The sequence below is a fragment of the Mariprofundus erugo genome (assembly GCF_005818865.1).
Taxonomy (GTDB): domain Bacteria; phylum Pseudomonadota; class Zetaproteobacteria; order Mariprofundales; family Mariprofundaceae; genus Mariprofundus; species Mariprofundus erugo.
In genome coordinates this window covers 57,380-172,722 of sequence record NZ_VBRY01000001.1, presented here as the reverse complement: position 1 = coordinate 172,722, position 115,343 = coordinate 57,380, and the positions used below count along the sequence as shown (strand labels likewise).

102 protein-coding genes and 1 tRNA gene (2 of these 103 running past the window's edge) are annotated in these 115,343 nt (G+C 54.3%); 44 read left to right on the top strand and 59 right to left on the bottom strand.

Annotated elements, in window-relative coordinates:
* Together FEF65_RS00830 and FEF65_RS00825 are read left to right on the top strand one after the other, a co-directional pair.
* A protein-coding gene (locus FEF65_RS00830; protein WP_138237888.1) for a DNA repair helicase XPB crosses the window boundary here: on the top strand, positions 1-914 show its 3' portion. It extends 751 nt beyond the left edge of the window; only the last 914 of its 1,665 coding nucleotides appear in the window; its start codon lies off the left edge, out of view; the stop codon is at positions 912-914.
* A 112-nt stretch (positions 915-1,026) separates the two neighbouring features.
* Positions 1,027-1,434 carry a hypothetical protein gene (locus tag FEF65_RS00825; RefSeq protein ID WP_238701091.1) on the top strand — a complete coding sequence of 136 codons (408 nt, stop codon included), beginning with the start codon at positions 1,027-1,029 and terminating at the stop codon, positions 1,432-1,434.
* A 31-nt stretch (positions 1,435-1,465) separates the two neighbouring features.
* Here FEF65_RS00825 and FEF65_RS00820 read toward each other — a convergent pair whose 3' ends face one another.
* The 4 genes from FEF65_RS00820 to guaB all read right to left on the bottom strand — a co-directional run bounded on the left by FEF65_RS00820 (position 1,466) and on the right by guaB (position 5,950).
* Positions 1,466-1,933 carry an FHA domain-containing protein gene (locus FEF65_RS00820; protein ID WP_161595144.1) on the bottom strand — a complete coding sequence of 156 codons (468 nt, stop codon included), beginning with the start codon at positions 1,931-1,933 and terminating at the stop codon, positions 1,466-1,468.
* 136 nt (positions 1,934-2,069) lie between these two features.
* Positions 2,070-2,789: a BamJ family beta-barrel-assembly machinery protein gene (locus FEF65_RS00815; RefSeq protein WP_138237885.1), complete on the bottom strand. Its 720-nt coding sequence runs from the start codon at positions 2,787-2,789 to the stop codon at positions 2,070-2,072.
* A gap of 46 nt (positions 2,790-2,835) precedes the next feature.
* Positions 2,836-4,383: a glutamine-hydrolyzing GMP synthase gene (guaA, locus tag FEF65_RS00810; protein ID WP_138237884.1), complete on the bottom strand. Its 1,548-nt coding sequence runs from the start codon at positions 4,381-4,383 to the stop codon at positions 2,836-2,838.
* Positions 4,384-4,474: 91 nt separating this feature from the next.
* A complete protein-coding gene (gene guaB / locus FEF65_RS00805) occupies positions 4,475-5,950 on the bottom strand; it encodes an IMP dehydrogenase (RefSeq protein ID WP_138237883.1) in 1,476 nt (491 codons plus the stop codon).
* 208 nt (positions 5,951-6,158) lie between these two features.
* Here guaB and rplM point away from each other — a divergent pair, with 208 nt between their 5' ends.
* The 3 genes from rplM (at position 6,159) to FEF65_RS00790 (ending at position 8,067) form a co-directional block, all read left to right on the top strand.
* On the top strand, positions 6,159-6,590 hold the full coding sequence (rplM, locus tag FEF65_RS00800; RefSeq protein WP_138237882.1) for a 50S ribosomal protein L13: 432 nt from the start codon (positions 6,159-6,161) through the stop codon (positions 6,588-6,590).
* Between the two features lie 22 nt (positions 6,591-6,612).
* Positions 6,613-7,005, top strand: a complete 393-nt coding sequence (gene rpsI, locus FEF65_RS00795; RefSeq protein WP_138237881.1) for a 30S ribosomal protein S9 — start codon at positions 6,613-6,615, stop codon at positions 7,003-7,005.
* A gap of 129 nt (positions 7,006-7,134) precedes the next feature.
* Positions 7,135-8,067 (top strand): cation diffusion facilitator family transporter, encoded by a 933-nt coding sequence (locus FEF65_RS00790; protein ID WP_138237880.1) that lies wholly within the window; start codon positions 7,135-7,137, stop codon positions 8,065-8,067.
* A 46-nt stretch (positions 8,068-8,113) separates the two neighbouring features.
* Here FEF65_RS00790 and FEF65_RS00785 read toward each other — a convergent pair whose 3' ends face one another.
* Positions 8,114-8,527: a DUF4399 domain-containing protein gene (locus FEF65_RS00785; protein WP_138237879.1), complete on the bottom strand. Its 414-nt coding sequence runs from the start codon at positions 8,525-8,527 to the stop codon at positions 8,114-8,116.
* A gap of 112 nt (positions 8,528-8,639) precedes the next feature.
* On the opposite strand from FEF65_RS00785, the gene FEF65_RS00780 reads away from it, so the two are divergent.
* The 10 genes from FEF65_RS00780 (at position 8,640) to ychF (ending at position 16,729) form a co-directional block, all read left to right on the top strand.
* On the top strand, positions 8,640-9,152 hold the full coding sequence (locus FEF65_RS00780; protein ID WP_238701090.1) for a M67 family metallopeptidase: 513 nt from the start codon (positions 8,640-8,642) through the stop codon (positions 9,150-9,152).
* Positions 9,145-10,902 carry a tetratricopeptide repeat protein gene (locus FEF65_RS00775; protein WP_138237878.1) on the top strand — a complete coding sequence of 586 codons (1,758 nt, stop codon included), beginning with the start codon at positions 9,145-9,147 and terminating at the stop codon, positions 10,900-10,902. Before FEF65_RS00780 ends, FEF65_RS00775 begins: the two co-directional genes overlap by 8 nt.
* Positions 10,902-11,459, top strand: a complete 558-nt coding sequence (locus FEF65_RS00770; protein ID WP_138237877.1) for a lipoprotein insertase outer membrane protein LolB — start codon at positions 10,902-10,904, stop codon at positions 11,457-11,459. The genes FEF65_RS00775 and FEF65_RS00770 overlap by 1 nt, the downstream gene beginning before the upstream one ends.
* Entirely contained in the window at positions 11,456-12,307 is an 852-nt protein-coding gene (gene ispE / locus FEF65_RS00765) for a 4-(cytidine 5'-diphospho)-2-C-methyl-D-erythritol kinase (protein ID WP_138237876.1), read from the top strand. The genes FEF65_RS00770 and ispE overlap by 4 nt, the downstream gene beginning before the upstream one ends.
* A 7-nt stretch (positions 12,308-12,314) precedes the next feature.
* Positions 12,315-12,389, top strand: a tRNA-Gln gene (locus FEF65_RS00760).
* Positions 12,390-12,509: 120 nt separating this feature from the next.
* Positions 12,510-13,457 (top strand): ribose-phosphate pyrophosphokinase, encoded by a 948-nt coding sequence (locus FEF65_RS00755; protein WP_138237875.1) that lies wholly within the window; start codon positions 12,510-12,512, stop codon positions 13,455-13,457.
* A gap of 27 nt (positions 13,458-13,484) precedes the next feature.
* Positions 13,485-13,949, top strand: coding sequence for a protein-export chaperone SecB (secB, locus tag FEF65_RS00750; RefSeq protein ID WP_138237874.1), 465 nt, complete (start codon positions 13,485-13,487; stop codon positions 13,947-13,949).
* Positions 13,950-14,355: 406 nt separating this feature from the next.
* The gene (locus tag FEF65_RS00745) at positions 14,356-14,952 is read left to right on the top strand and encodes a 50S ribosomal protein L25/general stress protein Ctc (protein WP_138237873.1); all 597 of its coding nucleotides are present in this window, start codon (positions 14,356-14,358) and stop codon (positions 14,950-14,952) included.
* 8 nt (positions 14,953-14,960) lie between these two features.
* A complete protein-coding gene (pth, locus tag FEF65_RS00740) occupies positions 14,961-15,536 on the top strand; it encodes an aminoacyl-tRNA hydrolase (RefSeq protein ID WP_138237872.1) in 576 nt (191 codons plus the stop codon).
* Between the two features lie 98 nt (positions 15,537-15,634).
* Positions 15,635-16,729, top strand: coding sequence for a redox-regulated ATPase YchF (gene ychF / locus FEF65_RS00735; RefSeq protein WP_138237871.1), 1,095 nt, complete (start codon positions 15,635-15,637; stop codon positions 16,727-16,729).
* Positions 16,730-17,425: 696 nt separating this feature from the next.
* On the opposite strand, the gene priA is transcribed toward ychF, so the two are convergent.
* The 32 genes from priA to FEF65_RS00575 all read right to left on the bottom strand — a co-directional run bounded on the left by priA (position 17,426) and on the right by FEF65_RS00575 (position 56,276).
* Positions 17,426-19,543, bottom strand: a complete 2,118-nt coding sequence (gene priA / locus FEF65_RS00730; RefSeq protein ID WP_138237870.1) for a replication restart helicase PriA — start codon at positions 19,541-19,543, stop codon at positions 17,426-17,428.
* 8 nt (positions 19,544-19,551) lie between these two features.
* On the bottom strand, positions 19,552-21,414 hold the full coding sequence (locus FEF65_RS00725; protein WP_138237869.1) for a polysaccharide biosynthesis protein: 1,863 nt from the start codon (positions 21,412-21,414) through the stop codon (positions 19,552-19,554).
* Positions 21,415-21,489: 75 nt separating this feature from the next.
* A complete protein-coding gene (locus tag FEF65_RS00720) occupies positions 21,490-21,786 on the bottom strand; it encodes a ComEA family DNA-binding protein (protein WP_138237868.1) in 297 nt (98 codons plus the stop codon).
* A gap of 113 nt (positions 21,787-21,899) precedes the next feature.
* Positions 21,900-23,033, bottom strand: a complete 1,134-nt coding sequence (locus FEF65_RS00715) for an O-antigen ligase family protein (protein WP_238701113.1) — start codon at positions 23,031-23,033, stop codon at positions 21,900-21,902.
* 109 nt (positions 23,034-23,142) lie between these two features.
* Entirely contained in the window at positions 23,143-24,312 is a 1,170-nt protein-coding gene (locus FEF65_RS00710) for a DegT/DnrJ/EryC1/StrS family aminotransferase (protein ID WP_138237866.1), read from the bottom strand.
* The gene (locus tag FEF65_RS00705) at positions 24,309-24,950 is read right to left on the bottom strand and encodes an acetyltransferase (RefSeq protein ID WP_138237865.1); all 642 of its coding nucleotides are present in this window, start codon (positions 24,948-24,950) and stop codon (positions 24,309-24,311) included. Before FEF65_RS00705 ends, FEF65_RS00710 begins: the two co-directional genes overlap by 4 nt.
* Complete coding sequence (locus FEF65_RS00700; protein WP_138237864.1) at positions 24,947-25,540, bottom strand: sugar transferase; 594 nt, start codon at positions 25,538-25,540, stop codon at positions 24,947-24,949. Before FEF65_RS00700 ends, FEF65_RS00705 begins: the two co-directional genes overlap by 4 nt.
* Positions 25,537-26,670 (bottom strand): glycosyltransferase, encoded by a 1,134-nt coding sequence (locus FEF65_RS00695; protein WP_138237863.1) that lies wholly within the window; start codon positions 26,668-26,670, stop codon positions 25,537-25,539. The genes FEF65_RS00700 and FEF65_RS00695 overlap by 4 nt, the downstream gene beginning before the upstream one ends.
* Positions 26,671-26,934: 264 nt before the next feature.
* Positions 26,935-28,152, bottom strand: a complete 1,218-nt coding sequence (locus FEF65_RS00690) for a glycosyltransferase (protein ID WP_161595141.1) — start codon at positions 28,150-28,152, stop codon at positions 26,935-26,937.
* Between the two features lie 105 nt (positions 28,153-28,257).
* Complete coding sequence (wecB, locus tag FEF65_RS00685; protein WP_138237861.1) at positions 28,258-29,337, bottom strand: non-hydrolyzing UDP-N-acetylglucosamine 2-epimerase; 1,080 nt, start codon at positions 29,335-29,337, stop codon at positions 28,258-28,260.
* Positions 29,338-29,352: 15 nt separating this feature from the next.
* A complete protein-coding gene (gene asnB, locus FEF65_RS00680; protein WP_138237860.1) occupies positions 29,353-31,371 on the bottom strand; it encodes an asparagine synthase (glutamine-hydrolyzing) in 2,019 nt (672 codons plus the stop codon).
* Positions 31,372-31,374: 3 nt separating this feature from the next.
* Positions 31,375-32,520 (bottom strand): glycosyltransferase family protein, encoded by a 1,146-nt coding sequence (locus tag FEF65_RS00675; RefSeq protein ID WP_138237859.1) that lies wholly within the window; start codon positions 32,518-32,520, stop codon positions 31,375-31,377.
* Positions 32,521-32,576: 56 nt separating this feature from the next.
* The gene (locus FEF65_RS00670; protein ID WP_161595140.1) at positions 32,577-33,488 is read right to left on the bottom strand and encodes an NAD-dependent epimerase/dehydratase family protein; all 912 of its coding nucleotides are present in this window, start codon (positions 33,486-33,488) and stop codon (positions 32,577-32,579) included.
* 23 nt (positions 33,489-33,511) lie between these two features.
* Entirely contained in the window at positions 33,512-34,927 is a 1,416-nt protein-coding gene (locus FEF65_RS00665; protein WP_138237857.1) for an oligosaccharide flippase family protein, read from the bottom strand.
* 62 nt (positions 34,928-34,989) lie between these two features.
* Positions 34,990-35,829: a class I SAM-dependent methyltransferase gene (locus FEF65_RS00660; protein WP_138237856.1), complete on the bottom strand. Its 840-nt coding sequence runs from the start codon at positions 35,827-35,829 to the stop codon at positions 34,990-34,992.
* Positions 35,810-37,042: a glycosyltransferase family protein gene (locus tag FEF65_RS00655; RefSeq protein WP_138237855.1), complete on the bottom strand. Its 1,233-nt coding sequence runs from the start codon at positions 37,040-37,042 to the stop codon at positions 35,810-35,812. Before FEF65_RS00655 ends, FEF65_RS00660 begins: the two co-directional genes overlap by 20 nt.
* Positions 37,043-37,073: 31 nt before the next feature.
* Positions 37,074-38,207 carry a class I SAM-dependent methyltransferase gene (locus tag FEF65_RS00650; RefSeq protein WP_161595138.1) on the bottom strand — a complete coding sequence of 378 codons (1,134 nt, stop codon included), beginning with the start codon at positions 38,205-38,207 and terminating at the stop codon, positions 37,074-37,076.
* Entirely contained in the window at positions 38,200-39,789 is a 1,590-nt protein-coding gene (locus tag FEF65_RS00645) for a glycosyltransferase family protein (protein ID WP_138237853.1), read from the bottom strand. Before FEF65_RS00645 ends, FEF65_RS00650 begins: the two co-directional genes overlap by 8 nt.
* 33 nt (positions 39,790-39,822) lie before the next feature.
* Positions 39,823-41,457 (bottom strand): glycosyltransferase, encoded by a 1,635-nt coding sequence (locus tag FEF65_RS00640; protein WP_138237852.1) that lies wholly within the window; start codon positions 41,455-41,457, stop codon positions 39,823-39,825.
* Between the two features lie 11 nt (positions 41,458-41,468).
* Complete coding sequence (locus FEF65_RS00635) at positions 41,469-42,383, bottom strand: class I SAM-dependent methyltransferase (RefSeq protein WP_138237851.1); 915 nt, start codon at positions 42,381-42,383, stop codon at positions 41,469-41,471.
* 3 nt (positions 42,384-42,386) lie between these two features.
* A complete protein-coding gene (locus FEF65_RS00630; RefSeq protein ID WP_138237850.1) occupies positions 42,387-43,406 on the bottom strand; it encodes a hypothetical protein in 1,020 nt (339 codons plus the stop codon).
* Positions 43,403-44,926 (bottom strand): methyltransferase domain-containing protein, encoded by a 1,524-nt coding sequence (locus FEF65_RS00625; protein ID WP_138237849.1) that lies wholly within the window; start codon positions 44,924-44,926, stop codon positions 43,403-43,405. The genes FEF65_RS00630 and FEF65_RS00625 overlap by 4 nt, the downstream gene beginning before the upstream one ends.
* The gene (locus FEF65_RS00620; protein WP_138237848.1) at positions 44,919-46,202 is read right to left on the bottom strand and encodes an ABC transporter ATP-binding protein; all 1,284 of its coding nucleotides are present in this window, start codon (positions 46,200-46,202) and stop codon (positions 44,919-44,921) included. The genes FEF65_RS00625 and FEF65_RS00620 overlap by 8 nt, the downstream gene beginning before the upstream one ends.
* On the bottom strand, positions 46,202-47,038 hold the full coding sequence (locus FEF65_RS00615; protein ID WP_138237847.1) for an ABC transporter permease: 837 nt from the start codon (positions 47,036-47,038) through the stop codon (positions 46,202-46,204). The genes FEF65_RS00620 and FEF65_RS00615 overlap by 1 nt, the downstream gene beginning before the upstream one ends.
* The gene (asnB, locus tag FEF65_RS00610; protein WP_138237846.1) at positions 47,035-48,936 is read right to left on the bottom strand and encodes an asparagine synthase (glutamine-hydrolyzing); all 1,902 of its coding nucleotides are present in this window, start codon (positions 48,934-48,936) and stop codon (positions 47,035-47,037) included. The genes FEF65_RS00615 and asnB (FEF65_RS00610) overlap by 4 nt, the downstream gene beginning before the upstream one ends.
* 42 nt (positions 48,937-48,978) lie before the next feature.
* The gene (locus tag FEF65_RS00605; protein ID WP_138237845.1) at positions 48,979-49,992 is read right to left on the bottom strand and encodes an NAD-dependent epimerase/dehydratase family protein; all 1,014 of its coding nucleotides are present in this window, start codon (positions 49,990-49,992) and stop codon (positions 48,979-48,981) included.
* Between the two features lies 1 nt (position 49,993).
* Complete coding sequence (gene lhgO / locus FEF65_RS00600; protein ID WP_138237844.1) at positions 49,994-51,196, bottom strand: L-2-hydroxyglutarate oxidase; 1,203 nt, start codon at positions 51,194-51,196, stop codon at positions 49,994-49,996.
* The gene (locus FEF65_RS00595; protein ID WP_138237843.1) at positions 51,197-52,282 is read right to left on the bottom strand and encodes a DegT/DnrJ/EryC1/StrS family aminotransferase; all 1,086 of its coding nucleotides are present in this window, start codon (positions 52,280-52,282) and stop codon (positions 51,197-51,199) included.
* Entirely contained in the window at positions 52,269-53,345 is a 1,077-nt protein-coding gene (locus tag FEF65_RS00590; protein ID WP_138237842.1) for a glycerol-3-phosphate dehydrogenase/oxidase, read from the bottom strand. Before FEF65_RS00590 ends, FEF65_RS00595 begins: the two co-directional genes overlap by 14 nt.
* Positions 53,345-53,917 carry an acyltransferase gene (locus FEF65_RS00585; RefSeq protein ID WP_161984396.1) on the bottom strand — a complete coding sequence of 191 codons (573 nt, stop codon included), beginning with the start codon at positions 53,915-53,917 and terminating at the stop codon, positions 53,345-53,347. The genes FEF65_RS00590 and FEF65_RS00585 overlap by 1 nt, the downstream gene beginning before the upstream one ends.
* The gene (locus FEF65_RS00580) at positions 53,917-54,972 is read right to left on the bottom strand and encodes a Gfo/Idh/MocA family protein (protein WP_194149434.1); all 1,056 of its coding nucleotides are present in this window, start codon (positions 54,970-54,972) and stop codon (positions 53,917-53,919) included. The genes FEF65_RS00585 and FEF65_RS00580 overlap by 1 nt, the downstream gene beginning before the upstream one ends.
* A gap of 11 nt (positions 54,973-54,983) precedes the next feature.
* The gene (locus FEF65_RS00575; RefSeq protein ID WP_138237840.1) at positions 54,984-56,276 is read right to left on the bottom strand and encodes a nucleotide sugar dehydrogenase; all 1,293 of its coding nucleotides are present in this window, start codon (positions 56,274-56,276) and stop codon (positions 54,984-54,986) included.
* 215 nt (positions 56,277-56,491) lie between these two features.
* Between FEF65_RS00575 and alr the strand changes: the two genes are divergently transcribed.
* The 10 genes from alr (at position 56,492) to FEF65_RS00525 (ending at position 66,306) form a co-directional block, all read left to right on the top strand.
* Positions 56,492-57,568: an alanine racemase gene (alr, locus tag FEF65_RS00570; protein ID WP_138237839.1), complete on the top strand. Its 1,077-nt coding sequence runs from the start codon at positions 56,492-56,494 to the stop codon at positions 57,566-57,568.
* Position 57,569: 1 nt separating this feature from the next.
* Entirely contained in the window at positions 57,570-58,334 is a 765-nt protein-coding gene (locus tag FEF65_RS00565; protein WP_138237838.1) for an MlaE family ABC transporter permease, read from the top strand.
* Positions 58,331-59,128 carry an ABC transporter ATP-binding protein gene (locus FEF65_RS00560; RefSeq protein ID WP_138237837.1) on the top strand — a complete coding sequence of 266 codons (798 nt, stop codon included), beginning with the start codon at positions 58,331-58,333 and terminating at the stop codon, positions 59,126-59,128. Before FEF65_RS00565 ends, FEF65_RS00560 begins: the two co-directional genes overlap by 4 nt.
* Complete coding sequence (locus FEF65_RS00555; protein WP_138237836.1) at positions 59,125-60,030, top strand: MlaD family protein; 906 nt, start codon at positions 59,125-59,127, stop codon at positions 60,028-60,030. The genes FEF65_RS00560 and FEF65_RS00555 overlap by 4 nt, the downstream gene beginning before the upstream one ends.
* A 40-nt stretch (positions 60,031-60,070) precedes the next feature.
* Positions 60,071-60,826, top strand: coding sequence for a tetratricopeptide repeat protein (locus FEF65_RS00550; protein WP_161595137.1), 756 nt, complete (start codon positions 60,071-60,073; stop codon positions 60,824-60,826).
* A 110-nt stretch (positions 60,827-60,936) separates the two neighbouring features.
* Positions 60,937-62,784, top strand: a complete 1,848-nt coding sequence (locus FEF65_RS00545) for a cation:proton antiporter domain-containing protein (protein ID WP_238701088.1) — start codon at positions 60,937-60,939, stop codon at positions 62,782-62,784.
* A gap of 7 nt (positions 62,785-62,791) precedes the next feature.
* On the top strand, positions 62,792-63,703 hold the full coding sequence (gluQRS, locus tag FEF65_RS00540; RefSeq protein WP_138237833.1) for a tRNA glutamyl-Q(34) synthetase GluQRS: 912 nt from the start codon (positions 62,792-62,794) through the stop codon (positions 63,701-63,703).
* Between the two features lie 5 nt (positions 63,704-63,708).
* The gene (locus FEF65_RS00535; protein ID WP_138237832.1) at positions 63,709-64,650 is read left to right on the top strand and encodes a PLP-dependent cysteine synthase family protein; all 942 of its coding nucleotides are present in this window, start codon (positions 63,709-63,711) and stop codon (positions 64,648-64,650) included.
* Positions 64,651-64,672: 22 nt separating this feature from the next.
* Positions 64,673-65,194, top strand: coding sequence for a cyclic nucleotide-binding domain-containing protein (locus FEF65_RS00530; RefSeq protein ID WP_138237831.1), 522 nt, complete (start codon positions 64,673-64,675; stop codon positions 65,192-65,194).
* Complete coding sequence (locus tag FEF65_RS00525; protein ID WP_138237830.1) at positions 65,191-66,306, top strand: AI-2E family transporter; 1,116 nt, start codon at positions 65,191-65,193, stop codon at positions 66,304-66,306. Before FEF65_RS00530 ends, FEF65_RS00525 begins: the two co-directional genes overlap by 4 nt.
* A 17-nt stretch (positions 66,307-66,323) precedes the next feature.
* Here the strand turns inward: FEF65_RS00525 and FEF65_RS00520 are convergent, their stop codons facing one another.
* From FEF65_RS00520 to mgtE, 6 genes are all read right to left on the bottom strand, one after another.
* On the bottom strand, positions 66,324-67,013 hold the full coding sequence (locus tag FEF65_RS00520) for an HPP family protein (protein WP_138237829.1): 690 nt from the start codon (positions 67,011-67,013) through the stop codon (positions 66,324-66,326).
* 199 nt (positions 67,014-67,212) lie between these two features.
* On the bottom strand, positions 67,213-69,792 hold the full coding sequence (locus FEF65_RS00515; RefSeq protein WP_161595136.1) for a PAS domain-containing hybrid sensor histidine kinase/response regulator: 2,580 nt from the start codon (positions 69,790-69,792) through the stop codon (positions 67,213-67,215).
* Positions 69,793-70,371: 579 nt separating this feature from the next.
* The gene (gene trxB / locus FEF65_RS00510) at positions 70,372-71,307 is read right to left on the bottom strand and encodes a thioredoxin-disulfide reductase (RefSeq protein ID WP_138237827.1); all 936 of its coding nucleotides are present in this window, start codon (positions 71,305-71,307) and stop codon (positions 70,372-70,374) included.
* 276 nt (positions 71,308-71,583) lie between these two features.
* Positions 71,584-72,465, bottom strand: a complete 882-nt coding sequence (locus tag FEF65_RS00505; protein ID WP_138237826.1) for a carbon-nitrogen hydrolase — start codon at positions 72,463-72,465, stop codon at positions 71,584-71,586.
* The gene (locus FEF65_RS00500) at positions 72,462-73,487 is read right to left on the bottom strand and encodes an agmatine deiminase family protein (protein WP_138238082.1); all 1,026 of its coding nucleotides are present in this window, start codon (positions 73,485-73,487) and stop codon (positions 72,462-72,464) included. Before FEF65_RS00500 ends, FEF65_RS00505 begins: the two co-directional genes overlap by 4 nt.
* A gap of 58 nt (positions 73,488-73,545) precedes the next feature.
* The gene (gene mgtE, locus FEF65_RS00495; protein ID WP_138238081.1) at positions 73,546-74,907 is read right to left on the bottom strand and encodes a magnesium transporter; all 1,362 of its coding nucleotides are present in this window, start codon (positions 74,905-74,907) and stop codon (positions 73,546-73,548) included.
* Positions 74,908-75,082: 175 nt separating this feature from the next.
* Between mgtE and FEF65_RS00490 the strand changes: the two genes are divergently transcribed.
* Positions 75,083-75,706, top strand: coding sequence for a histidine kinase dimerization/phospho-acceptor domain-containing protein (locus tag FEF65_RS00490; RefSeq protein WP_138237825.1), 624 nt, complete (start codon positions 75,083-75,085; stop codon positions 75,704-75,706).
* Between the two features lie 539 nt (positions 75,707-76,245).
* Here FEF65_RS00490 and FEF65_RS00485 read toward each other — a convergent pair.
* Entirely contained in the window at positions 76,246-78,489 is a 2,244-nt protein-coding gene (locus FEF65_RS00485) for a hybrid sensor histidine kinase/response regulator (protein ID WP_138237824.1), read from the bottom strand.
* A gap of 81 nt (positions 78,490-78,570) precedes the next feature.
* On the opposite strand from FEF65_RS00485, the gene mfd reads away from it, so the two are divergent.
* Positions 78,571-81,900, top strand: coding sequence for a transcription-repair coupling factor (mfd, locus tag FEF65_RS00480; RefSeq protein ID WP_138237823.1), 3,330 nt, complete (start codon positions 78,571-78,573; stop codon positions 81,898-81,900).
* Between the two features lie 42 nt (positions 81,901-81,942).
* A complete protein-coding gene (gene serB / locus FEF65_RS13565) occupies positions 81,943-83,031 on the top strand; it encodes a phosphoserine phosphatase SerB (protein ID WP_238701086.1) in 1,089 nt (362 codons plus the stop codon).
* A 35-nt stretch (positions 83,032-83,066) separates the two neighbouring features.
* Here serB and FEF65_RS00470 read toward each other — a convergent pair whose 3' ends face one another.
* The gene (locus FEF65_RS00470) at positions 83,067-83,702 is read right to left on the bottom strand and encodes an SH3 domain-containing protein (protein ID WP_161595135.1); all 636 of its coding nucleotides are present in this window, start codon (positions 83,700-83,702) and stop codon (positions 83,067-83,069) included.
* Between the two features lie 390 nt (positions 83,703-84,092).
* Positions 84,093-84,899, bottom strand: coding sequence for a ferritin-like domain-containing protein (locus FEF65_RS00465; RefSeq protein ID WP_138237821.1), 807 nt, complete (start codon positions 84,897-84,899; stop codon positions 84,093-84,095).
* A 35-nt stretch (positions 84,900-84,934) separates the two neighbouring features.
* Here FEF65_RS00465 and hflD point away from each other — a divergent pair, with 35 nt between their 5' ends.
* The 7 genes from hflD (at position 84,935) to FEF65_RS00430 (ending at position 91,917) form a co-directional block, all read left to right on the top strand.
* Positions 84,935-85,579 carry a high frequency lysogenization protein HflD gene (gene hflD, locus FEF65_RS00460; protein ID WP_138237820.1) on the top strand — a complete coding sequence of 215 codons (645 nt, stop codon included), beginning with the start codon at positions 84,935-84,937 and terminating at the stop codon, positions 85,577-85,579.
* 74 nt (positions 85,580-85,653) lie between these two features.
* On the top strand, positions 85,654-85,911 hold the full coding sequence (locus FEF65_RS00455; RefSeq protein WP_138237819.1) for a hypothetical protein: 258 nt from the start codon (positions 85,654-85,656) through the stop codon (positions 85,909-85,911).
* On the top strand, positions 85,908-86,549 hold the full coding sequence (locus tag FEF65_RS00450; protein ID WP_138237818.1) for an OmpA family protein: 642 nt from the start codon (positions 85,908-85,910) through the stop codon (positions 86,547-86,549). Before FEF65_RS00455 ends, FEF65_RS00450 begins: the two co-directional genes overlap by 4 nt.
* 137 nt (positions 86,550-86,686) lie before the next feature.
* Complete coding sequence (locus FEF65_RS00445; protein WP_138237817.1) at positions 86,687-88,216, top strand: SulP family inorganic anion transporter; 1,530 nt, start codon at positions 86,687-86,689, stop codon at positions 88,214-88,216.
* Between the two features lie 167 nt (positions 88,217-88,383).
* Positions 88,384-89,646 carry a paraquat-inducible protein A gene (locus tag FEF65_RS00440; RefSeq protein ID WP_138237816.1) on the top strand — a complete coding sequence of 421 codons (1,263 nt, stop codon included), beginning with the start codon at positions 88,384-88,386 and terminating at the stop codon, positions 89,644-89,646.
* The gene (locus tag FEF65_RS00435; RefSeq protein ID WP_238701084.1) at positions 89,643-91,286 is read left to right on the top strand and encodes a PqiB family protein; all 1,644 of its coding nucleotides are present in this window, start codon (positions 89,643-89,645) and stop codon (positions 91,284-91,286) included. Before FEF65_RS00440 ends, FEF65_RS00435 begins: the two co-directional genes overlap by 4 nt.
* Position 91,287: 1 nt before the next feature.
* On the top strand, positions 91,288-91,917 hold the full coding sequence (locus FEF65_RS00430) for a PqiC family protein (protein WP_138237815.1): 630 nt from the start codon (positions 91,288-91,290) through the stop codon (positions 91,915-91,917).
* 119 nt (positions 91,918-92,036) lie between these two features.
* Here the strand turns inward: FEF65_RS00430 and FEF65_RS00425 are convergent, their stop codons facing one another.
* From FEF65_RS00425 to FEF65_RS00415, 3 genes are all read right to left on the bottom strand, one after another.
* Entirely contained in the window at positions 92,037-93,776 is a 1,740-nt protein-coding gene (locus tag FEF65_RS00425; protein ID WP_138237814.1) for a hybrid sensor histidine kinase/response regulator, read from the bottom strand.
* A gap of 158 nt (positions 93,777-93,934) precedes the next feature.
* Positions 93,935-94,405 carry a HugZ family pyridoxamine 5'-phosphate oxidase gene (locus tag FEF65_RS00420; protein ID WP_138237813.1) on the bottom strand — a complete coding sequence of 157 codons (471 nt, stop codon included), beginning with the start codon at positions 94,403-94,405 and terminating at the stop codon, positions 93,935-93,937.
* A gap of 50 nt (positions 94,406-94,455) precedes the next feature.
* The gene (locus FEF65_RS00415) at positions 94,456-96,417 is read right to left on the bottom strand and encodes a penicillin-binding protein activator (RefSeq protein WP_138237812.1); all 1,962 of its coding nucleotides are present in this window, start codon (positions 96,415-96,417) and stop codon (positions 94,456-94,458) included.
* Between FEF65_RS00415 and rsmI the strand changes: the two genes are divergently transcribed.
* The 9 genes from rsmI (at position 96,416) to FEF65_RS00370 (ending at position 102,367) form a co-directional block, all read left to right on the top strand.
* Positions 96,416-97,276 (top strand): 16S rRNA (cytidine(1402)-2'-O)-methyltransferase, encoded by an 861-nt coding sequence (rsmI, locus tag FEF65_RS00410; RefSeq protein WP_138237811.1) that lies wholly within the window; start codon positions 96,416-96,418, stop codon positions 97,274-97,276. The two genes, FEF65_RS00415 and rsmI, sit on opposite strands and share 2 nt — an antisense overlap.
* A 5-nt stretch (positions 97,277-97,281) precedes the next feature.
* Positions 97,282-97,644, top strand: a complete 363-nt coding sequence (locus FEF65_RS00405) for a YraN family protein (RefSeq protein WP_138237810.1) — start codon at positions 97,282-97,284, stop codon at positions 97,642-97,644.
* Positions 97,645-97,655: 11 nt separating this feature from the next.
* The gene (gmhA, locus tag FEF65_RS00400; RefSeq protein WP_138238078.1) at positions 97,656-98,246 is read left to right on the top strand and encodes a D-sedoheptulose 7-phosphate isomerase; all 591 of its coding nucleotides are present in this window, start codon (positions 97,656-97,658) and stop codon (positions 98,244-98,246) included.
* Positions 98,243-99,196 carry a GSU2086 family protein gene (locus FEF65_RS00395; RefSeq protein WP_138237809.1) on the top strand — a complete coding sequence of 318 codons (954 nt, stop codon included), beginning with the start codon at positions 98,243-98,245 and terminating at the stop codon, positions 99,194-99,196. Before gmhA ends, FEF65_RS00395 begins: the two co-directional genes overlap by 4 nt.
* A gap of 13 nt (positions 99,197-99,209) precedes the next feature.
* Positions 99,210-99,788 carry a BON domain-containing protein gene (locus FEF65_RS00390; protein ID WP_138238077.1) on the top strand — a complete coding sequence of 193 codons (579 nt, stop codon included), beginning with the start codon at positions 99,210-99,212 and terminating at the stop codon, positions 99,786-99,788.
* The gene (rfaE2, locus tag FEF65_RS00385; RefSeq protein ID WP_138237808.1) at positions 99,785-100,261 is read left to right on the top strand and encodes a D-glycero-beta-D-manno-heptose 1-phosphate adenylyltransferase; all 477 of its coding nucleotides are present in this window, start codon (positions 99,785-99,787) and stop codon (positions 100,259-100,261) included. The genes FEF65_RS00390 and rfaE2 overlap by 4 nt, the downstream gene beginning before the upstream one ends.
* Positions 100,258-101,433 (top strand): 4-phosphoerythronate dehydrogenase, encoded by a 1,176-nt coding sequence (locus FEF65_RS00380; protein WP_138237807.1) that lies wholly within the window; start codon positions 100,258-100,260, stop codon positions 101,431-101,433. The genes rfaE2 and FEF65_RS00380 overlap by 4 nt, the downstream gene beginning before the upstream one ends.
* A gap of 9 nt (positions 101,434-101,442) precedes the next feature.
* Complete coding sequence (gene orn / locus FEF65_RS00375; protein WP_138237806.1) at positions 101,443-101,991, top strand: oligoribonuclease; 549 nt, start codon at positions 101,443-101,445, stop codon at positions 101,989-101,991.
* Positions 101,992-102,154: 163 nt separating this feature from the next.
* A complete protein-coding gene (locus tag FEF65_RS00370) occupies positions 102,155-102,367 on the top strand; it encodes an acetyltransferase (protein WP_138237805.1) in 213 nt (70 codons plus the stop codon).
* Between the two features lie 77 nt (positions 102,368-102,444).
* Here FEF65_RS00370 and FEF65_RS00365 read toward each other — a convergent pair whose 3' ends face one another.
* From FEF65_RS00365 to rplS, 10 genes are all read right to left on the bottom strand, one after another.
* Entirely contained in the window at positions 102,445-103,140 is a 696-nt protein-coding gene (locus FEF65_RS00365) for a phosphoadenylyl-sulfate reductase (RefSeq protein ID WP_138237804.1), read from the bottom strand.
* Between the two features lie 55 nt (positions 103,141-103,195).
* On the bottom strand, positions 103,196-104,581 hold the full coding sequence (cysS, locus tag FEF65_RS00360; protein WP_138237803.1) for a cysteine--tRNA ligase: 1,386 nt from the start codon (positions 104,579-104,581) through the stop codon (positions 103,196-103,198).
* Positions 104,578-105,960 (bottom strand): glutamate--tRNA ligase, encoded by a 1,383-nt coding sequence (gene gltX / locus FEF65_RS00355; RefSeq protein WP_138237802.1) that lies wholly within the window; start codon positions 105,958-105,960, stop codon positions 104,578-104,580. Before gltX ends, cysS begins: the two co-directional genes overlap by 4 nt.
* 34 nt (positions 105,961-105,994) lie before the next feature.
* Positions 105,995-106,348, bottom strand: a complete 354-nt coding sequence (locus FEF65_RS00350) for an FtsB family cell division protein (RefSeq protein ID WP_138237801.1) — start codon at positions 106,346-106,348, stop codon at positions 105,995-105,997.
* A 32-nt stretch (positions 106,349-106,380) separates the two neighbouring features.
* Entirely contained in the window at positions 106,381-107,658 is a 1,278-nt protein-coding gene (gene eno / locus FEF65_RS00345) for a phosphopyruvate hydratase (protein ID WP_138237800.1), read from the bottom strand.
* Positions 107,659-107,787: 129 nt separating this feature from the next.
* Positions 107,788-108,615, bottom strand: coding sequence for a 3-deoxy-8-phosphooctulonate synthase (gene kdsA / locus FEF65_RS00340; protein WP_170304398.1), 828 nt, complete (start codon positions 108,613-108,615; stop codon positions 107,788-107,790).
* Positions 108,615-110,252 carry a CTP synthase gene (locus FEF65_RS00335; RefSeq protein WP_138237798.1) on the bottom strand — a complete coding sequence of 546 codons (1,638 nt, stop codon included), beginning with the start codon at positions 110,250-110,252 and terminating at the stop codon, positions 108,615-108,617. The genes kdsA and FEF65_RS00335 overlap by 1 nt, the downstream gene beginning before the upstream one ends.
* Positions 110,253-110,314: 62 nt before the next feature.
* Positions 110,315-114,208, bottom strand: a complete 3,894-nt coding sequence (gene purL / locus FEF65_RS00330) for a phosphoribosylformylglycinamidine synthase (RefSeq protein WP_138237797.1) — start codon at positions 114,206-114,208, stop codon at positions 110,315-110,317.
* Between the two features lie 80 nt (positions 114,209-114,288).
* Positions 114,289-115,053, bottom strand: coding sequence for a rubrerythrin family protein (locus FEF65_RS00325; protein ID WP_238701082.1), 765 nt, complete (start codon positions 115,051-115,053; stop codon positions 114,289-114,291).
* Between the two features lie 107 nt (positions 115,054-115,160).
* Positions 115,161-115,343, bottom strand: the final stretch of a protein-coding gene (rplS, locus tag FEF65_RS00320; protein WP_138237796.1) for a 50S ribosomal protein L19. Its footprint extends 186 nt past the window's final position; 183 of the gene's 369 nt are visible here — the last part of the coding sequence; the start codon falls outside the window, past its right edge; the stop codon is at positions 115,161-115,163.

Here is a 115,343-nt window from a genome sequence, read left to right as displayed (position 1 = left end):
TGCTCGATAAAACTGAGGTGAGTGAGGCACAGCTCGGGGAGTACACGGGCAATCGCAAGGAGATTTTGCCGATTACCATCGCCACCTACCAGATGCTGAGCTGGCGCCCTGAAAGAGATGGTGATATGCCGCATATGGAGCTGATCACCAAACATGCGTGGGGGCTCATCATTTTTGATGAAGTGCATGTATTGCCGGCACCGGTATTCCGGGCCCTCTCCGCCATTCAGGCTCGCCGCCGCCTTGGCCTTACGGCCACCCTGATTCGAGAAGACGGACTGGAAAGGGATGTATTCTCGCTGATCGGCCCCAAACGGTATGACCTGCCATGGCGCCAGCTGGAGGCATCCGGCCATATTGCCAAGGCGCATTGCATCGAAATTCGCGTTGCCATGTCACCGGATGCTCACTTTGCCCATGCCGTCGCAGAGGATCGCCGCAAGGCCTATCGCATTGCCGCTGAAAACAGCATCAAGGTTGAAGTGACGCAGGCGCTGGTCGTGAAACATGCCGGCGAGGGCATTCTGGTCATCGGCCAGTATCTCGAGCAGCTGCAACGCATCGCCGAACATCTGGGGGCACCGCTCATCAGCGGGCGCATGAGCAGTGGCGAACGGGAACGGTTATATGCCGCCTTCCGTAGCGGTGAGCTGAACCTGCTGGTGGTCTCCAGAGTCGCCAATTATGCCATCGACCTGCCCGGTGCCTCCGTAGCCATTCAGGTCTCCGGCTCATTCGGCTCTCGTCAGGAGGAGGCCCAGCGTCTTGGTCGCATCCTGCGCCCCAAATCCGGCCCTGCCTTTTTCTATACGCTCGTTTCCAATGACAGCGAAGAGCTGAAATTCGCCATCAATCGCCAGCGTTTTCTGGCCGAACAGGGATATGATTATCTGATTGAGGCGTGGAAGGGATAGAAAATTTCAGATTTATTCGCCACTTCCTTAATCAGCTGCTGCCGCACAAATATGCATCGCCTTGCCATCCTGCCAAGTCGCCCTAAGATGCATGAGAGATTCGGAGGCCCACTTGAAGAAACTGTTTGCACTGCTGATGCTGCTACCACTGTTTTTCACCGCCTGCAGCTATGAAGCTGCCGATCAGGGCGGAGCGGACCAGCTCGTCAATCGCTATCATGAAGCATACAAGACCGGTGACTGGGAGACGCTGCTGGCCTGTTATGATGAATCCTTTTTCCAGACACATAGCCGAAATGCGTGGCAATCAACCCTGACCGCCCTGACAGAGCGATTCGGCCCCATCAGGGAGTTTCATCAAATGTATTCGCAAAAGGACCCTCGCTACCGGGGCGACTATTATATGTACGGTTACCGGATTCTCTTCGACCATGGTTCAGCCACTGAAACCCTGACAATTTTTCAGGGCATCGAAGAGAAAAAGCTGGCCATTGCCGGGCACGTCATTACGCCGGAATAACAGTCCTGCTACACGATGGTACCGAAGCGGATCAGCTCAGCACAATAAAGCGATAAATATACGGGGAGCTCTCGGAGCCCACCGTAATCACATCACCATCGGCAAGGGCTGCCTCCCCTCCCCGATCATGTCCGGCAAGATGGCGACCATTCACACTGATACCACAGGCACTGCCCCGGTCCAGCAGGCGATAGCCGCCTCCATGCAGGCATTCAAGCTGAAAGTGCTCGCGTGAAATATTCAGGGGATGGCCGGCATCAATCAGGTAAAAATCATTATTCGGGCCCCGCCCGTGAAAGCGTGGGCGCTCCATGATACGCTCATGGCTGCCACTCATGCGTACACGCGACTCCCTGCCAACCCTGAACGGAAACGCTCTGATACAGATGTAGCCGGCAGCCAGATACTGATGTGGAACAGCCTCCATCGCTTCCGGCGTCATCGGCCTGAGCACAGCCAGCGGCTGTATAGCTGTTCGTATTGCCTGTTTATCATCCATTCTGCTAATCCCCCATAACCTGAAACTCAGCGTATGACAGCAATTTTCACGCCAACTGAAGCACAAAAGAAAACAGGCCGGCATTCTTGCGAATACCGGCCTGTTTCATGACGCGTGACAAAATCATTGCCGCTTCTTATTCAGCCTTGGCAGGATCCTCAATACCCAGCAGCTCCACCTCGAAAATCAGCGTGCTGTTCGGAGCAATCGTTGCACCGGCGCCGCGCTCGCCATAGGCAAGATCAGCCGGAATATAGAACCTGAACTTCGAGCCCACATTCATCAGCTGTACGCCTTCGGTCCAGCCTTTGATCACACCACTGAGCGGGAAGGTAATCGGCTGACCACGTTTGTAGGAGGAGTCGAATTCGGTGCCATCCAGCAGCGTACCGCGATAGTGAACCTTTACATCATCACTTTCTTTCGGCTTTGGTCCGTCTGCTGCCTGCAATACCTCATACTGCAAACCGCTTGCCGTCACAGTTACACCCGGCTTTTTGGCATTTTCGGCCAGGAACTTTTCGCCTTCAGCCTTGTTCTTCACCGCTTTTTCAGCCTGCTCTTTCGCCCGCTTCTCTGCCTGCTGTTTGAAGAACTCCTGCTTCACCTTGCCGGCATCCTCATCAGTCAGCTTCATATCCTTGCCATCCAGACGATCATTGATCGCGGCAATCAGTGTCGCCCGATCAAACTCTGCTGACAATGACTTCAGCGATGAGCCGATATCCATACCGATGGCATAGCTGAGCTTGGCCTTGTCATTATCAAGCGCAACCGCAGCAGGCTTGACTTCCGACTGCTGTGAACAGGCTGCCAGCATGGCCACACATACAGATGCAATTATTGCTTTTTTCATTGTCTCTCCAGAATTAATGATTTTCAGTACGTCAACCGTACCACGTTCATTCCCACTCGATCGTTGCAGGCGGCTTGCCGGACACGTCATAGACCACGCGGTTAATGCCACGCACCTCGTTAATGATGCGATTGGACACTCTGGCCAGCAGGGCATGTGGCAACTCAGCCCAATGCGCAGTCATAAAATCCTGTGTCTGCACAGCACGCAGGGCGACAACCCACTCATAGGTACGACCATCACCCATCACACCGACAGACTTGACCGGCAAAAACACCACAAATGCCTGCGAAGTCTTGTCATACCAGCCGGAAGAGCGCAACTCCTCGATAAAGATCGCATCCGCCCGCCGCAACAGATCGGCATACTCCCTCTTCACCTCGCCGAGAATACGAACACCAAGGCCCGGACCCGGGAACGGGTGACGATAAACCATCTCACGCGGCAATCCGAGCGCCACACCAAGCTCGCGCACTTCGTCCTTGAACAGCTCGCGCAGCGGCTCGAGCAGCTTCAGGTGCAGTGTTTCAGGCAGACCACCCACATTATGGTGGCTCTTGATGGTATGCGCTTTTTTGGTTTTTGAGCCGGCCGATTCGATCACATCGGGATAAATCGTTCCCTGCGCCAGCCACTTTGCCAGCGGCAGCTTTTCTGCTTCACGCTGAAAGACCTCAACAAACTCACGGCCGATGATCTTGCGCTTGGCCTCGGGGTCAGACACCCCGGCCAGATGGCGAAGAAACTCATCACTGGCATCCACATGAATGACCCGTACACCGAGATGATCGGCAAAGGTTTCCATCACCTGTTCGGCCTCATTCAGGCGCAACAAACCGTTATCAACAAAGACGCAGGTAAGCTGATCACCGATCGCGCGATGCAGCAAAGCAGCAGCCACGGATGAGTCAACACCTCCGGAAAGACCGAGAATCACCTCTTCATCGCCGACCTGCCGGCGAATATGGGCCACCGCCTCATCGATATAGTTAGGCATCGTCCAGTCATTGCCGCAACCGCAAATATCATGCACAAAGCGTGCAAGAATGGCCTTGCCCTGGCGGGTATGTGTCACTTCAGGGTGAAATTGCACGGCATAGAAATGACGTGACTCATCGGCCATACCTGCAATCGGTGTCGAATCATTGCTGCAGATGACATGGAAACCGGCAGGCAGCATCGTCACCTTGTCACCATGCGACATCCAGACGTCCAGAATACCGTTTTCCTTATCTTCAATACCGCGCAACAGGGCCGAGTCAGCCGAGGTATACACTTCAGCATAGCCGAATTCACGCACCTCGCCGGTCTCTACACCACCACCGAGCTGGGCTGCCATTGTCTGCATGCCATAACAGATACCAAGCACAGGCACACCGAGTGTAAATACGGCATCGGCCGCCTTGGGCGTCTCCGCCTCGTATACGGAGTTCGGTCCACCGGAAAGAATAATGCCGGATGGCTCAAAACTGCGAATATCCTCTTCCGACATATCCCACGGATGCAGTTCACTGTATACGCCCGCTTCACGTACCCGGCGCGCAATCAGCTGGGTGTACTGAGAACCGAAGTCCAGAATGAGTATCTTATCCATTGTATCCATCTCTCATGACATCATCACACGGATATAAAGAAACCGGGATCACTCCCGGTTTCCATACCTCTCTGTGACAGATTTAATATTGTTATACGTCCAGGCGGTAGTTCGGTGCCTCTTCGGTAATGGTCACATCATGTACATGCGACTCTCTCAAACCGGCACCGGTAATGCGCACAAAACGGGCACGCTTGTGCATCTCATCGATCGATGCCGCGCCGGTGTAGCCCATGGCTGCACGCAGACCGCCAACCAGCTGATGCAGGATATCGCCCAGCGGGCCCTTATAGGCAACGCGCCCTTCGATACCCTCCGGCACAAGCTTCATCGCCTCATCCACGTCACCCTGGAAATAGCGATCCTTGCTGCCCTTTTTCATCGCACCGATCGATCCCATGCCGCGATAGGCTTTATAGGTACGGCCCTGATAAAGAATCTTCGAGCCCGGTGCCTCTTCCGTACCGGCAAACATGGAGCCGAACATGCAGGTGGATGCACCGGCAGCCATCGCCTTGGCGAAGTCACCTGACAACTTGATACCACCATCCGCAATCACCGGCACACCGGCCGCGCGGGCGGCATCGGCACACTGCATGATCGCGGTCAGCTGAGGTACACCGACACCGGCGATCATACGGGTGGTGCAGATCGAGCCCGGACCGATGCCCACCTTGACCGCATCCGCACCAGCCTCAACCAGATCAATCACAGCTTCAGGCGTCGCAATATTGCCGCCGATAATCTGGATTTTATCACCATAGGTATTTTTCAACTCGCGTACCTGATCAAGCACACCGCGTGAGTGGCCATGAGCAGTATCAACCACAATCGCATCCACGCCTGCAGCATACAATGCCTCAAAACGGGCCAGCTCCTTATCACCCACACCGATCGCTGCTGCAGCCAGCAGGCGGCCGAGATTGTCGCGTACGGCATTCGGAAATGCCTTCGACTTCTCGATATCACGCACAGTGATCATACCCTTGAGGTAACCATCGTCATCGACAACCGGCAGCTTTTCAATCCTGTGCTGGCGGAAAAGATCCTTGCATGCATCCAGCTCGACACCCTGGCGGACCACCACAAGGCGATCACGCGGGGTCATCATTTCAGACACCTTCTTAGCCGGATCACGCTCAAAGCGGATATCACGATTGGTGACAATACCGCAAACCTTGCCGTCAGCATCCTGTACCGGGAATCCGGAAAAATTATTTTCTGCAGCCAGCCTGAGCAACTGCTCAAGCGTGGTATCAGGCCCCACGGTCAGCGGCTCCTGTACAACACCTGCCTCAAAACGCTTTACGCGCCGAACCTCGGCCGCCTGTTCAGCAGGCGTCAGGTTTTTGTGAATCACGCCGATTCCACCTTCCTGCGCCAGAGCAATCGCGGTGCGGGACTCTGTTACTGTATCCATCGCCGCTGACAACACCGGGATATTCAATCTGATATTGCGCGTAAGCTGGGCAGAGGTATCCACACTGCGGGGCATCACATTACTGGCCTGCGGCACCAGCAATACGTCATCAAAGGTCAGGCCTTCACCTGTCAGTCGCTCATCCATGCAATATCACCTCGTATCTGTATATGAAGGCGGCATCATAGCGAATGATACCGGCAATCGAAAGCAAGCTCTTCATCACAGCTGATTCACTCCCGGCAGAACAAAGAGGAATTGACATCAACACGAGCTCTTCTATAATGCGCCGCCTTTGCATGGCAGACCACATTTTGATGCGTCAGCCAGACAATATACACTGGAGATGAATATCATGGCTACCTGGACTGTCCGCCCCGGCGACATTGAACGAAAATGGTATGTTGTTGACGCCACTGATCTTGTGCTGGGACGTCTGGCCACTCAGATTGCCACTGTACTGCGTGGCAAACACCGCCCGGAATACACCCCTCATGCAGATTGCGGCGACCACATAATTGTTATCAATGCCGAAAAAATTCGTGTGACCGGCAAGAAAGAAGAGGCCAAGGTCTACTATCACCACACCGGCTTCGTTGGCGGCATCAAGAGCATTACCCTTGAGAAGCAGCGTGCAAACCATCCGGAGCGCATCATTGAATCAGCCGTCAAAGGCATGATGCCGAAGGGTCCTCTGGGCCGCTCCATGCTGAAAAAGCTGAAGGTATATGCTGGCGGCGATCATCCGCACACAGCACAGCAGCCTGAAGCAATGAAACTGAACTGAGATAGCACAGAGGAATCATAATATGGCAGAGACAATCTATCGCGGCACTGGCCGCCGCAAGCGCAGCGTAGCCCGCGTTATCATTCAGCCAGGTACTGGCAACGTAGTGATCAATGGTCGTGAAGTAGAAAACTATTTCCCGGTTGAAATCATTCGCCAGCAGGCTCTCCTGCCACTGAATGAGACCCAGCTCTCCGATCGCATGGACATCCGCGTCAATGTATTCGGCGGCGGCGTTTCCGGTCAGGCTGGCGCAATCCGCCACGGTCTGGCTCGCGCTCTTCTGGACTATGATTCCGGCCTTCGTGGCCAGCTTAAGGCAGCAGGCTTCCTGACCCGTGACGCCCGTAAGGTTGAGCGCAAGAAAGCCGGTCTTAAGAAAGCACGTCGCGCACCACAGTTCTCCAAGCGTTAAGCTTGCAGCACCGCACAGAAAAAAGGGAAGGCAAATGCCTTCCCTTTTTTTATTCCCCATACCTGTTCAGCTTCATTTAAGGCGCCGGCAGGACCATTCCTGCCAACATCGATTCAAACAGGGATACTCATGGAGATACGTGACATGGCCGAGCTGGGCAGCGAGGCACCTTCAGAAGAACGGGACGCAGCCACCAGAAAATCCACGTGGACCAGTGTTGCCGTCAACCTCTGCCTCTCGATCACTCAGGTTATCACAGGTTTTTTCTCTTCATCACAGGGACTGATTGCCGACGGCATTCACTCACTGTCTGACCTGGTCGCAGATTTCGTGGTCCTGATTGCCGCCCACCACAGCAAAAAAGAGGCGGATGAAAACCACCACTATGGTCACCAGCGCTATGAAAACGGCGCTTCCCTCGCACTTGGCGCCATTCTTCTTGCCGTAGGCATCGGCATGGCCTGGAGTGCCGCACACAAGCTTGAAGCACCGGAGACCATTGCCACCGTACACATGGCAGCCCTATGGGTTGCCCTTGTCGCCCTTGTCGCCAAGGAGCTTCTTTTCCGCTACATGCTGGCCGTCGCTGAACGCGTACGTTCCAGCATGCTGGTCGCCAATGCATGGCACGCCCGCTCGGACGCAGCCTCATCGCTTGTTGTAGCGATCGGCATCGGCGGCAACCTGCTCGGCCTGCCCCTGCTTGACCCCGTAGCCGCACTGATTGTCGGCATCATGGTCGGAAAAATGGGCTGGGGCTTCTTCTGGGATGCACTGCATGATCTGATGGATCGCTCGGCGGCGGAAGAGCAAATCAAAGCCATCTCGGAGACCATCAGCAATACACCGGGTGTACTTGGCTTTCATGATCTCAAAACCCGAAAAACCGGCGATATGATCCTTGCTGACGTCCACCTTGAGATAGATGGTCAACTCACCGTTGAGCAGGGACATGATATTGCCCTGCTGGTCACCACCAACGTCATGAGCAACCACCCCGTACTTCATCTGATGACACACGTCGATCCGGCCATCCCTGCCGACGAAAACAGCAACAGATAACCGCCGCAGCCACATAAAACAGCCGCAGCCCGAGGTAAAGCCGGCCTTATTTCACGTGAACCGTAATAGAATGCCCCAGCGCATGGCCGTAGGACTTATCGTGCCCGTTGGCAAACTGCAGGGTCAGCACATGATCACCGGGCAACAGATGAATCGTCCCCTCGGTCTCCCCTTTCTCAAAATGGTGATGCTCCCGATCATCCACAATCATCTCCCCCATAGGGGCATAACTGCCATCAACAATCAGATCGAAATGACCGGTTCCGGGAATAATTTCCCCCGCCTCATGCAACTTCATACCATCAACGGCCATCACAACCTTGACCGCCCGACCAACTGTCGCACCATCAAGCGGCTGCACGATACTGACATGCGGAGCCGGCTCCTCCGCCGAACAGGCCAACAGCCCGCTGACAACACCCACAAGGGCAAATCTGGCAAGTGATTGTTTTATTTTCATAATAAATCCCCTTCGTCCGTAAATGCATTATGGATAAATCATTGCGCTTGGCAAGTCACAGGCAGGCGATAGGGTTACCACCCGACTTCCAGCAACAGCCATGGAGCACATATTGACGACAGCAATGCATGAACCGGAGCGATTTCGCAGCCCTGAATATCTTGCGGTCATTGAGCAAAAAGACTCATCCGATCGCCTGCAAATACCGGATGCCTGCCTGAGGCAGATGCGCCAGGAGGCCGAGCGCGGCTACCCGCACGAGATCTGCGGCCTGTTAACAGGCACGATGAATGCCTCCGGCTGGCTTGTATGCGATGTCCGCCCTGTTGCCAATCTCAACCATGAGCGGGCAGCCGACCGTTTCGAGCTTGATCCTGCGGGATACCAGGCCATTGATCGGGAGCTGCGTGGCAGTGGCACGGAAATTATCGGGGTCTATCACTCCCATCCAGACTGCCCGCCCCGCCCCTCGCCAACCGATCTGGGCAGCGCCTGGGAGGGTTTTGCCTATCCGATTATCAGCGTCTATCAGGGCAAGAGTCATGACGTTCGCTGCTGGACCATCAACGAAGAACTCAGCCGCTTTGCCGCCGTCGAAATTGTGGAGCATACAGCCCATGAATAAACTGTTTCTGTACTCTCTGCCACTGCTATGGCTGCTGACCGCATGCGGTGAGCACCAGTCACTGGAGAGTCAACCGGCAGCACAGCAAAAACCGGCCACATCCCAGTCCCATACCATCAACAAGGCTGAGTCCCAGGCTGCAATCGCCCAGATGGAACCGGACTTTCTTTATCTTGCCGCCCTGAATGCACTTCGCGATGGCAACCGCGAAATGGCCATCGAACTGTTAACCGCCCTGATCAAAAAAGATCCCGGCGCTGCCGAGCCCCATTTGCAGCTGGTTTCACTGTTGATGCAGTCAGGACGAATCGATGAAGCCGAGCAGCATATCGCCACCCTGCTATCCGGCACATCACTCTCCGATGAGGAGCGGCAGCAGCTGCAACTGGCGCAATACCGTATCTATATTGCCCGAGGCGATACGGCGATGACACTGGAAAAGCTCGAGGGCTTTTTACATAACCACCCTGACAATGACTCAGCACGCAGCATGCAGGCAACCATTTTTGCCAGCCAGGGCCAGATCGACAAGGCCCTTGCTTCTGTCGCAGCAGGCATTCGCATCAAGGAAAGCAGCACGCTGCGCATGCTTGAGGCTCAGCTGCTGGTACGAAAAGGCGACCTGACCAACGCCCGCATTTCACTGATGCGCATGCGCAAGCTGATGCCCGATAACGATGCCGCCACCCTGATCCTCAGCGACCTTGCCAGCAAATCCAATAACAGGGATGAAGCCGAAAAACTGTTGCAGGATTTTCTGCTGGAACATCCGGCAGACATGAAGGTAACCCATGCGCTGGCCAGATTGCTGATTGAGGAAAAGCGACTAACCGAAGCCATTCTCATCTATCGCAATGCTGCAGCCCATAGCGGCAACAGCCCGGAGGCCCTGCGGCCACTTGGCATGCTCTACTTTCAGCATGGTGACTATAAACTGGCCGAACAAACCTTCCGGCAGTTGCTGGAAATGCAGCCGGATGACAACAATCGCTACTATCTGGCGGCAAGCCTTGAGGCCCTCGAGCAGTTTGACGAAGCCCAAAGCCAGTATGAGAAAATCAGACCGGATACCGAGATGGGACTCCAGGCCCAAATCCGCCTCGCAGCCATGGATATCCACCGCGACCATATGGATCAGGCCGAAGTGCGACTGCTCTCCATTCTGAAACAGCGGCCGAACGAGCTGGATGCCCATCTGCTGCTCTCAAGCATTCGCTTAAGCAAAAACCAGTTCAGGCAGCTACTGGATGAGACCGAAGCACTGCTTGAGCTGCAACAAAAACTCCCCCCGCAGCTGCTGTTCAATCGCGCTGTCGCATTCGAGCACTTCAAGGATTACGCCAGGGTTGAGAGCACCCTGAACAGGGTACTCGCCCACAATCCGAAATATGCGGATGCACTGAACTTCCTCGGCTACACCTTTGCCGAGCAGGGCATCCAGCTTGATCGCGCTAAAGAGCTGATCCTGCGTGCACTGCAGGAAAAGCCGGATGACGGCTACTACCTGGACTCACTGGCCTGGGTCTATTACAAACTGGGCGATTTCGGACTCGCCGTCAGCACGCAGGAAAAAGCGATTCAGCAAATTGCCAACGACACCATCATGCACGAACATTATGGTGACATGCTCTGGCAGGCAGGACGCAGTGATGCAGCGCGTCAGGCATGGCACAAGGCACTTGAGCTGAACTCCGACCATCCGAAGGAGCTGGAACACAAGATCAAACACGGACTGCAAAGCGGCAAGTGATGCCGGTAACACATATAAAACAACACCTGCTCGCCATGCTCATTGCATGTCATGCCGTGTTATTTGCCGGTTGTGCCACCACCCCGTCACCACAGAGCCCGGAGCAGGCAAAGCAAGCCGACAACATTGGCCCTTACCCTGCGTTCAGCGGACGCCTGATCGTGATCGAACCGAACAGGCGCTGGCAGACCCTGATCGACTGGCAGGCACCGGACAAAAACCACGGCTCACTTCGCCTGACTCATGCTGCCAGCAATACCGTCGTTGAATTCACGTGGCAGGGAAACAACATGCAGCTGCGCGATAACCGCCACCATGAATGGCGCCCGCTCACTCTTCAGCAACTGGCCGAACACGGCATTGTAATACCGCCAGCCAGACTTGCCTCCATTCTGCTCGGCAACATGCCACCAGGCTTTCGCAGCAAATCCCCGAACCACTGGGAAAGCAGCGTGGCCGGCACCCGGATACAGCTGCAATGGCAGCCGGAAACAAACCGCCTGACCATGATCGACAGCAAACACGGTCGCCAGGCCACATTGGTGATACAACCATGACACTGACCCTGCCCGCACCGGCCAAGATCAACCTCTACCTCTCCGTCACCCGCATTCGTGACGATGGCATGCACGATCTGGATACAGCCTTTGCCTTCAGCCAGGCATGCGACACACTTCACTTTCAGGCCGCAGAGACCATTAGCGTCACCTGCTCACGCCCCCATCTGGGAGGCGAAGCCAATCTTGTCCATCGCGTCCTGTCGGCATTAAGAGATCGTCACAACATCAGGCAAGGCTTGTCTGTCCATATTGAAAAATCGATTCCGGAACAGGCCGGCCTTGGCGGCGGCTCATCAGACGCCGCCACCGCCCTGCTGGCTGCCAACAAACTCTGGCAAACAGGACTCACCCGGGAAGAGCTCATTGCATTCGCCACCCCGTTCGGGGCCGATATCCCCTGTTTCCTCTATGGCCAGGCAAGCATTGCCTCCGGTGTTGGCGACAGACTCCACCCCTACCCGGATCCGCTGCCAGATACCACGATGCTGCTGGCCTGGCCCGGCTCCGGCCTGTCGACAACCCGTGTTTTTGAACACTTTGACCGGACGCATCCTGCATTGACCACCCATCAAGGGGTGGATACCATGCGCGCCGGCATTCATCAGATGGGACATAATGACCTTGAAGAGGCCGCCTGCAGCATGAATAAATCCATGGCATGCCTGCTGGAAGAGCTCCGCAACTGCTCGGATATTGCCTGGATGAGTGGCAGCGGGTCAGCATGCATTGCCCTTTTTCAGCGGGCAGAACAGGCCTGTGAAACTGCACAGGTGTTGCAAGCACGACAGCTGGCCGGGTGGACGCATACAGGTAGCATTTGTTCCACGCATCCTGTGCAGCTGTAACAAATACTGGGACGTAGCCAAGCGGTAAGGCAGCGGGTTTTGATCCCGTCATGCGGAGGTTCGAATCCTCCCGTCCCAGCCAGTATTGAAAACGTTGATTGGCACATGCTATGGAAGTGAAACAAAGTCCGTACATGGCTGTTTGAAGAGTGAACTTCAAATGAAGAGCGATTCAAATGCATCACAACAGGAGTGAACGCTAATGATTCACCAGAAACTGAGGCTTTTTTCCGGCACATCCAATCCACCGCTGGCACAATCCATATGTGATCATATCGGCCACCCGCTGGGGGACCTCTACTTTGAGCGTTTCTCCGATGGCGAGATTTTCCTGCAAATTCGCGAAACCATTCGTGGCCATGACGCCTTCTTCATTCAGAGCACCAGCAAACCGGCCAATGCCAATCTGATGGAACTGCTGATTTTCATGGATGCTGCCAAGCGTGCATCCACCCGCAATATCTGTGCCGTGATCCCCTACTTCGGTTATGCCCGCCAGGACAGAAAGAGCGCAGGGCGCACCCCGATTTCGGCAAAACTTGTAGCAGACCTGCTGACCCGTGCCGGTGCCACCCGCATCCTCACGCTCGATCTCCATGCCACCCAGATTCAGGGCTTTTTTGACATTCCGGTGGACAATATTTTTGCCATCCCGCTCTTCTCCAATGACATCAAAGAGAAGAACAACATGGAGGATGTCATCATTGTATCGCCTGACGTCGGTGGCGTGGTACGTGCCCGTGCGCTGGCCAGCCGCCTGCATGTGGACATGGCGATTGTGGACAAGCGCCGCCCTGCCCCCAACGTTGCCAAGGTCATGAACATCATCGGCGATGTCAGCGGCAAGCACTGCATTCTTGTCGATGACATGGTGGATACAGCAGGCACCCTGTGTGGTGCTGCCGACGCACTGCTTGAGCGTGGCGCCACCAAGGTCAGCGCCTATGCATCACACGGCGTTCTCTCCGGTCCGGCAGCCGAGCGACTGGTCGAGTCCGGACTGCATGAGCTGGTCATTACAGACAGCATTCTGCAACCGGAAAAGATTCTTGAAACAGGCAAGGTACGCATCATCTCCATTGCCCCGTTGATGGGTGAAGCGATCAGCCGCATTTACGATGCCCGCTCAATCAGCAGCCTGTACGACTAATTAAAATACACACACAGGGAAATCACCATGTCGATTGAACAACAGGATTCACCGATCTTCAGCATTCAGAAGATTTACATCAAGGATATCTCGTTTGAGAATCCCAATGCACCTGAAATTTTCACTTCAGCTGCATCCCAGCCGAAAATCGAAATGAATCTTGGTGTCACCAATCGCCAGCTGGATGAAGAAAACTGGGAAGTTGCGCTGAAGATTTCTGTCCTTGCCCGTGAAAGCGAAAGCGAGCGGGTACTGTTTGAAATCGAAGTTGAACAGGCAGGCATTTTCTACATCAAGAACATTCCGGTTGAACACATCGCCCCGGTACTGGCCGTCGAGTGCCCGGCGATCATCTTCCCATACACCCGACAGATCGTCAGCCAGCTGACTGTCGATGGCGGCTTCATGCCTCTGCTGCTGGAGCCATTCAGCTTTGGCGCTGCCTATGAAAACAGCCTGAAACAACAGCAGGCGCAGCAGCCGCTGAACTGATTCCGATCCTGTACCGTGGCATCGCCGTCATTGTGCGGCGATGCCCGGACACAACCTCTGCACAGAAAGATTTAACTTGTTACCCGTGCTGATTGATGGCCATTCCGAAAGAGCATCCGTCCGCCAATGACTCAAACCCGCGTGAAACCCCTGAGTTAATCCCCCCTACGCCACCCGGAAGATCATCCAACCATTCAGGCGTAATCCGCCCCATCGCCGGCCCACCCGCTGCCACACAGAATATTCGCGCCAAATGGATTGTCTCTTGATAAATCCACATGGACTTTTTCTTCGCCAGCCATAGAGTGCGCGCCCGCACTTTTACTGTGCGGATATCAACACTATCGCGCTTATGGTATGCGCGCGCCGTTACGGGACAACCCGACGGTGTATTACTGGAGGAACCATGTCAGATTTTTCTGTCGAAGCCGTGCTTCGCGACAACACCGGCCGCAGCGAGACCCGTCGTCTTCGCCGCAGCGGTAAGACCCCGGCCATTATTTATGGCGGCGGCAAACCTGATCTTGCCATTGCAATGGAGTACTTTGTTATTTCCAAGCTGCTGGACAAGGAAGAATTCCACTCTTCGATGATTGAAATCAACGTACAGGGTGCTGGTAAAAACACCGTGATCCTGAAAGATGCACAGTATGATCCGATCAAGGACACCGTGACTCACCTCGACTTTTTGCGCGTATCCTCTTCCGATACCATTACGCTTGAAGTGCCTGTCGTACCAGTGAACGATGCCAAGTGCCCGGGCGTTACCAAGGGCGGCCTGGTAGAGCTGATCCGTCACAGCCTGGAAGTTACCTGCCGTGCTGACTCCGTACCGGCTCACATTGAAGTGGATTGCTCCACGCTCAACATCGGCGACACCGTTCATATTGAAGATGTCGTTCTGCCTGCAGGCGTTGAAGTTCACCACGAAGTCAACTTCACCGTTCTCAACATTGCCGCCCAGAAAACTTCCGGTGGCGAAGCGGAAACCGAAGAAGCCTAAGCACACCTGTGCAACTGCTTGTAGGACTGGGAAACCCCGGCAGCAAATACGAGGAGACACGCCACAATATCGGCTTTCGTTTCCTCGATCTGCTGGCGAAATCAGAGGGGCTGCGCTTTGCTGCAGCCCCTCGTTTTCACGCTGAAACCGCCCTCTGGAACCGGGGCGATGATCGCGTGATGCTTGTTAAACCCCAAACATTCATGAACAACAGTGGCGAATCTGTTGCTGCGCTTGCCCGCTATTACCAGGTCAGCGCAGAAGATGTCATTGTGGTCTACGATGATCTTGATCTGCCTTCCGGCAAACTCAGACTCAAACATGGCGGCGGCCATGGCGGCCATAACGGCCTGCGCTCTATCAATCAGCACCTCTCGGACAGTAACTACATTCGCGTTAAAATCGGCATTGGCCGACCGGCCAGCGGCGATATCACCCCCTGGGTACTGGGACGTGCCGATGAGACAGACCGCGCCGATGAAGCACGCGCATTCAGCGCACTGAAAAAAGAGATCGACAGCATCCTGGCCGGGCAGTTACCACAAGCGGCCAACCGGATTCACCTTGCACTACAGGCATCATGACCTGATAGACCACTGTATATAAAACTGTTCATCGAGAATATAAAGACCGGTTTACGCCCCATCGGCGTGCAGCGGTTCACTAAAGAGGTTGAGTTATCATGGCACTGAGTATCGGAATTGTAGGCCTGCCAAATGTTGGAAAATCAACACTGTTCAATGCCTTGAATGGCGGCGGTGCTGAAGCAGCCAATTACCCGTTCTGCACCATCGACCCTAACGTGGGTATCGTGCCTGTTCCCGATCCACGCCTCGATGCTCTGGCTGAAATTGTCAAACCACAGGCCATGCAGCATGCCGTTGTGGAGTTTGTTGACATTGCCGGCCTTGTTGCAGGTGCAGCCAGTGGCGAAGGACTTGGCAACAAATTTCTCGCCAATATTCGTGAATGTGCTGCTATTGCTCATGTTGTACGCTGCTTTGAGGATGAAAATATCACCCATGTGGCAGGCAAGGTTCACCCTTTATCGGATATCGAGGTCATTGATACCGAACTGATGCTCAAGGATATGGAAACCGTTCAAAAGTCGGTGATCCGCATTGAGAAGCTCTGCAAGACCGGTGACAAGGATGCAAAAGTTCTGCTTGAGCTGCAGCAGAAGGTACTCAAGGGACTTGAAGATGGCATCACGGTGCGCAGACAGAAGCTTTCTGCCGCTGAGCTGGCCGGCATCCGGGATCTTTTCCTGCTGACAGCCAAACCGGTTCTGTACATCACCAATGTCGATGATGGCTCGCTTCCCGATGGTAATGCATTTGTTGAGCAGGTCCGCACCTATGCCGCAGAGGAAGGGGCGCGTGTGGTTGTGGTTTCAGCGCAGATTGAATCGGAACTGGCTGAAATGGATAAAGAGTCACAGATCGAATTCCTGAGTGATCTCGGGCTGTCCGAGCCGGGCCTGAACACCGTGATTCGCGAAGCCTATACGCTGCTTGACCTGATCTCCTATTTCACGGCCGGCGTCAAAGAGGTGCGTGCCTGGACCATTCACCGCGGAGACACCGCCCCGAAAGCCGCAGCTGTCATCCATAACGACTTTGAAAAAGGCTTTATCCGGGCTGAAACGATTGCCTATGCCGATTTTGTCGGCTTTGGTGGCGAAGCCAAGGCCAAGGAAGCCGGTAAAATGCGCCTGGAAGGTAAAGAGTACATTGTGCAGGACGGTGACGTCATGCACTTCCGCTTTAACGTCTAACGGCCCCATCACCAGCCTCGCATCACAAATCTTCAGGACAGAAGATTTGGACAGCCGACAGGCTGCCCGCAGGGGGTAGCCCCATGGATGGGGCTACATCACAAATCTTCAGGACAGAAGATTTGGACAGCCGACAGGCTGCCCGCAGGGGGCGAGCCCAGGACGGGCTCGCATCACAATCCGGCAGGACAGCCGGATTGGACGACCGTCAGGTCGCCCGCAGGGGGTAGCCCCATGAACGCGACTACATCACAAATCTTCAGGACAGAAGATTTGGACAGCCGACAGGCTGCCCGCAGGGGGCGAGCCCAGGACGGGCTCGCATCACAATCCGGCAGGACAGAAGATTTGGACAGCCGACAGGCTGCCCGCAGGGGGTGAGCCCAGGACGGGCTCGCATCACAATCCGGCAGGACAGCAGATTTGGACAGCCGACAGGCTGCCCGCAGGGGGTAGCCCCATGGACGCGACCACATCACAAATCTGCAGGACAGAAGATTTGGACAGCCGACAGGCTGCCCGCAGGGGGTGAGCCCAGGACGGGCTCGCATCACAATCCGGCAGGACAGCCGGATTGGACGACCGTCAGGTCGCCCGCAGGGTGTAGCCCCATGGACACGACTACATCACAAATCTTCAGGACAGAAGATTTGGGCAGCCTCAAAGCTGCCCGCAGGGGGTAGGCACACGATGTGCCTACATCATATCCTGCGGGTCGACATCAACGCGTCGCCTGACACCCGAGGGTACAGGCAACGTATCCAGCAGTGCTGCCAGCTTCCACGGCAACAGCTGCCGGGACACATCGCGCAGCAGTACTTCAAAACGATAGCGCCCGGCCACCCGCTCAAGCGGGCAAGGCATCGGACCGCTGATCATGACATCACTTAAATCATGACAACGACTGGCAAATGCTTCTGCCGCCTGAACAGCCCGATCCGCATGAGCTGCAGAAAACAGCACGCGCACCCAGCGCGCAAACGGGGGGTAATTCAACATGCGCCGGAGCTCCAGCTCTTCATGCATCGTTGCTTCCGCCTCGCTTTCACCGATGCGTGACAACCATGGCGCATCCGGCATGCGCGTCTGAATCAGCATGTGCCCCGGCTTGTCACCACGCCCGGCCCGACCGGTCACCTGTGTCATCTGCTGCCACCAGCGCTCCCCCGCCCTGAAATCAGGCAGGCTCATACCCTGATCCGCATTGATCACCCCCACCAATGTCACATGCGGGAAGTCATGCCCCTTGACCAGCATCTGGGTACCCAGAAGGCAATCAAGCTCACGTCGTTCAAATGCGGCAAGAATTTCGCTCAACCGCGTATGGCTGGTCACCATGTCGCGATCAAAACGGGCAAATCTCAGGGCCGGCAAATGCTCTGTAAGCCATTCATCCAGCTTCTCTGTCCCATCCCCCATCGGCATCAACGCCGGTTCGCCACAGGCCTCACAACAGAGCGGTACCCGTCTGGAAAAGCCACAGCTGTGACAACGCAGTTGTGCCGCTTTCCGGTGCAGGGTCAAACTCATCGAACAGGCTGGGCACTGCGGCACATCACCACAGGCACAACATTGTAAAGCCGGTGCATAACCGCGCCGGTTGAGAAACAGAATCGACTGATCGCCCGCCTCAAGCGTCTGTTGCAACGCATGCTGCAACTGCGGTGACACAGGCCCATCCACCTGTCGCATATCGATGATCTTCGGCTTCACCTGCAGAGCGTGAACAGCAATGCGGGAGGCAAGGTCAATACGCTGATAATGGCCGGCCTCTGCCTGACGCCAGCTCTCCAGGCTCGGCGTTGCGGAACCCAGTACAATCGGGATATTGAGCTGCTGAGCCAGAAGAACAGCCATATCCCGGGCGGAATAGGCAATACCATCAAGCTGCTTGAAACTGCCATCATGCTCTTCATCCACCACAATCATGGAAAGATGCGGCAATGGCAAAAACAGAGCGGAACGGGTTCCTATAAGAATATCGGTGTGATCAAGATGCTGACGCACAGCCAGACGCTCCCGCTCGGTCATGGCAGAGTGCCATACCGCCACCCGGGCAAACCGGGCCTGCAGTCGGGCGATCCACATTGGGGTCAGTCCGATTTCAGGGACAAGTACCAGTACGCGCCCCCCCCGGCGGATCATTTCGGCGGCGGCACGCAGGTATACCTCGGTTTTCCCCGAGCCGGTACATCCAAACAGTAAAAAGGGGGTAAACCCAGCCGCGCCAGTCACATGATCAACCGCAATCGTCTGCGCTTCTGTCAGCTGCAGTTCAAAAGGCTTGCCTTCACTATGCTCCAGCAGAGGCTTCTGAATCACCTCATTAAGTAAGCCGGCGTGACAGGCCGAATGCACAGCATGCACAAGTGGAGCCGTGACAAGACCGGCAGCCATTTTTTTCAGCGACAGGGCCCGCTTGTTGATAAACAAGCCTGCCAGTAAGGGATATGCCTTTTCAAACGCACCAATATCAGGACAACGAAAGCGACGGTGATCATCATGTGCAGCCCATGCCAGCGCCAGTTGCCAGACCTCCCCGTGAGTCGCCAGATAATAGCGCCGCACGCGATCCAGCCATTGCATTCTTGCCGCATCATAAAGTGGCTGTACATCCAGCCGATCCGATATCGTTTTTAACTCCACACCTTCAGGGGCTGAGCGGAGCAGCCTTAAAACAACACCGTTACGGAACCCTTTACCAAACGGGACCCGCACACGAATACCGGCACACGCCTCCCCCAACTCCTCCGGCCAGCTGTAGGTAAAGCTGCCGGGCAGAGGTGAGAAGACAGCAACCTCAACACAGGCAATAGCTGCGCTCAGTGGAGCTCCTTCTGCAACAACTCTGATGCGAATTCCGGCACCAGGGTTGTCAGGTGCTGATGAAGACTACGCACATCACGCTGCTCACACGCACCACGCAGTGTTTGCAACTCCTGTTGCATCATCTGCCAATCCACCTCCCGGCTGCCGGAGAGCATAATTTTCGGGTGCGTCGTTGCCATCAGCTTTTCCGAGTCATGGAACAGCTCTTCGTAAAGCTTCTCCCCCGGCCGCAAGCCGGTAAAGCTGATCTCGATATCACGTCCGGGCTCAAGACCGGTGAGTCGAATCATCTGCTCAGCCAGATCGACAATCTTTACCGGCTTACCCATATCAAGCACAAAAATTTCACCACCCTGCCCCATGGTCGCCGCCTGCAAAATCAGACTGACCGCCTCGGGAATGGTCATAAAATAGCGGGTAATATCCGGATGCGTCACCGTAATCGGCCCCCCCGCCTCAATCTGTTTGCGAAACAGCGGCACAACCGAACCTGCAGAACCAAGTACATTGCCAAAGCGGGTGGTGATAAATGCGGTTGCCGGACTGCGCCGGTTCAGATTCTGGCAATAAATTTCAGCGCACCGCTTGCTTGCTCCCATGACATTGGTCGGATTGACAGCTTTATCGGTAGAGACCTGAAGAAATTTTTTCACACCACATTCAACAGCCAGATCGGCAAGCTGACAGGTGCCCAGCACATTGGTTTTAATCCCTTCTGCAGGGTTTTCCTCAACCAGTGGCACATGCTTGTAGGCTGCGGCATTGAAGACGACATCCGGTCGAAAATGGTCAAAGACCCAGCGCATACGGGCTGTATCGCGAATATCACCCAGCACCGGAAACAACCGAATGCCATCCGCATCACTGATTTTGGTCAGCTCATGATCGATGCTGTAAAGATTGAATTCGCCATGGTCGAGCAAAACAAGCGTGGATGGGTGATAGTGCAGCACCTGCCGGCACAGTTCGGAGCCAATCGAACCGCCGGCACCGGTGATCAGCACCACCTTCCCGACAAGTAGCTGATGGATACAGGACTGATCCAGTTCAACAGCATCCCGTCCCAGCAGATCCTCAATCTGGACCTGACGCAAACGGGACACCTCCACCTTGCCATCCGCCAGATCAGCGACTGATGGCAGGGTTCTGCAAGGAATATCATGGGCCTGGCACTGCTTCACTACCTGTTGAATCAGCTGATGCGATGCCGATGGCAATGAAAGCAGCACGACCTCAATCTCATGCTGCTCAATGATTGCCCCCAGAGCGGACAACGGACCAAGCACACGCACACCATGAATCTCCTGCCCTTGCCGGCGCCGGGCATCATCAAGAAAACCGACAGGCTCATAGGGGCCTGACTTGAGAAGATCGCGAACCAGCAGCTCCCCCGCCTCACCTGCTCCGATCAACAATGCCCGTTTGCGGGCAAATGCATAAAGCCTGAGATTACGATCCTTTAACCAGCGATATAACAACCTGGGCGTAGCAAGCCCCATCATGAGCAGCCCCGGGTAAAGCACAAGTACCGAGCGCGGAAGTCCTTCCAGCCGCTGCAGCACAAACATGGTGATAAAACTGAGTAGCGTGGCAAGTAGAACCGCTTTCACAATCCGGATCAGATCCGGGATAGAGGCAAAGCGCCAAATCCCCCTGTACAGGCCGAATAACCAGAAGGTAATGGCATGCACTGGCAGCGAAATCAGGATGGTCAGTTGTAACGGGCGGACATATTCCAGAGGAATCTCCCCCAGGTTAAAGCGGAGCCAGAATGCCAGCCAGACAGCAAGTGGAATCCAGGCAAGGTCGTGGACCATAACCAGCAGCGGGTTCCGCAATGATTTAAACATATTCATCCGAGCCATGCTTCATAAAAAAAGTGGCGGAGCAATCGTATCCTGCTGATTGCCCCGCCACTACAGTCGAGATGGTCAGTTATGTGACTCAGACTCAAGCGGTTTTACTACCGTAAGGAACGATTTGATATGAACGAGTTTTTTCTCACCAATCCCGTTGACATGAGTCAGTTCGTCAAGCGAAGTAAAAGCACCGATTTTATTCCGGTAGGCCACAATGGCCATGGCTGTTTTTTCACCGATGCCCTTGACCTCCTGCAACTGCTCAACCGTTGCAGCGTTGATATCAAGCTGATGATCACCGGCAAAGACCGGCGTCATCAGCATCATCACGGCAACGGCCGCGGATGTAATGATGTTTTTTGCTCTCATCTCCTACCCCCTGGTTATGATTGCGTGCTATCGCCCCATCAGGGCCGGATAACCACAGGTAGATTATAGACATTAAATCATAGCGTAGAGCAAAAGCTTGTGCTCACAGGTCATCAAGCTCTCTCAGCCATGGATTCGGATAACCCGGCGGCTGTAACCACAAGTGCAAAAATGGTTGAGAAATGCTCTTCAAGACTGGCTGAAGATAAACCATGAATAAGCAGTGCTACTCCCGTCAATCCTGCCAATGGCAACACAGAAGAGCTTCTCCACGGTTGAGACATGCCTGCAGCAAGCCAGAAATAAAACAAGGCTAATAATGAGAAAAAACCCAACAGCCCCCATCGAACCATGACCAGTAAATATTGATTATGGGGATGTACCAGATGCATTACTGCTGCACCATGACTTGCCTGCCATTTGAGCACTGCTTGAGGAAAGCCCCCCGTACCCACGCCCAATACAGGATACTGTAACCAGATCTGATAACTGATTTTCCACCATGCGAGACGTGCCGTTGCCGAGGAAACGGCAATCTGCTCCTCATAGTCCATGGCCTGTGGTGCCGTCCCAGTCAAAGCCTGCCAGGTTCCAACCAACCGCTCCTGGCCGGGTCCTGTCGCCATGAATATCGACAACAACAGAAACAGCGCAAGCAAACCGAATAGTACGCGCCGGTTCCCTGTTTCCCGCAACCATTTGGCCGCCACCAGCGCAATTGCCACAAATGCCACCAGATAACCACTCTTACCCTGCGCCATAAAAACCATAAACAACGCCCACATAGCCAGAAGCCAGCAACTACTGCGCAGCCAGCCATTTTTTTGCATGCCTAAGTGAAGCAACCATGCCGCCCATATACCGTAGATAAAGCCAAAGCTCGTATGTCCGATGCGACCTGTGGCATTGCCTGCTGTTGATCCAGCAACAACACCGCCCAAATCAACGATACCAACCATCTGCAACACACAGTAGACAAGGTTAAGTGTCAAGCCGAGCGACAACGTCGCAAGCAGGAGACGGCGCGCCTTTGTATCAGTCAACAGGACCAACATGACAGGCAGCGTCAACCAGAACCAGTGGCGACCAAGAATTCTGCCCCCCCAATGGGGATCAATACTCCACATCAGCCCCAACGGCACCAATAACAGGTACACGAAAAGTGCCATAAACAACAGTCGATAATGGTGGCAAAAGCTCACCACCCCCTGCCACCACAAACCTGAAAAAAGACCGGCAGCCAACATCAGTGCCAACCCGACATTGGTCGCAGCCACCGAAAATGGGAAGCAGAGTGCGGCAAGACAAAACATCAGTAGCGCAACCGCAGGCAACCCGCGCCAGCCAGGCATAAGCTCAGGCCACGGCATCCGCAAACACCTCCCGAATCACAGAAATCGTACGCTCGATATGCACCACCTGCAGCGTCGGGTGAAGTAACAGCGCCAGACTTGTCCGACCTGCACGTGCGGCATTCATCAGGGGGTAGCTTGTACGCATCATCGGTGCAAATGCCTGCTCACGATATATTTCACTGCAGCTGCCATGAAAACATGGCACCCCTGCACTCGCAATTGCATCAATGATACGGTCCTGACTCCAGCCATCGCGCAAGCGTTCAATTTCGATAAAAGCATAAAAGCGATAACCGGCATGCACGATACCAGCCTCCGGCCGCGGTATCTGCAACCCGGCCACATCAGCAAGACCTGTTGCCAGCATATCGGCATAGTGACCGCGCACCTCCAGCCATCCGGGCAATTTCTTCAGTTGAATCCTGCCGATCGCGGACTGCATCTCCGTCAGGCGCCAGTTGCTACCGAAGGTTGTACAAAGCCAGCGATGGCCGGGCTTGTGCTCACGATGAAAGACCTGTTCGTAATCACGACCGTGATCCTTGAGTGCCCACACCTTGCGCCATGCATCCTGATCATCCGTCACCAGCATACCGCCTTCTCCTCCGGTCGAGATAATTTTATCCTGACAGAATGAAAAGGCAGCAGCATGACCGAACGACCCGACTTTACGGCCATTGATTTCAGCTCCATGCGCCTGGGCACAATCTTCGATCACCTTCAAACCATGCACTTCAGCATAAGCCATGATAGCAGGCATATCGCATGGCCAGCCGCCCAGATGCACAACAATAATCGCTCTGGTTTTTTCGCTGCGCGCCGCCTCTATCGTTTCAACAGTCAGATTCCCACTACATGGATCAATATCTGCCACAACAGGGGTTGCACCACGCATCACCGCACTACTGGCTGTCGCGATAAAGGTTCTGGCCGGCACAATCACCTCATCGCCATCGCCAATTCCCAGTGCGTAGAGGGCAGCCTCCAGAGCCAGCGTACCATTGGCCAATGCAATGGCATAATTGACACCAATATAGGCAGAAAACTCGGACTCAAACGCCGTCCCCTGATCACCACTCCAATAATTAACCTTACCTGAACGCAGCACTGCATCGACTGCAGCCACTTCATCCTCGGCATAGCATGGCCATACCGGAAACTGTTCCTTCATGATTTATTCCGCCGTGAAATAATCTCTCTGGCCGGCACCCCGGCCACAGTCATCCCGTCTTCTATATCGTCGATCACCGTTGCTCCGGCGGCGACCATCACTTCGCACCCAATCGTACGACAATGAATCACCGAACAACCGATCCCGAGCCAACTGCCATCACCAATCACCACCTCTCCTCCGAGATGAACACCAGGACAAATATGAACACCTGCACCGAGCCGGCAATCATGGTCCACACTGGCACCGGTATTAACGATGCAGCCCCGGCCCAGCCGGGCATCAGCCTGCACCGTAGCATTCGCCATAATCACAGTACCACCAGCTATTTTTGCTGAAGGACTGACCCAGGCGGAGGGGTGAACAACGACAGGAATCGCAAACCCAAGTGATTCTACCATCTCCAGCCAGCGCAAACGTGTAACGCTATGGCCGACAGCCACAATGGCATCAGACCATTCAGAGGAAAACACACTGCAATCATCAATACTGCCTATCACTGGCCAACGCAGACTGCCGTTGAGCAGGCTATGGCGATCATCAAGCATGGCGATCGCATCCCACCGTCCACTTGCCTCGGCCGCTTCTGCCAGCACCTTGCCATGCCCTCCGGCCCCCAGTACCAACAGTCTGCTCATTGTTTAGAACCCCGGAACTTTTCCATTGTCGCATGCCCCTGCTGCGACACCCCTTCCGAACGCAACACCTTACGCACAGTCATCCAGAGTATTTTGAGATCGAGGCGGAATGAGTGATGTTCCACATACCAGACATCGCAGGCAAATTTCTCTTCCCAGCTGATGGCATTGCGACCATTGACCTGCGCCCAACCGGTAATACCCGGCCGCACCTCATGGCGTCTGGCCTGCTCCGGCGAATAAAGTGGCAGATACTCCATCAGCAGTGCTCGCGGCCCCACCAGGCTGATATCTCCACGAACCACATTGAAAAGCTGAGGAAGTTCATCCAGGCTGTAACGACGCAACAGCTGACCAAATGGCGGCAGGCGCTCACCATCGGGCAACAGCTCACCTGAACTGTCACGGGCATCCGTCATGGAGCGAAATTTGTATATAAAAAACGGTTTGCCATGCCAACCCGGCCGCTGCTGCCGAAATAGCACAGGAGAACCGAGCTTGATACGAACAAGCAAAGCAAGCAGCAGCAATACGGGCCACAGAATTAACAGCGCGCATACTGCAATAAACAGATCAAATACTCTTTTCATGACAAACCATCATAGTAGTCGAGCCAGGCCTGAACCAGCCGGGAGGTTGAGAAATCACTGCGCGCGCGCAACAGCGCTGTGGCGCCCATCTGCCGACGTAAATCAGCATCGGTGGTCAACCGGGTGATCGCAGCGGCAAGACCTGCATGATCACCCGCTTCAAACAAAAGCCCTGTTCTCCCCTCCGCAATGGCATCCGAAATACCATAAATACGTGAGCCGATAGCAGGGAGCCCGCAGGCAGCCGCCTCGATAATAACGCTGCCAAAACCCTCGCGGTAACTGGGAAGACAAAATATATCGGCCATCGCAAAAAATGCCTCCGGTTGATCGGTATAATCGATGCAGTGTACCCGACCGGCATATTCCCCCTGCATGGACAGCACGCTCGCCTTCATTCCACCTTCGTCAGGACCAACCAGCAGCAGATGCAACTCAGGCAGCGACGGGGCGACTCCGGCAAAGGCTGACGATAAATCGAGAATCCCTTTGTCACGATTTAGACGCCCAAGAAACAGCAATACTACCGCTTCATCCGCCAGCCCTAATTCACGGCGTTTTTCGGCTCTGATGGAGGAATCCGGCCTGAACCTCTCGCTATCCACACCACTGATCGAACCTTCGGCGAGCACAGCCAGCTTGTCGGCACGGGTAACACCCTGAGCAAGAAGAAAGCGACGCTGGGAGTGGCTGTCGGCCAAAAGGTGTGACGCAGATGCAGCCAGAAGGCGATCCATCGATTTCAACAGCAAGCGCGAGAAGCCACGTCGAGTGGCCCAGACCTGACCGGTAAATGTATGAATACGATAGCGCACACCGGCAAGTCTGGCCGCCAACATAGCCAACAATCCTGCTTTCGGTGTGACCGAATGGACAAGGTCAAATTTTCTCTTCCTGAACAGACTGAAAAGCTGCCATAAAGCAGTCAGGTCACGCCAGGGGTGAATATTCCTCTCAATCGCAACAGGAACCACGTCGACATCTATACCATAAGGAGAAAGAAAGCTGCTGTCATTGGTCTTGACCACAACTGTCACATCACAACACTCACTCAAGGCTCTGATCTGCTCGATCAAAAAGGCCCTGATCGTCATCTCGCTGGCAACAACAATGCAGACTCGTTTTATCACTCACCACCCAAACTGACATTCAGACACCGCCCGGTCCCCTGCTGACGGATCGTTCCGAATGAATATTCTGGAAAACATTTGTGCCTTCAATATAGAGATGCGCACCAACATGGCAACGCCAGGATCAATCACCTGTCAAACAGCGCTGTATATACCATAAATATCACACATCCCCCCCTCATGAAGCCTCTGCACTAAAAACGATAAAAGCCATCTATGCAACAGCTGAGGATAAACATACTGCTAGCGACATCCTGCAAAAACTCACTTGCCTGTCAGGGTCTGCAGAAAAGAGGCAAGGCGACGCGTCTGCTCCTCACGGGAAAACTCTCCGACATCCACCTCTGACTGTGAAATGTCCCCCTGTGCATCCTTCAGAGCCAGACATCGGGCCAAGTATTGTGCGATCAGCTGCGGTTCGGATGTCACCATCCCTGCATCTTTTTCACTAATAAGCTCAGCTGCAACATTATCACTGCCCCCAACGACAAGAATGGGGCGCCCAGATCCCAGGTACTCGAACACCTTACCCGTAAACACCCCTTTTTCCTGCGATGAATTCCACAACAGCAGGAGCAGCAGATCCGCCTCACACTGAAGCCGAAGTGATTGTACATATGGAACAGGAGGGTGAATCTGTACCAGATGCCCAACACCAATCGATCTTGCCATCTCCCGTGCCGACTCGAGATATCGGCCATAAAAATTTACTCTGATACGATCAGATCCGAGGATTCGCAGCGCCTCAAACAATGGCCCGGGATCCCTTCGTCCGGGATATATCATTCCGGTATAGTTAATATGCAATAAACCATCAGTACTTCTACTGACATCCGACGGGTAATCATCCGGATCAAAGCCATTAGTAATCACTATAACCGGAAGATTAAAATACTGTTTCAATGTATCCGCCAGTGGTTGTGAAACAGTCACCAGGCCGGATGCACTTGCTAACACTCTACGCTCCCAGATACGTTCAAGCTTCTGGCGCCATACAGGAAAATCATTATAGGGGTTATCGACCCACAAATCGCGAAATTCTGCAACCCATGGACAACCCGATATTTTGGCTAACCGCCGGGAAACCAGCAGTGAAGTAAAGGACGGAGCACTGGCATAAATGATGTCCGGCTGCCAGTTTTCACACATGGCCTTGCCGGCTGAAAGCGCCGGGAATAACCAGCCTATCTGGGCATCGGGCAAGTTAAACAAGTGCTTATATAACTTTCCAAGCCAGCGTAATACTGCGACCTTACCTGCTTTGCCCTCACTGATTCCCTGCGAGGCCACCACATCCTTGCCCCCAACAAACCACTGAACTGGTTTGTTTACATTCCACCACCTGGTTCGAACAATAGAGGACTCACCAATTTCAACCTGTAAAGTTTCCGGGAATGATTGCTCTTTTGCCGAAAGAACGCGGACATCGTGCCCCATCTTTTGAAGAAATTTAGCTGTCTTTCCAACCCGGACAGCAGCCATACAATTGAACGGAGGAAAGTAATATGAGACGATTAATATACGCATAACTTACCCTGGTTCCTCCGGTCATCATAGTGCCTGACAGAAAAGCGGGGCACCTTGCAGTCAAACATGAGAGAGATGATCTTGCAGTGAGTCAACAATTTTACAACCGGCATCACCATTTCCATACAGTACAGGCAAATTTTTCAACGATGTGCTGATATGTGCGTATCCTGCAATGATCGCATCAACATCAGTGGCCACCAACCGGTTTGCGCCGACATCTACAAGCTCAACCCACTCAGTCTCCCCTCTTAACGTAATACACGGCACACCGTAAAAATATGCCTCTTTTTGAACCCCGCCACTATCTGTTGCAATCAGAGCCGCATTCTTTTCAAGCTTGACCATATCCAGGTAACCCAGCGGATCAATGGCCACCACTGACTCCGGCAGAGAAAGGCCGAATGCACGCATCTGTTTATGAGTGCGAGGATGCACAGGCCAAACTACCGGGCAGGGTGCATGGGAGAATGCTTCCAGTATGTTCTCAATGTGTTGCTTGTCATCAGTATTTTCCTGACGATGAACCGTCGCCAGAATGTAGGGCTGCTCCACCAGTGCCAATCGGCGGAGAATATCGCTTTGTGACTCTGCTTTTCCACCATAATAAAGAGAAGCATCATACATGACATCTCCAACCACCTGCACCATTCGAGCCGGAATACCTTCATGTGCCAAATTTCTTTCCGCTACGGCAGTAGGAGCGAACAACAGGGTTGAGGCATGATCTGCCAGCACGCGATTGTACTCTTCCGGCATTTTTCTGTTAAAGGAGCGTAGCCCCGCCTCCACATGAGCGACAGGAATGTGTAATTTAACTGCAGCGATGACTCCGGCAAGCGTGGAATCGGTATCACCATAGACAAGGACCCAATCGGGACGTTCATCAAACAGGACTCGCTCAATGGCTTCGATCATGCGTCCTGTATTCTGACCGTGCGTTCCATTGCCTATTCCCAAGTGGTAATCCGGCCGGGGGATATCCAGCTCATCAAAAAACACATCGGACATATTTGCATCATAGTGTTGTCCTGTGTGCAACAGAACACCATGAATTCCCGAGCGTTTATTCATCTCTCGGGACACCACGGCAGCTTTCACAAACTGGGGGCGGGCCCCTACTATCGTCATGATTTTCATATTCTGCCCCAATTCTCAAATAACCACATGATATTGCCGCACCCATTCGCCAAAACAGATCAAACGCCATACAACCGCATTATATGGGCGCTGCCCCGTTACCATCTGATCAAAAACATCTATAGCTTCCGGCTTCAAAATTCCACGAGAACGTTCGATAGCATTGAGTAACCGCTCGCGAAACTGCTCAGGCTGACTATCGCGGAACCACACCTCTTCAGGCGTCACAAAGCCGAGCTTATCCATGCGTGTCCGGATAGCCTCCGGCAAAACGCCCCGCATTCCCTCCCGCAGCACTCGCTTGGTTACACCGGCAGAAAGTTTGAAATGGTCGGGCATACCAAGAGTAAACTCAATGAGGCGGTGATCCAGAAAGGGGACACGTGCTTCAATTGAATGAGCCATTGAATCCCGATCCTCCCAGTGCAATAACATCTGAAGATTCGAGGCTACCAGCATGGACTCGGATATATTACGTACGGAACCCGCTTTTCTGCCTGTCGCTGCAAAAGGATCCCGTGGCTCCGCGCCCAACTGTTGCATGTCAATCCAGCCGGGATCTGCCGCCGCTACACCTGCCACCCCCCGAGCCAGCTGCCGGACAGATTCAGGAAGCAGCATATCTGCAATTCTTTGCAACGCCTGCCACTCCGACATTCCATGGAATTTTTTGGTCAATTGAATCTCACGCCATAACGTCAACCAACGGCCCTGTTTAAAGAGCCCTGCAAAACGGGCTCCGAAAAAACCATGATAGCCCGCCAAAAGTTCATCTGCTCCCTGGCCATCAAGCATCACCTTCACGCCACTCTCTGCTGCCTGCCTGAAAACCTGCCACTGGGCAAAAATACTGGTCGAACCAAACGGCTCGTCCTGATGCCATACAATACCGGAGTAGGTCTCAAACAAATCATCCAGTGACGGAAAAACATAATGAGCCTCCACACCGGTATCATTCACCACAGCCTCAATCCAGACCCGCTCATCAAAGCGTTTTACATCCGAACAGGCCGAGAAAGTTTTTTGATTGGCATGGGCCCCCTGTTCGCGCAAAATGTCATTCATCACACAAACAATTGATGATGAATCAAGTCCACCTGAAAGGCATGAGCCGACAGGGACATCAGCCCGAATATGCATACGCACTGTACGAAAAAAATATTCACGAAACTGTTCAGCAGCAGCCGCTTCATCACCGTCAAACGGGGAAGACTCAAGCGTGTACCAGCGACTCACAGGAAGGCGCCCCCCCGCCGGAGGACGCCCGCTTCCTTGTAACAGTGCATGCACATCCAACTCGACAGCTTCTCCCCCCCGCAGCTGAAATACCCCCTCAAACATGGTTTCATCGGTATGATCCGATACGCCCCAGTTTAAATAGTCATACACCCGCTGACCATTCATGACTGCCTTCCAGCCCGGCAACACAGTGAACTGTTTGATTTCAGACGCAAATGCAATGCCGGATGCAGAAATATGGTAATAGAACGGTTTAATGCCAAAGCGATCCCGGGCGCCGAACAACCTGCCCCCGTCCACGTCATATAAAAGGAAGGAAAACATTCCATTAAGATGCTGCAGGCAGTCTTTACCCCACATTCGATATGCGGCGAGAATCACCTCAGTATCCGAGTGCGTTGCAAAAATATAGCCGCTGGACTCGAGCTCCTCCCTCAGCTCAATATGATTGTATATTTCTCCATTAAAGACGATCCAGTGGCGGGCATCATCGCTACTCATCGGCTGATGGCCTGCCGGAGTAATATCGATAATAGAAAGTCGACGGTGCCCCAGTAGCACACCGGCCTGAAGCCCTGTCATTTCACCTACAGAACACTGTGGTGTAAAGGTAAAATCCGATGCGAGCACAGCTTCGGGGGTATCCATTCCCCAACATGGAACAGGGGCTTCAGCTGCAGGCAGCACGACAAATCCTTCATCATCAGGGCCCCGGTGGCGGATCGTATCAGCCATCGAACGAATACAGGAAGAATCGACGACATCATAATGAATCAGGCCGGCTATACCGCACATAGCCTATAACTCCCCGGGGTGGCCTGCTTCCAGCACCCCTTCATATTCCAGCCTCATACGCAGGGCGATCTTCAACGGATCATGCCACTTTTCAACAAAGCATCTGCTTTTCTGCCCCAGTGACACCAGCTCCTCCCGCCCCTCGGTTAAGAAATACTTCACAACATCATAAACAGAGTCCGGTGTCGCCTGAATCACCGGTAGATCCCTGCGCATTTCATCAGGGATAAATTCAAGATCTTCTTCACGAAGGTAGGCCACCACAGGTTTACCTAAAGCCATCAACTCAACGGCCAAACCGCCATACCAGCCAGCCAGTAACTGATCAATCAGCAAGTCCGCCTTTCCATAACAGCTGCGTGCCTCACTATTTGTCATACCCTCGACCAGAATAAAGTCAAACTGGACACCCTCATCGCGCAGCCTTTCAACAGCATCAAGAATATACTGCGTCCCTTTAACTCCCCTGTGGCTTGGGGCATGCAATAAAACTGGTCGCCCCCTATGTCCGCCGGACACAGGCAACCAGTCCTGCACGTCTACAGACGAATATGGCAAAAATTCAGCGCGCTCGGGTAACACACGGAGTAAATCAGGGTTCAACGCATAGATTTTATCAGCATAAATATCAAAAAATGCAATCCTGTCTCGCTTCACCTGATCCGATACAGGTGTGTAATATTCTGGCTCCACCTCATTCGCAAAGGTAATATCAAAATGGCTTCGGCAATAGTCCCCCTGCCTGGCATCATCGCCCTGAAAAGTGACAATGATTGCCTTTCCAAGCCACTTCAGAAGTCTGACGTCAAAAAGCTCAAAGCAGGCAACATAGCCTCGATATAGATACTGCACCCACAATGGATATGCCTGCGCCATCCTGCCATATGCCGCAAGCCTTGAAGGCATGATCGACTGGCCAAAATTATAATGAATCACATCATACTTAAGAGCACGCCAAAGTAACTTCCAGCGCGCAAGCTCACGCTGCAAAATACCTGACGCAGCAGGCAGTAGCACTTCATCGGCAGGGTAATTAAAAGAGCTCTGATAGAACACAACCAGCCGGCTTTCAAGGCCTAAGCGGCGTTCAGCTCTGGAGAGCTGAACAGAATGACCGCCAACCAGATCAGGACAGTGAAGCACCTTCATGCCCTGAAGTCCGATATCATTAGCATGGTGAGCACAGGCACATCCAAGCTAAGCAATCACTCCGCCTTTCCTGCAAGATAATGGTTGCAATAGTCCGCAATGCCATGATGGCAAGCAATCTCGGGCGAGAGCAAATGCCTGCTCATCTGCTCAATATCCGCCACCATATTGGGCGCCTTCTGTTCGGCACGGCAATCAAACTTCGGGGCTACACCGAGATTGCTACCAATCCACTCCCCAATCTGGCGCAAGGTTACAATATCTCTTCCGGCAACGTTGATTGCGTGCGCCCCGTCAAGACTCAATGCTGCAATGACAGCCTTCGCGGCATCACTGGCATGAACAGGATTAAGCGAAAGGCCATTTTCACCCTGCAGGGTGATCGGTGCCCCCTGATAAACCGAGTTCACTAGCCGGGGCATCAACATCGAATCACTCTGGCCTTTTCCATAAATAAAGAAAAAGCGAAGGTTCACAACACTGAACAGTCCGGCATAAGCATTTACAAGCAACTCGCTACACAACTTGGATGCAGGGTACATGGCAAGTCCTCGCCCGGTAACATGTGCCTTCCCTTCGATAAAGGGGGCATCTGCCGCATCGTAAACACCACCGGTAGATGCATTGACAAAATGCTGACAGCCACGCTCCGACGCTATTTGCAACAAAGCCTGGGTACTGGCCACATTGACGTGAAAAATATGATCCGCTTTCGCAGGGAAGTCGCGAAAAAATTGCGACTGTGCGAGGTGAATCACCGCATCGACTCTTTCAGGCAACTGCTCGCGCAAACATGAAAGATCACCGGCAAGGTCGCACTTTACCCATGAAACATTTTCTGTTTCTTCCGGAGAACCCTGGCCGATCGCCCACACATGCGCCTTATCTGCCAACATGGGCAACAGATGGCTGCCAAGCAACCCTGTCCCACCTGTAAGTACAATATTTGAATAGTTCTGTTTTATCACGTCCCTGTTTCCTCCGAAGCTGCTCAATGTCTGTATAACACATTCATCCATAACCGGTCTCGCGGATGAGGCAACAGCAACACGGCAGCCACACATAGCATCAACCAGGCGATCCAATGCAGCCAAATGCTATCAATAACTGCCAGCAAAGTCAGAAACATTGACAGCCCGGCAAGCACCAGAAGATAACGCCACATTCTGTACGGCACGTGATATTCCTTCAGTGAGTAGTAGTAATAAAGACCGCACATCGTAATCGCCGAGGCCAGCGTTCCAAGCACTGCACCAAACACTCCGATCTGCCCGATCAAAATCCAGTTAAGTACCAGGTTCACCAGTGCAGCAACAAGGTTGATAGCCGCGATATGCTTTGTCTTTCCCGAAATCCACAAGCCGGGAAAAAACACATAGCTGCCCATCAACAGAATCACCAGCGACAACCAGCCAACCAGTGAGGCTGCTTCAGCATAATGGTCTCCTGTCAACAGCTGCACCAGCCACGGCGCTATCAAAGCCAGAAATCCAATGAATGGAACAAGTAGTAATAAAACCTGACTGACAATCCTGTCAATTTCACCCGGTGTCTCCGCCTCTTTGAAGCGGCTATAGATCAGAGGGGTTAAAGACATCTGAAACACGGCCGTACCCAGCGTCACAATAGAGGCAAAACGCATGGCCACACTGTAAATCCCCACAGCCTCAAGCCCCAGCAAATGATTCAGTAGCCAGCGATCCATAAATGTCGCCACATAAACGCCTACATTCGATATCACAAGCGGAGCCGAAAACAACAGCATTTTTCGCAGCAGAACAACGTCAAAGGTCAACCGCACCGGAACACGCCGTGTTGTCAGGTAGTGACCGGCAAGAAGGCTGATCAGGCTGCCGAATATCTGTCCGTAGATCACCCCTGCCAATCCCATATGCCAACCCCACAGAGCCAACACAGATACCATTGCACTAACCATCGAGAAGATGACACTTACATAGGCTGAAAGCCTGGCTTCGTGCAACCAGCGCAACTGATTCTGAACCACATATTGCAAAGCATTGAACAGCATCGCAATGGCGGCCAGCCGCACTTCAAATATGTATTGCCCCCCCCCGAACAGTAGCTGGGAAATCTTCTCTGGTATGACAAGCAATACCGACGCTGCAATAGAAAAAACAACACACGTAAACCAATAGCCGGTCGAAGCGATGCGCTGTTTTTCCTTCAGATCGGAGCTGTCGGCAAGAAACCGTGCAACCGCCTGGGTTATCTCAAGCGGCAGTGTCAGATTCAATAACGCATAGAGCAACATCAACAATTCCAGTGCCCCATACACATCCGAAGACATAAAATGAGTGTATACCGGTAAAAGTATCAGTCCCGTTCCACGCGACAGCACGATAGGCACCACATAAATGGCACTATCCTTCAAAAATGTCCGAATCATTGTAACCCGGGAAAACAGGAATTCATTCGGACCAACATCAATTGATACACTCGCGGTTGATGCTAGCCCCTGATAACCACAAACAACGAATTTGTTCCGGGAATACGCAGTCTTTCCACTATCTCTCCATGACCCGAAAGAAGACGATCAATATCATCATCAAGAAAATAGTGAAAGTGAAATGGATCAAGCGGCATTCGTTTGCGCAGGCTACGCTCCCGCGCTGCACAGCGCAGCAACAACGCCGGTAAACCGGTCACAAGCCATTTCAGCAAATGTAATGATCGTCTCAACAGTCCCTGACATGAAAATATTTTTTTCAATACCTGGCTACCCGCCGTTTCAGCCACCAACGACGAATCATGCAGACCAAGCCAGAATACCATGTACCCGCCATCCGCCAGAACGGTTTTGACAGCATCAAGAGCAACCCGAACATCACGCACATGATCAAGCGAGGTTGCAAACAGCACAAGGTTAAATGGAGCGGCAAAAGTCAGCCGGGCCAGATCCTCAGCTTTTGCGCAAAGAAAATGATAATCGCGCTCTACATTCACATGAATTGGATCAAGTCCGACATAAAGAGAGTGACCGGCAATATCCCTGGCATAAAGTGGCAGAGTGCGGCCGACACCACAACCGACGTCCAGAACCCGTGCATCGTCACCTGCCGACAAATGCATATACTTGAAGGCGATATTCTGAAAATGCTGCATCACAACGCGGGTCAGCTCATCATAGCCCTGTAAATCATGGTATTCTATGTACTCATCCAGCGACTTTTCTGTCACCTGTCGCCATTCCGCATCGTCATCCGTCATAAATACATAGGATTGCTTGTCGGCATGATCGAAATTTATTTCGTCCTGCTCTGACTCAAGATCAATGGTGTGAACAGGCATCCGATAACTCCTCGCTACTTGTTCGACTATCTGCAGATACGGGAGTCGACGGCAATATTCCCATTCCCTTGTTGATAGCGGCAAACCGCGCACCTATCACCTGAAGAGAGTGATGTTTGATGATAAACTCCCTGGACTGCCGCCCGATTTCGATCATCCGCGAGCGATCAGAAATCAGACCACGAATAACGTCTGTCACATTGGATGGATGACACTCAACCAATGGTATCTCGCCCTCTTCAATGATTCCATGCATAGTATAAAAGGACTTTAAATCATCTCTCAAATAGCAAAGAACCGGCTTTGCCAGCGCCATACCCTCCATAGCAAACATTGCATACCATCCAATAATCAGCTGGTCAGCAACAATATCTACCTCGGACATCACCCGTCGAATCTCGGCATTCGACTGCCTTTCCAGAACAATGAGCTCAATATCAAAGCCCTCTTCCTTCAACTGCAGGATTGCACTCTCAAAAAAGCAGGTTCCCTTGATAGAGCGATGATTGGGAGAGTGCAATATCCTGATGGGCCCCTCCATTTCTGAAGGAGGAGAAACCGGACTCCAGAATTCTGTATCAATCGAAAAGTTATTCAGTGTCACAGAGTCCCAGTGATACATATAATCAATCCAGTCACAACCTGTCACGACATGCGTCGCATGACATGTCCAGCGGTCAATTTGCCTGACCACCCGATTACGGGTCCATCTCTGCAACGGATAGTCCTTTGAAATTGCAGTGGTAAAAGCGAAATTGGGACAACGCGTCATATCCTGAACATCACTACCATATGGAAGAATGACAACCTTGATACCAGCCAGTCGCAACAAGAAAGGCTCCAGTCCTCTCAAAACAATGGTCGCCATCAATGGCCCGCCGTGAAAGGAGATATACAGACAACGGTAGCGAAACAGTGCCCTGAAATAAAGATAGTGCCAACGCAGCAATATCAATGCCGGTGAAAGTACCCTACTGGCATTAAAGTCAAAATCACTGGTAATAAAATTACTATCAAAAACAAAGGTTTCCGCACTATATCCGGCACCATTCAACGCCTTCTTGTGATAAAGGTAGCTGACCAATGGTTCAGGCCCCAGTCCTACATCAACATGTCTGGTAGCAAAACGCGAAGCTGCGGCAGCAAAAATGGCAGGAAGCAGAAACAGTAGATCCAGAGCTACCTTGACCATGCCCTTCAGAAGCTCTTTCATCTACCGCTACCTCCCTCCTGCCATTATCGAATCAGGGCTTAGTCAACAGAACGGAAATTCCGTTCGGATTCGAATCATGAAAGCTATATTCCGAAACGCCCAGCTCCTCCATCCACGTCACAACTTCGTCCTCAGTATGCTGCCAGGCATTGTGAGGATGGTACCAGTCGAAATTCACCATATTATTGGTTTCATAATCAAAGCTGTCATTCCAGAAGCATTTGACAAAATTATAATAGATCAGTCGCTGCACATCATGCGTTCCTGCCGGGATCCCCAAAACATCAACCGGCTTCTCAAGGGTGATTTTGGCATTCAGTTTACTGAGTTCACGCCCAAGCTCGGTAAGCCCTTCGCAGGCGGCATAACATGCTTCAGGCGCCATCTGTGTATATGACTCGCGGATGTAGCTATCACAAAACTGTCTGGCAGCCCCCATCTTGCGGTAGATATAAAAGAAAAACTGCCCCCCCGGTTTCACCTTGTTGAACAGGGCAAATACAGCATCTTTGGTGTTTGGCGTATGATGCAACACGCCATCTGCAATGATAAAGTCGAAATAGTTATCCGCGAATGGCGCCTCCATCAAGTCGGCTTTCACCACGGCGCAATTAGCCAGATCCTTTGTATTGTGATACGTGGTATCGGCTGCTTCCGAAACATCCAGTGCAAACACCTCACCAGGACAGTTTTCAGCAATAAAGCGTGTATTAAAACCGGAGCCAGGCCCCACTTCCAGGACTCGTCCTTTTCCGTGATAAAACGCTTTCAGTTCATCCACATTTGCGACACCAAGCTTCTTGCAATACCAGCCAAAGAGAAAATCCTTGTGTTCGGCCTCATGACCGTAGTTCTTGAATTTCCGCCATTTATCTGAAAAGGTTTCATTGGTTTTCGACTGCTCCTGACGTCGGGCACAAACCTGGGCCTGCTGACCAGATGAAAGTGTTAAACCGTGCCTTGCTGCAAACTCAGAAAAATCAGGCTGCAATTCGCCTTGTAAAAAGCAGGGCACTCCATCAACAATCGGGTACCAATGGACACCTTCAGAGGACTGAAGCACTCCTTCGTTCACATGCCCGTCAGTGGATTCAAAGACCTTCAGCGTGAATGCTTCCTCATCGGAAAACCTCTCATTCAACACCTCCAATAATTTTTCACGCACTGGCAACCTCCACGGTTTCTAATATCCTGCGATACGCATCTACCTGTATCCGACAAACTCTGTCGGCGGAATGGTAGCTGTTTATCCACTCTCTGGCATCATCACCTATTCTCTGCTGATCCTGCGGGTCCTCAAGCACTCGACGCATAGCAACTATTGTCGAAGCCACATCCCGCACATCAAACAATGGCGGCGATGCTCCGAAAAACCTTACTGCCAACTCCATGTCCATTGCTGTGAGCAACCTTCTACCCAAAGCCATGGTTTCAAACCCGACCCCGCCAAGAGCGGGCAGCAAAAACTGATCAATCACGGCATGAACAGACAGGTACTTAGCCCACAACTGCCGCTTCTTCATCGGTTTGACCCAGACAACGGCCTTATCGATTCCCAACTGCCGGATCAGCTCTTTAGAGCACTCCACATCCCGCCCCCACTCGACCAGCTCGAGACGGAAATTGTAGCCTTCTGCAAGCAACTCTTTCGCAGCATAAAAGATGGCATCATTGCCTTTTGCCATCGAGGGATCGCGATCCTTCCAGTGCTGGCGCGACGGCGAAAAAAACACCACATGATCCACCGGCGGCACAAAACTGCCAGCGTTTTCTCTCGCAAAGCGAAACAGTTTTTCATTATCGAATGCATGCGGCAAACAGATAACCTGATCCTGCTGCAACCCGAGCCGCCCGGCGGCAATCAGATTATCACTGTTGGTAATAAAAACGACGGGAGAAAGCTTGTAACTGATGGCACAAAGACGTCCCTGGGCATTATTCTCGAACGGGATTTCACGAATAGTTCCATGCTCATAGGCCGCAAAATTTTTATAACCCGCAAGAATCGGCAATATGGGATAAGTGGCATAGGCCTGGATGACATCATATTGACTGAATAACTTCTGCCACTCTCTTATATTACCCATCCATGGAGCTATATCGGCAATACTTAATCCAGCTCCCTTTTCCGCTAATCTAGCCGGAAATTCTGCCCTGAATCGCAATACCAGATCATAAGCCCGATCCAGGGAAGGGGCAGCCCTCAGAGTCACGCGAATCAGAAGCTGGTGTAAAATCCTCTTCACTGGTCGGGGCAGGATTTTTCTGGCCAACGCCATCATCCCCCTGACAGCGAGCGCTCTGTTTAGCTCCGCACCACCCATGTGGCCAACGGCACCTGCAGATGGATCAATCAATCCATTTTCGACTGATAACACCCGCCAGAGTCGCGCAGCCTGAACTGTATCTCCGTCGCCCTTGCTTAGCAGGTAGTTTGCACAATTGACGAACGCCCCCTGGGCAAACCAGTCGGGGCGCTCAAAACGATTCAAATCACATTGATACCATTGCGGCCTAAATGGATCGCCGAACTCGCCGGAAAAGTCGGCATCCTCCCACTCAGGGCACCCCATGATGTGGTAATAATCATGACATATAACATCCGCATCAATTCCCCTCTGGCGCTGCACCTTGGCATTATTGTAAGCATTGTTGGCAATATTTCCGACGTGCAAAACCCTCAGAGGACGGCCTTTTTTTAGTTTGAACTCGTTTATCCAGGTTGGTGACAATGATTCACCTCGCATCAGCCCCCCCTTTATGGAACCCTCCTACCCACTTCACAACGCACGCTGATAAATATGACAAAGCTTCTCCGTAATAACGTGATTGGAGTGATATTTCTGATACCATGAGCGACTTCCAGCTGAAATATCGTTATATAATTTTTGATCTCGATAGAGACTCTGTAACCCCTCGAATATTTCCATTGATGTCTGCACATTTAAAACCGGTGGCATTTCCTCAAAACACCATCGATGCACATCTTCGTTCAGATATAAAAAAACCGGCTTACCCAACGCCAAAGCTTTAGGCGTAGTGCTACCAAATGCTCCCAGGAAAAACTGATCCGCCAATGCATCTGTAGCCATAATATACCGAACCATTTCTCTGTTTGGCAGGGTCTTCACCCATATAATTCGATCTGAAATTCCTAAATCAGCAATCAGCTTCTTGCTTTTTTCCAGCATTTCACCCCACTCAACCATCACACACGCAGCTGACGGATTGACTTCGCGAACAAACCGGGCGAACCCATTAATAAAGAAATCGTTTCCTTTTTCCATATTAGGATTCCGCTGCTCGTCCCAGTGCTGCCGTGAAGGGTGAAACACAACAAAATCTGCATTCGCTTGTGAACGGATGTGCGCCCTTAATCTTATAGATTTCTCATCCTCCACCAACCAATCCTCATTAATCGGGTGGGGGATAAACTCGAAGTTTGATATTGCCAACTTCTTCACAGCGCTGATCGCATCACAGTTCGTAATGGCAACCATATTGGCCGACTTATAGACCAGCTCACACAACCGCCCTTGCGAAGTTTCCTCAAAAGGCGTTTTACGAATAGTGCCATGTTCATATGCAACATATTGCTTATCTACCAACAACGGGTATATACCCGCGTTTGCATAGCCATGGATTAAGTCATAATGCGCAAACACTTCTGCAAGCTGCGCCAGTATCCCGCAATAGCCAATCAAGTCCGTTTCTTGCAAACCGGTATTGCGCCCCGACAACAGCTGTTCCGACCTGCTCATCATTCGCATCATAGTTTCTGCAGCAAGATCCGGTGCATGAGCAGGTTGAATCTGCTCAGCCTGAACAGGTTCGGACTGAGTCTGATGACTATCTGCTCGAACAAGTCTGATCAGCCGTTTCAATATTCGCATCAAAAAACCGACCGGGACTTCCCTTGGACTCCCGGCAAGAGGGAGCTGAGGTTCCACCGGGCCGGCATCAACTGCATAGGTCACTCTGAGCCCGGACTTATACTCGAGGTACTCTCTGAGTTTTTCCACACCCGGATTGCTCTGCGAATTTGCCAACCTCAAATATTCAAGACATTCAACAATCGGCCCCTGAACAAACCACTCCGGCCGGGAAAAACCGTTTAAATCAACCGAATGCCACTTCGGTGCAAAATCATCGGACCAATCACCAATAACATCTGCATCCTCCCACTCAGGACAGCCCATCACATGGTAGTAATCACAACACAACACATCACTCTCAACGCCCATGTTCCGCAACATTTTCGAATTGAGGTATGCGTTATTTGCCAAATTTCCTATATGCAACACACGAAAAGGGCGACCATGCTCAGAACGGAACTGTTCATGCCACTCCGCTGCATTTTCATACAGCCAATTCGCCCCCTGAAGCTCATCAGACACAGGCTTTTGGGCATCCATAGGTGAACCTCTCAACTATTTTTAGACAAGTATCGTTCAATCTCAGTAGAGGCCACTTTCAAGTAGGCCAAAAACTCCTTATCCTGACTCAAATCAATACCTTTACCCTCCAGCTCCCTGTCAATACAATATTCAACATCCTTAGCTTCCACATAATTTTTTGATGCTGAGTAGTAGAACATGGACCCGGCCTTACCAGCCTGGATGTCATCGAGCTTTTTCATAATCTCAGCAATTCGTACATCCGTAACGCGGGCGACAAAATTCGATATAGGGAAACGCTGAGAATATGTAGTCAGACACAGGTATTTCTGCAAATGTTCCAAAAATACTTTCTGCTGATATGCATGATGATGGTCACCCAGTTCAGGCTCAACCACTTCACGCGTATGTGTCAACCTGTAAACCAAATGTCTGAAATTCATCAATGCGCCGGACAGCCAGCCGGACTCAGCGGCAATCTGCTCATCCTGCCCGATTGGCTCCCGGCCAATCAGCAGGCCGTGCTCAGACATGACACGCATGATCTCTTTCATCGCACCATCAAGATGAGAGTCAGGGACGTGATGCAACACTGATGATGCAATTACAATATCAAATGAACCGGACGGGTAGGGAATCTCGTGAACTCTCCCCACTTTAAATTCACCATTCGGAAATGCAGCCATTGCTTCTGCGATCATTCCATCTGACAGATCGACACCGGCGAGGTGACCAACATCAGTAAGTTGGTGCCAATAGGGCCACAACGATGCAGGACCGCATCCCAGATCCAGGATTCGATCCCCCGGCTTATAATGGGCTTTTACTAACTCATAGAACTCACTATCCCAATATTCCATTATTGGATACCCATGATAATTTCGTTGATAGCTCTTCGCAGCTTCATTTTCATCATCCCGCTCCCTAATTTCGAAATCGTACATCAGCTAATCTCCAGAGATATATTCAGGATGAACACATATAACGACGCGCACCCCTCCACCAAGTTGCTCAAGATATGCGAGAACATCCTTGGTTTTCACAGGCCACAACACCTCGGCACCCTTCCCTCGTTTAGCTATCACCCATGCATCACACCCTAACAACCATATATCGACATCATATCCACGGCCGAAGAATGGGTTATCCAAAAAATAATAGCGCAACCACTCCATGTTTCTGACGCAATCACTCGTTGACAGTCTCAGGTACTCTGCCACCTTGTCAGAGTCGAGACTTTCTGGAAGAACCGGGTAGTTTCCCTCGTATGTCAACCCGAGCTTCGCCTCATCCAAAACATGGAGGGGAAAATTTTTCCCCTTATAAGTAAATGATCGACGACCACCAATACTTTTATTTTGAAATACCTCGAAGTTTTCAGCACCGAAAACAATGGCAGAGTTATGAGCAACAGTACCGGAAACCTTTACTCCTAATGAGCCTAACCAAGCGATTTCAGACCTCACTGCTTCAGCCCCATTGATATTGTGGACGCAATAGAGATATAAAGGGTCGCAATGTAAACCAAGCTCGCAGCCTGTGGCTATCAATTCGGCAACAAAAGACTCTAACCCGGCAAAGCGGTGAAACACATTATTCTCTACAACCCCGTAATAATGGGATGTATGCAGAAGATAGAAACTTCCTGGCAGCCCTTTTCTTGCAAGGTATCTGGCTGCTCTAACACCAGTGACAATGTCTCCATCCAAATCATGGCGAAGTGAGATAACAACCTTTTCTTCATCCACCGGAGCCATCAACTGGCTCATGGGCCGAACATCAAACCCGGGGGTGACAACCAGAGCATCCACAATCTGCCGATAAACAGCGAAAGGAGTGGCAACCCCCTGCTCCTTATACGAATGCGCCACTGCCCGGCAACGGCCTGTGATCTCCTCTCGTGAGAGGCTATGCAACATAACCTTATAAGGCTTGGCTCTTCGAAACCATCGATCGAGAAAACTCACCTGCCACTCTCACCTGCTGCCACACGCGCAACAATTCTGGTTTCATATCGAATAGGGTTGTTCTCACGGATCCCCATATCCAAAGGAGACACCGAAATTTCGACACACCCTAGTGCCTGCAAAGTGCGACACACTGCCGACACTGAAATATCATTATAAAAACAGGTCGTACTCTCATCCCATGAATACCGGTGCTCTGACAACTCTGGAAACCAACCACGGTACGCAGTCAAATAAATCCAGCCGCTAGAGCAGGCAACCATTGACTTAAGCATGGCATCCATATCGTATGAATTGTCAATCGTCCCTTGAGAGAAAACCACATCGAACTTTTCATCGGGAATATTGACAATGATGTCACCGGTAATGTACGCGTGCTTTGAATTCGGGCGATTCTGGCGACACCATTCCGCCTCTTTGCCGCTCAAATCCATACCAACATAGCGCCGTTCGGAAAAAACATCGGCATATCCAACGGCCAGACCGCACCCCACATCCAGCAATGATTCAACCTTATGCCCGGCTTGATCCAAACATTGAACAAAATATTGAAAGTCATTATGGGCAACCAGACGACTATCGTACATCCACGTATACCAGTCCAAACCGCCTTCATTCTGCTTCCACCATTCACCGTAATTGGGCGGGCAATAGCGCACATACTCCGTGGGATAGTGCCCCAACCGTTGCATGGTTCGGGCCGCTATATTCTCAAACCGGACCCTGTCGATGGGTGTCCAGTCCGGCCAACGAGGAAAATTATTTCCCTCATCAATCCTGTCTTTCAAAGAGTTCACTCTCTTACCAAGCTGGCATTTGATATCGTCAGAAGTAAGCCCATTTAACCCAAGAAACTCAGTCACCCTAAGCAAATCAGAAGGTTCCGGAGAGGTATAGTTAATTGAGATCCACTCATTTTCCGGCAATGCCTCAAGCTGATCCAGGTATAGATCATTAATTCTGGACCAATACCAGGCGCACATCTCAAGGCGGGTAAACTTTTCCCACTGATCAAACCAGATATCGTCGAGCCCGGGGCGTGGTCTGGAATAGTCAGAACTATCAAGCTCTATGGGCAGTGAAGCCTGAGATTTTTTCGCCCGTTCACTCAAATCACCTATTTCATGGCACTCACGATAGATGGTACCGAACATCCGGTTATGCCAGTCAATAAAAGAGCGTACAACATCTCGCCCATCCCGGTGCACATAGACAAATCTGCATTTGCTCAGCTTGTGCAGATGCGGAATAAAAGGGCCTAACGTAACATTTTTCTCACCGTAGATAAGGCCTTTATCGAGCACAGCAGCGGCCCTTTGAAGCACCGTTTCAGCAATGAGCTGGAAAGGACGATCATAGCGCCCCTCCATCATGTCACGACTTTCACGATTCAGATTGGGAGATGGCTCCAGCAAACATTCGGCATTAGTTGCAGAGTCCAGAAGCCTGCACAGGGACGTGGTCCCCGAGCGCCCGCATCCCACCACAAAAAAGATATTTGGATTCGAATAATCAGCCATTGTCGGTTTGCTTTTTGACCTCTTCAAATTCGCAGCCCAAATCCACCATTCCAGTCACCGGACGACCAGTTGCTGTCAGAAGGGTATTGCCTCTGACAACATGAAGAACGTTAAATGCATCCTCAATGAGCTCAACAACGCCGCCACCCACCAGATAGTTTCCAGGGGCAAGAACATTCCTGAAGCTGAATGCATAATGACCTGTTTGCCCCGCAGCACCAGAAAGCTCAACCTCATGAAATGCTGTTGCATCACCAAAAACAGTCATTCCTGAAGGCGTCTCAACCCTGAAAGAAACACCAGCCCTTGGCAGGTGCTTATTAAACTGCACCTGAATCATCACCTTGTAGCGTTCTCCGTAGTGAAGCGTGGTTGCTTCAAAACCATCCTCATCAACCAGGGAAATCACCCGGACATATGCATCAAGTTTATCTGCTTGCTCCTGCTTTATAAGTCCTCTCGACAACACCGTTTCCTGCAAGGTCTTACCAGCTGTTTTACTTCTGTCCCTTGCCAGCAACGTTTCATATTCGTGACCGACATATCGAGGTAATCCATCACAGAGCAACTTTCCCCGATCCAAAAGGATCGCACGGTCACACAACTCATAAATCTGCCCCAAACTATGGGTGACAAAAAAGATCGTTGCACCACTTTCGGCAATTTCCTTGATTCGTTTAAAGCACTTTTCGGCAAACAGTGCATCTCCGACAGAGAGCGCCTCATCAATGATTAATATCTCAGCATCGACACTGATTGCCGTCGCAAAGGTCAACCTGGCCTTCATGCCTGAAGAGTAGGTCTTAAATGGTTGGTCAATGACATCACCCAGTTCAGCGAACTCGATAATGGAGTCCATCTTGGCCAGTACTTCCTCTTTTTTCATACCAAGACACATACCACCAAACAGAACATTATTTCTGCCTGTGTATTCAGGGCTGAAGCCGGATCCCAGCTCCAGTAATGCAGCAACCCTGCCATTCACCTTGATATCGCCCTCATCATGGTCCAGCACGCCAGCGACAATTTTCAATAAAGTACTTTTACCTGCACCGTTTCGGCCCAAAACGCCGACAACTTCGCCGTGCCCGACATCAAAGGAAACCCCTGTCAATGCGTGATACTCGGCATGATGTTTACGACCGGTGATCAGCTCTCGCAACAGTGCAGACGGTCTGTCATAGAGCTTAAAGCTCTTGCCAAGGTTTTTCACATGGATTGCAGAAGCACCTGTAGCAGTCGCCTGAGCAACGTCTTTTCCCTGATCTAATGCCATCACAACACATTCCCAAACATTGTCTTAAATCGTCTGAAAAGTGTGAATCCAAGGATAAATACCAATAATGATTCAACACTGAAAACCATCCACGCCCATGGGTGCTCAAAGTGCCCATAATATAAAGCATCCTGAAAACACCAGATCATGGGGCTAAATGGATTTATGTATATGATCGGTTTGAATATTTCCGGCACCCACATCGGCAAATAAAATATTGGCATCAAATACATATTAATAACCGTCAACACCTGAACTATATCTTTAATATCACGAAAATAGGTCCCCACGCCTGACAGCAGAAAGGCCACCCCGAGCATCAGAATGACGGCCAGCGCCACCACAACGGGAAGCAATACATAAGTCCATGGAAGCCCGCCTGATACAAACAAAACGTATAACAGAAGAACCGTTAAAGACACGACCAGAGGCAGCATCGAACTTAACACGCTTTTAACTGGAAGAACCTCAACCGGAAAGACAACCTGCTTGACCAAATTCGCATTCGCCACAATGACGCCGGTAGATTTGGCCATGACTTCCTGAAAAACAAGCCAGGGAATAAGTCCGGACAATATATAGGCAGTATAATCAAGCGGAAGTTCATGTTCGGAGCCGATTTTTACCTTGAATACAAATGAAAATATAAAAACATAAATTGCCATCATCATCAGCGGATGCAGCACAGGCCATATTCTGCCTAAGATCTGACCAGCATATCTCTCACCTGTTTCACGCTTGGCCAAATCCCATATCAATTCGTAATGAGTGGAAACGATCGAATAAAAATCACGGACGGTAACAAACGGCTTTTTCTTTCGATTTAAGCCGCTCATTCACTAACCCTCGATTTACCAGCCCCGAATTGTTCACACCACTTTTCGGCATTAATCAATGACCAGATCAACAGGCGCCTGTTTTCCCTGCCTTCGAGATGATCATCAACCAGTGCCTGAACAACGTTTCTGTCCATATATTGATAGATATCAGCCTGACCATGGCAAATTTTACGTTTCACATAGTCGATGCTTTCACCTTTAAACCAGCTGGCATCCGGCGCTGAGAATCCTTGCTTCTCACGCTCGGAAACTTCTCTGGGGACATGGCGCTGCATCATTTGCCTGAGCAATAGTTTGCCATCCTTTGTTTTCTGAAAATACTTCGCTGTTTTGCTGCCCGGCTCATTTTCATTGATCCTGACAACATCTGACAGATGCCCCAGCTTCAAACGAGTTGGCACCTTCATCGCGAAATCGACCAGATCATTGTCCAGGAATGGGACTCTCGTTTCCAGAGAGTGGGCCATGGATATCTTATCCTCCACAACCAGAAGTCCGTGTAAAAACGTCTTTGCCTCAAAATAGAGGGAGTGATTCACATAATCCTCGGGGCGACAAAGACTCGCACTATGAGTGGAAAATACATCCCTGAATATATCTCGGGTCGACACATGCTTCACCTGGTCCCAAACAGGAGCAAATACTTTCTTCATCATGCCGTTTGGAATGAGACGCTGCCAGTAATCATAATATTTATCGATATAGTGCTCAAAGTCGTCGTTCACCACAGCACGATAATAACGCCATGGATATCCGCCAAACATCTCATCTCCACCGGCACCCGACAACACAACCTTGCCGAATTTTCCGGCCAGCTGGGCTGCATAGAAATTGGGGTAGCTCTGTCCGACCCGCGGCTCCTCCAGGTGCCACACCAGTTTCGGCATAATGCGTTCCATATCCCCGGCCTTAAGCACCATTTCATAATGCTCGGTTTTAAACAGGTAGGACATGTGTTCGGCTTCACGTCGTTCATCAAAGCCCAGCTCCATTCCTGAGGCAGAACTCATATCAAACCCGCAAGTAAAGGTACGCATATATGGTAATTCTTTGGCTGCAATTGCCGTGATAGAGCCGGAATCCATCCCACCACTCAAATAGGAACCCACATCGACATCCGCAACCAGCTGACGACGCACAGCCTGCTGGAACAAACGATCCAGCTCTTCGATATACTCCTGATCATCCAGAGGCTGCTCAGGCTCTTCGAAATGGTAGTCCCAGTATCGACTCAACACCCCGGTCTCACCGGAACGTCCGAGCTCTATTGACATACAGCAACCGGCAGGCAGAAGCTTCACTCCTTTATGCAAAGTACGATCGCTGAGAAAATTCTGGAATGTAAAATACTCGAGCAATCCTTCCACATCAATTTCCGACGAAAAGGAAGGATGCCCCATCAACGCCTTGATTTCAGAGCCGAATAGAAACTTACCGGCTACTGTTGCATAATATAACGGTTTGATGCCATATCGGTCGCGCGCCAGAAACAGGGTCTTCTCCAGCTTGTCCCAGACAGCGAATGCGAACATCCCGTTAAAACGGCCCAGTGAGTCTTTCCCCCACTGGGCATAAGCTTTAAGAACCACCTCAGAATCTGTACTGGAGTGAAATTGCCAACCAAGAGATTCGAGTTCTACCCGCAACTCCTGAAAGTTGTAGACCTCTCCGTTATACACCATCACGTAGCGTCCATCCGCTGTGGCTAACGGTTGATGGCCTGCTGCAGACAAATCAATAATGGACAATCGCCTGTGCCCCAGCCCGACAGGCCCATCAGTAAACAGGCCGCTATCATCCGGGCCCCGATGGATAATCTGATCGGACATGCGCCGGATCGATACCGGAGAAACAGCTCCCCCGGTACGATCCAGAACACCTACAATACCGCACATATCATGTTCTCCTCGAATTGACTGTCTGCCCCAGGCACTGCCTTATACCAGGCCTACTTTGGCGCGTCTGGCTGCAACTTCTTCTTTATGCTTGTTACGCCATTCAACGAGCTGCTTCAGCCCATCCATAAGATCAAGGCGTGCTTCAAAACCTATCTCCGCCTTGGCTTTCTTCGGACAACCGATACGATTTCGTACCAGCGTCGCCTGGCTGCGAGGTGCATACTGAATTTCTTTGTCACAGCCGGTAATCTCGATCAACATCTCGGCCAACTCTTTCAGCGATGTCCGTTTGCCTGTACCGACATTATAGAAGCTGTCGGTCGCATCAGACTTCATGGCACATACATTCGCGCGCCCGCAATCTTCCACAGCGACAAAATCAAATGCCTCGCTTCCATCACCGAGAATGGTTGGACTCTCGCCACGATCAATTGCATCAAGCATTTTCATAATCACAGCAATATAGGCACCGTTATAATCCTGACGTGGTCCATACACATTCATGTAGCGCAAGCCCACAAAGTCAAAGTGCTTATCCGTCCCCTTATAGCGGTGATGCAACGAGCGACACATATGTTCGCCAGCAATCTTTGTCGCACCATAAAAATTCAGGTTATTGTACGGGTGGTCCTCAGTCATAGGCTCCTGAACCGCATCACCATAAACAGAAGCCGATGAGGAACAAACCAGGCGCTTGACCCCATTATTGAGCATCGCTTCAAGCACGTTGAATGTTCCTCCGATATTCACCTCAAAGGCCGAACGAGGATAATCATGGCAATGGAGCAGCCACAATGCTGCAAAGTGAAACACGCCATCGATCCCCTTCATCGCTTCATTTAGCAAATCGCGGTGCATCAACTCACCGCCTAACGGAAAAATTTTAACGCGAGGATCTTTCAACGCACCAGCCAGATTCTCCTGGCGACCGCGCGTAAAGTTATCGTAGATGCGGATCTCAGCCACATCCTCTTTGACAAGCTCATCAACAGCGTGTGAGCCAATCAGCCCTGCTCCACCAATTACCAGAAACTTTTTTCCTTTCAAATCCATATCATACTCCCTTTTGGTCAACAATATATTTTGCAAAACTCATCGAGCTGGTAAAGGCAGGAGAAATCGCATTGAGAACATGAGTACTGTTCTCACCATTCTCCACAATAAAATCCATCACCAGTTCGTGCTTACTGATATCGAGCAACTGGGCCCTAATACCCACCTTATCGCAAACAAGAAGATCCTCGTCCCGCAATTCCGGGGTTAAATACCTTGCTGCCTCGGCAAACTTTGACTTAAAGAAACGCAAGGCTTCGGAGTGGGAAAAATGCCTGAACCCTTGCCGATTAAGGGCATACTGCTGCCCAAGCCTGAAAAGTATCGACATACTCTCAGTAAGACTAATCCCTTCAAGCCCGCGGTAGTGCTCCCGTCCGAGCGCCGGCACTGCCGTCGGTCCCAAATACACACTACCATCGATTTTTTTCGTATAGTGCACCCCCAGAAATGGAACATTCAGATCAGGCACAGGATAAATCAGACTGTTACAGACAACCTTTGATTCCGATGAAAGGCGATAATAAATACCCTTGAATGGCAGCAGCGTATAATTTTGACCAACACCGAAGAGGTGCCCGACCTTATCAGCATATTGCCCGGAACTGTTAAACAACCATCCATAGCCATATCTGCCATTTTTCGTTCGAATCTCAGCCTGTTCCGTATCCACTTCTACTATTTCATCTTGATAGCGGATCTCAACACCATCGCGCTGAAGCGAGGCCACCATATGCTGCACAATGACCCTTGGCTCTACAACAGCTGTATCCGGCGATAGCAAAGCCTGACCGGTTGCTGTTCTGGCAGAAGGTTCGTACTCCAACAACTGCTTTTCATCGAGCAACTCGACTCTGGCACCATTGGCTATGGCACGATGATAAAGTAAATCCAGCTGACGATCATCACCCTCCCTGACAGGCAGTATCACCTTTCCCAACCTGGCAATGGGCAAGCCATGGCTATCACAATATTCAGCCATCATTTTTGAACCGTTCGAACACAACCGGGCCTTTAATGACCCCTCAGGATAGTAAATCCCCGAATGGAGCACACCACTGTTGCGACCGCTGCCATGCCTTCCAACCTCTGGTTCTTTTTCAACAATCAGAATGGAAGCATCGCGTTCACGTTGCCTCAGCTCCCGCGCAATAGTCAGCCCTACAATACCAGCGCCGACAATCACATAATCATATGATTTCATTCACAAACAACCTGTCTGTATTTTCACAGCCTCAGCAACCATCTGCAGTTCCTGGTCTGTCAGGTAGGGATGCATCGGCAAGCTCATCACCCGCTCAGCAGCGTATTCACTATGCTCAAATCGCTCGGCACAGGCCAGTGCAGGCTGCCGGTTAAGCGGGATGGGGTAATGAACTGCTGTCGGAACCCCGGCCTCTTTCAGCCCGGCCTGCACCTGATCGCGATTTTCCACCAGCACAGTATACTGGGCATAGACTGATGTATTGTGCGCCGCAATCGCTGGCGTTACAGCGTAATCGCTTAACAACTGGGAGTAACGCGCACCAATGCGCTCGCGCGCTGCCACTTCGTCTTCAAAAATATCCATTTTAGCCAGAAGAATCGCTGCTTGCAGCGTATCAAGACGACCATTCACACCAATACGCGGGTGATGATAGCGGCGATCCTGTCCATGCACGCGAATCTCCCGCATGATCTTGGCCAAGTCAGCATCATTGGTGAAGCAGGCCCCGCCATCGCCATAGCATCCCAGCGGCTTGGAAGGGAAAAAGCTGGTACAGCCTATGGTCGTCAGATTACAGGATTTGCGCCCCTTGTAGGTAGCACCAAAACTCTGACACGCATCTTCGATAACAGGCAACCCATGTTTATCTGCGATCGCGTTGATCGCATCGTAATCCGCACACTGTCCATACAGCGAAACGGGCATAATAGCCTTCGTCTTTGAGGTAATAGCGGCCTCGAGCAATTCAGGGTCAAGGTTATAACTCTTCGGATCAATATCAACGAATACCGGCTTTGCCCCCAGCAGAACAATCGTCTCGGCAGTGGCAATAAAGCTGAACGGAGTTGTAATCACCTCGTCACCATCGCCGACACCAAGCGCCATCAAGGCAATCAACAATGCATCTGTACCACTGGCAACGCCAATAGCATGACTGGCCCCTGTATAGGCAGCCAAACGCTGTTCCAGCTCTGCCACCTCAGGCCCCATGATATAGGCCCCGTGTTCCAGCACACGTGCAATAGCCGCATCAATCTGCGGCTTAATCCGCTGTTGCTGGCTTTTAAGATCAATGAACTCCATGATTTACTTCCCTGACAATTTTCTTGGCCAATGCCCGCGCAGTGGTCCACTTTCCACCAAATACCGACACCAGTTGACCACACCGTTCTATCGCATACTCGCGTGTTGCCCGCCCCGGATCATTCGCTGAGCTGATAAGCGGCCTGAGACCTGCAAACTCGTCCACAATATCCGACTCCCCTGCAGGACTGGAAAAATAGTGGTTATAGGCAGCCAGCAAATACGCCCGCTCCTCACAGCTGCAGTGAACCCTATCATGCAGATCCTGCCGAACCTCGGTTGTGCCAATCAGTGTTTGTCCGTCATACGGCAGCACAAAAAAGACCCTTCGTTCGCCCGGAACCTCGAGAAGGTACCCCCGATCCACCTCACGACCGAGCACAATATGACTTCCTCTGACATGATCCAGCTGATGGTGACTGTTCACACCACTTACCTGGTTCAGTTCGCACACCCATGGCCCGGCAACATTAACGACCAGGTCAAATTGGTCACAGCCGTTCGCATGTTCGATGACACCATCCACACCAACCCTGCTCACCGGGCACTGCTCTATCAGCCTGGCCCCCGCCGCCCTTGCTTGTCCGATCACCCATTGCCCCAGCTTCTGCTCATTCATCTGACCATCATAAAACAAGTAGGCTCCCGATAACCCCTCGTACTTCAACAGAGGGAAACTGCTCTTGAGTGCCTCTTTCAATACCGACCGGTGCCGGCCAATACCAAATGAGCCGGCCAACCGGTCATACATCATCAACCCCAGCTTTAACTGCCATGCCGGACGTCGTCCCTGCCTGTAAACAGGCAGGCAAATCTCCAGGCGAGAGGTATGTGCAGGCACATGCTCAAGCCACCAGCCCCTCTCTTGCAGCGCCTCCCGAACCAGCCTGAGCTCAAGATTTTCAATATAACGCAAACCACCATGCAACAACTTGCTGGAGGCACTGGAGGTCTCTGCAAGCAGAACACCTCGCTCAAACAGGGTTACATCACACCCGGAAAGGGAAAGCTGCCAGGCCGCACAGAGACCATTGATCCCCCCCCCAACAATTCCAACACGCATCAGGATACTTTGCTGACCCTGCCATTCACCAGACGGTACAGATCTCCGGTATGTTTACATTCCACTTCAGCCGCACCATGCAACGGTAAATCAAGCCGCTCACCGAACTCACTCATCCAGCCGATATGCCGTGCAGGAACCCCAACCATCAACGCGTAATCAGGCACATCCCGGTTCACTACCGCTCCGGCGCCAACAAAAGCGAAGCGGCCAATCGTTGTGCCACAAACAATCGTACAGTTTGCTCCAAGCGTCGCTCCCCGCCGGACAACGGTATTACGATATTCATCCTTACGGGAGACCGCCGAACGCGGATTGTAAACATTGGTAAATACCATCGACGGACCACAAAAAACATCATCTTCCAGGGTCACATTATCGTAAACAGATACATTATTCTGAACCTTGACGTTATTACCTATTTTCACCCGGTTACCGACAAAAACGTTCTGCCCTAATGAGCACTCCCTTCCGATCACAGCACCACTACATATATGAACCCAGTGCCAGATACGGGTACCTTCCCCTATTTCTGCCCCGTCATCGACGATGGCCGTAGCATGTACCTGCATCAATACTCCAGGGGAAGCGCAACACTGCATCCGTCTCGCGCCGAGAGATAGGTCGCGATCAGCACCTCCAGAGACTTCAGCCCCTCACGCCCATCAGTCTCCGGCTCCGCCTTGCCACGCATCACTTCAACGACATTATGGTAGTAAAGCGGGTGCCCGAAACCATAAACAGAGGTTGTTTCATAGTTTGCGTCATGAATCTGGCTGTCATAATCCATTTCATCGGCAAACTCCCACTTCTGAATGTCGTTCACTGCCATACCACCGATACGTACAGTCCCCTTTTCACCCAGAATAGTGATCGATCCCTCCATGTTTTTCGGATAGGTCAGCATCGTGACAGCCATCGATCCAAGTGCCCCGTTGCGCCAGCGGACATTCAACACACCCGTATCCTCAACCTCGATATCTCTGGCCAGCGTTGCGGTCATTGCCTGCACCCGATCAATCGGACCGATCAACCAGTCAAGAAGATCCACATAATGACTGGCCTGATTCATGAAGGCGCCGCCATCCAGCTCCCAGGTGCCCCGCCACCTGGCAGAGTCGTAATACTCCTGCGGACGGGTCCAGAACACGTTCAGATGCACCATATAAATTTTTCCAAAGCGCCCTTCCGTCACAGCTTTCTTTAAAAGTTGCAGTGTGGAATTGCGCCGGTTTTGCTTGACCACAAACAGACGAACACCGGCAGCATCACAGGCCTTGACCATGCGAACACCATCACTCCAGCGTGTTGCCATCGGTTTTTCAGTCATCACATGCACACCATACTTTGCGGCAAGAACAACCTGATCCGGGTGGAAGCCACTTGGCGTACATATTGAGACGAGATCCACTTCTTCTGACTGAAGCATCTCTTCCATACTCCGATAGCCTTTCACACCATAGCGGAGCACATGCTCATCAAGCACGTTCACATCCACATCGCAAACAGCCACGAGCTCCAGCTGATCTGCATGCGTCTCTATCGAACCGAAATGGTTTTTTGAAATGCGACCACAACCAACAACCGCAATACGAATTTTACGTTCTGAAGGAATAATCTTGTACAAGCGATCTCTCCTTACAGGCGCCAGACAGCAAACCCGGCCGCAGCCAGCGTTGCTCTGTCGTAGGATGACTTGATATCAATAAAAGGGATCGATCCATTCGCCATCGACGCAAGAACGGACACATCCAGAGAAACCAGTTGATCATGAGCCACTGCCGCAACAATGGCATCAAGATTCGACAGCGCATCCTGCTCGACCAGAGATACACCATACTCCTCTTTGGCATCATGCTGATTTGCCACAGGGTCATGTACGAGCACCTCAACCCCGTATGATTCAAGCTCCCGGATCACATCAATCACCCGCGAGTTTCTCAGATCCTCACAGTTTTCCTTGAAAGTCAGACCAAGCACAGCAACCCGTGCCCCCTTGATCTTGCGATCAGATGCAATCATCTGCTTGACCGTCTTCTCGGCAACAAATTTGCCCATTCCGTCATTAATCTGCCTGCCCGCCAGGATCACATCCGGGTGATAACCAAGAGTTTCAGCCTTATAGGTCAGATAATAGGGGTCAACACCGATACAGTGACCACCGACCAGCCCCGGCCTGAATGGCAGGAAGTTCCACTTGGTACCCGCCGCTTCCAGCACATCAAGCGTATCAATATCCATCTTGTCAAAAATCGTGGCAAGCTCATTCATCAGCGCGATATTTAAATCACGTTGCGTATTTTCAATCACTTTGGCCGACTCAGCCACCTTGATCGTCGGTGCACGGTGAACGCCAGCCTCAATAATCATCTCATACAACGTGGCCACTTTCTCAAGGGTCTCCGCATCCTGCCCTGAAACCACCTTCACAATCCGCTCAAGCGTATGAATCTTATCACCTGGATTCACTCGCTCAGGGGAGTATCCTACCTTGAATCCGTCATCACCGCATGTCATCCCCGACTCCCGCTCGAGAATCGGCACACAGATATCCTCGGTCACGCCCGGATAGACCGTGGATTCAAAAATGACAATCGCGCCTTTTTTCATATGGCGCCCCACTGTCTCGGAGGCCTTGATGACCGGAGTCAAATCAGGCATATGTGCATTATCAACCGGCGTTGGTACTGCAACCACAATAAAGTCTGCGCCCGCAATATCTTTCGGGTCGGTCGTATAGCTGAGCAGCTGCGCGCGCTCAAACAGCTCACCTGCCATCTCACCTGTCGGGTCATAGCCCTCACGGTAAGCATTTACCTTGGACGAAGATATTTCGAACCCTACTGTCGCAATCTCACGACCAAATGCCAGCGCCAACGGCAAGCCAACATATCCCAAACCTATAACAGCAACCTGCTTATTTTCCAACACACAAACTCCCAGAACATATAAACTCTAATCGCGCAAATAATGCCACCTGTCCAACCGCAAGCATAGCTATCAGCCACCACCACGAGAAAGAGCCGCCCCACTATAGCACAGCACATGCCAAATTTCACCCCGCATAAGCAACCATTTACAACAACCCCATTGCCACCCGCACAATTTGCTTTATCCATACAAACAATTTAGACAAGATTCATCGCATGTCCCGCCCTGCCATTGCATACATCAACCTGAACCACTTGCGCCATAACTACCGGCTTCTGACCCAAAGAAGCACCGGCGCCAGCGTCATGGCCATTATCAAAGCCAATGGCTACGGGCATGGGCAAGCACTGATTGCGCCCGTATTGCTCGCCGAAGGATGTCGCCATTTCGGGGTTACCGATGCCTGCGAAGGCGCACAACTGCGCAAACTGCTAGCCGCTGCCGGGTCCGGAGAGGAGAGCACCATTGCCATGCTTGCCGGCATTTACGACAAAGAGGATGCCGGGCTGGCAACCGCCCATGCATTAACCCCTGCCATCACAGATTCTGCACAGATCGGACTGTTAAAGGAGGCCGGCTTTCATGGTTCGGTATGGATAAAAATCGATACCGGCATGAATCGACTGGGGGCTGAACAACCTCAGCTGCTGATCAAACAGTGCCATGACTCAGCCATTGCCGTGCGCGGCATCATGTCGCACCTGGCTTGCGCAGATGAGCCCGATCATCCGATGAACCGGCAACAGGCCGCCTCTTTTAGCAGCCAGTGCCGGCAGATCGATCCGCAACTACCCCGCTCACTGCTGAACAGCGCCGGCATCATCACCATGCCCGAAGAGGCAGGGGATATCGTACGTCCGGGACTCGCTCTCTATGGCATCGAACCATTACCCGCAATGCCTGTCGGACTAAAGCCCGTCATGACCCTGACCGGCGCGATCGTCCAGGTCCGGAATATTCCGGCCGGAGCATCCATCTCTTACGGCGCCTCTTTTACAGCCCGCCAGCCGATGCGCATTGCCGTTGTCAGCCTGGGCTATGCCGATGGCCTGCCAAGAGGCCTGTCAAACAAGGGGCAGGCCTTCCTGCGCGGACAGACACTCCCTGTCGTCGGCCGTGTTTGCATGGACTATACTATGCTCGATATCACAGGCACCGATGCCGAGCAGGGAGACTATGTGGAATTCTGGGGAGAGAACATATCAGCCGGTGATGTGGCCGGAGCACTCGACACCATCAGTTACACACTGTTCACCGGCATCGGCGAACGCGTCACGAGACTCGCGGTGTAATATGCTGACCGCTATCGGCAAGATCATGGAAAGCCTGCTGGTTCACATGGGACTCTATGCCGAAACGCTTGTCCGCTCACTGCATCGCATCACTTCCCGCCCCTGGCATGTGCGCATTTTTCTGCAGCAGGCCGAAGAGGTTGGCGTTCAGTCACTGCCGGTGGTGATGCTTACCGCCCTGTTCACCGGCATGGTACTGGCTCTGCAGTCCTATATTGTATTTCATCGTTTTGCGGCCGAGAGCCTGACAGGACTCGTGGTTTCGATGTCGGTTGTCCGCGAGCTTGGCCCTGTACTTGTCGGCCTGATGGTCGCCGGCCGGATTGGCGCCGCCTTTGCCGCCGAGCTCGGCACCATGCGTGTCACCGAACAGATTGATGCACTGTGGACTCTCTCCACTGATCCCGTGCGCTATCTGATCCTGCCACGACTGATTGCCGTCACGCTGATGATGCCACTGCTGGTTGTGGTCGCCGACTTTATCGGCATCTACGGAGGCTATGCCATCAGCGTGCACCTGCTCGATCAAAATCCTGCCGTATATATCGACAACACAACCCAGTACATGGGGCTGTCGGACTTTTATTCCGGCCTGGTCAAAGCCGCATTCTTCGGCATGCTGATCGGCCTGATCGGCTGCACGGAGGGGTTCAACTGCAAGGGAGGGGCGGAAGGTGTCGGCAACGCAACCACCCGGGCTGTCGTCATCTCCTGCATGAGCATCCTGATTTCGGACTACTTCCTCACCGCCTGGATGTTCGGATGAACGCGCCGATACCGCGCATCAGCATTCGCGGCCTGAGCAAACGCTTTGGCCACAAGGTTATTCTCGATCACGTCGATCTGGACATCATGCCCGGCAAATCGACCACCGTTATCGGCATGTCCGGCTCGGGAAAAAGCGTACTGATCAAATGTATTCTCGGACTACTCAAACCGGACAGCGGAGAAATTCTGGTCGATGGTGAAAACTGGCTGGGACTGCCTGAGCATGAGCAATTACACCGCATGCGGCGGGTCGGCATGCTGTTTCAGGCTGGTGCACTGTTTGACTCACTGAGCGTATGGGAAAACGTTTCATTCGCACTGTTGCGACAAGGTGTCGACAAGAAGACGGCAAAGAGCCGGGCCATCGAGGTACTTGAATGGGTCGGCCTGCATGACATTGAGGATAAAGTGCCGGCCGAGCTCTCCGGTGGCATGGCCAAACGCGTAGGACTGGCGCGCACCATCTGCCATAAGCCGGATATCGTTTTTCTGGACGAGCCCACCACCGGCCTGGACCCGATCATGGCAGATGTCATCAACCACCTGATCGTGCGCCTGCACAAGGATTCAGGCACCACCATCCTCAGCATCACCCACGACATGAAAAGCGCCGCCATGATCAGCGATCATATTGCCCTGCTCTGCCATGGCAGCATCCATAGGCAAATAGCAGCCCATGAGCTAGAGTCAGACCAGGATCCGATGCTCAGACAATTTATCGAAGGGCGGGCAGAAGGCCCTATTAATTGCAGCAGCTGGGGAAAACAGATAGAGGAGGCGATCCAACGATGAATCCGCATGCCCGTCTCGGAGCCTTTGTCCTTGCCTCGCTGCTGCTGCTTGTGTTCGCCACCGGAAAAATCGGTGAAATCGCGTGGCCAAAACAGCAGAATCATATGGTTGAAGCAGAGTTCAGCGATCTGCTTGGCCTGGACGTACAGTCACCGGTACGCATGGCCGGCGTCAAAATCGGTGTCGTCAGTGAAATTTTACTGAGAGACAATCATGCCGTGGTCCGCATTGCCCTGAACCCGGATGTAAAGCTGCCCGCATCGACCCGCGCATCCATCATCAGCCGCGGCCTTGTCGGAGAAAAAAACATTGCCCTGTCAGCGAAATCAGGAGACAAGGCGCTACTGCCGGATGGCGCCGTCATCCCGTCTGATCCCGCAGGCGATATTAACACCTTTATCGCCAAGGCATCGGGCATCACAGATGACGTACGGGCACTCACCAGTGTCTTATCCAGTGGCGGCGCCAATGGGCCGGCATCATTGCAACAGATCATTACCAACATCAATGCCGCCGCCAGCGAAATGACCTCCATGGTCAGCGAAAACCACTCCCGCATCAATGAAATCACCACATCCCTGCAGCATATTACACAGAGCCTCGAAAAAGAGCTGCCGCAAACCACCCGGGCAGGACACCAGTTTTTTGATCAGGGCACCAAAACCGCTGCCAGCCTTGATGCATCACTGCAGGACAACAGGGAGAATCTGTACAGGGCAATCTTTGAACTGCGCAAGACAGCAGAAAACCTGCAGGCATTCTCTGATGATATCCGCCGCAACCCATGGAAGCTGATGAAGGAGAAACCCGAGGTAAAACCGGCCCCTCACGATCAGGCGATTACAATGGAAGAACTGCTGATGACAACCGGCAGCATGGGGCCGGAGCCGGCGCAAAAATAAAATGTCGCGCCAACTTCCATTCGCGCTTCTGACTGCAACCATGCTTGTCATATGCAGCAGCAGCGGGTTTGCGAAGACACCATTCGAGGCATCTGAACAGCTGACCGCCTCAGGCCATATCACCGAGGCGAGGCGTGCACTGGAGTCGGAGCTTCGCCTGCGCCCTGACCATGTCGAGGCACGCTACAACCTTGCCCTGCTATTACAGCGTATCAACCAGCCCGAGGATGCCGCTGCCCTGTACAGAGAAAACCTCTCCATCCACTGGCACCTTCCCAGCCTTATCAACCTCGCCAGCCTGCTGCAACAACAGGGGCAACGTGCAGAAGCCAGAAGCTGGCTGCTAAAAGGCACCGCCCACTTTCGCCATGAGGCCCCTCCCTGGTATATGCTGGCAGCCATGGCGGAACAGGAAGGGCATATTCACCAGGCGGAGCAGCTTTTGGCCCGATCCATCTCGGCAGACCCGCTGAATGGCTTCGCCCACCTTCGCCTCGCCGACTTTCAGTCACGCCACAAACGTTCAGATCGCGGCATCAAAGAGGCCAACAGATCCGTCGCCCTGCTACCGCATTGTGCCCCCTGCTGGCAGCTGCACGGCAATATTTTGCGTGCAGCCGGCCAGCACAGGGAAGCCATTCTCTCCTACCAGAAAAGCCTTTCTATCCGGCCGGATACAGAGGTTCGCCGGCAACTGATTCTCAGCCTTGATCAAATCGGTGAGCACCGGCGTGCCGCCCGGATGCAACAGGCACTTGATGCATGGATGCGCTATCAGAACCCCTCCCCGCCATGAATGTCATCCCAGGCACAACGTCATCCGCCGGATAGATAGCTGTTTTCGACAGCCGCTTGCCACCCAGCGGAAACTTGCGGCAAGAGTGACGCGGCGGCATGCTGCCTTCGATGTTTACTGAAACGACCCCCACCACGACCTTTGTCGTCGCCGTCGTAATCGCAACCCTGGCACAGCTTCTGGCCGGGCGATTCCGCTTTCCTGCCATTCTTTTATGGCTGCTGGCGGGCATGATACTTGGCCCCTTCGGGCTTCATGTTCTGCATGTTGAAAACATCCGTCCGGCCATGCATACCCTGATCGAACTCGGGCTGGCCATCATTCTGTTTGAGGGCGGGCTGAACCTTAACCTGACCGCCCTGCGTAAACACGGCTGGGTCGTCGGGCGCCTCATTCTTCTCGGACCATTGATCACTATCCTGATCGGAGGCGCTGCCGCCAACCTGATTGTCGGCATGGACTGGCCGCTGGCACTGCTCTTCGGCGCACTGGTTTCCGTTGGCGGACCGACGGTTATCCTTCCGATCGTCCGGCAAATGCGGCTGGGGCGCAATATTTCACACGTACTCACCGCCGAAGCGATGCTGATTGACGTCATCGGTGCCATTCTTGCCATTGTTTTCCTGCAGGTTGCACTGACCCTGAACCTGTCAGCCTCCCACATTGCCCAAACCCTGCTGTATAAAATCGCCGTCGGCGGCGTGCTCGGACTGGCCGGTGGCCGCCTGCTTGCATGGGCGCTGACCGGTGCATGGGTGAAGGATTTCGAGGTCAGAACCATTCTGACCCTGACTGGTGCCTGGGGCATGTTCATTCTGGCTGACAGCATCAGCGAGCAGGCCGGACTGCTCACCATGCTGATGATGGGGGCCACCATTCAGCGCATGGAGATACCCGACATTCAGCGTCTGAAACACTTCAAGGGAAGCCTGTCGATGCTGTTGATCTCGGTGCTGTTTGTCCTGCTCGCCGCCCAGATGAACCTGTCGATCATGTTCAGGTTTTTCTGGCAGGGACTCGCCGTTTTTATCATTCTGACCATACTCGTTCGCCCACTCATTGTTCTGCTCTCCACCATCGGCAGTCGCCTCAGCCTGAGTGAAAGCCTCTATCTTGCAGGCATGGCTCCGCGCGGCGTCGTTGCCGCAGCCATCACCTCTCTGTTCGTGCTGATTCTCGAAGAGCATGGCAACAGCCAGAGCGAAATGCTGATGGCCATGGTCTATATCGTGATTATTGTATCGGTCCTTCTCTACAGCCTGATCGCCGGCCCGCTGAAGCGCTTTCTTCGCATTGAGGGTGGCGATGATCGCTCTGTTCTGATTATCGGCGGCGGGCAAATAGGCTCGGAGGTCGGTCGCGCACTCAGTGAGGACAGGGAGGTTCGCTTTCTCGATCTCAATGCGGAAGTGATCCGCACCATGAAGCTGTCCGGCCACCATGCCGTCTGCGGCAATGCACTTGACCCCATCTACTGGGAGATCATCCATGCCGAAGAGATCGGCAATGCCGTGATCATGACCGGCTCATCCGACCACAACCTGCTGATTGCCCGTCTGGCTCACGAGCAGTTTCACATTCCTGAAATTTATATCGCCCTGCAGGAAAACGATGAGAACAAACATGCAAGCATGATTCATCAGCTGCAAACCAAACGTCTGTTTGCCAAACCATATAACTTCACCTACTGGAACGATCAGGCATACCGCAAACGACTGGCCTACGAAACGCGTACCATTGAAGAGAACTCGGCGCTGGTCGGCATTCGTATGGCCGATGCAAATATTCAGCACGGCATCCAGCCGATCACCCTGGTCAGGCATGGCAAAACCCTGATCCCGCACGACGAGCTGACCTTTGAGGTCGGTGATGAAATAAAAATGCTGATGCGACCCGAACGCATTCAGGTGGGACAACCATTGATTCTGCCTCCGGCCGCGGCAGCACCAACCAGCTGAGGCGCTGATGCCCTGCATAACCCGCTTTGCCCCGAGCCCTACCGGCCTGTTGCATGTCGGCAATGGCTATGCGGCCCTGCGCTGTAAACAATGGGCGGAACAACACCGGGCAACGATGTTGCTTCGCATCGAGGATATCGACCACACCCGCTGCCAGCCTCACTTTGCCGATGCCATGCTTGAAGATCTGCAATGGCTCGGACTGAGCTGGCCGGAACCGGTACGCAAACAGAGCGAACACCTGGCCGATTATCAACATGCCCTGACCCGACTCAGACAGATGGGCGTCATTTACCCCTGCTTCTGCACCCGCAAATCGATTCAGCTCGAACTCTTGCGTATGGGCGGAGCGCCCCATCGCGAGGATGCCGCATCACACTACCCCGGCACATGCCGCCATATCCCTGTCACAGAGCAGGAGCGACGCATGGCCACGGAGAGCTCTTTTGCCTGGCGCCTGGATATCAACAGGGCTACAGCCATGGTCGGAGAGCCTGTCTGGTTCGATGAGCAGGGTACCCCTCAGCGCGACACTATTCCCCATGATGTGGTAATCGGCCGCAAGGATATCGGCGTCAGCTATCACCTTGCTGTGGTCGTCGATGATGCATTACAGGGCATCAGTCACGTCATTCGTGGTGAAGACCTGAAAGAAAGCACAGCGATTCATCGCTTACTGCAACAACTGCTGGGCTACCCCTCACCACTATATATACATCACCCTCTGCTTAAGAACAGCGCCGGAGAAAGGCTTGCCAAACGCATCGGCTCGACCACACTGTCGAGCCTGCGCAACATGGGGGTATGCCCGCAACGATTGCGCCATTATCTGCTGGATGGCTGTGATCAGCTGTGGCCGTTCAATGAAGGTGAAGATGCCGCTATCATTGCCATGCTTGGCACTCCCGACAAAAGGTGACTCATTTGGCTGCAATACTTGATTTAATCGGCAACACTCCTCTGGTTCAGATTCAGCGTATGACCCGCCATCTGCCGGAAAACATCCGCATTTATGCCAAACTGGAGCGTTTTAACCCGGGCGGCTCGGTCAAGGATCGCCCCGCCATGTGGATGATTCGCGACGGCATCGAAAAAGGACTGCTGACCAAAGACAAAATCATTCTGGACTCAACCTCCGGCAACACCGGCATTGCACTGGCAATGATCGGAGCAGCACTGGGTTTTCGGGTACGACTGGTCATCCCGGGTAATGTGTCTGATGAGCGCAAGCGCATCTGTCGCGCGTTTGGTGCAGATCTGATTTTCTCCGATCCGCTGGAAGGCTCTGATGGCGCCATTCTCGATGCCCGCCGTATTTACGATGAGTGCCCTGAAAAGTATTTCAAGCCGGACCAGTATAATAACCCCGCCAATCCACGAGCTCACGAGGAGTCAACCGGCCCTGAAATCTGGCGCGACACAGCAGGAGAGCTGACTCACTTTATCGCCTCCATGGGCACCTCCGGCACACTGGTCGGTACTGGTCGCTACCTCAAGCGCATGAATCAGGCCATACAGATCATTGCAGCTGAACCCGACTCCCCCTTTCACGGCATTGAAGGGCTGAAGCATATCGAATCCAGTATCGTACCCGGCATATACGACCCTGCCGTCTACGATGAAAAAGTTGGAGTCGATACCGACCTTGCCTATGAGCTGACCCAGAGGCTGGCCTCTGAAGAGGGGATTCTGTCAGGTCAGTCGTGTGGCTGTGCACTGGCTGTCGCCCTGAAGGTTGCCGAGCGACTGGCTCAGGAGGGTAAACCAGGCAATATCGTAGCCATCTTCCCGGATGGTGGTGAGAAATACCTCAGCACACCTGTTTTTGCCGGCCGCGACCATGTCAGCTTCGGCGAAGGCATCTGAACAGGCGGAGAGACTGAAACCCATGGATCACGATAGCGATCAACACAGCCTGAACAGAATATGGAGCCGCCCCTTCAGAAAAAAAAGTGAATGGGTTGAAGAGGCCACAGCACTCTGTCTCGCCCATTGCCTGTTCGACGGTATCGCCGAACGCTCTGTTCAGCACATCGTTTCCCATATGCACCCGCGCAACTATCACCGTAACGAAGTGATTTTTGATATGGGCCATGCCGGAGCAAGTGCCATGCTGATCCTCTCCGGTGAAGTCGTGATTATGGCGGACACCGTTGAACTGACCCGGTTGCATCAGGGAGATATTTTCGGCGAAGTCGCTCTGGCAACCACGCTCCCCCGCACGGCTCAGGCCATTGCCAAAGCGGACTCCCGTCTTGTCTTCTTTCTGCGCAGTGACCTAGATGAGTGGATCGAGCGAACCCCGAGGGAGGCCTCGCGCTTTCTGATCAACCTCTCCACCATGCTGGCCGAACGGCTGATGCAACGAAATCTGGAAGTCATGGATGCAGCCATACCGGATCATTCATGAATAACCTTCCCGGCAAACTCATGCAGCAGCCATTTATACAGGCCAGCCTGATTTTTATGGCATCGGCGACCGCAGTGACAATGGCAGCTTACCTGCTTTACCCGTTGCTGTTCACATTACTGCTATCGGGCCTGTTATATGCAGCCATGTTCCCTACCGCCCGCTACCTGACCCGCCGGGGAGTCTCGCGCACACAGGCGGTGGTTGCCGTCATGGCTGTGATCGTCACCATCGTGCTGGTCATGAGCGTACTGCTCTACCCGCTGATCGCAGCCCAGCTGGACCAGCTGTCCGCCCGAACCGGCAGCATCGATGCTCGCCTGACGCACTTGCTGCAGCAAATCAATGAACTCACCAGCAACCATCTTCATATCAGCTTTGATCCGGCGGCCATGGCAGCGCAACTGCTTGATAGCGTCACGCTGACACTCAGCTCATTACAGACGACCGTATCATCCTACTTCAATGATGTTGCCTTCTCGCTGTTTCTGGTGCCACTGATCACCTTCTTCCTGCTGCGCGACTTCCGCGTTCTGCGCAATCAGACCATGCAATTATTGCCCAACCGCTACTTTGAACTGGGCTGGATGATTTACAACGCAGCCAGCTCCCAGCTGCAGGGCTACCTCAGAGGCATCAGCATCCAGATGGCTTCTATTACACTGATCTGTACGGCCGGCTTCTGGCTGGCCGGCATCGATTTTGCGCCACTGCTCGGCATCCTGACCGGACTGCTCAATCTGATTCCGATTTTCGGCATTGCGCTGGCAAAAATCCCGCCACTGCTGGTCGTGTTGCTCTCCGATGACCCCAGCCTGACATCGATGATTCTGGCTCTGGCGGTGGTATTTGCCGCCCAGATCGTTGATACGGCTTATATCCTGCCGCGCGTCATCGCCAAATCAGCCAATCTGCATCCGGTCACGGTCATGGTCAGCGTGTCGCTGGCCGGCTATTACTTCGGATTTACCGGCCTGATTGCAGCTGTACCCCTGCTGTTTTCAGCCAAGGTGTTCTTTCTGGAACTGCTCAGAGGCTTAAGTGATTTCAGCCCGCTGCATCAGCAGCGCATCATGGCGAGGCTGAAACAGAGCATACCGCACACACTGTAGTCCTCGGGCACCAGCCATTACTCAGCCCGCGCATGATGTGTGGCCCGATGAATGATGCGCAGCAGATCTTCTTCGGAGATATCCTCAACCATATCCATCTCCGTCAATGCCGCGCGCAGATGTTCGACACGGATATCTCCCGCCGATAGCGGCAAAATCCCCCCGCTGCGAGCCAGCGCAGCCGGATAACGGCGACTGCGGTTCAAATTGTTAAAGATCAGGGCGCAGACAAGCAATGTCATGGCATTGAGCAACACAGGCTCAAGCACATAGGCGTAACCCAGAGCATGAATATCAGGACCGCCCACCACGGCAATCAACGCCGTCGCCCCACCCGGAGGATGCAGACAGCGGGCATAATGCATCAAAAGTACAGCCCCACTGACAGCCATAGCGGCAGCCAGCCATGTCGGACCAATCCAGCGGGCACAGCTGACACCAACTATTGCCGGCAACAGATGCCCCCCCAATGCCGGCCATGGCTGCGACAGGGCGCCGTGCGGAACGGCAAACAACAGCACCGCCCCTGCCCCCATAGAGGCAATAATCAGGGTGGCTGAGGTTGATCCAACGACAGAGATACTGATCGCCCAGCAGAGGGAAATACCGAGCAGGGCACCTGCCGCAGCCAGAAACCGCTCACGATGACCGACATGAATCAGGTCCACTCCCATCCAGTGAAGCAGATATTTTCCCTGTTGCTTCACCGTAGCGTCACCGAAAACAAGAGCGCATACCTGTCTGCACCGGCGGTTGCCCCGCTTCGGATCGTTGCATGATCATGATACCGTCACTCATGGCGCCGCCTTTAACATAGATTAACAGTAAATCTTATAGGCACCATAGAGACTGACATATGCACCTGTCAACCTTCCCTGGCCTGTGACCTCACCACCCCGAAAAGGGTCAGTCAGCCGGGTGACATGGATACAACATCCGGTGAACAGCCTGGCTCAGCTCGGCAATCGCAACAGGCTTGGCAATCAGCCTGCAGCCATCAATAGCGGCAATCTCACCCCTTCTGTCAGCAAAGTCATAACCGGTCAAAAGAATAAGGGGCACATCAGTATCCTGCTTGCGGATACTCTGCATAAGATCCACGCCGCCCATCACCGGCATCACCACATCAGAAATCACCAGTGCAATCTCGGCAATGTGCGTGTTATAGCATTGCAGCGCCTCCATGCCATTTGCCGCCTCAATCACCCGATAGCCAAAGTCCCGGAGCACCTCACCGATCGTATCACGCATTTCAACTTCATCATCGACCAGCAAAATCAACTCACCATTTCCCGCCAGCACTTCCGCGACCTCGTCTTTACCATGGCTGGCACTATCCTGGAGTACAGGCAGATATACATGCATGGTCGTTCCCTGCCCCGGCACACTGTCAATCTCCAGTACGCCGAGATGGGTTTGTACGGCACCATACACCATCGCAAGGCCGAGGCCGGTTCCCTTGCCAATGTGTTTGGTTGTAAAAAATGGTTCCACTACCTTGTCGATCAACTCCGGCGGAATCCCCACGCCGTTATCGCGTACGGATAAGTGGGCCAGTTCGGCGGCAGTGATCTCAGGATGTCTGTGCAGGAAATCCGGATCCGGAACAACACGTGACAGCCCGATCGCAATCTCCGGCTGATCGCAGTGCTCAACAGCATCGCGGGCATTATTCAACAGATTCATCAATACCTGCTGTAACTGCGTGGCATCACCATTCACCAGCATCTGCTCTGCAGAAAATTCCCTGAGCAGGGAGATATTCTCAGGTATCGCACTCTGCACCAGCTTCAGCCCCTCCTTGATAAAGGCATTGAGCGGAATCGGTTTCATGCTGACCTGATCCTTGCGGGCAAAGGTGAGCAGCTGCCTGATCATCTCGGCGGCCGATGTTGCCAATCGCTCAACACTCGCAATCCGCTCATCCGCGTTACTGTTATCGCCCTTGTGCAGGCGTATGCGGGCCAGGTACAGATTACCCTGAATCGCCGCCAGCATGTTATTGAAATCATGCGCAATGCCACCGACAAGTGTGCCGATCGCCTCCATTTTCTGAGCTTGCAGGAACTGTTCTTCAAGCCGGCGATACTCAGTCATGTCCTGCTGCAGGGAGACAAAATGGCTGATCTCCCCCTGGTCATTGTGAATGGGCGAAACCGTCATCAGAGCCGGGTAATAGCTGCCATCCTTCCTGCGATCCACCATCGTTCCCCGCCAAACGTCCCCGCGTGTAATGGTCTGCCACATATCCCGGTAAAATTTCGGATCCTGAGCATCGCTCTTTAGAATGGAAGGCTTCTCACCGATCACCTCCGCCGCCTCATACCCCGTTACCCGGGTAAATGCAGGGTTTACATATTCAATCATTCCGTGGCTATCGGTAATTAATACGACCTCGCCTGCAGCCTCAACGCTTTTTGAGAGCATGCGATAGACCTCTTCGGCCCTCACCTGCATCGAGACATCACGCATCACAGCCGTAATAATGACTTCATCATCGAGTCGCTGCCGTGAAATGGTAAGGTCCAGCTGCGTCTCATGCCCCCCCTTGCATAAGCCATATATCCGTGAAAAGCGGCCGCTCACCCCCTCACCGGGATTGCGTAAAAACAGCGCCATACCGCGTCTGTGCGCCTCCCGGAAGCGAACAGGGATCAGCATCTCAACCGGCTCACCGATCATCTCGGCACGCGAGTAACCGAACATTTTTTCAGCCGCATGATTGAATACGATTATACAACCATGCGCATCTACCGAAATAATCGCATCCTCATTCTGCTCGATGATGGAGACCAGCCGCGCATCACTTTTTCGCAGCGCCCGCTCACGCTCCTTACGCTGGGTGATATCACGATCGACACCACGATAGCCGCATCGTTCGCCCCCCTGATCCAGCACAGCAACATAGCTTCTTTCCACACTCACCCGCTTGCCGCTCTTATGTAGCAGCACGCCCTCCTGGCGATGGGAAACCGGATGGGCCATGCAGGAAAAATCGCCATCGACAAGGTTGACCTGATCGGATGACAGTAACTCCACATGATTTCTTCCGATCAGCTCCTCCGGAGCATAGCCCAGCATCTCCTGGACCCTCGGGCTGCAGTAGATAAAGTGACCACCAGCATCCATCTCCCAAATCCAGTCACTGCTTGCCTCCACCAGCATGCGGAATTTCTGTTCCGACCGTTCAAGTTCAGCACTGCCGACATGAACGGCATACTCAAGCTGATGCTGGCGCCGCACCATGTATTGAACCAGAAATCCGAACAGCGAGAACAGAATGGTGGCCGATGTACGCATATAGAGTTCCACCGGTTCAGCGGAAAGCAGACTCCCCATATAGGAATCGCCAGAAAAAATAAAACGGTCGATAAAGGCATCGATAAACCACACCGCAATACCCAGCCCAACACCCAGCAAGGGATAGATACGCCCCTCCTGAAAGCAGACAGACGCACACGTGCCCGTTGATAAGCCTTTCGTCACTGATCCCTCCATAACCGCCCGGTCATGGAGGGATCGAAAGCAAATTTAAGGCCAGCCAGGAACTGCGCGGCAGCTATGGCGGCCCAACATGCCCCTGTCTTGCTTGCAGACATTGCTATCCCGCCATTTGAAGCCATGGCATGGCTTCAAATGGCGCGCTCCTGCTCGTTACGAATTGCTTAAGGAGATGCTGATTGATTGCCCTCCTGGCAAAAATCAGTTCGCAAAGGCAAAAGCGCGACCAAGAGGCAGGAAGCCGATTGGACGGCCAACGGCCGCCCGCAGGGCGAAGGCATGATGCCCGAGTCATTTTCCCTTTGCTTACAAATCAAACACTTACGCGTTTGATTTGATTCGCTGCATCCTGCAGCTCACCTGGCGGCGGCAAAACCGTCCAATCCGGCTATCCTGCCGGATTGTGGCTTCCGTCCATGCTCCGCACGGAAGCACTGACACATCAGCGCTTCCTTAAGGCCGACAGACTCCTGGCCGCAGCATAAAAAAAGAGGGCACCCGGCCCTCTTTTTTTATGCTGCGGCGCTCAGCGCTACAGTGTGATCATGGCATCAGATCGCGGCCTTATGCCTGTGCCGAAAGCCAGCGCTCAGCATCCAGCGCAGCCTTGCAGCCTTCGCCGGCACTGGTAATGGCCTGACGGTAGACAGGGTCTGCCACATCACCGGCAGCAAACACCCCCTCGACTGAGGTCGCAGTACTGCGACCTTTTGTCATCAGGTAACCGGTCTCGTCCATCTCCAGCTGGCCATTAAGGAAGTCGGTGTTCGGCTTGTGACCGATTGCAATGAATACGCCATGCACATCCAGATCGCGAACAGCACCATCCACCGTTGATTTCAGGCGAATGCCGGTCACACCGGAATCATCGCCAAGAATCTCTTCCGTCACACTGTTCCAGGCCACTTCGATATTTTCCGTTGCCAGCAACTTGTCCTGCATAATCGGCTCAGCTCGCAGCGAATCACGACGGTGCACCAGCGTCACCTTTTTGCAAAGGTTGGCCAGATAAATCGCCTCTTCAACAGCGGTATCGCCACCACCGACCACAGCAACCTCCTTGCCACGGTAGAAAAAGCCGTCACAGGTGGCACAAGCCGACACACCACGCCCGGCAAAGGCCTCTTCACTCGGCAGCCCCAGGTATTTGGCCGATGCACCGGTTGCAATAATCAACGCATCACAGGTATAGGTGCCATCATCACCCTTCAGCGTAAACGGACGACGGGAGAGATCTGCCTCATTGATATGATCCCAGATCATATCTGTCCCGAAGCGCTCGGCCTGGGCCTTGAAATCCTCCATCATCTCCGGCCCCTGCACACCATCCTTGTAACCGGGATAATTATCGACATCGGTCGTCGTCGTAAGCTGACCACCGACCTGATGGCCCTGAATAAGTACAGGCTTAAGGTTGGCGCGGGCGGCATAAATGGCTGCCGTATAGCCGGCAGGACCGGAGCCCAGAATAATCAGATGGTGATGTACAGCGTCAGACATGATTCTCTCCGAAAAAAAAGTTGTGCGAAACTAACAATATGCCCCCGAATCGCAACGACCGCAGGCCGCCCGTGGCAGGCACCGATACCCTGACCTGTTCAGAGTATCCTCAGGAATCTGTCGAACTTAACTCAAATCTGCCGCGCGGCAGCTATGGCGGCCCAAAATCCCGGAATTTTTTTTCTTGCAGACATTGCTATCGCGCCATTTGAAGCCATGCCATGGCTTCAAATGGCTTACTCCTGCTCGCTACGAATTGCTTAAGCCGACATGCTCCTAGTCTCTGTAACGCAGGACCAGCTCTTCATACATATCGATACGCCTGTCTCGCAAAAACGGCCACATGCGACGTACCTTCTCACTGCGACCGAGATCGACATCCACCACCATCACCGCCTGCTCATCAGCATCTGCACTGGCCAGGATTTCACCCTGTGGACCGGCGACAAAACTGCCGCCCCAGAACTCCAGCCCGCTCTCACCGGCAGGGCTCGGCTCAAACCCGGTACGGTTCACACAGATCACCGGCAGCCCGTTGGCAACGGCGTGCCCGCGCATACTGATCTCCCATGCCCCCCGCTGCCGCAGCTGCTCATCCTCGCCCTCATCAGGCGACCAGCCTATCGCGGTCGGATAGATCAACATATCAGCCCCGGCCATCGCCATCAGACGGGCCGCTTCAGGATACCACTGATCCCAGCACACCAGCACACCAAGCCTGCCGACCGAGGTCTCAATCGGCTCAAAGCCGATATCGCCCGGGGTGAAATAAAACTTTTCGTAATAGGCCGGATCATCCGGGATATGCATCTTGCGGTAGATACCGGCGATGGATCCATCCGCCTCCAGCACCACTGCCGTATTATGGTAAAGGCCTGCCGCACGACGCTCAAACAGGGAGGCAACAATCACCACCCCCAGCTCGGCAGCTACGGCCGCCAGAATGTCACTGGATGGACCGGGAATCGACTCAGCCAGGTCAAAATAGTCGGGATTCTCTACCTGACAGAAATAAGGGGTGGCATGCAGCTCCTGCAGCACAACCAGCTTCGCCCCGAGGCGGGCTGCCTCGCGGATTCCCTCAATACTTTCGACAAGGTTTGCCGCCTTGTCTTCACCGCAGCGCTGTTGTACCAGCCCTGTCCGCAATACACTCATGATAAGACCCCCATTGGAAACTGCATGGTCATGCAATGCAGGCTGCCGCCCTGCTCGATCAGAACGCTGGCATCGATACCGATCACCTCCCGTCCCGGAAAACATGCGCCAATCAGACGCAAAGCCTCGGCATCGGCACTGTCCTGATAGGTCGGCACCAGCACTGCACCGTTGATAATCAGAAAATTGGCATAAGACGGGGCCATCACCTGCCCGAAGCGCCCGAGCCTTGGCTTTGGCCACGGCAGTGCGACCAGATGATAAGGCATACCATCGAGCCGACGGAACTGCTGCAGCTGCAACTGCATGGCAGCAAATGCCTGATCATGGGCATCGGCCGGATCATCACAGGCCATATGTATAATCGTATCGGGAGATGCAAAACGGGCCAGAATATCGACATGACTGTCGGTATCATCACCGGCCAGATGACCGTGATCGAGCCACAGCAGTCGCCGGGCACCAAACTGCGCACAGAGTTCTGCCTCGATCTCCGCCTGTGTGAGATGGGTATTGCGATTGAGCGAAAGCAGACAGTCCGAGGTTGTCAGAATGGTGCCGGCGCCATCACTGTCGATGGAGCCCCCCTCAAGGATCATGGGCAATGAGGTCATCGGCTGGTCGCCAAACAGCCCCGCAGCATGAAGCCGGCGACTGACCTGGTTATCAAGGTTGGCTGCAAATTTGAGCCCCCAGCCGTTAAAGCTGAAGTCGAGCAGACGGAATGCATCCCCCTCTTCAACCGTGAGCGCGCCGTAATCACGAACCCAGGTATCATTGGCCGGCAATTCGATCAGGGTAACCTGTTCAGCCTGCGCGCCGGCCGCTTCAAGTTGCGGGCGAACCGCCTCAGCATCATGTACCACCACAACCACCCGCTCAAACCGGCTGATCGCAGCAACAATCGCCGCCACACATGGCTCTACCCGATCAAGAAGGTCGGCCCAGTCACTGTCAGGCCGCGGCCATGAGAGCTGTACTCCGCTTTGCGGCTCCCACTCAGCGGGTAGCCGACGATTCACTCTGTTCAATTTCTGCTCCTGTATGCTCGCCCGACGGATTTGCTGTCAACGCTCTGATCTATACCAGAAAAATAGTGGCAAGGCCGAGAAATGTAAAAAAGCCGACCACATCGGTGACCGTCGTCAATATGGTGCCCGATGCCAGGGCCGGATCAATATCAAGCCGCTGCAGTGTCAGTGGAATCACCGATCCGGCAAGGCCTGCGGCAAACAGATTGACCATCATCGCCACGGCAATAATCGCTCCCAGACGCATACCAAGTTCAGGAAACCACAGTGAAGCCACCGTCGCCATGACAACGGCAAACACACCGCCGGAAACAAGTCCAACCGAGACCTCCTTGATCAGGGCCCGGCGTGCATTGGCAAACGTGATACGACCAAGTGCAATACCGCGTACAATCACCGTCAGTGTCTGGGTACCGGCAATGCCCCCCATGCTGGCCACAATCGGCATCAGCACCGCCAGCGCCACAACCTGTGCAATGGTCGCCTCAAACTGGGAAATCACTACAGAGGCCGCGATTGCCGTTAACAGATTCACCGCCAGCCAGATGCCCCGTCGCCGTGCAGTGGTCGATACCGATTCGGCCAGATCATCCTGATCGGACAGTGCTGCCAGTCGGTACATATCTTCGGTGGCCTCTTCACGCATCACATCGATGACGTCGTCGGCGGTAATACGTCCGACAAGTTCACCACTCGCGTTGACCACCGGCATCGCCAGCACGTCATATTTTTCAAACAGTCGGGCCACCTCTTCCTGATCCTGACCGGCCATCACACGGGGGAAATCGGTCTGGGCAAGCAGACTGATCATCACCTCCGGCTCGGCAAACAGCAGGGTATGCAGTGATAACACCCCCACGAGCAGGTCATCATCATCAACGACATATACGTAGTTAAGATTCTCGATTTCGCGGCCGAAACGGCGCAGCACCTGCAACACCTTTTCAACCGGCCAGCTGCCACGCACCTTGAACAGCTCGGACTGCATCAGACCACCGGCAGTCTCCTCATCATGACTGAGCAGTTCGGCGATATCACGTCGTTCGGAAGGATCAAGCCGGCCGATCACCTCATCGGCAATCTCCTTGTCCACCGCCTGAAGAAGATCGGCCGCATCATCCGAATCAAGGTGCTCAACCACATCCTCGATTTCCTGCGGCTCAAATACAGCCAGCACCTCTTCCTGCACGCCCTCGGGCAACTCAAGCAGCACCTCACCCAGGCATTCGTCAGGAATATATTCGACCAGCAAACGGCGTTGATCGTCATTACGGCAGGAGAGCAGAAGATCGGCCAGTTCGGAAACATGCATCCCGCCCAGAATCTCACGCAGACGGGCCTCATCCCATTTTGCCAGTTGCAGAGCATCATCGCTGCCAAGCAGCGGCCTATTGCTGTGAGTGTCCGACAAGTCGTCCTCCAGGATAATGATCTGACGTTGATGCAGGGCATACCAGCCGGATGGCAACTCTACACCACGAGGCAATGCGGTGAAATGATCTCTTCCCTGGCCTGATGATAGCTGCTACGCTGAGCATGCAGCCACCCCGCCCCTGCCCGGAAGGCTGCATGAGAGGACAACCTGCATGAGTGCAATGATTCGAATTGTGAGCGTTGAACATGGCCTGTCACCCGCCTGTGAAATTCAAAAGGCACTGGCCCACACGGACTATCAGGTTGCCACCACCAGCGCTGAGAATCTTTTTACTGACATCGCCGGCACGCACCCCGATGCCATCCTGCTTCCGCTCTCGCTGCCCGATTGCATTGCCGTTATCGGCCGCCTTCGCTCACTCGGCCCGCATGCCATTATCCTCATAGCGCAGCACGATGAACCGCTTGCACAGGCCCTTGCTGCAGGTGCGGATGACTATCTGCTTGCCCCTGTTTCCGCACCACTGCTGCACCACCGCATCCACCATGCCATCACATATCAACGGCACGCCACCACGATCCATGAGCTGAAATCACAGCTGGATGCAGCGGAAGCAGCACGGGTACGGGCAGAGTCTGCCAGCCAGGACTTTTGCCGGGACCTTTCCCACGACCTGAATAATACCCTGACCGGCATGATCATGACCGCTGAAATGCTGCTGATGGAAAAACCATCCGAGCGGACAACCAGAGTGCTTCAAGAAATGATTGAGCTGGCAGATGAAATCGACAGCAGCATCAAAACGCGTCGTGCGGCGATGAGCAACCAACCATAATGCTTTCGCCCGTTTAGTATGAATCAGCGATTCCGGGCGGGCCATGGACGGAGGCCACAATCCGGCAGGATAACCGGATTGGACGACTTTGCCGCCACCAGATGGGCTGCAGGATGCAGCGAATCAAATCAGACGCGCAAGTGTTTGATTTGTAAATAAATACAAAATGACCCGGGCATCATGCCCTCGCCCTGCGGGCGGCCCCTGGCCGTCCGATCGGCCCCCTGCCTCTTTGTCAGGCTTTTGTCTTTGCGTACTGATTTTGCCAGCAGGGCAATCAATCAGCATCTCCTTACGGGGTCGCCGATTAATCCGGCGCATCCTTACCCCTAGGAGCCTGTCGGATTTAAGCAATCCGTAGCAAGCAGGAGCAAGCCGTTTGAAGCCATGGCATGACTTCAAATGGCGCGATAGCAATGTCTGCAAGAAAAAATATTCCGGGATTGAGGAGCATAGTGGTGACTATACGACAAAAGCCCGGGGCATTTTGGGCCGCTATCCCTGCCGCGCAGTAGATTTGAGTTAAGTCCGACAGACTCCTAGACCTTTGCTTCCACCTCATCAAGCAGGCTCCGCAACGAAACAGACAACCCCTCCACACTGAACGGCTTGCTGAGGAAAAGGGCTCGCTCCGGCCGCTCACCGGTTTTAAGTGCTTTCTCGCGATCATAACCTGTGGCCAGAATAATCGGCAGACCGGCATGCATCTCCCGTATCTGCCTGGCAGCCTCCATCCCCCCCATTTTCGGCATCACCACATCCAGGATCGCCAGACCAATCTCGTCGCGATACTGCAGAAACTGTGCCACGGCCTGTTCTCCATCACAGGCTGTTACCACCTGATAACCAAGGCTTTCGAGCACGCCGGCAACAGCACTGCGCACAGACTGCTCATCATCGACAAGCAGTATCTTTTCCCCCTTCCCCGGCAGCACCTCAGCCGGCGCCGCGTGTTCTGCATGGCTGTCGATACGCTGCCCGTAAATCGGCAGATAAATATGAAATGCCGTCCCCTTGCCCGGTTTGCTCTCCACCTCAATCACACCACCGTGATGACTCACCGCACCATAGACCATCGCAAGCCCCAGTCCGGTTCCCTTACCCACCCCTTTGGTGGTAAAAAACGGTTCGAAAATCTTCTCCAGATGCTCGCTTGCGATACCGCCACCATTATCTGCAACCCGAATACGGGCGAACAACTCGTCACTCACCTCCGGGTGCATACGGTGGAACTGGGCATGGCTTTTCCAGCGCTGCAGGCTGCATTCAATCTGTGGATGGCGTACCCCTTGCAGTGCATCACAGGCGTTATTCAGCAGATTCATCAAAGCCTGTTGTAGCTGGGTCGCATCCCCCAATACAGTCAACGTCTCACTGCACAGGTCAAACGTGCAATCGATATCCTCCGGAATCGTGCTGCGCGCCAGTTTTCCCGCCTCCTTCATAAACATATTCAGTGGCAACGGGCGCATCTGGACGGTGTCCTTACGGGCAAAGGTGAGCAGCTGCTGCACCATATCACCCGCTCTCAAACTGAGCTTCTCAATATTATCCAGCTTGCCAGCGGCACGGCCTGCCTCATTCGGCAGCTGCTGCCGGGCCAGATAGACATTACCCTGTATGGCAGCAAGCATATTGTTAAAGTCATGGGCAATCCCCCCGACCAGTGTACCGATCGCCTCCATTTTCTGGGATTGCAGCAACTGCTCCTCCAGCTGGCGGTGCTCGGTCACATCCTGCACCGTACCGGTGGAAACCAGGGGGATGCCCTCTTCATCATATGTGGTTTCACAGCACTCGTGAACGTATTTGATGCGTCCGTCGGCAAACTGCAAGCGATGCACAATATCGTATCCACTGCGATCATTGAGAGACTGGCGATAGGCATCACTGACCTTTTGCCTGTCATCAGGATGCACAATATCGAGGAATGCCTCGAACGTTCCCTCGAACGCCTCACTGTCAAACTCGAAAATCCGGTGAATTTCATCCGACCATGTCAGCCTGTTGGCAGCAATCTCATACTCCCAGTGACCAAGGTGAGCCATACGCTGGGCCCGGGCCAGCCTCATTTCACTCAGGCGCAATTTTTCGTCGGCAGCCAGCAGGGCGGCCTCACGATCCGCACTTTCAAAACGCAGGGTAATATTTTGCAAATGATTGCGGCAGTTGCGCAGGCAGCTGTTGAGCAATAGCAGCAGGTGAACCCCGACCATCGCAGCAAAAAAGGTGGTAATAAACGTTTCTTCAAGCAGCAGCCGCCCCATCAGCGGCAACAGAATCAACAATTCAAAGACAACCGCCGGAGCCTTCTGGCCGGAAAGGGTGGCAGAGCCGGCTGCAGACATGCCGGCGATCACAATCACAATCACTGCCTGATGGACGATATCCCCGGCCGGAAAGAGCAGCCAGACACCGATTCCCCAGACCAGGCCGGCGAAAACGGTACCTGTAAAAAAAGCCCGTTCCCAGCGGGCAACATCGCACCAGTGCGGCTGCGCTCTTTCAAATGCGAAGGCCAGCCAGAGACGCCCTGCCACCGTCAATACAGTGGCCCCGCCCCACAGCAGAATCAACCGGTGATCAATCACCGGCCACTGAATGATGGCAGTCATCACGGCAATGACAATATAGCCGAAAGCGACATAGCGCGATGGCTCAAACAATAATCTGACCTGTTCCAGTCGAATCCGGAGTTGCTGCTGTTCTCTCAAGGCATCCATCACACCTTCACCCTTGCCGAAAATCATCACATCCTGTCGGCGCCATCCATATCTGCTCAAAAGAGCAAGATCAGCGCCAATATCAACAGCGCCATCCCGTGTGGCCGCCCGTGCATCTTTGCGGCAGCATACCGCATCAGGATGAAAACCTCAGAAACCACCTCCCCCCCGCATACACTGACAGGACTGGCATGGCAGCTGGCCGAACTGGCCCGGACCAACCAATTCAGCATCTGGATCTGCCCGGATCTGCGCAGCTATCGACAACTTGCCGAAGAGGTCACTTTCTTCCTTGCCGATCAACCCGCCCGTCTGTGGCGAATGCCTGCATGGGAGGTACTTCCCTACGACCGCGTATCCCCGCATCACAGCATTGTCGGTGAGCGCTTCGCCACGCTCGGCCGGCTGCTGAACACCCCGGCGCCAAAAGGGCTGTTACTGACCGCCCTGCCGGCATGGCTGCAGCGCATGGCTCCACCGGAGGTCGTGGCTGCCCATGTGTGGCAATTGCGCGTCGGCGACCAGCTTGATACCGCCTCTTTGAAATCGCGGCTGGCAGAGGCGGGCATGACTGCTGCAGACCGGGTCCTCGTCGCAGGAGAGTTTGCCGCCAGAGGCGGACTGTTTGATATATGGCCGGCGACGGAGGCCACGCCGCTGCGCATTGATATGTTCGGTGATGAAATCGAAAGCATTCGCCGCTTCGACCCGGAAACCCAGCGCTCAGGTGAAGAGCTGCAACACTTTACCTCTGTCCCCGTACGCGAAGTGATTCTCGATGAGCGGGGCATGGAAACGTTTGCCGCTGCATTCAGGGCCCGCTTCCCGCACCTGCGCAAACACCCGATGCTGACATCCGTGCAGTCCGGCCGCCCTCACCCCGGCATTGAGGCGCTTCTGCCTCTGACCTATCAAAACACCGCCCGGCTGATCGACTACCTGCCCGATAACGTCACCGTCTATGCCGATGCGGATATCGATCAGAAACGGGTGGCCTTTTCAGGACAGGTCCGCGGACAGTTTGAAATGGTTCGCAGCAGTGCTGAACCCAGCATCAGTCCGCAGGAGCTCTACGCGACCGAAACAGCCATTCAGGCCTCCGCTCTGCCCCGGACCGCCATCGAAGATGCACCGGCGCTGGCTGACTTCAGTCAACACAAACAACCACTGCATGCCATGCGCCATGCACTGGACGAGAGGCTGACCCGGGGCTGGAGCATCCGCCTCGTCGCCCATGGTCTCGGCCAGCAGGAGCGCATGCTTGAGGCCTGTGCCGAGCTGAAGGCCCCCTCAGCGGACGCCATTTCCACCTGCATCGGCTACCTTGAAACAGGCTTTGCCCTGCCGCAACAAAAGCTGCTGCTGCTAACCGGCCGGGAATTGCTCGGACAACGACTGCCTCGCAAGCGGCGCTCATCCGGCAGAACACTTCTGCATGCCGATATTTTTACCAGCCTCGCCGAACTGAAAATCGGCGACCCGGTGGTACATGAAGACCATGGTGTCGGCCTCTATCAGGGGCTTGAAACCATGGGTGAGGAAGAGGATCTCGCTGACTTCATCAAGATTGAATATGCCGGCAAAGCCCATGTATTTGTACCGGTTGAAGAGCTCGGCCGCCTGCATCGTTATACAGGTGAGGAGTCTCCGTCACTCAGCAAGCTGGGGTCGGACAAATGGCGCAAGACCCGTGAACGGGTGAAACATGACCTGCTCGCCATGGCCCATGAGCTGATTGATGTGGAAGCCGATCGCAGTCGCTGTACACGTCCGCCCTGCCGCCTCGAAGGCGTGTTGCTGGATGCCTACGAAGAGTTTACGGCCCGCTTTCCCTTTGAGGAAACGGATGATCAGGCGGAAGCCATTGATGCGGTCCTGACCGACCTCGCCGGCAACAAACCAATGGATCGTGTGATCTGTGGCGATGTCGGTTTTGGTAAAACCGAGGTTGCCATGCGTGCTGCCTTCATCGTCGCTGAGTCCGGCCGTCAGGTTGCTGTTCTCGCGCCCACCACGGTACTGGCCAACCAGCACTATGCCAGTTTTGCCGAGCGCTTCTCGGGCACAGGGCTCAAGGTGGCGCTGATATCCCGTCTGCAGAGCAAAAAAGAGGCTGATCGCATCACCGCAGAACTGGCCGGTGGCGACATCCGCGTCATTATCGGCACCCACCGCCTGCTCTCGGATACATTCGAATTCGCCGATCTGGGCCTTGTCGTCGTGGATGAAGAACAACGTTTCGGTGTTAAACACAAGCAGAAGCTGAAATCCCTGCATACAGGGACAGATCTTCTGACACTTACAGCAACGCCGATCCCGCGCACCCTGCATCAGACGATGTCAGGCCTGCGCAGCGTCTCAATTATCAGCACCCCCCCGGCTGAGCGGGAGGCAATCCGCACGATGGTCTCAAGTTTTGACCGCCACATGGCCGCAGAAGCCATCCGCCGTGAACTTTATCGTGGCGGACAGGTCTATTACCTGCACAACCATGTAAAAAGCATCGAGCGCATTGCCGCACGTCTCAGGGAAGATGTGCCGGAGGCTGAAATCGGCATCGCCCATGGCCAGATGACACCGGCTGAGCTCGACCGGCAGATGCTCTCCTTCTATGAAGGGCGCCTGCACATTCTTGTCTGCACCACCATCGTCGAATCAGGACTTGATGTGCCCAACGCCAATACCCTGATTGTCGAGCGTGCCGACATGCTGGGCCTGGCACAACTGCATCAGATCAGGGGACGCGTGGGTCGCAGTCATCGACAGGCCTATGCCTATCTGTTTACACCGGATGCCCGCAGCATGACCCCGGATGCCAGCGAACGCCTGCAGGCCATTGCCACCCATACCGAATTGGGGGCCGGTTTCCTGCTCGCCCGACAGGATATGGAAATCCGCGGTGCCGGTAATCTTCTGGGGGCAGAACAGAGTGGCCGCATCGAAGAAATCGGCCTGGATATGTATCTGGATATGCTGACCGATGCCGTGGCCGAAGCCCGTGGCAAGCCACCAAAACCCGTTCAGCCGCTTGATATGCACCTGGGCATCAACGCCATTCTGCCGCCGGATTATGTACCGCAGGCGGGGGAGCGCCTCAACCTTTACCGGCGCATTGCCCGCACCACGGACGATGCCCAGATCACGCTGCTGTTTGAGGAGATGACCGACCGCTTCGGCCTGATGCCGGATGAAGCAAAATACTGTCTGGAGTCCGCCCGCATTCGCTGGCGTGCCAGAGCGCTGGCGCTCTCCTCCATCCGCACGTCAACCCTGGGGCTGCGTCTCGGCTTTACCGCCAGCTCGCCGATTGAACCGGCAGCACTGCTGATGCGCGTGCAACGTGAGCCCAATCGCTTTCGCCTGACACCGGATGGCAGTCTCACGCTGCTGGCCGGAGAAGGTACACCGCGCCAGCAGCTCAAGGGGCACATTGCCTTTCTCGACTCACTGCTTGAGAGTTCGACCGCGTGATTTTCCTGCCAGCCGCCCATTCCTTCCGCCCGGAGCTCCGACATGCTGAGTAACTTCCTGCTGCCGTCCGACTATGCCCTGCCGATCGCACTGCACTCGCCCTGCTTTACCACACCGGGCGGGGGCCAACTGCTGCTCTGCAGCATCCATGATGCATGGCAACTGCGTGAATATTATCACTGTGCATCGCTTGAGGCCGTTCAACTGCATATCAGCATGCATGAAGGCAAGCGGCTGGATATCTGGCCATGCGCTGTGGATGCCCCGCAAATGAACGCCCACATTTTTGGCTGCCACGATTTCGATACATTCAGGGAGGTCTGCGAATCGCTGATCATCGAACAGATCGGCATCCTGCAGGTCAGTGTACAGAACGATCATTGCAGAATGTTGCTAAGCGGCCACGCTGATGCCAAACAGCTGACCATGCGCCTGCGCCCGCTGGCGGAGCGCACAAGCGTTGATATTGCCATCACCGCCCTGCAACCATCCCCCACACTTGCCCGGCCGGGACTGCTGTTAATGGATATGGACTCAACGCTGATTCAGTGCGAATGCATTGATGAAATCGCGGACTTCATGGGCATCAAGGCGCAAATTGCCGCCATTACCCAGCTTTCCATGGAAGGAAAGCTTGATTTTGTCGCCTCATTCACAGAGCGGGTCAAACTGCTCAAAGGGCTGGATGCCAGCGTACTTCAGCGCGTGCTGGATGAGCGCATTCAGCTGACCGAAGGCGCTGAAGCCCTGATCAGGGGACTGCAGGCTCACGGCTGGAAGACATGTCTGGTTTCCGGCGGCTTCACCTTCTTCACCGACCACTTCAGGCAACGGCTCGGACTCGACTTTGCCCTTGGCAATGTACTTGAGATTGTCGACGGGAAACTGACCGGCGGCTTTATCGGCAGCGTGGTGGATGCTCAAACAAAGCGACAGACGCTGCTGGCTAAAGCAGCCGAGTGGAACATTCCGCTTGCACAAACCATCGCCATCGGTGATGGCGCCAATGACCTGCCGATGATTGAGACAGCAGGTATGGGCATCGCGTTCCACGCCAAACCACGGGTTCGCGAACTTGCCCCCTACTCCATCTCCCGTGGCGGCCTTAACCGGACACTCGATCTGCTGTAATCAGGGATGCAGCCCTGCCGGCGAGGATCGCCTGCTCAATGCTCCGATGCCGGTGCCTTTTTCGCCGGCACCAGGTAACTCTGATGAATCCAGCCGGTGCGCCCGCCTCTGTCCATACGCAGCTTCACCCATACATCGACTTTATCCAGCCAGACACCCGTTTCTCCGCGCCCGACAATTTTCAGCACTCTGGAAGAACCGGAAGCATCGGCATGCAGCTTGGCTGACTTGCTCAGCTTCAGAAGCGGCCCTTTGGCAGCAACCACATGATGCCGCGATTTTTTTACCACCGGGGCACGTCGAGTGGCAGTCGGTGCCGCCTCGATCGTCACCACTCTGTCGATATCATCGTCAAGACTTACAACAGGTGGCTCAGCCGCAGCGACCGGCCGGAGGTAACTGCGATGAATCCAGCCGGTATGGCCGTTTCTGTCCATACTGACCTGAACCCATTTATCCTGCGTATCCAGCTGCTGACAACGCTCGCCCTTCGCCACCATTTCAATCACCCGGGATGGGCTTGACGGAGCCACATGCAGCTTGGCCGAGCGGGTCAGGCTCAGCACTGCCATATCCCCTGCTTCAGCCTGATCGGCAGCAAAGGGCAAACCACCGACAACAGCCATTGCCATCATCAGCATTGCCCATACCCATTGCCTGATCGATTTCATATCTCTCTCCTTTGTCATCCTGACAGCCTTGCCAGCCCGGACAAAACCGGAGCCGTACAGGCCAAATGATCTGCGCGGCCATCGGAGCAGATGATGGTCACCGCAGCACCGTCCACATGGTATCCGGAACCATAGCAGCCAACCCTAGAAGTCCGTCGCACTTATGCAATTCGCAGCACATACCAACAAGATACCGTCGTGTCAGCATCCGGCCAACCTTGCGGGCACGAAGAGTGCAACGTGCCAGACGCCCGGCCTGCATTCAAGACCGGCACAGGGCGCTCGAAAAGACACGCCATAAGCCGGAAGCGACGCATCTTTTATTACAAATCAAACACTTGCCGGATCGACCGGCTCAATTTTCCGCCACCATACACAATAGCGAATGCATCACACATCCGACGCGCAGCCGAGCATGGTCATCTCCTGCGCTGAGAAACCCGCCTGTTCACGCGCCAGCATATTATACGGACCGGCAAGACCACGCGGATAATATTCACCGATCAGTGCGGTAAATGTCGCAAACGGATCAAGTCCCCGCTGACCACACAGGTAATTAAACCAGTGATTGCCCACAGCCACATGCCCCACTTCATCACGCATGATGATATCAAGCAGACTCACCGCATGATGATCCCCTGCCTGCGCCAGCTTTTCCTGAATGCCGGGCGTCACATCCAGCCCCCGCGCCTCAAGTACACGCGGTACCAGCGCCATACGGGATAGTACATCATGGGCAGTCTTCTCACACATTTCCCAAAGCCCGCCATGGGCAGGGTAATCACCGTAATCAGCACCAAGATGACGCAGATGAGCCCGTATCAGCTCAAAATGATAGACCTCCTCATGCGCCACATTCAGCCAGTCCGTATAAAAAGAGGCCGGCATATCACTAAAGCGACTGACCGCATCCAGAGCCAGGTTGATGGCGTTAAACTCGATATGAGCAATGGCATGCATCATCGTTGCACGCCCCTCTCTGGTCCCGAACCCACGCCGTTTCACCCGGCTGGCCCTGATCAGCTCCGGCCGGACAGGCCGTCCTGGCTGCATGACAGGTTCCAGCCCGGCGGCTACTGCCAGCGTCAGCGCCCCCGCCTGCTGCATCCGGACCAGCTCCCTGACAGCAGCGAGCTTTTCATCCACCTCTTCCAGTAACAGGCATTGATGCGCGCCCTGTCTTAATTCATTCACCACTTGAGCATCTCCCTCACTGACCTCAGCATAGCCGCATGTCGCATCAGTCTCACACCGCTATCAGCCAGCGCGCTATCGCACTCGCCGCCCTGACCCAGGCAGTCTACCTCGTCGACTCGATTGCCCGCAAAGGCACTGCCGATGCCGATGATTGTCGCACCATGCTGGAGAGCATCTTCCGGGAACCTGTTGCAGCCGATCAGCATATCGGCCTGTATTACAACGGCACCCCCGCCCTGCAAACAGGCTTGCGCATCTGCAGCAGCATGCTCAAGGGCGACAATCTGCCACAGCACAAGGCGCTGATGACCTACAGTGCAGGCCTGCTGACCCTGGAAGGAAAACTGACACAAAACAAAGCCGTACAACAGCAACTCGCTGCCGGCATGCAGCGTATCAACAACCAGCGCCACTATTTCGGCGACACCATGCATCCGAATATTATCGCTGCGATTGCCGATCTTTACGGTGAAACCATCAGCCAGATGAAACCACGTATCATGGTGCGTGGAAAATCCGAACACCTGAGTCAAGCGGGCAACACCCGCCGTGTCCGTGCACTGTTAATGGCCGGCCTGAGAGCCGCCCACCTCTGGCACAGTCAGGGTGGTGGCCATCTGACACTGCTGTTCAGACGCAAGGCACTTTTGCGCGAAATGGAGCAATTGCTGCAAGGATAAAAAGCAATCTCTGTTTTTGCTATTACCCGGTGACCGACTATAATGGCCCAACATCTCACACAAGGAGGAGAGGAATGGCACGTTTGATACTTTTGCTGTCAGCCCTGCTGACGTATGCACTGCCGGCACAGGCTCAGCTGTTTGTCAGTGTGGAGGAGCGGGAGGCAAAGATCACCGCCGAGCTGCAGGGAAATGAGGGCTACCATGCCGTGCTTGCCCGCAAGCTTGCATCCATCGCCACAACGGAAAAGGGGCAGCACGATCTGCGTGCGGCAAAAACCTTTATCAACATGGCAGAAGATGAAGCGGCCAAAGCCGGAGGTGCAAAATGATCAAACGTCTCGCGATTGCTGCAACGGCTACCCTCGCCCTCTCAGCCTGCGCCCCGCACATGAATACCGACAGCAGCAAGCTGGATGAGGCACGCAAGGCCATTGCCGATGCCAAAGCCGCCGGTGCAGAGAGCTGTGCCCCGAAACTGCAGGCTGAAGCCGTTGCCTCATACTACTGGGCTGCCCATGAACTCACCGAGGGGGATGTACATCCGGATGAAAATGCCAGCCTGATCGCCACCGCAGTCAACAAGGCCAATGAAGCCCGCAAGGCATGCTCCGGAAAACCGGCAAAGGTCGAAATCATCTCGCTTGAAGGTGTGTATTTCGATAATGACAGTGCCAACCTGCGACAGAGCTCCGTCGCCACGCTCGATAAAGCCGTGACTACGCTGAAAGCACGGGCAAACATCAGGGTTGAGGTTGCGGCTCACACCGACAGCAGCGGCTCCGACGGCTATAACATGGCACTCTCGACCCGCCGTGCCGCCAGCGTGATGGACTATCTTGTCGCGCATGGCATTGATGCATCGCGGCTGAGCTCCAAAGGCTATGGCGAAACCCAGCCTGTCGCTGATAACACCAGCAAGGAAGGGCGCGCCAAAAACCGCCGCGTTGAACTGCGCGTACTGAAATAAGCGCTCCGCCTGCATTGCAGGAACTGCTATCGGGCTGCCATATATTGGCAGCCCGTTTTTTTGCATACCCACCAAACTTGCCCTGAGCTCTCCCTCCCCTAGAGTGCCGCCCCCCCACGGTTACAACAGGAGTTGTCATGTTTCAGCTTTATTACAAACACGCTGCCGGGACGAGAGATGACCTGCTTTCAGGTCTGACGGTCGCCCTGGCGCTGGTTCCGGAGGCGGTTGCCTTTGCCTTTGTTGCCGGCGTCAACCCGCTGGTCGGACTATATGGTGCATTCCTGATGGGGCTTGTGACCTCGCTGGTCGGCGGGCGCCCCGGCATGATTTCCGGTGCCACCGGCTCCATGGCCGTGGTCATGGTGGCACTGGTATCGCAACACGGTGTCGAATATCTGTTTGCTGCCATTGTGCTGACCGGCCTGCTTCAACTCGCATTTGGCAGCCTGAAATTTGGCAAATACATCCGCATGGTGCCCTACCCGGTCATGCTCGGCTTCGTGAACGGACTGGCCATGGTCATTTTTCTGGCTCAGATGGAACACTTTAAAAGCACGGGAGCTGACGGCCACCTGCACTGGCTGACCGGCTCACCATTACTGACCATGCTGGGGCTGGTCACCCTGACCATGGCCATCATGTTTTTTCTGCCCAAAATCACCCGCGCCATACCGGCAGGCCTTGCTGCCATCCTCACCGTCAGCCTGCTGGTCATCTTCGGCGGCATCGACACCAAAACAGTCGGTGACATCGCCGATATCAGCGGTGGTTTTCCCGCATTCCATATTCCGGCTGTTCCGATGACTATGGAGACGCTGACCATCATCCTCCCCTATGCATTTATTCTGGCCGGTGTCGGACTGATCGAATCACTGCTGACCATGAGCGTCGTTGATGAAATGACCTCAACCCGGGGGCAGGGCAATCGCGTCTCGATCGGCCAGGGGCTGGCCAACACCATCAATGGCTTCTTCGGCGGCATGGGCGGCTGCGCCATGATCGGTCAGACCATGATCAATGTCTCATCCGGCGGCCTGCGCAATCTCTCCGGCATTGCCGCAGCCCTGTTTCTGCTGGTGTTTATCATGTTCACTTCGGATCTGATTGCCATGGTGCCGGTTGCAGCGCTGGTCGGCCTGATGTTCATGGTGGTCATCGGCACTTTCGAATGGGGCAGCTTCAATCTTCTCAACAAAATCCCCCGCGAAGACTCGTTTGTCGGCATTCTTGTCGCCGTCGTCACAGTATTCACCGACCTTGCCACTGCCGTCATCATCGGCGTCATTGCCACCGCACTGACCTTCTCGTGGAAACAGGCCCGGCATATCTATGCCGTTCATGAGGATCATAAAAATGGCGCCCGTACCTACAGGGTGCATGGCCCGCTCTTTTTCGCCTCCGTACACCGCTTTAATGATCTGTTTGATCCGGAAGATGATCCACAAAAAGTGTATATCGATTTTGCCATGTCACGCATCGCTGACCATTCGGCCATTGAGGCGATTGACCAGCTGGCCGAGCGATACAAAAAAGCCGGCAAGGAGATGCATCTGGTGCACTTAAGTCAGGAGTGTACTCAACTGCTGACCACCGCTGCAGATCTGGTTGAGGTCAATATCAAGGAAGACCCGCACTACCATGTGGCCGATGACAAACTGGCATAACTGCAGCGATCGCCTGCAGAGCCCGCCTGCCGACGGAAGGTGCTGATCAAGCCGGCGCTTCTGCGCCAGTCCGGATGGCCGCAAACCGGCATTGCCGCCATAGCGCAGCAATCGTTTCTTTTGCTACAATGCAGCTTGCAAACGCTGCTGCAGGAGGTTTCTGTTGCATGACCACAGCTGATCAACAGACCACCACCGGGCATGCCATCATGGCCTGCCACGAATGTGATTTGCTGCATCAGATCGAACGGATCCCGGCCGGAGGCAAGGCATTATGCAGCCGCTGCGGCAGCCTGTTACAGCAGAACCGGGGTAACAACCTGAATCGAACGCTGGCCCTGAACCTCGCGGCCCTGTTCTGTTTTATCCTCGCCAACACCTTCCCGTTTCTCTCCATGGAAATTGCCGGACGCAGTGAAGAGACCATCTTTGTTTCCGGCGTCCTCTCGCTGTGGCAACTGGACTGGGGAGCTCTGGGCATGCTCGTGCTGATGACCAGTCTGTTGTTCCCCCTGCTCAATACCCTTGCCCAGCTTTATCTGCTACTGCCGCTAAAGCTCGGCATTCACCCTCCGGGCATGGCTACGGTGTATCGTATCATCCGGGCCATCGCCCCGTGGTGCATGCTGGATGTGCTCCTGCTCAGCGTACTCATAGCCATCGCCAAACTGCTCGATCTTGCCCATATCATTCCAGGCATCTCTTTCTACGCCTTTATTGCACTGGTCCTGCTGACTGCTGCCGCATGGAACAGCTTCGACAGCCGCCTGCTGTGGCCCGCCACATCGGCCTCTTCGCTGCCGACAGCGACAGGCCCCACCGCTATCGCACGTAACTGGATTCACTGTCATACCTGTTCACTCCTGACCCCTGACAGCAATGACATCGATCATCCGCGTTGCCCCCGCTGCCACAGCCCCCTGCACCAGCGCAAACCCGATCACATGCAGAGAACCTGGGCTCTGATTATAACCGCAGCACTGCTGCTGATACCGGCGAACCTCTACCCGATCATGACTGTCATCCGTTTTGGCAAGGGCGAGTCGAGCACCATTACGGGCGGCATCATGCACCTGATCGAAAGCGGCATGTGGCCGCTGGGCATGATCGTGCTGGTGGCAAGCATCATCATTCCGGTCGCCAAACTTCTTATCCTCGCCTTTCTGCAACTTTCGGTACAAAAAAAATCACGCTGGCGCCTGCGCGATCGCGCTCTGCTCTACCGCTATACCGAGCTTGTCGGCTCATGGTCGATGGTCGACATCTTCCTGATTGCGCTGTTGGCCGGACTGGTTAAGCTGGATGCATTATCAACCATCACGCCGAATGCCGGCGCACTCTTTTTTGCCGGCGTCGTTGTAACAACCATCTTTGCGGCCAGGAGCTTTGATCCTCGCCTGATCTGGGACTGCGGAGGTCAGCAACATTGACTAGCGAAGACCAACTCCCCCCATCCGGGCAGTTTGCGACCCCGACCATTAAAAAGTCGGCCGGTTTTTCACTGATATGGCTGATCCCGCTGCTCACCGCCATCATCGGCGGCTGGCTGATGATCAAAACACAAATGGAACAGGGCCCCGTCATCACCATCTCGTTTAAAACAGCCGAAGGCATCGAGGCAGGTAAAACCAGGGTTAAGTTCAGGGACATCGATATCGGCGTTGTGCAACAGGTTGAGTTCAGCGACCGGTTCACCCATATCCTGGTCACTGCAAAACTGCGCAAGGATACCGAGCAGCTGCTACATCAGGGCAGCCGCTTCTGGGTGGTCAAGCCTCGCCTTGGCATCGGCGGCATATCCGGTCTGAACACACTGGTCTCGGGGGCCTATATCGAACTGGCGCCGGGCGAAGGAAAATACAGCAGGACTTTCACCGGCCTTGATACCCCGCCCATCATTCGTCCCGGGCAGGCGGGCATCGAGGTGGTACTCAAAAGTGAGCGGCTGGGCTCGCTCGATACCGGCTCCCCCATCTACTATCAGGGTATTCAGGCCGGTGAGGTACTGGGCTATGAGCTTGCCAAAGATAACAAAGGGGTACTGATACACGCATTTATCAGGGAGCCATTCCATCACTTTGTGCACAGCAATTCCCGTTTCTGGAATACCAGCGGCATCGATATCTCAACCGGTGTGGACGGCGTCAATGTGCATCTGGAATCGGTCAAAAGCCTGCTGATGGGCGGCATCGCGTTTACCACGCCGGATGCACCGGATACACATCCGAAAGAGATCAGCAACCTTGTCTTCACCCTGTTCAGAAATAAGGCAGAGATCACAGAAAACAGCCTGTTTGCCAAAAAGGAGCGTATCATTGCCCTGTTTGACGGCTCGGTACGCGGCCTGCAGGCCGGCGCACCGGTGGAGTTTAACGGCATCAAGGTGGGCATCGTTGAGGATCTGCGGCTGGAGTTCAACAGCGACAACGCCAGCTTCCGCATCCCGGTGATTCTGGCTATTGAGCCGGAACGTTTTCTGACTCCCGGACAGGATGCCAACCTGGATCACCGCGCCCTGTTCAAACAGCTGGTCGAAAAAGGGCTGCGTGCCCGCTTGCGCACCGGCAGCCTGCTCACCGGGAAAATATTCGTCGAACTGAATATCTTCCCCGGCACACCGGAACGCCTGCATGCCGATAGCCACTACCCCTACCCGGAAATCCCGACCATTCCGGGCGGCCTGGATCAGATCGCATCATCCGTCCAGAATATCCTGAGCAAACTCGAACGGGTCGATATTGAGAAAATCGGTTCAGCGCTGCAGCAGACGCTGGAAGGCAGCAGCAAACTGATCAACGGACCGGAGCTGAAGAGCTCCTTGCTGGCACTACAGCATACCCTGCAGACAGTCGACCGCCATGCCGAACCAATGGCAGAACATATGGGTGGCATCCTTGTACAGGCAAAAACAACATTACGGTTGATCAATCTGCAGCTGAAATCGGGATCACCGGTCACACAAATGAGTGAAGAGCTCAGTGATACCGCCCGCGCGATACGCGCACTGGTTGAAATACTTGAGCGAAATCCGAACGCCCTGCTGGTCGGAAAACCCGTTTCAGGAGATTAATATGCGCGCTACCCCGATTCGAACCGGCCTGATCGTTCTGCTTGCCGGCCTGACCGCCGCAGCCTGTACCACAAGCAAAACGACAGCCTCACATCTGTATGTGCTGACCCCGATGACGCATGCGGAAACAGCCCAGATCAAAAGCAAGCTGTTTACCGTCGCCATCGCCCGTCTGATGATGCCAGCCTATCTGGACCGTCCCCAGATTGTCAGCCGCAGCAGCAGTCATCAGTTACTGCTTGCCGAGGCGGAACGCTGGGGTGGAAATCTCAATAAAAACACCCGGCAGGTCATGGCTGACAACCTTGCCATCGCCTTTGAGAGCTCAAATATCGGCATGGTTCCTGTCGATGCCGAGCAAGCCCCCCGACTGAATATCGAGATTGAAGTTTCAAGCTTTGAGGCCTGGCCGGATGGCAAGGCACATCTGGCCGCCAACTGGCGCATCATCAACGAACATGGTGATATCATCGAAACCCGCAGCTCCGAGCTCACCCGCCCGATCAGCGGCAAGGGCTATGAGGCGATCGTTCAATCCATGAGCCTGTTGCTTGCCGATCTGAGCCGGGAAATTGCAGCACCGGTACTGCGTATCTATCACGAAACAACCGACCCGTCACACCCATCGTAAGGTACTGATTCACAGGCCCTCGAGCCATCACCGCTGTACAGCATTGTTCAGTCCGGACTGCGCTAAAACCGTCCGCTTCGCCTGTTTTTCCCGGCTCATCACCGTTGCAGCAAACCCTGTCAGTCCTGCTGCAACACCCCCGTTAACGCCACATAAAGGTCATTGGCCGCAAATGGTTTCTGGATAAAGCCGGACGGCTGCAAGCCATCAAAGCGGGCGAGCATATCGGAAGTATTGTATCCGGAAACCAGTACAATCGGGATATCCCTGATTTTCCTGATAGCCCTGAATGTATCCACACCATCCATCCCCGGCATCATCACATCGAGCAAAACCAGGTTTATACGCTCACCATCCTCACCCGCCAGGATATCGAGAGCTGCTTTCCCGTTTTCAGCTGCCACCCCCTGAAAACCGAGATAGTTAAGTACAGAGACCGTCATCTCGCGCACAACTTCATCATCATCTGTGACCAGCACAGTATGTCCCGCCGCCCACGAGGGCGAATCTTCACTGCCGGAAAGAGCGGGAGCCTGCTGTAGTACCTCGGTGACCGGGAAAAGCACCCGAAAGGTGGTCCCCTCACCGGGCACACTCTCCAGCGTCAGTGCGCCAAGATGACTTTGAATAATCCCCAGCACCGCACTCATTCCGAGACCGCGTCCGGTAAACTTGGTGGTAAAAAAGGGATCAAACAACCGTTCCCGGGTCGCCTGATCCATGCCACAGCCATTATCGCTCACCTCAAAATAGACATAGTCACCCGGAATCGTATTTTGACTGTACTCCAGCCGGTCGAGATCATCCTGATCGGCATGCAGGCAGCCGCTACGAATGGTAATCACACCATTCTCATCTCCGATCGCCTCATTGGCATTGGTGATCAGATTCATCATCACCTGCTGAATCTGAACCACATCCCCCAGAATATTCGGCAGATTCTCGTCCAGCTCGTACTCAACATGCACTTGTTTACCAATATTCACCGCCAGCAATGACGCCATATCACATAACAACTGCGAAAGATCGATCTCCTCCGGCCTGGAGGCCCGATGACCGGCATAGGTAAGCATCTGGCCACACAATTCAATGGCCTTTCTGCTGGCAACCCCGATGCGACCGAGAAACAACGACGCAGGAGCCTCCTTCCCCAGCACCCGCTCGGCCAGCTCAAGATTGCCGACAATGGCACTCAGAATATTGTTAAAGTCGTGGGCAATGCCACCTGCCAGCACGCCAAGAGATTCCAGTCGCTGCACATGTGCCACCTGCTTCTGCATCTCTATATTGGCCTGCTCCGCCAGCTGATGCTCCTGATACAGACGCAGCCGATCCAGCGCAACGGCGGCATGGCTGGCCATGGCAGAGAGATAATTAATCTGGCCGGCCGAGGGAAGCATCACGCCCTCATCACCGAACGATCCTGTACCGATCAGTCCGATCTTTTTGCCGGCCAGATGAATCGGCACATTGATAATGCTGCGATTCCCCAGCATTTCCACGATTGCTTTATTGGTGCGCGGATCGGTACGTGCATCTTCAACGATCACGACATGGTCAGCCGTCGCAATCTCCTGCAGAAATGCATCGCTCGACATATCCAGCGTGGGAATCTGTTCGGAAATTCCGACACTCTCCTGAGCTGTCAGCAGATACGCCATATCGGGCTCATCACCCAGCAGATACACCCAGGTGGTGTGGTAACCGATCACTTGCCGGATCTCATCACCCAGCGCCCTGAGCACGGCCGCATAATCATATGCCAGCTCCAGCTGCTTGGTCAGGCGCAATAATGAGTGCAAATGTTCGAGCGTAAGCGACGCTTCAAAATCCGGATGGGTCAGATCATCACTGATCATATTCAGCCCCTGCTACTGTAAGGGATGTCATCCTGACGTCGCACATACCTGCCATTAAAGTGCAACGACAAAACAGCGTCAAGCACCGCTCATAAGCCTTGTCTGCAACCCCGACAGATCAACGCGCGAACGAGTCCGCAGCATGGTTCAGGGGGAGGTCAGGAGCCGGTCGACCACATACGATGCCACCCCTGCAGGGAAAGCTCGCGGGCTGAACCAAAGCCGGCGATCCAGTAGACACGCTGTAATTGCAATGCGTAAAGCCTGAAATCAGGAAAGTCGAACAACGGTGCGGCATCCGGCATACGTTGCAGATAAGCCGCCCGGCCAGCGGCAAGAGCGGCATCCGACACAGGCTCGACCACACCCTGCAAACTCAATCGCGGCAGTGCCAGTACCGATGATCCCGCCTGCTCGGCAGTGCAGATCATCAGACCGGCCCGGGCATCGGCGGCCAGATTCCTGCTGTGGCGGGCAATACCCGAGAGATGCAACAGCGGCACCCCGCCGCCATCCATGGCGAACGGAACCATCGATGACTCCGGGCCGAACTCGCCTGTGGTGGAGAGAAAACCGCAGCGATGATGACCGCACAGTAATCTGATCTGCTCCGCATCGGATTCACGCATGACTCACCCCTGCCCTGCTGCAGCACCGTCGGCAAGAAAGGTTGCACATCTCAGCCAGCCGGTACCACTTCACCGTTACGAATGGTGTAGATATCAAGCTGTTTCTGTCCGATACCGGCATCATCGAAGTGCACCTGCCCGGTCACTGCCGGGAAGCCATCCGAATCATGCATGGCTCGAATAATCGCCTGCCCGTTCAGCCCCAGCCGACTGGTCAGCATTGTTGAGATACGCATGCTGTCGTAGGCCAGCAACAGCAGGTCGGAGGCATGATCACTGCCCCAGGCTTCGCGCAGAATAAAGCGCACACGTTGCAGGGCAGGGTCATCATTTTCATCAGCCGTCTTGCTGCCGGTACCCACAAAACGGGCACGGGAGAGGTAGCGACCGCGATCATCCAGCAAATGTCCATCCTGCCACTGGCTGCTGCCATAAAGCGGAATACCGGATATATCGGCATAGGCCAGCTGACCGGCAAGCAGCGCAACCTGCCTTCCCTTCAGCGCCAGATAGATGGCATCAAAGTTGACCGGCATATTGATTTCGATATCCATGGGCGGGAGAAATACACTCAGATCCTCATCGAGTGAGGCCAGCAGCTCCTCATCATCGGTATCATAGTGCAGCTGACGCAGGCGATCGCGATAATCCAGCGTCCCTTTTTCCAGCTGCACGGTCTGCACCACCTCACCGCCAAGCGCCTCAAAGGAGGCTTTCACCATCTCAGCTTCAGCCTGATCCTCACCATCATCACTGATAATCACCAGACGGCGGGCATCATGCTGCCAGGCATAATTGGCCATCGCCGAAAGCTGGGCCAGCGGCGACAGGGTATGAATGAACAGTGCCGGAGAGCGATGAGCAAGCTCGGTATGACCGGTCAGACTGATCAGGGGAATATCCGGTCGAAGATAGGGAATAATCGCTTCGGCCGCATCTGCCACCAGCGGCCCGATAATCATATTCACTGACTCATTGCTGAGTTGACGGTAGGCTTCAATGGCATGCGCGCTGTCGGAACCGGTGTCCTCAATGCGCAGCGTGATATAGGCATCGGACTCAAGGCTGGCCAGCGCGATACGAATCCCCTGCAGCGCCTCCTGACCATAACGGGCATACTGCCCGGTCAGCGGCAGCATCACACCGATGGTGGCCGCCCGCATCTCACCACTGGCCCATGCCTGCAACTGCCTGAGTTGCGGTGCTGATGGCTGGCTTGCCGCAAGCAACTGGGCGATGCGCCCCACCGAGGCCATATCGCCGGTCATCAGGCGCGACTGACCGCTATAGAGTGCAAATGCAGGCAACAGCTCACGATCAACACTGGTATCGGCAAAGGTTTGCTCCACTGTTTCCAGCGAGCTGCGACGCGCTGCCATACGCAACCAGGTATCGCGGCTGGCCTGATCAATATGCGCAGCCGCCAACAACCAGCGTACCGCCTCCGGTTCCGAGGCAACACGGGCATATGCCGGCCCCAGCTCAAAAATCTGGTCGGCCAGTTCACGGGTCAGGCGAGGATGCAGGAGTGCTGTTCGCATATCCTCCAGCGCACGATCAGGCTCCTGCTGGGTCAGCCACCAGTTGGCCCGCCAGAAATAGGCATAGGGTGCCAGTGCATGCTGAGGGTAGAGAACCAGCGCCTCGGCGACGGCTGCATCCCCCCCCTCAACTCCGTGCCCGAGCATCAGCTCGGCCTTGCGAAACTGTGCCTCTTCACGCAACAACGGTGGTGCCGATACGATCATCGTATCAAGACGGGCCAGGATAGCATTGATATCTTCACCTGCAGCGGCCTGCTCCATCAGCGCGCGAATTTCAGCCGCACTCTCCGGCGCCTGAGGCATCCCCGGCGTCGTCGCAGCCTCCTGCTTGAGCGGTTTCTGCACGGCAGAGGCAGTCGGAGCGGTTTTCGGTTCACAGCCGGCAAGCAGAATCAGGGCGGTCGCAGCCGCCATCAACATTGCCGGCATTGCAGAGAATCGGTTGGTCGGATATGGTTTCCAGAGCATGGAATCGCAACCTAATCATCCACACGCCATTGGCCAACTATTCGTCGTGGCAACGCCCATCGGCAACCTTTCCGACATCACATTTCGCGCTGTCGAAACACTTAAAAGCGTCGATGTCATTGCCGCAGAGGATACCCGCACCAGCCTGAAGCTGTTGCGCCACTATGGCATCGACACACCGATGATCGCCCTGCATGAACATAACGAAGCCGCCATGATCGACCGGGTGCAGGCCCGTCTTGAGCAGGGCGAATCAATCGCCCTGATCTCCGATGCGGGCACACCGCTGATTTCCGACCCGGGCTACCGGCTGGTTCGCCAGCTGCGCCAGGCAGGCATCCCGGTCACCCCGATCCCCGGCGCCAGCAGCGTTATGACCGGCCTGTGTGCAGCAGGTCTGGCGACAGATCACTTCCGTTTCGCCGGTTTCCTGCCCCGCAGCGGCACGGCCAGAGCCGAGGCAATCAGTCGCATTACCGGCAGCGATGAAACCACGGTACTGCTTGAGTCCCCTCGCCGTCTGCTCGAAACCCTGCAACAGCTGCAATCATTGCTGGATCCGGAGCGTGAGCTGGTCGTTGCCCGTGAGTTAACCAAGCTGCATGAGGAGTTTGTTTCCGGCACAGCAGCCGGTCTGGTCGAACACTTCACCGCTCACGAGCCACGCGGTGAAATTGTGCTGATGATCGCGGCTGCGAGTGAAATCACTGTAGCCCTGGATGATGCACAGATCCTCGCCTGCCTGAACAGCGAGGCCATGCTGGCCCTCCCCCCCTCGGCACGGGCAAAAGCAGTGGCAAAAACACTGGGCATCCCCCGCTCCAGAGCCTATGCACTGATGAGCAGCAACAGCGAATAACAGCGATGAGCACCCGCAGTGGCCAGATCGGAGAGTCGCAGGCCTGCAACTATCTGAAAAGGCACGGCTATCATATTCTGGCTCGCAACATACGACTGGCGCGCGGTGAGCTGGATATCATCTGCCGAAAAGAGGACCTGGTGATCTTTGTCGAGGTCAAGGCTCACCAGGACAGGGAGTCGGCACTGCTGGCCGTGGATGAAGATAAATGCAGCAGGATCCGCTCGGCGGCACTGGCATGGCTCGGAGGCCATGACAACTATGCATCCATGCAATGCCGCTTTGATTTAATCATCATCACCCCTAGACTCGGCTTGCCTGCCTGGCTGGGGCCGCACATTGAACATATGGAGGATATTATCAGGTGAGTTTGGATTCCATGACAGGGCGCTCCATCATCAACCAGGCACTCAATGACGGCATTGAATTGCGCCGGCAGTGCATGGATGTGCTCAGTGAACCACTGCTCCGCGCTGCCGCACTGATGGTCGAGTGCCTGCAGGGGGGCGGCAAAATACTCGCCTGCGGCAATGGCGGATCAGCAGCCGATGCCCAGCATTTTGCTGCCGAACTGGTCAACCGCTTTGAAACAGACCGACCGGCTCTTGCTGCCGTCGCCATGACCCATGATGCCTCCGTCATCACCAGTATTGCCAACGACTTCGCATTTTCGCGTATTTTTTCCCGTCAGGTTGAGGCGCTCGGCCGTCCTGGCGATTTACTGCTCGCCATCTCCACCAGCGGCAACTCGGAAAACATCATTGAGGCCGCCAAAGCGGCCAGCAGCATCGGTATGAAAACCATTACCATGACCGGCAAGGAGGGGGGCAAACTTGGCGCCATGGAAGAGATCGCAGTTCAGATTAATATTGCCCATTCATCGACACCGCGTATTCAGGAGATGCACATCACCTGCCTGCATATCCTATGCTCGCTGGTGGATAAAACTCTGTATGGAGACAAGTCATGAGTATCACTCCGCTTTCACTGGATTCACTTACAACCGTACCGCTGGCCAGTCGTGGCATTGACAGCGATGGCAAGGATTTCGGCGCGCCCTACAAGGCCGGCAGCGGGCTGGAAAACTTCCTCTGCAGCCTGCCGAATCTCGGCTGTGCCAGGGACCTGTTCCGCCTGCGCGATGCCATCATCACCGCCTTCCGTCACAAGCATGCGATCATTCTTGCCTGCGGCGGACATGTACTTGACTCCGGCCTGGGGCCGCTGATCTGCCGGCTGATCGAGCAGAAGCTGGTCACCGGCATTGCCCTGACCGGTGCAGCCCTGGAGCAGGACGTCGAAATCGCCATGACCGGGCGCACCATCAGTGCAGCAGAGCATGAACTCAATCACGGCCGCTACTGCTTCACCGAAGAGACCGGCCACCTGATCAATGATGCCATCAACTTCGGCAGCACAGAAAATCTCGGCATTGGTCAGAGCGTTGGTAAACACCTGCTGGAATCAGAACTTTCCCATCTGGACCACTCGATTGTAGCCACAGCATTCAGGTTCGGCGTGCCGGTTTCCGTCCACCCGGCTATCGGTGCGGATGCTTTCTGCATTCATCCGATGGCCCATGGTGAATCACTGGGAGCCGCCGGCATGCAGGATTTCAAACTGCTTGCTGCCATGATGACCGCCTGTAACGAAGGGGTACTGATCAATGCCGCCTCCGGCGTCATGATGCCGCGCGTATTACTGCAGGCCGTGGATGCCGCACGCAATGTCGGCAGCCATATCAACCGCCTGACCACCGCCGTCATTGATCCGGCAGCATCCACCTCTGCTATCACCAATGTGGTCAGCCGTCTTTCGCACCCGGATGGACACGGTTACTGGCTGTCCGGCCCCGATGAAATTATCCTGCCTCTCCTTTTTGCCTCGGTCGTTGAGGCCCTGGGCGATGAAATTCTTTAATACCGGAGTTCCCATGACCACCTTCCGTCTGATGATTGCGCTAACCCTGATCAGCGCCTCACTCTCCGGCTGCCTTGCAACAGCCATCGTTGGCACAGCCACGACAACCGCAAAGGTCGTGCACGACAAGCGCACACTCGGTCAGCAGTTCGATGATGTGGCTCTTACCTCAAAAATCGATGCCCGACTGATCGCGGAAAAGGATATGCCTTCACGCTGGATCAGCATTGATGTCATCAATGGCGATGTGACCCTGACCGGCTCACTGCCGACCAGCAGCCAGATCGACCGTGCTGTCTTCATTACAAAATCGATCGAAGGCGTACGCTCGGTGGATTCAAAACTTGAAGTCGGTGCACCGAAAATCAAGGGACTGCTGTCCGACAGCTGGATTACCACCCAGGTGAAGACCCGCCTGCTCAATGACAAGGTCGTTTCCGGACTTGGCATCCATGTCGATACCGTCAACGGCAAGGTTTACCTGAAGGGCGTGGTAAAACAGAACGTCGAACGGGTACGCGCCAAGGAAATCGCCCGCTCGGTTGATGGTGTCACAGCCGTGGTCGACCTGATGCAGTCCAGCGGCTCATGAACTCAGCCTGCGATCCTGCCGGGGCACGGCTGATAGTTGACCGCTGGCAAGCGGATGGACGTCGTATTGTCTTCACCAACGGCTGCTTCGACCTGCTGCATCCGGGTCATATCGATTACCTTTCGCGGGCTCGCGCCCTTGGTGATGTACTGATTGTCGGGCTTAATGACGATGACTCCATCCGCCGCCTGAAAGGCGAAAGCCGCCCGGTCAATCCGCTTGCCGATCGTGCCATCATGCTTGCTGCACTGCGCAGCGTGGATCTCGTCGTCCCCTTTTCCGAAGACACGCCACTTAAACTGATCTCGGCACTGAAACCGGACATTCTGGTCAAGGGGGGCGATTATGAACCGGCCAATATTGTCGGCGCTGAGGTGGTACTGGCAGCCGGTGGCAAGGTGGTGGTGATGCCGTTTATCGAGGGCTATTCGACCACCCGTCTGATCCGGCGCATTTACTCCCTGCCCCGATGACATCCCCTCACCTGAAAATTGTTGCCGATGCCCATATCTGGGGCGTAGAGAACGCTTTCTCCCGACTGCCCGGTTATGAGGTTGAGCTTTGCTGTGTTGAAAGCAGGGCCATCAACCGGCAGCTGCTGATGGACGCAGACATTCTTCTGACCCGCTCATCCACCCGTGTTGATGCAGCCTTGCTTGATGGCAGCCGCGTCCGCTTTGCCGCTACCGCCACAATTGGCGACGACCACTATGACAAGCACTGGCTTGATCAGCAGGGCATCGGCTGGGCCAATGCCGCCGGCTCATCCACAGGCTCCGTTATCGAATATATGACCACCCTGCTGCTTGAGCTGCATGTGCAGAACATGATTTCCATTCCCGACACGACCATCGGCATCATCGGTGCCGGACGCATCGGCGCGAGGCTTGCCAGCCTGTGCCAGAAACTCGGCATGAAGGTGATGGTCAATGATCCGCCACGGCAACGTGCAGAGGGCAATCACTCCTTTTATGAGCTCAATGAGCTGCTGGAGCAGGCTGATTTGATCACCCTGCATACGCCATTGATCCGCCACGGGCAGGATTGCACACACCACCTCATAGGCAAAACCGAGCTGGAGCAATTCAACGGCAGAGGAATCATCAATGCTGCTCGCGGCAGTTGTATCGACAATCAGGCGCTGCTCCACTGGCTCGATGGTGATAGCACCCGCTTTGCTGCACTCGACTGCTGGGAGTATGAACCCACCCCCATGCAAGCACTGCTGGCGCATCCGGGTATGGTCATTGCCACCCCGCATATCGCCGGTCACTCACTGGATGGCAAGGCCGCCAACACCGCCTTTGCCTATCTCGCCCTGTGCCGCTTTCTGAACATTGAGCCCACCTGGCAGATGGCCCACGATCTCCCGGAAGCACAGAACATCAAAGTCATCATTCCCTCCGGCGAGCCATGGTTTACGCTGCATACGGCGGCAACAGCCCTTTATCCGCTGGCCGATGACCACGCCACCATGAAATCATGGCTGGACCTGACCGATGATGAGCTGCCCAATGCATTCTCCGGTTATCGCCGCCACTACCCGGTCCGCCGCGCATGGCAGCAGGCCCCCGTACACTTTTCGTCCGGGATCTGCGCAGAAACCCGCCATCTGACCCATGTCATCGGCCTTAAAACCGTGTAGATTACCTGCATGAGCCATACAATCGATCATAATAACCTGGTCTGGATGGACCTGGAGATGACCGGCCTTGATCCGGAACGCGATACCATCATCGAAATTGCCACCATAATTACCGACAGCCATCTGAATATTGTTGCCGAAGGGCCGAATATTGTTGTGCATCAATCGGATGAAGTACTGGCGGCGATGGATGAATGGAATACCACCCATCACGGGGCTTCCGGGCTGACCGCCAAAGTCCGGGCCTCCACCATCTCGCTGGCGGAAGCCGAACAGCAGACGCTCGATTTCATTCGCAGCTATGTACCCCGCCGCACCTCCCCCTTGTGTGGCAATTCGATTCATCAGGACCGGCGCTTTCTGGTTTCCTATATGCCCGAGCTCGAAGCATGGATGCACTACCGCAATATCGATGTCAGCACGGTCAAGGAGCTGGCAAGACGCTGGTATCCGGATCAGAAGGCCCCGCAAAAGCAGGAGGCACACCTGGCACTGGCGGATATCCGCGAATCAATCAGCGAGCTTGCCTGGTACCGCCGCCAGCTCTTCCGCAACTAAGCCCGGAGAGGCTGCAACACTGCCCGAAACACCCACTTTTACTACGGTGCAAATCGCTGTTTCAACAGTAAAAGCGACCACCGCCTTCTGGACAGATGCACTGCGAGGCACCTATACTCAGAGTCGAAACGCTGCTCGTGAAGTCCGCACAAGGAGGTTTAATATGTATCTGAGAAATGCAAAATCCAGCGACCTTGCACATGTCATGGAGCTGTCTGAACTGACAGATCCCAACTCGGCAACGGTAAGGGTACGCTTCCATGCCGGTGAAGAGGCGGGGGAGCCTGTCAGCATCCAAAAGTCGGAGCTGAGCTTTGCTTCCGGTGAGGCACTGCCAAAATGCTGGCTTGATCCACACTACAGGGTCAGCTTCTGACTGACCTTAAAACAGACAGATCATAAGAAGCTGACCCGACCGGTCAGCTTCTTACGTTTCAGCAAAGCACCGACACATCAGCGCTTCTTTAACGGGCTGGCATGCAAGCCGCACTCGGCCACACCATCCTCCTGCTCCCACCACCAGCGGCCGGCACGCGGATCCTCGCCGACAGCAATCGCCCGTGAACACGGAGCACAGCCGATCGACGGGTAGTGGCGGTCATGCAACGCGTTATAGGGTACATCATGTTCGCGGATATAAGCCCACACCTCTGCTTCGCTCCATTCAATCAGCGGATTAAACTTCCTGATACCGAAGTGCGCATCATCCTCAACCGCCGCCATCTGCTGGCGCGAATCCGCCTGATCGCGGCGCACGCCCGTCATCCAGGCTTTACGGCCGGCAAGTGCCCGGCGCAACGGATGAATCTTGCGAATTTCACAACAACGCTTGCGCAACTCGACCGAATCACGAAACAGATTCAGGCCGTGCTCACGCACCATCGCCTCAACCTCTGCAGCGTCAGGAAAGTAGACCTCAATCGGCATCGAATAGCGCTTGCGACAGGCATCCATGACATCATAGGTCTCCTGAGGCAAACGACCGGTATCGAGAGTAATGACGGCGATCGATCTCCCGGCCCGACTGATCAAATCCAGAAGCACCACATCTTCGGCACCAAAACTGCAGGCGAATGCGACATCAGGGCCGTACTCAGCCACCGCCTGCCGGATCAGTGCCAGACTCTTTTCAATTTTTGATTCGGTCATTCATCTACTCCGTTCGCCCCGTCGGCCACTGCTTCAACACTGTCAAACATGCTTTTCAGGCACGTTTCCAGCTGGTACCACCGGGACCATCTTCAAGAATAATTCCATTCGCCGCCAGCTCCGCACGAATCGCATCGGCGCGGGCGAAGTCGCGCCCTTTTCTTGCCTGCAACCGCTCGGCAATCAGCGCTTCAATCGCAGCCGCTTCATCATCGCCCTCTTCACCACGGAACCAGCGCTCGCCATCCTGCTGCACAATGCCGAGCAGCGCGCACATCGCGCCAAAGCCTGCAATCAGAGCCGCCACATCTTCACCGGCATTAAGCCCTTTATTAATGGCCCGGCTATATTCAAACAAAACAGCCAGTGCTTCCGGCGTGTTAAAGTCATCATTCATCGCCGCGCCAAACGCTTCGGGCACAGCATCCGCTGCGGCAACAACCTCAACACCGAGTTGCTGCAAACGTTTGCGCGTCTCATAAAGGCGATCGAGTGCCGCCTTCGCCGCATCAAGCGCCGCATCTGAAAAATCTATCGCCGAGCGGTAATGGGTACCCAGCATAAACATCCGTAAAATTTCAGGCTGATAACGCTCCAGCACCTCACGAATGGTAAAGAAGTTCCCCAGCGACTTGGACATCTTCTCGGCATTGATATTCACAAAGCCGTTGTGCAGCCAGTAACGGGAGAAATCACCCCCATTGGCAGCACAGGCCTGTGCTATCTCATTTTCATGGTGAGGAAACTTAAGATCCATACCACCACCATGAATATCAAAGGTGGTACCCAGATGGCTGCAACTCATCGCCGAACATTCGATATGCCAGCCCGGTCGCCCGTCACCCCATGGCGATGGCCATGCAGGCTCACCCGGCTTGACCATTTTCCATAGCACAAAATCAAGCGGATCCCGCTTGCTCTGGTTGACATCCACGCGACTGCCCGCCTCAAGCTCATCAATCTTCTTGCCTGAAAGCTGGCCGTACGGTGCAAATTTACGTACGGCATACATCACATCGCCCGAATCGGCGACATAGGCGATATCCTTGTCCAGTAATGACTGAATCATTGCAATCATGGCGTCCATATGGGCTGTCGCACGGGGCTCATGCGTCGGGCGCAGGCAGCCAAGTGCATCGGCATCGGCATGAAAGGCTGCAATCATTTCGCCGGTCAGCGCATCAATGGCAATGCCACGTTCTGCTGCCCGGGCAATAATCTTGTCGTCCACATCGGTAAAGTTGCGCACATAATCGACATCATAGCCAAGCTGCATCAACCAGCGATAAATGACGTCAAACACAATCATCACGCGGGCATGGCCGACATGGCTGTAGTCATATACGGTCACACCGCAGACATACATCCCCGCCTTACCCGCCTGCAATGGCTGAAACAGCTCTTTTTCGCGCCGCAGTGAATTATATACGTGTAAACTCATGATTCCGCCTGTTCAATGGCGCTGCCAAGCCTCGCCTCAATCTCATCACTGCCGAGGAAGCTGACCACATCACTCATCTCAGGCCCGTGCAGAGCCCCCGACAAAGCCACACGCAGCGGCATAAACAGCGCCTTCCCCTTGCAACCGGTTCGCTCCCTGACCGCCGCCGTCCACGAGCGCCAGTCAGCATCCTCCAGCTCCTGCCAGGCCGCCAGTGCCTGACGATAGAACGCCGCCCCCGCCTCACGCATCACCGGCAGCGCCTCCTCCTCCAGAGGTGCCGCTACATCAAGCAGGCGCCGGAACTGAACCACATCACCCGCGCGCTCGATATTGCGCTCGATCAGTGCCGCAAAAGAGAGCAGCCGGGCCTCATCCACCTCTGGCAACCACGGACGGATCAATGGCAGCAGCGACGCCCGATCCAGCTCATGCAACAAACGGGTATGCCAGCGCCACATTTCATGATCCGACCAGCGTACAGAACTGGTGGAAACATGGGCTGCATTAAAATACTCAACCAGCTGCATGGCATCATGGGCCGAGTCAGGCATATTGGGATGCCCCAGACGAGCCATCGCCTGCACCAGTGCCAGCGGCAGCAGTCCCTCTTCACGCAGCTCGGCCACGCTGTGACTGCCACTTCGTTTGGAAAGCTTGCTGCCATCCATACCCAGCAACAGGCCATGGTGCAGATAAACAGGTGCCGCATAACCAAGCTCGCCGACCAGCCATGCCTGATAGGCTGAATTGGTCAGGTGATCATCACCACGCAACACATGGGTGATACCATCCACAGCATCATCAACGGCATTCGGCAACAGAAAGGTAAAGCTGCCATCAGAACGAACCACGACAGGATCGTCGAGATCCCGACGGGCAAAGACCACATCACCATGTAACAGATCGGGCACCGTGACCGCACCTTCATCGGCATGGACAGCCAGACGCCAGACAAATGATTCACTGGCGGCGCGCACCTCTGCCTCATCAACAGAGAGATGGCGACAACGGCCGACATAGCGGGGCGGAAGGCCACGGGCAGCAGAAAGCTTGCGATCCAGCCCCAGCTGGCTTTCGGAGCAGAAACAACGATAGGCGAGTCCCTGTGCTGCAAGTGAATCAAGTGCCGCACGATGTTTGACGGCATGACCGGACTGAAACAGCACATCGCCATCCCAGTTCAATCCCAGCCAGTGCAAATCCTGCTGAATGGCATCAATAAAGACCTGCTCGGAACGATCTCTGTCCGTATCTTCAAAGCGCAATAAAAATCGACCGCCATGTTTGCGTGCATACAGCCAGTTCAACAGTGCCGTACGGACATTTCCCAGATGCAACAAACCTGTCGGTGAAGGAGCAAATCTTGTTATGATCATGATGCCAATCCCACTCTTTCGATCTCTCTGCGCATTAGTGCCGGCGATCAGAAGCTGCGGATTTGCTGCCAGCTTCCGGCGATGGCGCCGCTCCGTCAGGCTCATCCGGCATAATCAGCATGAACTCATCCGGATGAACATAGCCAAGTTCCCGGTGCACCAGCTCTTCCAGTGCATCAGGGTCATTGCGCAAATGCAGAATTTGCTGGGACAGCAACTCCCGCTGCCGTTTGAGCTCATCAACCTCATCACGCAAAAGCTGAAGCTGGGCCGCCTCCTGACGATAGACCAGGTAGCCATGATCAGAGAGCACCAGGTTCCAGCTCATGTAGCCGATCGTGGCTGCTCCGCCAATCCAGAGCAGCCAGCGACCGATATGCCTACCCATTTCCGAGGATAACAGCAGCGCCGTAGCGCCACTTAACGAGCAAAGGCCGCCCGACCTGCATAACGGGCCTGTGCCCCGAGCTCTTCCTCAATACGCAGCAGCTGGTTGTATTTAGCCATACGATCGGAACGGGAAGCCGAACCGGACTTGATCTGACCGGTTGCCAGAGCAACAGCAAGATCAGCAATGGTTGCGTCTTCGGTTTCACCTGAGCGATGAGACATCATGCAACGGTAACCGGCATCATGCGCCATATTCACCGCAGCAATGGTCTCGGACAGGGTACCAATCTGGTTCACCTTGACGAGCAGAGCATTGGCAATACCCTTTTCAATACCCTCTTTCAGGATCGCAGGGTTGGTCACAAACAGGTCATCACCGACCAGCTGAACACGACCACCGACCTGACTGGTCAGCAGCTTCCAGCCATCCCAGTCACCCTCATCCAGACCATCTTCGACTGAAAGGATCGGATACTGACGGCACAGCGAGTCAATCAGATCAACCATACCGGCTGAATCCAGCTTGCGGTTACCTTCACCGGCCAGCACATAGCTGCCATCACGATAAAATTCGGAAGCGGCCATATCCGATGCAAGTGCCACGTCATCACCAGGCCTCAGGCCTGCTTTGGTAATGGCCTCAAGAATAACGGTGATACCCTCTTCATTGGAGCCCAGGTTCGGTGCAAAACCGCCTTCATCACCCACAGCAGTCACATGACCGGCCTTTTTAAGCACAGACTTCAGTGAGTGGAAAACCTCAGCCCCCATATCCAGTGCCTGGGCAAACGAGGATGCCCCCACCGGTACAATCATATATTCCTGGAAATCGATGCTGTTATCAGCGTGGGAACCGCCATTGATCACGTTCATGCATGGCACTGGCAGCAGGGTTGCCTTATCACCACCGAGATAGCGGAACAGGGAGCTTCCCTGCTCAACCGCCTGCGCTCTGGCAACGGCCATAGATACACCGAGAATGGCATTGGCACCGAGGCGCCCCTTGTTCGGCGTACCATCGAGTGCAATCAGGCAATCATCCAGCCCCTGCTGATCAGCCGCATCGCGCCCGGCCACTGCAGCTGCAATTTCGCCGTTTACATGGGCAACAGCTTTTCTTACCCCTTTGCCGCCAAGGCGACTGTCGCCATCGCGCAGTTCAACCGCTTCACGGGTACCTGTAGAGGCACCACTCGGAACTGCCGCGCGACCAAATGCGCCGGAGGCCAGTGTAACATCGACCTCGACTGTCGGGTTGCCGCGCGAATCAAAAATTTCGCGACCATATACTTTTACAATTTCACTCACTTTGTACTCCTTGCCGGCCCCATTGCCGACGCGTTTGAGATTATTTTTTCCGAAAGGTACGCAGGGGGAGATCACACGTCTATCAGACAAACACCGTTTTAATCGACGGTATTATGCCCTTAAGCAGCCTCAGCCCGGCTCCTTGATGACCGTATCGATTTGTTTCAGCTTCATCAGCAAGGCTTCCAGATCCGCCAGTGCCAGCGAGTTCGGACCATCCGACTTCGCCTGATCAGGATCGGGGTGCACCTCCATAAACAGTGCTGCCACACCCGTTGCCACAGCTGCACGTGCAAGGCCGGGCACAAACTCCCTGTTACCGCCGGTAGCACCACCAAGACCACCGGGCTGCTGCACCGAATGTGTGGCATCATACACAACCGGCGCCCCGAACTCGCGCATGATCAGCAACGAGCGCATATCGGAAACCAGGTTGTTATAGCCAAAGCTGGCACCACGCTCACACAGCATGATGTTTTCATTGCCGGTCGCACGCGCCTTGTCGAGCACATGTTGCATATCCCAGGGCGCAAGGAACTGTCCCTTTTTGATATTTACCGGCTTGCCGCAACGAGCCACCGCATCGATAAAGTCGGTCTGCCGACACAAAAATGCCGGGGTTTGAAGAATATCCGCCACCTCGGCCACAGCCGTCACCTGATCGGCTTCATGCACATCCGTGATCACAGGCAGGCCAAGCTCATCCTTCACCTTTTGCAGAATAGCCAGCCCTTCATCGATGCCGGGACCGCGGAAACCGTTCCGACTGGTACGGTTCGCCTTGTCAAAGCTGGACTTGAAAACCAGCGGCACACCACAGCGCCCGGCAATCGAGGCAATCGCTTCCGCTGTTTTCAGCGTAAATGATTCCCCCTCAATGACACACGGTCCCGCCAGCAAAACCAGTGGCAAATCATTGGCAATACGGATATCACCGACTGAAACCGTTGCAGCCATCAGACGTCAGCCTGTCCCTTGCTTGCTCCGACAAAGGCGGCGAACAAAGGATGCGGCGCATATGGCCGGGACAGGAATTCCGGATGGAACTGACAGGCGACAAACCACGGGTGGTCTTTCAACTCGACAATTTCAACCAGTGAATTATCCGGCAGCGTACCTGATACAACCAGACCAGCCGCTTCCAGCTGCTCACGATAGGTGTTATTAAACTCATAACGGTGACGATGGCGCTCACGGATATCCTGCTGACCATAAGCCGCAAAGGTATGCGTACCCTCAACCAGGCGACACGGATAACCACCCAGACGCATCGTACCACCCAGATCACTGTCGGAGCTGCGCTGCACACGTGCACCGCCATCCTGCTCCCACTCGGTCATCAGGGCGATCACCGGCTGCTCGGCACGCTCGTCGAATTCGCTGCTGGTCGCCCGCTCAAGGCCTGCCACATGGCGTGCGAACTCAATCACAGCCAGCTGCATTCCGAGACAGATGCCGAAAAACGGAATGTTGTTTTCACGGGCATAACGGATGGCCAGCATCTTGCCTTCGGTACCGCGCTGGCCGAAACCGCCGGGCACCAGAATACCATGCACGCCTTCAAGCGCACCGATGCCTTCAACCTCAAGAGACTCCGCATCAACATACTGGATCTTCACCCGTACGCCGTGCTCCATACCGCCATGAATCAGGGACTCATTGACCGACTTGTAGGCATCGGCCAGCTCCACATACTTGCCAACCATGGCAATGCGGATCTCCTGCTTCGACTCGCGGATTTTACGGCAGATGTCGACCCATGGAGAGAGATCAGGCTCGATGTTCTCCATACCGAAATGATTGAGCACAACAGAACCGAGGCCGCCATCACGCAGCGTCAGCGGCACACCGTAGATGGTATCCACATCCGGTGCATCGATCACTGCATCCTTATCGACATTACAGAACAGGGCGATCTTGTCCTTCTGCCCCTTCGGAATCGGCTTCTCGGAACGGCACAGCAACACATCCGGCTGAATGCCGATTTCACGCAGCTGCTTGACCGAATGCTGGGTCGGCTTGGACTTCATCTCACCGGCAGAAGCAATATACGGCACCAGTGTCAGGTGCACATAGGCCGTATTTTTACGCCCCAGATCAAAACGCAGCTGACGAATCGCCTCAAGGAACGGCTGTGATTCGATATCACCAACCGTGCCGCCAATTTCCACCAGCGCGATATCCACATCGTCAGAACGCAGCGAAAGAATGGCATTCTTGATGGCATCCGTAATATGCGGAATCACCTGCACTGTCGCACCGAGGTAATCACCACGGCGCTCCCGGCGAATGACCGACTCATAGATACGTCCGGTCGTAAAGTTCGACCGTTTCGACATCGTGGCATGGGTAAAACGCTCGTAATGGCCCAGATCAAGGTCAGTTTCCGCGCCGTCATCGGTCACGAATACCTCACCATGCTGAAAAGGACTCATCGTGCCCGGATCGACATTAATATAGGGGTCAAGTTTCTGCATGGTCACGCGCAATCCGCGCGCCTCAAACAGAGCGGCAAGGCTTGCTGCTGCAATGCCCTTGCCAAGCGAGGAGACCACCCCGCCGGTAACAAATACGAATCGTGTATTATTAGTCATAACGGCGCCGCAAGTTATCAGAAGCGTTTACACATCGCCACTGCCAGTGCCGCCTGACACCATCAACCCAGCGCATGACGTGCATTGCGGAACATCCGCAGCCATGGTCCATCCTCACCCCAGGCCGCCGGGTGCCACGAATACTGGGCCGTACGGAACAGGCGCTCGGGGTGTGGCATCATGATCGTAAAGCGACCATCCGGCGTAGTAAAACCGGTTAAACCATCCGGTGAACCGTTGGGATTATACGGGTAGGTTGTCGCAGGCGTGCCATCGGGAGCAAGAAAACGCAACGCAGCCACCGCATCCGCCCGCATTGTTTCCCGGGCAAATACAGCACGACCTTCACCATGAGCCACCACCAGCGGCAACTTCGAACCAGTCATACCGGACAGGAACAGCGACGGCGACTCAAGCACCTCCACCTGCAGCAGGCGTGCCTCAAACTGCTCGGAACGATTACGTTCAAAGCGAGGCCAGTTTGCTGCCCCCGGAATCATGGCGCTGAGATTACTCATCATCTGACAGCCATTGCAGACACCCAGCGCAATGGTGTCCTGACGATGGAAAAAGGTCTCAAACTGGTCACGTGCACGCTCATTAAAGAGTACAGAGTTGGCCCAGCCACGCCCCGCCCCCAGCACATCACCAAAGGAGAAGCCGCCGCAAGCCACCAGCCCCTGATAGTCAGCCAGCTGCACACGTCCGCTGATAATATCGGACATATGAACATCCACACATTCGAAACCGGCGCGATCGAATGCCGCCGCCATCTCGACCTGGCCATTGACGCCCTGCTCCCTGAGCACCGCCATACGCGGGCGGGCACTATGCACAAACGGCGCACAGATATCTTCAGACGGATCAAAGGTCAGCTCGGCAATCAGCCCGCCGGCACCTCGAACGGCCAGCGCCTCAAAACCTTCACGGGCGCAATCAGGATGATCCCGCAGCGACTGCATGCGGAAACTTGTTTCCGCCCACATCTGCTGCAGTACCTGCACATGTTCATCCACCACGGCATGCTTGTGGCAAGCCATATAGATCTGGCCATCGGTGCGCGGATGACCAATGACATGGGCGATATGGGCAACACCGGCATCCGCCAGGTGCGCCAGCACACGCTCACGCTCGCTGCGGCGAATCTGGATAACCGCCCCCAACTCTTCGGCAAACAGCACTCTTGCCTCGTCACCACAACGGTCGCCACTGAGCGTCTCTAGGTGAATCGTCATGCCGGCTCGTGCCGCAAAGGCCATTTCACACAGCGTGACAAACAGACCACCATCAGAGCGATCATGATATGCCAGCAGCAAGCCCTCACGATTCAGGCGCTGGATGACATCAAAAAATGCCTTCAGCAAGGCAGGGTCATCCACATCCGGCACCGCATCACCGGTCACACCATAGACCTGCGCCAGTGATGAACCACCCAGTCGATGCTGACCGCAACCAAGATCAAGCAGCAGAAGATCGGTATCCCCCTGATCCATCTGCAACTCAGGCGTCAGCGTATGGCGGATATCCGTCACCGGAGAAAACGCAGAAATAATCAGCGACAGCGGAGAGGTCATTTCACGTCGCTGATCGCCGCTCCCCCAGACAGATTTCATCGACAGGGAGTCCTTGCCGACAGGGATAGAGATGCCCAGCGCAGGACAGAGCTCCATACCGACAGCCTTCACCGTATCGTACAAACGGGCATCTTCACCGGCATGGCCACAGGCCGCCATCCAGTTGGCGGACAGCTTCACATCACCGATTTTCGCAATCGATGCAGCGGCAATATTGGTCAGCGCCTCACCGATCGCCATGCGACCGGATGCCGGCGCATCCAGCACGGCGATCGGCGTACGCTCACCCATGCACATCGCCTCACCGGTATAACCGGCATAATCAGTCGCGGTTACCGCCACATCGGCCACCGGCACCTGCCATGGCCCGACCATCTGATCACGGGCCACCAGCCCGGTCACCGAACGATCACCAATGGTAATCAAAAATTCCTTACTTCCGACCGCAGGCAGGCGCAGCACGCGCCCGATGGCCTCTTTTACATCAATCGCAGAGAGATCAAGCGACTCGCAGGCGGCATCCCTGCGTCCTACATCACGGGTCATTTTCGGCGGCTTACCCAGCAGGATATCAAGCGGCAGATTGACCGGCTGATTATCAAATTCCGCATCATTGACCACCAGATCACGCACTTCGGTTGCTTCACCGAGCACAGCGAACAGGCAGCGTTCACGCTCACAGATCGCCGTGAACAGATCGCGCGACTGCGGCGCAATCGCCAGCATATAACGCTCCTGCGCCTCATTGCACCAGATCTGCATCGGGCTCATGCCCGGCTCCATATTATGAACCGCACGCAGATCGACCCAGCCACCACGACCGGCATCATTAATCAGCTCGGGGACCGCATTGGAGAGGCCACCGGCACCGATGTCATGGATAAAGAGAATCGGGTTGGCATCACCCATCTGCCAGCAGCGATCAAGCACCTCCTGACAGCGGCGCTCCATCTCCGGATTACCGCGCTGAACCGAGTCAAAGTCGAGCGACTCGGCATTGGCGCCGGTATCCATACTGGAGGCAGCTCCGCCACCGAGACCAATCAGCATCGCCGGGCCACCCAGCTGGATAATCAGACTGCCGGCAGGCACCTCTTTCTTGTAGATATGGCGGGCATCGATATTACCGACACCGCCGGCAATCATGATCGGCTTGTGGTAACCGCGCAGCTCGCCTGCCACCTCCTGCTCATAGGTACGGAAGTAGCCAGCCAGATTCGGCCGGCCGAACTCATTGTTGAATGCAGCAGCACCAATCGGGCCATCGACCATAATATCCAGTGCCGAGACAATACGCTCAGGCTTACCAAAATCATGTTCCCACGGCTGCTCAAAGCCGGGAATACGCAGATTGGAGACGGAAAAACCGCACAGACCGGCCTTGGGCTTGGAGCCGACGCCGGTTGCACCCTCATCACGAATCTCGCCACCGGATCCGGTGGCAGCGCCGGCAAAGGGCGAAATCGCTGTCGGATGATTATGGGTCTCCACCTTCATCAGAATATGGGTATCATCATCATGCGCCTGATAGCGACGATCCTCTCCGGGATAAAAACGACGGGCCTTCACCCCCTCAATCACCGATGAGTTATCAGCATAGGCAACCAGCGTTCCTTCAGGGTGAAGCTGGTGGGTATTACGAATCATCGAAAAGAGCGAGCGATCCTGCTTCTCGCCATCGATGACCCAATCCGCATTAAAAATTTTATGACGGCAATGCTCCGAGTTCGCCTGGGCAAACATCATCAGCTCCGCATCCACCGGGTTACGCCCCAGACGGCGGAAATTTTCCAGCAGGTAATCAATCTCGTCGGCCGCAAGTGCCAGCCCCATCTCGCGGTTCGCCACTTCCAGCGCATCGCGCCCGCCGGCAAGCACATCAACCCGACTCAGCGGTGCCGGCTGGTGATGGGCAAACAAACGGGCCACTTCATCCACATCGGCAAGCACCGACTCGGTCATCCGGTCATGCAACAGAGCCGCTGCTGCCGCATGCTGATCGCGGGCCAGACCATCAATCAGGTAGACAACGCCGCGCTCAAGACGAATCAATGCACTCAGCCCGCACAAGCCGGCGATATCCGTCGCCTTGGTAGACCATGGACTGATCGTACCAATGCGAGGTACCACCACAAACAGGGAATCTGCGGCATGTTCGCCGAACACCTCCGGCGCATGATCCAGCAACTGCGCCAGACGGAGCGTATCGTCATCCGACCAGCCATCATTCACTTCGGCGATATGAATATAATGGGCGCAGACAGACGCCGGTGCCATGCCCTGCCGGCGCATCGCATCGACAAGTTTCTCGCGCCGGAAATCGGACAGCGCATCAGCACCTTTCAGGGTAATAATTCGGGAGGAAATAGATTGCATGCTCATGCTCGCATCCTATGAACTGGCGAGAGGAAACCAAGCCTCAATCGCAACACCGTCGCGCCAGACGCCAGCCGGCATGCTGCTCAGCCTGCCGGAAGCGGAATCTCCTTGTACCACTCGATTGAAAAACCACAGACAGGACAGCGTTCAACCGGCATGGCCGTCAGTGTCGAACCGCAATGCTGACAGACAAAATAACGAACGGGCGTGGTACGAAAGCGCTCAACCAGCATACCGAAAAAGATACCCGTACCGGACTGAATATCTTTTATCAGCTCACGATGCTGCTGCTCCGACCGCCAGGCATAGGCAACCGCCTTAAGCGCACCCTCCACGCCTTCAGCACGCATACGGGCAAGATATTGAGGATAGCGCACGTCAATCTCGGCCAGCTCCACTTCCGTAGCCTGCCTGAGATTTTCCTTTGTACTGCCGACATGAAAAGCGAGTTCGCCCGCCAACTGTTCGGCAGGCACCACAACCACCCCGAGCCGGGCCAGAATTTCACTGAAGCGCTGCGCATGGATCGCCTCTGAATCAGCCGTGGCCGCAAACAGATGGGCAATGTTGGCATGCCCCTCCTGCAGCGCCCGCGCTTCATAAGCCTTATAGCGCAGATGTGACTCCACCTCTCCCCGGTACAGACCGGAAAGCACTGTGATGGTTTCCTGGTAAGTGCGACGGCCATCATCCATCGCCCACAAGGGCACGGGCAACGCCAGCGAAGCCAGCCCGATCCCCAGCCAGGCAAGAAACATCCGCCTCGACAAATCGACCTCACTCACAGAGGAGCCCGAAAACCCGGCATCATTGCTGACATAGGCATCCATATCACCACCTGCACTCACATCACCGGATGATCATAGCACAGCAAAGATACAATGGCATGGCAACACACAAAGCAAAAAGGGAGGCCGAAGCCTCCCTCTTGCAACCAGTTCGTAAAAACGAATCCTTAGAAACGGCGCTCGCGAATACGTGCAGCCTTGCCGCGCAGCTCGCGCAGATAGTAAAGCTTGGCACGACGAACACGGCCATGACGGATTACATTGACACTCTCGATCATCGGAGAGTGCAGCGGGAACACACGCTCCACACCCACGTTGCCGGACATCTTGCGCACAGTAAAGCTGCTGGA

What these genes read in the sequence shown, in the direction of transcription:
- FEF65_RS00785 (WP_138237879.1), bottom strand. Translation starts at nt 8,527, where the DNA reads ATGAAAATAAAACAATCACTTGCCAGATTTGCCCTTGTGGGTGTTGTC.
- FEF65_RS00790 (WP_138237880.1), top strand. Translation starts at nt 7,135, where the DNA reads ATGGAGATACGTGACATGGCCGAGCTGGGCAGCGAGGCACCTTCAGAA.
- rsmI (WP_138237811.1), top strand. Translation starts at nt 96,416, where the DNA reads ATGGAATCGCAACCTAATCATCCACACGCCATTGGCCAACTATTCGTC.
- FEF65_RS00565 (WP_138237838.1), top strand. Translation starts at nt 57,570, where the DNA reads ATGCTGACCGCTATCGGCAAGATCATGGAAAGCCTGCTGGTTCACATG.
- FEF65_RS00545 (WP_238701088.1), top strand. Translation starts at nt 60,937, where the DNA reads ATGTTTACTGAAACGACCCCCACCACGACCTTTGTCGTCGCCGTCGTA.
- FEF65_RS00390 (WP_138238077.1), top strand. Translation starts at nt 99,210, where the DNA reads ATGACCACCTTCCGTCTGATGATTGCGCTAACCCTGATCAGCGCCTCA.
- FEF65_RS00395 (WP_138237809.1), top strand. Translation starts at nt 98,243, where the DNA reads ATGAGTATCACTCCGCTTTCACTGGATTCACTTACAACCGTACCGCTG.
- FEF65_RS00555 (WP_138237836.1), top strand. Translation starts at nt 59,125, where the DNA reads ATGAATCCGCATGCCCGTCTCGGAGCCTTTGTCCTTGCCTCGCTGCTG.
- purL (WP_138237797.1), bottom strand. Translation starts at nt 114,208, where the DNA reads ATGAGCATGCAATCTATTTCCTCCCGAATTATTACCCTGAAAGGTGCT.
- mfd (WP_138237823.1), top strand. Translation starts at nt 78,571, where the DNA reads ATGAAAACCTCAGAAACCACCTCCCCCCCGCATACACTGACAGGACTG.
- FEF65_RS00770 (WP_138237877.1), top strand. Translation starts at nt 10,902, where the DNA reads ATGCCGGTAACACATATAAAACAACACCTGCTCGCCATGCTCATTGCA.
- FEF65_RS00700 (WP_138237864.1), bottom strand. Translation starts at nt 25,540, where the DNA reads ATGAAAAGAGTATTTGATCTGTTTATTGCAGTATGCGCGCTGTTAATT.
- FEF65_RS00615 (WP_138237847.1), bottom strand. Translation starts at nt 47,038, where the DNA reads ATGAGCGGCTTAAATCGAAAGAAAAAGCCGTTTGTTACCGTCCGTGAT.
- FEF65_RS00445 (WP_138237817.1), top strand. Translation starts at nt 86,687, where the DNA reads ATGTTTCAGCTTTATTACAAACACGCTGCCGGGACGAGAGATGACCTG.
- FEF65_RS00640 (WP_138237852.1), bottom strand. Translation starts at nt 41,457, where the DNA reads ATGGATGCCCAAAAGCCTGTGTCTGATGAGCTTCAGGGGGCGAATTGG.
- rpsI (WP_138237881.1), top strand. Translation starts at nt 6,613, where the DNA reads ATGGCAGAGACAATCTATCGCGGCACTGGCCGCCGCAAGCGCAGCGTA.
- FEF65_RS00715 (WP_238701113.1), bottom strand. Translation starts at nt 23,033, where the DNA reads ATGTTGGCTGCCGGTCTTTTTTCAGGTTTGTGGTGGCAGGGGGTGGTG.
- alr (WP_138237839.1), top strand. Translation starts at nt 56,492, where the DNA reads ATGTCCCGCCCTGCCATTGCATACATCAACCTGAACCACTTGCGCCAT.
- FEF65_RS00725 (WP_138237869.1), bottom strand. Translation starts at nt 21,414, where the DNA reads ATGAATATGTTTAAATCATTGCGGAACCCGCTGCTGGTTATGGTCCAC.
- FEF65_RS00820 (WP_161595144.1), bottom strand. Translation starts at nt 1,933, where the DNA reads ATGGATGATAAACAGGCAATACGAACAGCTATACAGCCGCTGGCTGTG.
- serB (WP_238701086.1), top strand. Translation starts at nt 81,943, where the DNA reads ATGCTGAGTAACTTCCTGCTGCCGTCCGACTATGCCCTGCCGATCGCA.
- FEF65_RS00440 (WP_138237816.1), top strand. Translation starts at nt 88,384, where the DNA reads ATGACCACAGCTGATCAACAGACCACCACCGGGCATGCCATCATGGCC.
- FEF65_RS00595 (WP_138237843.1), bottom strand. Translation starts at nt 52,282, where the DNA reads ATGGAGTTCATTGATCTTAAAAGCCAGCAACAGCGGATTAAGCCGCAG.
- FEF65_RS00705 (WP_138237865.1), bottom strand. Translation starts at nt 24,950, where the DNA reads ATGAGCAGACTGTTGGTACTGGGGGCCGGAGGGCATGGCAAGGTGCTG.
- FEF65_RS00755 (WP_138237875.1), top strand. Translation starts at nt 12,510, where the DNA reads ATGATTCACCAGAAACTGAGGCTTTTTTCCGGCACATCCAATCCACCG.
- FEF65_RS00815 (WP_138237885.1), bottom strand. Translation starts at nt 2,789, where the DNA reads ATGAAAAAAGCAATAATTGCATCTGTATGTGTGGCCATGCTGGCAGCC.
- FEF65_RS00530 (WP_138237831.1), top strand. Translation starts at nt 64,673, where the DNA reads ATGGATCACGATAGCGATCAACACAGCCTGAACAGAATATGGAGCCGC.
- guaA (WP_138237884.1), bottom strand. Translation starts at nt 4,383, where the DNA reads ATGGATAAGATACTCATTCTGGACTTCGGTTCTCAGTACACCCAGCTG.
- FEF65_RS00645 (WP_138237853.1), bottom strand. Translation starts at nt 39,789, where the DNA reads ATGCGAGGTGAATCATTGTCACCAACCTGGATAAACGAGTTCAAACTA.
- asnB (WP_138237846.1), bottom strand. Translation starts at nt 48,936, where the DNA reads ATGTGCGGTATTGTAGGTGTTCTGGATCGTACCGGGGGAGCTGTTTCT.
- FEF65_RS00665 (WP_138237857.1), bottom strand. Translation starts at nt 34,927, where the DNA reads ATGATTCGGACATTTTTGAAGGATAGTGCCATTTATGTGGTGCCTATC.
- rfaE2 (WP_138237808.1), top strand. Translation starts at nt 99,785, where the DNA reads ATGAACTCAGCCTGCGATCCTGCCGGGGCACGGCTGATAGTTGACCGC.
- FEF65_RS00710 (WP_138237866.1), bottom strand. Translation starts at nt 24,312, where the DNA reads ATGAAGGAACAGTTTCCGGTATGGCCATGCTATGCCGAGGATGAAGTG.
- ychF (WP_138237871.1), top strand. Translation starts at nt 15,635, where the DNA reads ATGGCACTGAGTATCGGAATTGTAGGCCTGCCAAATGTTGGAAAATCA.
- FEF65_RS00350 (WP_138237801.1), bottom strand. Translation starts at nt 106,348, where the DNA reads ATGGGTAGGCATATCGGTCGCTGGCTGCTCTGGATTGGCGGAGCAGCC.
- FEF65_RS00605 (WP_138237845.1), bottom strand. Translation starts at nt 49,992, where the DNA reads ATGGATTTGAAAGGAAAAAAGTTTCTGGTAATTGGTGGAGCAGGGCTG.
- secB (WP_138237874.1), top strand. Translation starts at nt 13,485, where the DNA reads ATGTCGATTGAACAACAGGATTCACCGATCTTCAGCATTCAGAAGATT.
- FEF65_RS00550 (WP_161595137.1), top strand. Translation starts at nt 60,071, where the DNA reads ATGCTTGTCATATGCAGCAGCAGCGGGTTTGCGAAGACACCATTCGAG.
- FEF65_RS00775 (WP_138237878.1), top strand. Translation starts at nt 9,145, where the DNA reads ATGAATAAACTGTTTCTGTACTCTCTGCCACTGCTATGGCTGCTGACC.
- FEF65_RS00370 (WP_138237805.1), top strand. Translation starts at nt 102,155, where the DNA reads ATGTATCTGAGAAATGCAAAATCCAGCGACCTTGCACATGTCATGGAG.
- trxB (WP_138237827.1), bottom strand. Translation starts at nt 71,307, where the DNA reads ATGTCTGACGCTGTACATCACCATCTGATTATTCTGGGCTCCGGTCCT.
- rplM (WP_138237882.1), top strand. Translation starts at nt 6,159, where the DNA reads ATGGCTACCTGGACTGTCCGCCCCGGCGACATTGAACGAAAATGGTAT.
- guaB (WP_138237883.1), bottom strand. Translation starts at nt 5,950, where the DNA reads ATGGATGAGCGACTGACAGGTGAAGGCCTGACCTTTGATGACGTATTG.
- FEF65_RS00415 (WP_138237812.1), bottom strand. Translation starts at nt 96,417, where the DNA reads ATGCTCTGGAAACCATATCCGACCAACCGATTCTCTGCAATGCCGGCA.
- FEF65_RS00335 (WP_138237798.1), bottom strand. Translation starts at nt 110,252, where the DNA reads ATGACTAATAATACACGATTCGTATTTGTTACCGGCGGGGTGGTCTCC.
- gmhA (WP_138238078.1), top strand. Translation starts at nt 97,656, where the DNA reads ATGACAGGGCGCTCCATCATCAACCAGGCACTCAATGACGGCATTGAA.
- FEF65_RS00720 (WP_138237868.1), bottom strand. Translation starts at nt 21,786, where the DNA reads ATGAGAGCAAAAAACATCATTACATCCGCGGCCGTTGCCGTGATGATG.
- FEF65_RS00585 (WP_161984396.1), bottom strand. Translation starts at nt 53,917, where the DNA reads ATGCAGGTACATGCTACGGCCATCGTCGATGACGGGGCAGAAATAGGG.
- FEF65_RS00660 (WP_138237856.1), bottom strand. Translation starts at nt 35,829, where the DNA reads ATGCCTGTTCACACCATTGATCTTGAGTCAGAGCAGGACGAAATAAAT.
- FEF65_RS00455 (WP_138237819.1), top strand. Translation starts at nt 85,654, where the DNA reads ATGGCACGTTTGATACTTTTGCTGTCAGCCCTGCTGACGTATGCACTG.
- orn (WP_138237806.1), top strand. Translation starts at nt 101,443, where the DNA reads ATGAGCCATACAATCGATCATAATAACCTGGTCTGGATGGACCTGGAG.
- FEF65_RS00620 (WP_138237848.1), bottom strand. Translation starts at nt 46,202, where the DNA reads ATGGCATTAGATCAGGGAAAAGACGTTGCTCAGGCGACTGCTACAGGT.
- cysS (WP_138237803.1), bottom strand. Translation starts at nt 104,581, where the DNA reads ATGAGTTTACACGTATATAATTCACTGCGGCGCGAAAAAGAGCTGTTT.
- FEF65_RS00365 (WP_138237804.1), bottom strand. Translation starts at nt 103,140, where the DNA reads ATGACCGAATCAAAAATTGAAAAGAGTCTGGCACTGATCCGGCAGGCG.
- FEF65_RS00505 (WP_138237826.1), bottom strand. Translation starts at nt 72,465, where the DNA reads ATGAGTGTATTGCGGACAGGGCTGGTACAACAGCGCTGCGGTGAAGAC.
- FEF65_RS00380 (WP_138237807.1), top strand. Translation starts at nt 100,258, where the DNA reads ATGACATCCCCTCACCTGAAAATTGTTGCCGATGCCCATATCTGGGGC.
- gluQRS (WP_138237833.1), top strand. Translation starts at nt 62,792, where the DNA reads ATGCCCTGCATAACCCGCTTTGCCCCGAGCCCTACCGGCCTGTTGCAT.
- FEF65_RS00625 (WP_138237849.1), bottom strand. Translation starts at nt 44,926, where the DNA reads ATGGCTGATTATTCGAATCCAAATATCTTTTTTGTGGTGGGATGCGGG.
- FEF65_RS00430 (WP_138237815.1), top strand. Translation starts at nt 91,288, where the DNA reads ATGCGCGCTACCCCGATTCGAACCGGCCTGATCGTTCTGCTTGCCGGC.
- asnB (WP_138237860.1), bottom strand. Translation starts at nt 31,371, where the DNA reads ATGTGCGGTATAGCCGGCCTGATTCATTATGATGTCGTCGATTCTTCC.
- hflD (WP_138237820.1), top strand. Translation starts at nt 84,935, where the DNA reads ATGTCGCATCAGTCTCACACCGCTATCAGCCAGCGCGCTATCGCACTC.
- FEF65_RS00470 (WP_161595135.1), bottom strand. Translation starts at nt 83,702, where the DNA reads ATGAAATCGATCAGGCAATGGGTATGGGCAATGCTGATGATGGCAATG.
- FEF65_RS00675 (WP_138237859.1), bottom strand. Translation starts at nt 32,520, where the DNA reads ATGAAGGTGCTTCACTGTCCTGATCTGGTTGGCGGTCATTCTGTTCAG.
- wecB (WP_138237861.1), bottom strand. Translation starts at nt 29,337, where the DNA reads ATGAAAATCATGACGATAGTAGGGGCCCGCCCCCAGTTTGTGAAAGCT.
- FEF65_RS00655 (WP_138237855.1), bottom strand. Translation starts at nt 37,042, where the DNA reads ATGAAAGAGCTTCTGAAGGGCATGGTCAAGGTAGCTCTGGATCTACTG.
- FEF65_RS00405 (WP_138237810.1), top strand. Translation starts at nt 97,282, where the DNA reads ATGAGCACCCGCAGTGGCCAGATCGGAGAGTCGCAGGCCTGCAACTAT.
- FEF65_RS00525 (WP_138237830.1), top strand. Translation starts at nt 65,191, where the DNA reads ATGAATAACCTTCCCGGCAAACTCATGCAGCAGCCATTTATACAGGCC.
- lhgO (WP_138237844.1), bottom strand. Translation starts at nt 51,196, where the DNA reads ATGAAATCATATGATTATGTGATTGTCGGCGCTGGTATTGTAGGGCTG.
- FEF65_RS00490 (WP_138237825.1), top strand. Translation starts at nt 75,083, where the DNA reads ATGAGTGCAATGATTCGAATTGTGAGCGTTGAACATGGCCTGTCACCC.
- FEF65_RS00635 (WP_138237851.1), bottom strand. Translation starts at nt 42,383, where the DNA reads ATGTACGATTTCGAAATTAGGGAGCGGGATGATGAAAATGAAGCTGCG.
- FEF65_RS00560 (WP_138237837.1), top strand. Translation starts at nt 58,331, where the DNA reads ATGAACGCGCCGATACCGCGCATCAGCATTCGCGGCCTGAGCAAACGC.
- FEF65_RS00420 (WP_138237813.1), bottom strand. Translation starts at nt 94,405, where the DNA reads ATGCGTGAATCCGATGCGGAGCAGATCAGATTACTGTGCGGTCATCAT.
- FEF65_RS00450 (WP_138237818.1), top strand. Translation starts at nt 85,908, where the DNA reads ATGATCAAACGTCTCGCGATTGCTGCAACGGCTACCCTCGCCCTCTCA.
- kdsA (WP_170304398.1), bottom strand. Translation starts at nt 108,615, where the DNA reads ATGGCTGCAACGGTTTCAGTCGGTGATATCCGTATTGCCAATGATTTG.
- FEF65_RS00425 (WP_138237814.1), bottom strand. Translation starts at nt 93,776, where the DNA reads ATGATCAGTGATGATCTGACCCATCCGGATTTTGAAGCGTCGCTTACG.
- FEF65_RS00690 (WP_161595141.1), bottom strand. Translation starts at nt 28,152, where the DNA reads ATGGCTGCTGTCCGGGTTGGAAAGACAGCTAAATTTCTTCAAAAGATG.
- ispE (WP_138237876.1), top strand. Translation starts at nt 11,456, where the DNA reads ATGACACTGACCCTGCCCGCACCGGCCAAGATCAACCTCTACCTCTCC.
- gltX (WP_138237802.1), bottom strand. Translation starts at nt 105,960, where the DNA reads ATGATCATAACAAGATTTGCTCCTTCACCGACAGGTTTGTTGCATCTG.
- FEF65_RS00745 (WP_138237873.1), top strand. Translation starts at nt 14,356, where the DNA reads ATGTCAGATTTTTCTGTCGAAGCCGTGCTTCGCGACAACACCGGCCGC.
- FEF65_RS00590 (WP_138237842.1), bottom strand. Translation starts at nt 53,345, where the DNA reads ATGCGTGTTGGAATTGTTGGGGGGGGGATCAATGGTCTCTGTGCGGCC.